The organism is uncultured Polaribacter sp. (assembly GCF_947503855.1).
In the GTDB taxonomy this organism is placed as follows: Bacteria; Bacteroidota; Bacteroidia; order Flavobacteriales; family Flavobacteriaceae; genus Polaribacter.
On sequence record NZ_CANNFF010000007.1, the window covers coordinates 1 to 115,343 of the forward strand.

Genomic DNA, 115,343 nt, shown 5'->3' on the forward strand with positions numbered 1-115,343 from the left:
TCATAGCCGAGTAGTACTAATAACCCATAGACTTATGTACGCTTCCCGAGCTTCGGCTCGGGAGACACTCTTTTTTTCTTGTACTGAACTTGTTTCAGAATCTAATGAAACTTACAATATTATTTTACCATATGTTAACTTATTGCAAGCCTTGCTTGCAGTTGTTAGCTTTTAGTCTTTAGACGTTAGTTTTTTACTAACGACTATCAACCAATAACTAATAACCAAATTCTTAGGGTGGTTATAGCATTGGGGCTCACCTCTTCCCATACCGAACAGAGAAGTTAAGCCCAATAGCGCCGATGGTACTGCATTTTTGTGGGAGAGTAGGTCGCTGCCTTTCTTTAAGTTTCTGACTTATCAGAAATTACAAAACCTCATATCATACGATATGAGGTTTTTTTTAAACTTCTTTTTAGTTTTTGTTATCGTTGCTTTATTATATACATTAGTATAATTATAAATAAATTGGAGACATTACAATGACTATCCATACATAATTTAATAAAAAAACTCATCAATTCTATTGATGAGTTTTTTAAGTTTGGAATAACCTCCAAGATATATTTTGTTTTGTACTACATTGCAACTAAATCTCCTGTAATATCTTTAGAAGGTAATTCAGATTTTCCCATTAAGTATAAATCTACTTGGCGTGCAGCTTCTCTTCCTTCTGAAATTGCCCAAACAATTAACGATTGTCCTCTACGCATATCACCTGCAGTAAAAATATTTGGAATATTGGTTTGGTATTTTCCATATTCTGCTTTGTAATTAGAACGAGCATCTGTTTGAATACCTAATTTATCTGCTAATGTATTTTCTGGACCTGTAAAACCTAAAGCTAAAAGAGCTAAATCACAAGGCCAGGTTTTTTCTGTACCTTCTATTTCAATTAATTGAGGTCTTTGACCTGGTACCATTTTCCATTCTACATTCACAGTTTTTAATGCTGTTAATTTTCCGTTTTTATCTTTAACAAATTCTTTTGTATTGATTAACCAATTTCGTTCTACACCTTCTTGATGAGAAGATGAAGTTTTTAATTGTAGTGGCCAAAAAGGCCATGGAGTTGAAGCAGATCGCTCTCCTGGGGGTTTTGGCATAATTTCGAAATTAACCACAGATTTTGCTCCATGTCTGTTTGATGTTCCAATACAATCCGAACCAGTATCTCCACCACCGATTACAATAACATTTTTATCAGTAGCCATTATCTGGTCTTTTACTTCTTTACCAAATAATACTTTTGTTTGTTGTGTTAAAAAATCCATTGCTTGTACCACACCATCTGCATCTATACCTGGAGTTGGTAAACTACGTCTTTCTGTAGCTCCACCACATAAAACAATACTGTCAAAGGCTTTTAAATCTTTCACTTCATAATTTACTCCAACATTTACATTGGTTTTAAAAATGATGCCTTCTGCTTTTAAAATTGCAATTCTACGATCTATTATTTCCTTTTCCATTTTGAAATTTGGAATTCCATATCGTAATAAACCACCTACTTCATCATCTCTTTCAAAAACAGTGACTGTGTGACCAGCTCTGTTTAATTGCTGTGCTGCAGCTAAACCAGCAGGTCCAGAACCTACAATAGCAATAGTTTTTCCTGTTCTACTTTTCGGAGGTTGTGGTTTTATCCATCCTTCTTTAAAAGCTCTTTCTACAATATTTTTTTCTATATTTTCTATTGAAACTGGATTTTCAATAATACCTAAAACACATGATTTTTCACATGGAGCAGGGCACAAACGACCTGTAAACTCAGGGAAATTATTTGTAGAATGTAGTATCCATGAAGCTTTTTTCCATTCACCTTGATGTACCATGTGATTAAAATCTGGAATTAGATTTCCTAACGGACATCCACTGTGACAGAAAGGTATACCACAATCCATACAACGTGAACCTTGTGTTTTTATCTCTTTTTCTGAAAGAGGAACTGTAAATTCTTTATAGTTTTTTACACGATCTTTTACAGATGTATATTTTTCATCTTGTCTATCAAATTCTTTAAATCCTGTTACTTTTCCCATGACATTATGTTGTTGTTAATTCTTCTACCATTGGTTCTTCTGTTCTTAAACGCTCTAAAGCTCGTTTATATTCAGTAGGCATAACTTTTACAAAGTTTTTTATGCTTTTTTTCCAATTTGAGATTAATTCTGTTCCTTTTTTACTGTCTGTATATAAAACGTGTTTTTCTATGATTGCTTTTAATTCAGCTGCTTCTTCTTCTAAAATTTCTTCGAATTCTATAGTTTCTGTATTACAAAGGCCGTTTACGAATTTATTTTCAGGGTCATATACATAAGCAATTCCACCACTCATACCAGCAGCAAAATTACGTCCTGTTTTTCCTAATACGATTACTTTACCACCCGTCATATATTCACAACAGTGATCTCCAACACCTTCTACAACTGTAGTTGCACCAGAATTACGAACTGCAAAACGTTCTCCAGCAATACCGTTTATATATGCTTGACCATCTACAGCACCAAATAAACAGACATTACCTACAATAATATTGTTTTCTGCTAAAAAGTCTGCTTTTGCAGGTTTTTTAATAATTAGTTTTGCGCCTGATAATCCTTTTCCTAAATAATCATTTGTGTTACCATCTAAGGTAAATGTTAACCCATGTGCACCAAAAGCACCAAAACTTTGACCAGCTGAACCTGTAAAATTAATATTTAAAGTATCTTCTGGTAAGCCTAAATGACCATAAATTTTAGAAATTTCATTACTCACAATTGCACCAACAGTTCTGTTTGTGTTTTTAATTGGGTAATTTAAATTCATTTTTTCTTTACGATACAAGGCTCTATGTGAATCTTTTAAAATAGTAAAGTCTAATACATCTTCTAGATTATGATCTTGTTGTTCTGTATTGTTTACAGTCATTTTTCTATAAGATGAAGGTCTGTGTAAAATACTTGATAAATCTAATCCTTTTGCTTTATAGTGTTTAATAGCTTTATTGGCGTTTATTTTATGAGTTTGACCAACCATTTCAGCAAGTGTTCTAAAACCTAACTGTGCCATTATTTTTCTTAATTCTTCAGCAATATAGTAGAAGAAATTAATAACATGTTCTGGAGTACCCTTAAAGTTTTTGCGCAACTCTTTATCTTGCGTAGCAATACCAACAGGACAGGTATTTAAATGACATTTACGCATCATAATACAACCAGAAGCTACTAAAGGTGCGGTTGCAAAACCAAATTCTTCTGCCCCTAATAGTGCTGCAATTGCAACATCTCTACCTGTTTTTAATTGTCCATCACATTCTACAACAATTCTACTTCTTAAATTATTTAAAACGAGTGTTTGTTGTGCTTCTGCTAAACCAAGCTCCCAAGGTAAACCAGCGTGTTTTAACGATGTAAGAGGTGATGCTCCTGTACCACCATCGTAACCAGAAATTAACACTACATCTGCTTTTGCTTTGGATACACCAGCAGCAATTGTACCTACACCAACTTCTGAAACTAATTTTACATTAATTCTTGCTTCGCGATTTGCATTTTTTAAATCGAAAATTAATTGAGCTAAATCTTCAATTGAATAAATATCGTGGTGTGGAGGAGGAGATATTAGACCTACAAAAGGTGTTGAGTTACGTGCATTTGCAATCCAAGGTAAAACTTTGTAGCCAGGTAATTGACCACCTTCACCAGGTTTTGCACCTTGTGCCATTTTAATTTGAATTTCTTTGGCATTTGTTAAATAATGAGAGGTAACACCAAATCTACCAGAAGCAACTTGCTTTATGGCAGAGTTTCTACTATCTCCATTGATATCTTTTTGAAAACGTTTTCTGTCTTCACCACCTTCACCTGAATTAGATTTTCCTCCAATTCTGTTCATGGCAATGGCTAAATTTTCGTGTGCTTCTCTAGAAATTGATCCATAGGACATAGCACCCGTTTTAAAACGTTTGACAATTTCTGTCCAGGGTTCTACTTCTTCTAAAGGAATAGGGTCTAGGTTATCAAATTGAAACAAACCACGAATTGTCATTAACTCTTCTGCCTGCTCGTTTATTGCTTTTGCATAAATATCATAGCTTGCTTGATCACTTAAACGTACTGCTTGTTGTAATTTAGAAACGGTTGTAGGGTTAAATAAATGGCGCTCGCCATTTCTTCTCCATCTGTAGTCTCCACCAATATTTAAACCTAAGTTTTTATCAATTTGATTGTCTGGATATGCTTGTTTGTATCTGTTAGCTATTTCTTTTTCTATCTCATATAAACCTATACCTTCTATTCTTGATGCTGTATAAGGAAAATATTTTTCTACGAATTGAGAGTTGAAACCAACAATTTCGAAAATTTGAGAACCTCTGTAAGAATGTAATGTTGAGATTCCTATTTTGTTCATCACTTTTAAAAGACCTTTACCAATAGCTTTGTTGAAATTGTCAACCGCTTTTTGCTCGTCCATATCAGTAATAAAGCCTTCTTTTACCTGCATTCTTATGATTTCATTAACCATATAAGGATTGATGGCACTTGCGCCATAACCAAATAAAGTTGCAAAATGATGTGGTTCACGTGGTTCTGCAGATTCAATAATAATGTCGAAATAAGAACGTTTTCTTAATCTATTTAATTGATGATTTACAAAAGAACATGCTAAAAGAGCAGGAATTGGTGCAAATTCTTGATTAACACCTCTGTCTGAAAGAATAATAATATTACTTTTATTTTCAATAGCTTTTTCTACTTGTAGAATTATATTGTCTAAAGCATCTTCTAATCCGTTTAAACCTTGACTTTTTGGATATAAAATTTGGATAGTTTCTGCTTTAAAACCATCAATATCGATACTTCTAATTTTTTCTAAATCTGGATTAGATATTACAGGATTTTGAATTCTTAGCTTTCTACATTGTCTTTCTGTAATGCTAAATATGTTTCTGTCTTTTCCTAAATTTAAGCTAATGTCTGTTACAATTTCTTCGCGAATACCATCTAAAGGTGGGTTTGTAACTTGTGCAAATAATTGTTTAAAGTAGTTAGAGATTAATTGAGGTCTGTCTGATAAAACAGCTAATGGAGTATCAATACCCATAGAACCTAAAGCCTCTTTACCTACTTGTGCCATTGGCGTAATTACTTCTTGAATATCTTCAAAAGTATAATTAAATAAACGCTGGCGTGTTTTAATATCAATAGTTTCTATTGGGCAAGTATCGCCTGTGTAAGGCACATCTTTTAAATGCAAACGTGTTTTGTCTAACCATTTTTGGTAAGGTCTTTCTAAAACAATTTTTGCTTTTATTTCTTCGTCTTCTATGATTCTACCTTCATTCATATCTACCAAGAACATTTTTCCTGGTTCTAATCTACCATGTCTTTTTACGTCTTCTGGGTCAATATCTACAACCCCAATTTCTGATGACATGATTAATTTACCACTTTTGGTAACGGTATATCTAGAAGGTCTTAATCCGTTTCTGTCTAATAAAGCACCTATATAATCACCATCTGTAAAAGGTACAGACGCTGGTCCATCCCAAGGCTCCATAATGCACCCATTATATTCATAAAAAGCTTTACGCTCTTCAGACATGTTTTTGTGTTTTTCCCAAGCTTCAGGAATCATCATCATCATAATTTCTGGTAATGAACGACCTGTGTGTGTTAATAGTTCTACAACCATATCCATGGATGCAGAATCAGATTTACCTGGTAAAATAATTGGGAATAATTTTTCTATTTGCGGACCAAAAACATCACTTTTCATGATTTCTTCTCGAACACGCATTCTACTTACATTTCCACGTAACGTGTTTATTTCTCCATTTTGACACATAAATCTAAATGGTTGTGCAAGTTCCCAGGTTGGCATTGTATTGGTAGAAAAACGTTGGTGCACTAATGCCAAACGTGTAACTAAATCTATTTCTTGAAGGTCTTTATAGTATGGACCAATATCTTCTGGCATAATAATACCTTTATAGATAATGGTTGTTATTGATAAACTAGAAACGTAAAAGTAGTTACTTTCAGAAATTTTAGAATTTCTAATCTCGTGTTCTGCTATTTTACGAGCAGCATATAATTTTGCTTTAAAAGTAGCTTCGTCTATCTCTTCATTTTTACCAATAAAAAGTTGCTCTATATTTGGTTCTGATGCCAATGCAATTGCACCTAATTGAGAGGAATCTACAGGAACTTCTCTCCATCCTAAAATAGAAAGACCTTGGTTTTTTATTTCGTTTTCAAGTGTTTTTTTACAAAAATCATATTGATTTGTTACTTTAGGTAAAAACACCATTGCAACGGCGTATTCTCTTTGTTCTGGGATAGAAAAATCACAGACTCTTTTAAAATATTCGTGAGGTATGTCTATTAGTAAACCAGCACCATCACCAGTTTTTCCATCAGAACTTACACCTCCTCTATGTTCTAGTTTTACTAGAATTTCTAGAGCATCATGTATAATTTGATTTGTTTTGTCTCCATTTAAATTACAGATAAATCCTGCACCGCAATTTTCGTGTTCAAATTCTGGTAAATATAAGCCTTGTTTCTCCATGTCGTATTCAATTATATCTACAAAGCTATGTATTTTGTTGAATATAATTTAGTTTTTGAACTTATTTGATGTAATTTTTATGATGAAAATAAAATAATCGTATAAATAGTTTAATTATAATAATTATAGCGTGTTTTTTTAAGAAAATGATAATAAACATAAAAAACCTGCAAATATTGTTATTTGCAGGTTTAAAATAAAATGAATTTTTATTTATTAATGCTCGTTTAGGCGAAAATCTGGATAAGCATCCATACCGTGTTCATGAACATCTAAACCTTCTAACTCTTCTTTTTCACTAACTCTTATTCCTATTGTCTTTTTTAAAGTAAAAATAATAAGAAATGATGTTATTAGACAAAATACAGCATAGGAAGCAACTCCTATTAATTGACTTAAAAATTGTTCTACACCAGCTAGGTTTCCAAAAATACCAACAGCTAAAGTACCCCAAATTCCACAAATTAAATGGACTGCTATTGCACCAACAGGGTCATCTAATTTTAATTTATCAATAATATTTACAGCAAATACAATTAAAGCACCTGCAATAGTACCAATTAAAATGGCATCCATTGGAGACATTTGATCTGCACCAGCAGTGATACCAACTAATCCACCTAAAATTCCATTTAAAAACATTGTTAAATCTAAATTTTTATACATAATTGTAGATACTAAAGCTGCTACAACACCACCTGCTGCTGCTGCTAAACAAGTGGTTACTAAAGTTAAAGATGTTAAAGTTGGGTCTGCAGATAATACAGAGCCACCATTAAAACCAAACCATCCTAACCAAAGTATTAAAACGCCTGCAGTTGCTAATGGGATGTTGTGACCAGGAATTGCTTGAGGTTTTCCGTTTTTAAATTTACCAATTCTTGATCCTAAAAGACATACCGCTACTATTGCTGCCCAACCACCAACAGAGTGTACTAGAGTAGAACCTGCAAAATCATAAAAAGGAGTATCTAATTGATCTAAAAAACCGCCACCCCATTTCCATGAACCAGCTATTGGATATACTAGGCCAACATAGATTAGTGTAAAAATCATAAAGGGAACAATTTTCATTCTTTCTGCTACAGCACCAGAAACTATTGTTGCTGCAGTGGCTGCAAACATTCCTTGAAACAAGAAATCTGTCCAATATGTGTATCCTTCATTATAAGATAAATCTAAGGCACCATCTTTTAGTGGAGCTGAAATTCCGAAAATAAAATCTCCTAAATAACCAGATGCATTTGCTCCCCAAGTTGGGTACATTAAGTTAAAACCAACTAAGGCATATAATAAAAGCCCTACAGTAATAATAAAAATATTTTTAAATAAAATATTGATTGTATTTTTTTGTCTTGTTAAACCAATTTCTAAAAATGCAAATCCTAAATGCATAAAAAAAACGAGTGCTGTACAGATCATCATCCATACGTTGTTTGTTGTAAGTATTTCCATGTTGCTTTGTTATATTGATTTTTTCTTTAAAGTTTCACCACCTTTTTCTCCTGTTCTAATTCTATAAGCTTCAGTGATATCTGAAACAAATATTTTACCATCGCCAACATCTCCAGTTGCTGCAGATTTTAAAAGGGCATCAATAGTAATTTGCTCAAAATCGTCATTTACTACTATAGATAGGTATCTTCTTTGAATATCGCTAGTACTATAACTTACACCTCTATATACATGAGCTTCTTTTTCGTTACCAAGACCAGTAACATCCCAATAAGAAAAAAAGTTTACATCTACATCGTGAAGTGCTTCTTTTACCGTTTTAAATTTGGATTTTCGAATAATTGCTTCAATTTTTTTCATGATAAAAAATTATTATTTTTATTAAATTCACTGCAAAATAAAAAAAAATATATGTGCCTTAGTTTGAGTGAATTCCATTATTTATTTTTTTTAAGGTATATATTTTTTTTTCTATAAAAATTGAAGATTAATTTTATGGAATAAAAAAAACACACAGTTTAAACTGTGTGTTTTTTAAATATTCAATAAAAATTTAAAATGTTTAATTATTTGTCATCTTCAAATTCTCTTACTCTTTTTCCTGGATAAGCAATTGACCCATGTTCTGAAATATCTAAACCTTCTATTTCTACTTCTTTAGTTACACGTAGTCCCATAGTAGCTTTTAATATAGCTAATATGATGAAAGATAAAGCAACAGCCCAAATTGCGTAAGCTAAAACGCCAATTGCTTGAGCGCCTAATTGAGCAGCACCACCACCATTGAATAATCCAATACCAGTATCACCATCTACACCCCAAAGTCCAATTACTAAAGTACCCCAAGCACCTGCTACACCGTGAACTGAAGCTGCACCAATAGCATCATCAATTTTTAATTTCTTTTCGATAAACTCAATTGAGAAAACTACTAAGATACCACCAATTAAACCAGCTAATACAGCACCACCAGCAGTCATATTACCACAACCCGCAGTTATACTAACCAAACCAGCTAAACAACCGTTTAAAGTTTGTCCTAAATTAGGTTTACCATACCAGATCCAAGTTGTAATTAAAGCACCTAAACCACCTGCAGCAGCAGCTAAGTTTGTAATTAAAACTACAGTAGAGGCACCAGTTGCATCATCGCCACCCCAAGCTAGTTGAGATCCACCATTAAAACCAAACCATCCAAACCATAGGATAAATACCCCTAATGTTGCTAATATTTGGTTGTGACCAGGTATAGGAAATACTTTACCATCTACATATTTTCCAATTCTAGGACCTACCATAAATGCAGCTACTAAAGCAGCCCATCCACCTACAGAGTGTACAATTGAAGAACCTGCAAAATCAATAAACTCTGCGGGCATAATTCCTTCAGTGTCATTTAACCAACCACCATTCCATTCCCATCCTCCAGAGATTGGGTAGATAATAGCGGTCATAATTAAAGAAAATATAATATAAGTTGTATATTTTGTTCTACCTGCTATTGCTCCAGATACAATTGTTGCTGTTGTTGCAGCAAACATTGTTTGGAAGAATAAATCGGCTCCTTCTCCTTGAAATAATCCACTCCAGAAGAACCACCCATTAGATGTGTCTCCGTACATTAAAGAGTATCCAACCAACCAAAAAGTAATTGAACCCACACAAATGTCTAGCAAGTTTTTCATTGCTATGTTAACTGCGTTTTTAGATCTTGTCATGCCAGATTCTACTAATGTAAATCCTGCTTGCATTAAGAATACTAAGATACCTGCAATAAGCATCCAAAGCATTCCCATATCCCCATTTACTTGCTCTAAAACTTTAGCAGCTTCAGTTGCTGGGGCATCTTGAAATAATGTTAATAATAAACTCATAGTATATAATTTTAGTTAATAATCGGTTTTTCTTAGAAAGAGTATACTGCTGCTAGAGCAAAAGAGCTTAATGCTTTATCTCCAACAAAAGCTGCTTCTGAAGTAGAGTCTAATCTTAATTCTGGAATAATTGTTAAAGATCCTATGCTATAGTTTCCTGTTAGAGTAGTTGCAAATACGCTAGAATCAGCTACACCAGTTCCTATTGCTCCAAAATCACCATCTTCTATAAAATATTCTGTTCTTAAACCGATTTTAAAAGAGTCTGATGTTGCGATTTGTGGATATAATGCTGCTCCATAAAAACCTGGGCCATCATCACTACCACTTAAATAAGCAGCGTTGATTCCTAAGAAAAAGCTATTAGATACATCAAAACCACCTGTATAATCTATTTCAAAGAAAGCTGGATCTACTAATACGTTTAAATATTGTCCATAAAAACCTAACTGTGCTCCAAATGCGTAACTTCCATTAGGATTAAACTCTGTAGCGTCAGTAGGATTCATAACCGCTAACATTAACGAAGTATCTTCTCCTAAAGCAATATCTGCTTTAATACCAGTATGGCTAAATGGACCATAAGAGAATAAGTACGATGTACTATAGTTAAAGTTTGCAGTTGGAGAAATAACCTCATACCCTAAAAATGTATTAAAGTTACCCATTGTTAATGTTACTTTTTCGCTTACATTCCAGTATGCATATAATTGGTTTACAATTTGTGAGCTTCCAACTGGAGATCCGAAAACGGCATCTACACCTCTTGGGCCATATACCATATCTGCTACAAAACCAACTTTTTCACCTTCATAGCCAGCAATTACATTAATCATACCTAAAGCAAAACCAGGTTGGTTTGCAAAAGAGCTTCCAGGAGCTGTGTCATAATTACCTCCACTGATGTTACCTCTAAAGTAAGTGTCAATACTACCACTTAACGTAAATTTTTTTTCTTCTTCTTGTGCGTTTACTATTAAACTACTTGCTAATAATAACGTAAAAATTAATTTTTTCATAATTGATGTTCTTTTTGTGTTTGTTAATTATTTGTTAATGAACTCGGGTCAAAAGTATATATAAAATTTTAACTGACAAGGGGTGTGTTTTTAAAAATTAGTTTATTTTTAATGATACCCCTCAAAAAAATAGGGGTTAAAATGAAATAAGTGTATTTTTAAACTAATGAGAGCTAAAAAATATTAGGTTCGTAAAAATAAAGTATATAATTTTAAGATATTCATAAAAATGCACCTTTTGTAAAAAAAAACACAATTATTGTATTTTTACACCCATGAAATATTCGTTTTCTTATATAATTTCTTTACAATTTCTTGGTTTTCGTTTTTCTGGATGGCAAAAACAAACAAATGCCAAAACTTTGCATGATATGGTAGATAAAACCCTGTCTTTTGTATTGGTTAATGCTGATTATAAAACCATTGGTATTGGAAGAACAGATGCTAAAGTGTCTGCAAACACTTATTTTTTACAGCTTTTTGTAAAAGAGAAGGTTGATGAACATCGTTTTATAGATTCTTTAAATTCTAATTTTTCTCCAGATTTTAGAGCTTTATCCATTAAAAAAGTAGCTACAAACTTTAATATTATTAAAGCGTCTAAGGTTAAAGAATATCATTATTACTTTTCTTTCGGAGTAAAAAATCACCCTTTTGCTGCGCCTTTTATTGTTAATATTGATGCTGAATTAGATATTGAAAGAATGCAAAAAGGCGCCAAACTCTTTGAAGGCGAACATTATTTTAATTTATACTGTACAAAACCTTCAGAAAACACAATTTTTAAAAGAACTATTGATAGTTGTGAGTTGGTAGTGAATGATGTTTTAAAAGCCAACTTCTTTCCAGAGCAATCTTATATATTAAAGGTGAAGGGAAAAGGGTTTTTGCGTTATCAAATCAGGTTGATGATGGCTACTTTGATAGAGCTTGGAAAAGGGAATTTAGATTTAGACTTTATTAAAGCTTCTTTAAAAGAAGATAATGATGGTGGATTTTTGAGAAATATAGCACCAGCCTCAGGTCTACAATTATTTGATGTGGAGTTAGAGTTGTAATAGTTAAGCAAATTGCGTAAGGGGTTGAAGAGTTTGTTTGAGTCCTCATGCTTTTTATTGTGAATGCAGTTCTAAAAGCCTAACCTGAAAGGTTGCTCTCTAAAAAAAAATCCACCTAAAAAGATGGATTATTGCATACTATATAATGAGTGTTTTTAAAATAGTTCTTAACTATACTCGAACTGATGTTTTTTATCCTTTAATAACGCCTCTTGAAATTACAATTTTTTGTATTTCTGATGTTCCTTCGTAAATCTGAGTAATTTTTGCATCGCGCATTAAGCGCTCTACATGGTATTCTTTTACAAAACCATTTCCTCCATGAATTTGAACAGCTTCTACAGTTTGTTCCATTGCTACTTTACTTGCGTATAATTTTGCCATGGCAGAAGACATGTCGTAATTTTTACCTTGGTCTTTTTCCCAGGCAGCTTTCATTACTAGCATTCTTGCCGCTTCTATTTCTGTGTACATATCTGCCAGTTTAAAAGCAATGGCTTGGTGATTGCATATTTCTGTGCCAAAAGCTTTGCGTTCTTTAGAGTATTTTAAAGCTAATTCGTAAGCGCCTGCGGCAATACCTAAAGCTTGTGCAGCAATACCAATTCTACCTCCAGAAAGTGTTTTCATAGCAAATTTAAAACCAAAACCATCATCGCCAATTCTATTTTCTTTAGGTACTTTTACGTCATTAAATTGTAGAGTATGTGTGTCTGAGCCACGTATGCCTAATTTATCTTCTTTAGGGCCAATGTGAAAACCTTCCGTACCTTTTTCTACAATAAAAGCATTAATACCTTTATGGCCTTTTTCTCGATCTGTTTGTGCAATTACAAGATACACGTCAGAGCGTCCGCCATTTGTAATCCAGTTTTTTGTTCCGTTAATTAGGTAATAATCTCCTTTGTCTATAGCGGTTGTTGCTTGTGATGTAGCATCTGATCCAGCTTCTGGCTCGCTTAAACAAAAAGCGCCAATTTGTTCTCCAGTAGCAAGTTTGGTAAGGTATTTTTGTTTTTGGTCTTCTGTGCCATAAGTTTGTAGGCCATAACAAACTAAAGAATTGTTTACAGAAACCATCACAGAAGCAGAAGCGTCTATTTTAGAAAGTTCTTCCATGACCAATACATAGGAAATGCTGTCCATGCCACTTCCACCGTACTTTGGATCAACCATAATCCCCATAAAACCAAGATCTCCCATTTTTTTTACTAATTCTTGTGGAAATTCTTGTTTGTGGTCTCTTTCTATAACGCCTGGTAACAATTCTGTTTGTGCAAAGTCTCTTGCAGCATCTCGAATCATTTTATGTTCTTCTGTTAAACTAAAATCCATTTTGTATATATTGTTATATTCGTAATTTAAGAACGTAAAGATATCGATTTCGTAACATATTTTCAATAGACTTTTATTATTTTTACACATATGAATAAAAAACACGTTTTTGCTTTAGGTTTAATGTCTGGTACCTCTTTAGATGGTGTAGATGTAGCCTATGTTAAATTTCATAAAAATAATTACTCAGATTTTGAAATCCTATTTGCAGATACCATATCGTATTCTAAAGAATGGAAACAGTTGTTGCAAAATGCTATTCGATTTTCTAAAAAGGAATTGGAAGATTTAGATATTACTTATGGTAAGTATTTAGGTAAAATTGTAAATAATTTTATTACAAATTACAAAATAGGCCCTATAGATTTTATAGCCTCTCATGGACATACTATATTACATGAACCAGAAAAAGGAATCACTTTACAGATTGGGAGTGGAAAACAAATAGCAACAATTACTAATCAAAAAGTGGTGTGCGATTTTAGAACTCAAGATGTAAAATTAGGTGGGCAAGGAGCGCCTTTGGTGCCAATAGGAGATGAGTTGTTGTTTTCTGAGTATGATTACTGCATTAATTTAGGCGGGTTTGCAAATGTTTCCTTTAGGAAGGGATCGCAAAGAATTGCTTATGATATTTGTCCTGTAAATATAGTTTTAAATTTTTACGTACATAAATTAGGTTTAGAATATGATGATGCAGGTAAAATTGCGGCTTCAGGAAAAATTAACAAACAACTTTTAGAAAGATTAAACGCTTTGTCATTTTATGAAAAAATCCCGCCAAAATCTTTGGGTTTAGAATGGGTTCAAAAAGAGATTTTTCCTTTAATAGATATGTATGAAAAGGATGTGGCAAACATACTGCGAACTTTTGCAGAACATGTTGCTTTGCAAATTGGGAAAATTATAAAAAATAATGAGGCAGTTTTGTTTACAGGTGGAGGTGTTTTTAATACCTTTTTAATGAGTGAAATTGAAAAATACGCCAACATTAAAATAACGTTAAAAAGTAACTTGTTAATCAATTATAAAGAAGCATTAATTTTTGCGTTGTTGGGCCTGTTAAAGATTGATAATCAGGTAAATTGTTTGCAGTCGGTTACAGGAGCTCAAAAAAACCATTCTTCTGGAGTAATTTTTACATCTTAGTTTTTAAATTAAATTATTTGAACAGTCATTTTTTTGCAGTAAGTTTGTGCTAACACAGTTAGGTAATAATAATTAAAAATTTTTAATAAATATGAATCAACTTTAACTATTCAATTTTCAAAAATTAAAATTGCTGAAAATTTAATTCAAAAAAAGTTGAAATTTATTTAAAATTAAAAATGAAAGAATTATTAAAAAAATACGAAAACACGCAACCAGAAATTGTTTTTCATTGGAAAGATAAAGAAACAGAAGCAGAAGGTTGGACAGTAATAAACTCTTTAAGAGGTGGTGCTGCTGGAGGTGGTACAAGAATGAGAAAAGGCTTAGATATGAACGAAGTTTTGTCTTTAGCCAAAACAATGGAGGTAAAATTTACGGTTTCTGGCCCCGCAATAGGTGGTGCAAAATCGGGTATTAATTTCGATCCAAACGACCCTAGAAAAAGAGGTGTTTTAGAGCGTTGGTATAAGGCAGTTACTCCACTTTTAAAACATTATTACGGTACAGGAGGAGATTTAAATGTAGATGCTGATAAAGATGTAATTCCGATTACAGAGAGTTGCGGTGTTTGGCATCCGCAAGAAGGTATTTTTAACGGGCATTTTAAACCTACTGAAGCCGATAAAATAAATAGAATTGGGCAATTGCGTTTAGGCGTTATTAAGGTGATAGAAAATAAATGTTTTTCGCCAGACTTGTCTAGAAAGTACACAATTGCAGATATGTTAACCGGTTATGGAGTTGCAGAAGCTGTAAAACATTATTACAACATTTATGGTGGTAATATTGTAGGTAAAAGAGCAATTGTGCAAGGTTTTGGAAATGTAGGTTCTGCTGCAGCCTATTATTTAACACAATTAGGAGCAAAAATTGTCGGAATTATAGATAGAGATGGTGGTTTGATAAATGATAATGGTTTTACGTTAGAGGAAATGACTGACTTGTTTTTATCTAAGGATGGTAATAAGTTAAGCTCTAAAAACATGATTCCTTTTGATGAAATCAATCAGCAAATTTGGAGTTTACCTGCAGAAATATTTATTCCTGCAGCAGCCTCAAGATTGGTTTCTAAAGAACAAGTACAACAAATGATAGATACAGGTTTAGAAGTCATCTCTCCAGGAGCAAATGTGCCATTTGCAGATAAGGAGATATTTTTTGGCCCTATAATGGAATATACTGACAATCAAATAAGTTTATTGCCAGATTTTATTTCTAACTGTGGTATAGCAAGAGTTTTTGCGTATTTAATGGAGTCTAAAAAAGAATTGCCAATGCAAGACAAGGCAATTTTTGATGATACTTCTAATACCATAAAAAGAGCATTGCAAAAAACATTTAACAAAAGCGCATCAAAAACAAAAATTTGTTCAACAGCATTTGAACTCGCATTAAAACAATTAATATAAATTAAATTAAAAGTATGGAATCAATTATTATTATCGTATTTGTATTGGGGTATTTAGCCATTACATTAGAGCACAATTTAAAGTTAGACAAATTAATTCCGGCTTTAATAATGATGGCAGTTTGTTGGGCTTTAGTTGCATTAGGTATCGATAACTTTACAACTTGGTTCGATTCTGCAAATCATGGTTTAGTAGATGGTTTTGCGTCTATGGTTCATGATGATAAATTACATCTGGTAGAAGAAACCTTATTACATCATTTAGGTAAAACAGCTGAAATTTTAGTATTTCTTTTAGGAGCAATGACCATTGTAGAAATTATCGATTATTTTGATGGTTTTTCTACCATAAAAGGTTTTATAAAAACTAAAAAGAAAACAAAAATTTTATGGATTTTCTCTATTTTGGCTTTTATTTTATCAGCAATTATAGACAATTTAACTGCAACCATAGTGTTAATTTCTATTTTACAGAAAATTGTTAAAAATAGAGAGGAGAGAATTTGGTTTGCGGGTTTAATTATTATTGCAGCAAATGCAGGTGGAGCATGGTCTCCAATTGGAGATGTTACTACAACTATGTTGTGGATTGGAAATAAAGTAAGTTCAGGTATGTTGTTTGTTTATCTATTTATACCTTCATTACTTTGTATGGTAGTACCAAGTTTTATAGCAACATTTTTACCTGCTTTTAAGGGTGAAATAGACTTCGAAGAAGAGGTAGATAAACCCAAAAGTCCACATAGTGGAAGAATGTTGTATTTAGGTTTAGGGGCAATTGTTTTTGTACCAATTTTTAAAACAACTACGCATTTACCACCTTATGTAGGTATGATGTTATCTTTGGCAGTTGTAGCTACCTTTGCAGAAATTTATAGTAGCTCAAAATTCTCTATTTCTAATGTTGAAGGAGAGGAAGCAGATGAACATGCATCTAGTGCTCATCATAGTCCAGTTCATCATTCTTTATCGAAAATTGAAATGCCAAGTATTTTATTTTTCTTAGGGATTTTAATGGCCGTTGCAGCTTTAGAGTCTTTAGGTATATTATTTAATTTTGCAGATAGTCTAAAAGAAGGAATACCTTTAATTGGCTCAGAGTTGTCGGGTACTGGTGTTTCAGATTTAGTGGTAATTTTATTAGGTATTGGTTCTGCAGTAATAGATAATGTACCTCTTGTGGCAGCAAGTTTAGGTATGTTTTCTGAAGGATTAGACAATCCATTATGGCACTTTATCGCATTTTCTGCTGGTACAGGAGGCTCTATGTTAATTATTGGTTCTGCTGCAGGGGTAGTGGCAATGGGAATGGAAAAAATAGACTTTTTCTGGTACTTGAAAAAAATATCTTGGTTAGCCTTAATCGGTTTTTTAATTGGATCAATTTCATTTGTTGTGCTAAGAATGTTTCTTCATTAATAGAGAAAACGTACTAAAATAGTATTTTTTAGATGTAAACAATTTAAAAATAGAAACCTCGTTAGTAGTTTAGAACTTAAAATCATATAAATGTTATCACTTTATCAAGAAAATAAAGAATTGGTAGAAGATGTAGTTTCCGAAGAAAAAACACTTTCTATCTATAAATTAATTATGGATGGTGGTCTTGGTGGGCAAATAATTATAGCCATCCTTTTTGTGCTTTTAGCGGTTGCTATGTATATTTATTTCGAACGCTTTTTAGCTATAAAAGCAGCCTCTAAAGTAGATAAAAACTTTATGGAGCAAATTAGAGATTTCGTTTCTAATGGAAAATTACAATCTGCAGATGCACTTTGTAAAAGTAAAAACACTCCAACTGCACGTCTAATAGGTAAAGGAATATCAAGAATTGGAAAACCTTTAGAAGATATCAATACAGCTATAGAAACTGCAGGAAAGTTAGAGGTTTATCAATTAGAAAAAAATGTAAGTGTTTTAGCAACTATTGCAGGTGCAGCCCCAATGATTGGTTTCTTAGGAACCGTAATTGGAATGATTGTTGCCATACACGAAATAGCAAATGCAGGTGGGCAAATAGATATAAAAATGCTTTCAGATGGTTTGTACACAGCCATGACAACTACAGTTGCAGGTTTAATAGTAGGTATTATTGCTTACATAACTTACAATCATTTAGTGGTTAGAACAGATAAGGTTGTATATCAAATGGAGGCAAAATCTGTAGAGTTTTTAGATCTATTAAACGAACCAGTGTAAAATAAGTTCTTAAAGTTGTAAAGTTTATAAAATGACTTTTTAGCTTTCGTACATTTAACTTTCAAACTATTACTATGAATCTACGCGGAAGAAATAAAGTAGACCCTTCATTCAACATGTCTTCTATGACAGACATCGTTTTTTTGTTGCTCATATTTTTCATGCTAACATCTACCTTAGTTACAGTAAGTGCCATAGATGTTTTACTACCAAAAGCTGGCGGAAAAACAGAAAACAGCAAATCTGTAGCAGTAACCATTACCAATAAATCGCTATTTTATATTGATAAAACCAAAGTAAGTGCATCAAAACTAGAAAGCGAAATCTTAAAAAGTGTAGGTACAGACAAGCAAAAAACCATTGTAATTAGAGGCGATAAAGATGTACCCTACCAAAATGTAATGAAGGTAATAGACATTGCTAATAAAAATAAATTAAAAATGATTTTGGCAGTAAAAGGAAAATAATTTTTTGGGCGTTTTAACGGGCTTTTCACTGTATCTTTTTGCAGAAAAAGCAAAAAGGATGCCGTTTCAATCCCTAACGCTCACGCACTTTTAAAAAACTATTTTGCTTAAAATTCGTCTATAGAAAATCAAAAAATATAATTGAAAATATTAAACACCACATACAAAAGAAAATCTGCTGTAATAACTGCAATTATGCTGTTGTTGTTAATTTTTGGTATTTTAAATTACGGATTGACCTATTTAGATCCACCAGAAGAATACGGTGTAGCTATAAATTTTGGAGATTCTAATATGGGTAGTGGAGAACCTGTTGTAAGCTCAAAAAAAACGGCAGCTAAAGAAGTTCAGAAAAAAGAAGAGGTTTTAGAGGAGGTAAAAGAAATTCCTAAAGAAGCTATAAAAGAAGATCTAATTACAGACGATACATCAAAAGAAGTACCTGTTGTCGAAAAAGTAGCAGAAAAAAAGAAAGACCCTGTAAAAGAAATTGAAGAAAAAGAAGTAAAACCCGTTAAAAAGCTTAAGCCAAAACCATCGAAAGAAACACAAGATGCTTTAAACAAATTATTAAAAGGCAATTCTAACACAGGCAATCCAGCAGGAGAAGGAGAGGATGCAATTGAAGGGGTAAAAGGTAAAAAAGATGGAGACGCAACTTCTTCTAAGTACTATGGAAATACAGGTAGTGGTTCAAATGGTGATTATAATTTAGCAGGTAGAAAAGCATTGTCTAAACCCAAAGAGCAACCCGACTGTCAAGAAGAAGGTACAGTTGTTGTTAGAATTACAGTGAATAAAAATGGAGAAGTCATAAAAGCAGAACCTGGAGTAAAAGGTTCTACAAATACGGCTGCTTGTTTATTAAAACCAGCAAAAGAAGCTGCTTTAAAAACAAAATGGAATTCAGATAGTAATGCACCAGCTTTTCAAGTAGGAACTATTATTTATAAGTTTTCTCTCACAAAATAATGCTTATTTTTGTTGCTTCTGTTATTTCTGCTAAGCCAGAAATTTAATTCCACTATTATGACATACAAAGAAACACTAAATTGGATGTTTTCTCAGTTACCAATGTATCAAAGAGAAGGCAAAACAGCATTTAAAAAAGATGTATCTAATACAATCGCTTTTTCAAAAGAATTAGATTTTCCAGAAAAAAAGTTTAAGTCTATACACGTTGGTGGTACAAACGGGAAAGGCTCTACAAGTCATATGTTGGCTTCAATTTTACAAGAAGCTGGTTACAAAGTAGGTTTGTATACATCACCACATTTAAAAAACTTCACAGAACGTATTCGAATCAATGGTAAAGAAATACCTGAAAAGAAAGTAACTACTTTTATAAATAGGCACAAAGATTTTTTAGAAAAACAAAAGCTATCTTTTTTTGAAATGACAGTGGGTTTAGCGTTTGATTATTTTGCAAATGAACATGTAGATATTGCGGTTATAGAAGTCGGTTTAGGGGGTAGGTTAGACTCTACAAATATTATCAATCCAGAACTTTCTGTAATTACCAATATAGGGTTAGATCATACAGAAATGTTGGGCAATACATTGCCTAAAATTGCTTTTGAAAAAGCAGGAATTATAAAAAAGAACACCACTGTCGTAATTGGAGAGAGGCAGCAAGAAGTTCAAAAAGTATTTGCAACAAAAGCCCAAGAAACATTTTCAGAAATTTTTTATGCATCAGATGTATTTGAAACATATAAAACTGATTTGTTAGGAGATTATCAGCAAAAAAACAGCAAAACTGCAGCTGTTGCAATTGCACATTTACATGGTTTTAAAGTCTCTCAAGATCAAATTAAAAGAGGTTTGTTACATGTAGTAAAAAACACAAATCTAAAAGGTAGATGGCAAGTTCTACAAGAAAAACCAAAGGTTATTTGTGATACAGCTCATAATAAAGAGGGGGTACAAATTGTTTTTAAGCAACTTAAAAAAGAAAAATTTAAAAAACTTCATATCGTGTTAGGTGTGGTTTCAGATAAAAAAATGGAAGCTATTTTTCCTCTATTTCCTAAAGATGCGGTTTATTATTTTTGCAAACCCAATATTTCAAGAGGACTTTCAGAGGAGGTTTTGCAAGAAAAAGCCACACATTTTGGTTTGCAGGGTAAAAAATATTCTTCGGTAGAAAATGCGTATAAGAAAGCCTTATATAATGCAAATCAAGAAGATATCATTTACGTTGGTGGAAGCACCTTTGTTGCAGCAGAAATAATTTAAATAATTTTTCGTTTTTTATTTGGTAGATTAAAAATCCGTGTTATATTTGCATCCGCTTAGGGCGCGTAGCTCAGTTGGTTCAGAGCACTTGGTTTACACCCAAGGGGTCAGGGGTTCGAATCCCTTCGCGCCCACAACAAAAACCTTTACTTTTTTAGTAAAGGTTTTTTTACTTTTACAAGATTTGTTTTATCTCTATATTTTACATTCAGCTAAGCTTGATAAGTTTTATATTGGCTCTACTTCTAATTTAGAAGCAAGATTACAAAAACACTTGTCAAATCATAAAGGATATACGTCGAGAACAAAAGATTGGGAAATAATGTACTCAGAAAAATTTGAAAGTAAGATTGAAGCAGAAAAAAGAGAAAAACAAATTAAAAACTGGAAAAGTAAACAAATGATTATAAAGTTAATAGCTCAAAACAAGGTTTAGAGCATCCCGATTTCACATCGGGAGTGGTCAGGGGTTCCCGAAATAAATTCGGGATGCATCGAATCCCTTTTCCGAAGTTAATTCGGAACAGGCTGCGCCCACTTTATAAAAATCCTTCACTTTTGTGAAGGATTTTTTTGTTTTACTACCCATTTTGTTAGACTTTATTTCCTTAAATTTTGTAACTTCGCCAGTGATCAAAAGGGGCTAAAATTCTAATAATGAATATCGTTTTATCAGAAAAAAAAATACTTGTAACAGGAGGTGCTGGATTTATTGGTTCTAATTTATGTGAAGAATTGTTAGAAAAAAATAATCAAGTAGTCTGTTTAGATAATTTTTCTACAGGTAAAAGAGAAAATATAGCACCGTTTCTTAAGAATCCTAATTTTACTTTACTGGAAGGCGATATTAGAAATTTGAATGATTGTATCAACGCGACTAAAAATGTCGATTTTGTACTTCATCAAGCAGCTTTAGGCTCTGTGCCAAGATCTATAAAAGACCCAATTACATCCAATGATGTAAATGTTAGTGGTTTTTTAAATATGTTGGTAGCTTCTAGAGATAATGGTGTTAAGAGGTTTGTGTATGCTGCAAGTTCATCAACTTATGGAGACTCAGAAACACTGCCAAAAGTAGAAGGTAAAATAGGAAACCCTCTGTCTCCCTATGCCATAACAAAATATGTAAATGAGTTGTATGCATCTGTTTTTTCAAAAACATACGGATTAGAAACTATCGGTTTGCGATATTTTAATGTTTTCGGAAAAAGACAAGACCCTAATGGGGCATATGCAGCAGTAATCCCTAAGTTTATATCGCAATTTATAAATTTAGAATCCCCTGTTATTAATGGTGATGGTTCTTATTCTAGAGATTTTACGTTCATAGAAAATATCGTTCAAATTAATTTATTGAGTTTGGTTGCAGGTAAAAACGCCGTAAATAAAGTTTATAACGCTGCTTTTGGCAATAGAAATGCCTTAAATGATTTGGTAATTTATTTAAAAGATAATTTATCGGTTTTAAATCCTGAAATAGGTAATGTATCTATTATTTATGGAGATACTAGGGTTGGAGATATACCACATTCTCATGCAGATATTTCGAAAGCAAAAAAATATTTAAACTATAAACCAGAATTTTCATTACAAAAAGGCTTAGAAAAATCCATTAAATGGTATTGGGAAAATTTATAATATGAGTGATGTAAAAATAGCGGTTATTGGCCTAGGTTATGTAGGTTTGCCATTAGCAAGATTGTTTGCTACCAAGTATTGTGTGGTTGGGTTTGATGTAAATACGACAAGAGTTTTAGATTTAAATAAGGGTGTAGATAAAACCTTGGAGGTTTCTAAAGAAAACTTAGAGGCGGTTTTAAAAAGTAATAATGATAACCAAAATGGTCTTTATTGTACATCAGATTTAAAAGAAATCGCAGATTGTAACTATTACATTATTACAGTTCCTACACCCGTAGATAAAAACAATAGACCTGTTTTAACACCGTTAATTAAGGCTAGTGAAACTGCAGGAGGAGTTTTAAAAAAGAACGACATTGTCATTTATGAATCTACAGTATATCCAGGAGCAACAGAAGAAGATTGTGTGCCAATTTTAGAGTTAATATCTGGATTGAAATTCAATAAAGATTTTTATGTGGGATATTCACCAGAAAGAATTAATCCAGGTGATAAAAAACATACCGTAGATAAAATCTTAAAAGTAACCTCGGGTTCTAACAAAGAAACGGGGGTAAAAGTGGATGATTTGTATAAATCTGTAATTACTGCTGGTACACATTTAGCACCCACAATAAAAGTAGCAGAAGCCGCTAAAGTGATCGAGAATTCTCAAAGAGATATTAATATTGCTTTTGTTAATGAGTTGGCTAAGATTTTTAACCTAATGGATATTAATACACAAGATGTATTAGAAGCTGCTGGGACAAAATGGAATTTCTTACCCTTTAAACCAGGCTTGGTTGGTGGGCATTGTATTGGTGTAGATCCTTATTATTTAGCACAAAAAGCGCAGGAATATGGTTATCATCCAGAAATAATTTTAGCAGGAAGAAGAGTGAATGATAGTATGGGTAGGTATGTTGCTTCAGAAGTAGCAAAACTAATGATAAAAGAAGGTGTTGAGGTTAAAAATGCTGAGGTTCTAATCTTAGGAATCACTTTTAAAGAAAACTGTCCAGATGTTAGAAATACAAAAGTGGTAGATGTAGTAAATGAATTAATAGATTTTGGTACAAATGTTACCATTTATGATCCTTCAGCAGACCCAAAAGAAGTTGCTAAAGAATATAATTTAGAGGCTCAACAAACCCTCCCGAATAAAAAATTTGATGCCATTGTATTAACCGTTTCACATAGTGAATTTAAAGATTTGAATTTAAATCTCTTAAAGAAAGAAAAGGCTGTGGTGTATGATGTAAAAAACTTTTTCTCATCAGAGAAAGTTGAAAAATATTTATAAGAAATGAAAAATTTTGCACTAATAGGAGCGGCAGGTTATATAGCTCCAAGACATTTAAAAGCGATTAAAGATACCAACAACAATTTAATTGCTGCGTTAGATAAATTCGATTCTGTGGGGATGATGGACAGCTATTTTCCGAACGCAGACTTTTTTGTTGAATTTGAAAGATTTGATAGATACATAGAAAAAATTAAGAGAAATCATATTTCTTTAGATTATGTGAGTATTTGCACGCCAAACTATTTGCACGATTCTCACATAAGAATGGCTTTAAGAAGAGGTGCAGTTGCAATTTGTGAAAAACCAATTGTTTTAAACCCTTGGAATATAGATGCTTTAGCAGATATCGAAAAAGAGTCTCAAGGTAAAATAAACACCATTTTACAACTCAGATTGCATGAATCTATCCTCCAATTAAAGGAAAAAGTAGTTTTGCAAAACAAAAAAGAAAAGTACGATATAGATTTAACCTATATTACCTCAAGAGGTAAATGGTATGATATTTCTTGGAAAGGAGATGAAAGTAAGTCGGGTGGTATTGCAACAAATATAGGCGTTCATTTTTATGATATGCTTTCTTGGATTTTTGGAGATGTTCAAGAAAATCTTGTGCATTTAAGAGAAAAACATAAAGCCTCGGGCTATCTAGAGTTTGAAAACGCAAGAGTTCGATGGTTTTTGTCTATTGATGAAAATGATTTGCCAAACAATGTAAAAGAAAAGCAGCAAAGAACGTTTAGGTCGATTACCGTTGATGGAGAAGAGTTAGAGTTTAGCAAAGGTTTTACAGAACTGCATACAGAAAGTTATAAAAAAATATTAGCAGGGGAAGGTTACGGATTAGAGGAGGTTAAAAAATCTATAGAAATAGTTTACAATATTAGAAATAATAAAATTTTAAAAACAGGGGAAAAACACCCCTTTTTAATCTAAATTAAAAAAAAACTAAATTTGCATATTATGAGTGTAAAGAAAAAAGCCATCATTGTTTCTGGATATTTTAACCCAATTCACAAAGGCCATATAGAATATTTTAACAATGCGAAAGCCTTAGCAGACGAACTATTTGTAATTGTTAATAACGATTTACAAAGAGGTTTAAAAGGCTCTAAAGAGTTTCAAAAAGAAGAAGAGCGCTTGTTTATTGTAAAAAATATAAAAGCAGTAGATAAAGCTATTTTATCAATAGATAAAGATAGAACCGTTTGTAAATCCATAGCGTTAATTGCAAAAAACTATGGAGATCAGTATGCGTTAGGTTTTGCAAATGGAGGAGATCAAAATAACGACTCTATACCAGAAGCACCTATTTGTAAAGAATTAGGTATAGAATTAATAGATGGATTAGGAGACAAAGTTCAATCTTCTTCTTGGTTGCTGAACAAACGATGATCGATTACCGTTTACCGTCCATCGTTTATCGATCATCGACCAACCAAAATCGAACAACGACCATCGACCAACGAAAATCGAACAACGAATAAAGAAAACGAATAAAAAAACAAACATGAAAATTGGAATAACATTTAGCGCTTTTGATTTACTTCATGCAGGACATATCAAAATGTTAGAAGAGGCAAAAAGACAATGTGACTATTTAATTTGTGGTCTGCAAACAGATCCAACTTTAGACAGGCCCGATAAAAACAGACCTGTACAATCTGTAGTGGAAAGATATATACAGTTAAAAGGCTGCAAATATGTAGATGAGATTGTGCCTTATGCAACAGAACAAGATTTGGAAGATGTATTGCGCTCTTTTAAAATAGATGTAAGAGTTATTGGCGATGAATACGCAAGTAAGCAATTTACAGGGAGACATTATTGTGAAGAAAAAGGTATAGAATTATACTTTAATAAAAGAGAACACCGATTTTCGAGTACTGTTTTAAGAAAAGAAGTACAGGAAAAAGAAAATTTAAAAAGAAAAGATAAGTAGGAGAAACGTTTATCGTTTCTCGATGTTCGTTTTTCGATGTTCATTTCTCGTTTCCTGAAATACGAAACACCAACAGGGAAATATAAACAACAATGTAAGCCTTGGCTTAAAAATAGATAAATAATTATGAATATAGCGGTTATTGGTGCTGGCTATGTAGGTTTAGTATCTGGTACCTGTTTTGCAGAAATGGGTAACAAGGTTACTTGTGTTGATGTTGATCAATATAAAATTGAAAAATTAAAACAAGGTATTGTACCTATTTTCGAACCTGGTTTAGAGCAAATGGTTTCGAAAAATATAAAAAATAAGAACCTTTTTTTTACAACAAATTTAGGTGTTGCCATTGCTGATTCACAAATCGTTTTTATTGCTGTAGGTACCCCTATGGGTGATGATGGTTCTGCAGATTTGCAATATGTGTTAGCGGTTGCTAAATCTATTGGAGAAACCATGCAAAAAAGACTCATTATTGTAGATAAGTCTACCGTACCTATTGGTACTGCAGATAAGGTAAAAGCTACTATCCAGGATGAATTAGATAAAAGAAATGTTAGTTTAGAATTTGATGTGGTATCCAATCCAGAATTTTTAAAAGAAGGATCCGCTATCGATGATTTTATGAAACCAGATCGCGTAGTAATTGGGGCAGATTCAGACGATGCTTTTGAGTTTATGAAACAATTGTATTCCCCTTTTTTTAGAACACATGACCGTTTTATAACCATGGATATTCGCTCAGCAGAAATGACAAAATATGCTGCCAACACTATGTTAGCAACAAAAATTTCATTTATGAATGAAATCGCAAATATTTGTGAAAAAGTTGGAGCAGATGTGAATAAAGTACGAATCGGTATTGGTTCTGATAAAAGAATTGGGTATAGTTTTATTTATCCAGGAGCTGGGTATGGAGGATCTTGTTTTCCGAAAGATGTAAAAGCACTGAAAAAAATAGCAGAAGAGCATGGGTATAATGCAAATTTAATTACTTCTGTAGAAAATGTAAATGATGCACAAAAATTAGTAATTGCAAATAAAGTGATTGCAAGGTTTGGAGAGAATTTAAAGGGGAAAACATTTGGTTTGTGGGGTTTAGCCTTTAAGCCAGGTACCGATGATATGCGTGAAGCACCCTCTATTTACGTAGTGAAAGAGTTGGTAAAAAGAGGTGCGAAAATAAAAGCCTACGATCCAAAAGCTATCGAAGAAGCAAAAGAATTTTATTTAAAAGGAATTAAAGAGGTTAGTTACTATAGTTCTAAATATGAGGTATTAAAAGATTCGGAAGCATTGATTTTATTAACAGAATGGAAAGAATTTAGATCTCCAGATTTTGAAGAAATAAAAACCCAATTGAAAATGCCTGTTATTTTTGATGGTAGAAATCAATACAATGCATTTAACCTAGAGACAAAAGGCTTTGAGTATTTTCAAATAGGTAAATAAAAAACAATCATCGATGATCGTTTATCGTCTATCGTTTATCGAATAACGAACAACGACCAACGACCATCGAACAACGACCATCGAACAACGAATATCGTTTATCGTCCATCGTTTATCGATCATCGAACAACGAACAACGAATATCGTTTATCGTTCATCGTTTATCGATCATCGAACAACGACCATCGAACAACGAACAACGAACAACGACCAACGAAAATCGAATAACAATAAAAAAATGGAATGTAAACTTGAAGTATGGAAATTATCACACCAGTTAGCGCTGGATGTATATCAAGTCTCAAAAAGTTTTCCTTCTTCAGAAAAATTTGGGTTAACCAATCAACTAAGAAGAAGTGCTAGTAGCGTGCCAACAAATATTATAGAAGGGCAAGGTAGGCAGTATAAAAAAGAGTTTGTGCAATTTTTGTATATCGCAAAAGGGTCTTTGGAAGAAGCAAATTATCAGTTGTTTTTGGCAAAAGATTTAAATTATATTTCTAATGAAAAATATAAAGAATTATCGGAAATTTGTATAAGAATAAAAATGATGTTGTATAAATTAATCAAATCATTGAAGTAAATAACGAATATCGTTTAACGTTTATCGATCATCGAGCAACGAAAATCGACCATCGAATAACGAACAACGAATAACGAACAACGAATAACGAATAACGAAAATCGACCATCGAACAACGAATAACGACCATCTAACAACAAAACACGAAACACAAACAACGTGAATAAAAATACAAAAATATACATTGCAGGTCATAAAGGTATGGTGGGTTCTGCAGTATGTAGAGCATTAGTATCAAAAGGGTATTCTAATTTAATTGGAAAAACTAGTGTAGAATTGGATCTCAGAAATCAACAAGCAGTTACTGAATTTTATAAAAAAGAACAACCTGAAGTAGTCATCGACGCTGCAGCAAAAGTTGGAGGTATTTTAGCAAATAATGATTATCCCTATCAATTTTTGATGGAGAATATGCAGATTCAAAATAATTTGATAGATGGTGCTTACAAAGCAGGCATTGAGAAATTTATTTTTCTAGGAAGTTCCTGTATTTATCCGAAGTTTGCACCACAACCTTTAAAAGAAGAATACCTACTAACGGATTCTTTAGAACCTACGAATGAATGGTATGCCATTGCAAAAATTACGGGAGTAAAAGCTTGTCAAGCAATTCGTAAACAATACAACAAAGACTTCGTGAGTTTAATGCCAACCAACTTATATGGTTCTTTTGATAATTTTGATTTGCAGTCCTCGCATGTGTTGCCAGCGATGCTGCGTAAATTTCATGAAGCAAAACTCAATAATCATTCAGATGTAACGTTATGGGGTAGTGGTAAACCCATGCGAGAGTTTTTGTATGTAGATGACATGGCAGAAGCGGTAGTGTATGCCTTAGAAAACAATTTACCAGAATATTTGTATAATATAGGTACAGGAGAGGATATTACCATTAAAGAACTGGCAGCAACCATTCAAAGAGTCATTGGGCACCAAGGGAAAATTCTTTGGGATGCCGGTAAACCGGATGGTACGCCAAGAAAATTAATGGATGTTTCTAAAATGGCAGCAATTGGATGGGAGTATTCAACAGCGTTAGAAGATGGTATACAAAAAACCTATGAATGGTTTTTAGAAAATATAGAAAATATTAAAGAAGTGAAGTTATCGTAGACTTTGTTGAACACTTGGACTTTGACGTAGACGAAGACTTTGACGTAAACGATGACTTGGACGTAAACGATGACTTTGACGTAGACGATGACTTTGACGTAGACGATGACTTTGACGTAGACGATGACTTTGACGAAAACAATTACCTAAATAAAGAATTTGAGAGATTTTAGAAAATATGATATTTGGAAAGATAGTATGGAGCTTGTTGATTCCGTTTATACGTTTGTAGAAGTTTTTCCTACTACTGAAAAATATGGACTGCGTTCTCAAATAACACGATCTGCAGTTTCAATTCCTTCTAATATTGCAGAAGGAGCATCTAGAAATTCAGAAAAGGATTTTGCAAGGTTTTTAGAAATAGCATTAGGGTCAGCTTTTGAATTAGAAACACAATTAATCATAGCTGAAAGAAGAAATTACATGTTAAAATCTCATTTAGAGGAAAGTGTTTTAAAGCTAAATAGTTTACAGAAAAGGCTGTATGCATTAAGAAGAAAAATTATAAATTAAAAGACTATGACTATGACTATGACTATGACTTAGACGTAGATTAAGACCGGTAAAGGTCTAAGTCAAAGTCACAGTTAAAATCTAAGTCAAAGTCAAGGTCTAAGTCAAGCTTAAGTTTAACGTCAAGGTTAAACAAAGTTTAGGACAACATTATAAAAAAAACATGAAAGTAGCATTAATTACAGGAATAACAGGGCAAGATGGTTCTTATTTAGCAGAACTATTATTAGAAAAAGGCTATATGGTGCATGGTATTAAAAGAAGATCATCCCTTTTTAATACAGATCGAATTGATCATTTATATCAAGATCCTCATGACCCTAATCAACGGCTAAAATTGCATTATGGTGATTTGACAGATTCTATGAATTTGACAAGAATCATTCAAGAGTGCCAACCCGATGAAATTTATAATTTAGGGGCCATGTCTCATGTAAAAGTGTCTTTTGATATGCCAGAATACGTTGGACAAGTAGATGGTTTAGGGACTTTACGAATATTAGAAGCCGTTCGTATTTTAGGATTAGAAAAGAAAACAAGAATTTATCAAGCTTCTACTTCTGAACTATTTGGAGGAATGCCAGAGAATAAAAATGACAAAGGGTTTTATGATGAAAATTCACCATTATATCCACGTTCTCCTTACGGTGTTGCTAAAATTTATGGGTTCTGGATTACGAAGAATTATCGTGAAGCCTATAACATGTTTGCATGTAACGGAATTTTATTTAATCACGAATCTCCAAGAAGAGGTGAAACGTTTGTAACAAGAAAAATTACTAGAGCCGTAGCAAAAATTGCACTTGGGTTACAAGACAAATTCTATTTAGGGAATTTAGACGCTAAAAGAGACTGGGGACATGCTAAGGATTATGTGCGTATGATGTGGATGATTTTACAGGCAGAAGAACCAGAAGATTGGGTAATCGCTACCGGAGTTACCACTACCGTTCGTGATTTTGTGCGTATGGCTTTTGGTGAAGTTGGGATAGCACTCGAATTTAAAGGAGAAGGTGTTCACGAGACCGCTGTTGTAAAAAGCATCAACCAAGAGAGATATCAACAAGCAACATCCATCGACTATCGTTTATCGACCATCGATGATCGAACAGCGTCTAACGATCTACGAAAAACGGCCAACGAAAAACGAAAAGCGGTCAACGAAAAACAACCCACTATAGGGCAAGAAGTCCTTTCTGTTGATCCTGCTTACTTTCGTCCAACAGAAGTAGATTTATTATTAGGAGATCCTACAAAAGCAAAAGAAAAGTTAGGTTGGGTACCAGAACATGATTTAGCCTCTTTGGTAAAAGACATGATGGAGAGCGATGTGAAGTTGATGCAAAAAGATGTTGACTTGCTAAAAGCGGGGCATGAGATTTTGAAGCAAGTCGAGTAGCATCATAAATACAAATAATTTATAAAAAATTGAAATGAAGCAACACTTAAAAATAAGCAACCTTATATGAGTACGGTAGCTGCTAAACATTGGTTTGTTGTGTATACCAAACCCAGAAATGAGTTAAAAGTCCTCGAAAGACTTTTAGGGATCGGGATTGTTGCGTATACCCCTTTTAAAACCGAGTTGAGAAAGTGGTCTGATAGAAAGAAAAAAGTGAAAGTACCCTTATTGCCCTCTATGGTTTTAGTCTATTTAGAAGAAAAAGAAACTGCTAAGGTATTCGAAATACCTGGGGTGGTACGTTACCTATTTGAAAACGGCCAGCGTGCTATTGTAAGTGCGCAAGAAGTTGAGGCAATGAAAGCCTATCAAGCCGATGTTTATGTTGATAAAGCAAAACAAATAGCGCCAGGAGATACCCTTGAAGTGCCTACCCTTTTACAAACTGGCGAGGTATTACAGATACAAGGTAAAACTTGTATTGCCCGCTTACAAAAGCTAGGGGCAATTGTGCGTTTTAAAATCTCTTAAACCCTTACTTAAAAAGAGATTACTTTTTTTTAAAAAAAATAGTTAATTACAAAAAAACGAGTACTTTTGTTACTCGTTAAAAAAAATATGCTAAATCATCTTATTTCTTCTAAAACTCGTATTCGCTTATTGGTGAGGTTTTTTATTGATGCAAGTAGGCGAGGACATTTAAGAGGTTTGGCAACAGAGTTAGACGAAAACACCAATGCCATTCGTAAAGAGCTAAATAACTTAACGGGAGCGGGTTACCTTATCAAAGAGCGTGCAGGGAATAAGGTGGAATATCGAACCAATATTTCGCATTCTTTTTTTAATACGCTACAACAATTGGTAAACAAGTATGTAGGCGTTGATCAAATTATATTACAGGTTTTGGAAAAAATGGGAGCCGTAATGCGTATTTTTCTAATGGGAAGCTATGCAAAAGGTATTGAATCTGACACGATTTCGATTGTTGTGGAAGGCCCTAATTTGAATGAAGAGTACCTAAATTTCTTGTCAAAAAAGTTGACCAAGGAATTGAATAAAACCGTTCTTATTACCACAACTGTTTTGTTTGAAGAGCAAGGCTTGTTGGTATTTGAACGTTGATAGCCCTTTTTGGGGTGTTTTTGTATGCTTACTGCGTTTCACAGGTGTGTGACTCGTGCGGCGAAGCCGTTGAAAAAATAAAGATGACCATAGAAAAAATGGTGTTTTTACCATAAAATAAATAAGCTGACTACCGGTGGTAGTCAAAAATAAATAAATTATGAAAGTAGGAATCACCTTTTCAACCTTTGATTTGTTGCCTTTATGATATGTTAACATTATTTTTGTTTTATGTTGGTGATTTTAAAGGCAAAAAAGCTTAAATATTTTACATTGTTGCCACAGAAAAGATAACTACAGCTAAAGAGTTTATAACAATGAGTTTTGCAGAAGTTTATTTAGAAATAGGGTTTAAAAGAGAGTGACTAAATGGATAGATTACTGTTTGAATATACAATAATCCGAAGTTGAAAAGAGAAATAGTAAAAGAAATTCTTCCTTCAGGCCCTACTTATTTTGGCTAACTGAAGTTAATCTTTGACCTTGTTCATGATAAGATGAATTTGTAACATTGAATTACTTTGAATAATAAATAGCTAAAAAAAACTAAAAAATTAATCATTTATATGTGTGGAATAACAGGAATATATTCTAATAAAATAATTACTAATTTAGAAAAAAGAATAGTTTCTATGAATGACTCTATCATTCATAGAGGTCCAGATGCTGGTGATTTTTTTATCGATAATAAATTAGCTTTTGGTCATAGAAGATTATCTATTATAGATACTAGTGTACATGCTAATCAACCAATGCATTCTAAATCAAACGTATGGCATATGGTTTTTAACGGGGAAATTTACAATTTTAAAGAAATTAAAGAAGAGTTAAGCTATTCTTTTTTAACTTCCTCAGATTCAGAAGTAATAATAGCGGCTGTTGAAGAAAAAGGTTTTGATTGGTTTATTGATAAAGCAAACGGTATGTTTGCTATAGCTTTGTATAATTCTCTTTCAAAGGAGTTATATTTAGTAAGAGATAGGTTAGGGATAAAGCCTTTATATTATTATCGAGATAAAGATAAAATTGTGTTTTCATCTGAAATAAAAGCAATATTATCAAGTGGTTTAGTTGCTGCAAAATTTAATGAATTAGCTGTAGATGAATATCTTGGGAATAGATATGTAAGAGCTCCATATACTTTTTTTGAGAATATTTATCAATTAGAAGCAGGAGCATATTTAAAAATAGACTATTCTATGGATTTAATTCAACAGAAATATTGGGAAATACCTCAAAATTTTAACACAGATCAATCATTTAATGAAGAAGAATTAAAGCAAGAATTTGAAAAAGAATTGATAAAATCTATTAAATATAGATTAATATCCGATGTGCCTCTAGGGACCTATCTCAGTGGAGGTGTTGACTCTAGCCTTATAACAGCAATAACAGCCAAAAGTAAAAAAGAACCAATTAATACCTATACTATAGGATTTCCTGAGCTTAATGAGTTTGAATACTCAAAAATTATTGCAGAACAATACGGTACAATACATCATGAAATAATGATGACAAAGAAAGATTATGTTGATAATTGGGAAAGGTTAATAGGATTCAAAGATGCGCCTCTTGGTGTTCCTAATGAAATACCTTTAGCAGTTATGTCAAAAAAGTTAAAAGAAAAAATCACTGTTGTTTTATCTGGAGAAGGTGCTGATGAGTTGATGGGTGGATATGGAAGAATATTTAGAGCTCCTTTTGATTATAAAAATGAAGATACTAATTTAACTTTTTATGAATATTTAATCAATGATTATGAGTATGTATCAAGAGAAATGCGGGATAATTTTTTAACTACCTCTATAGAATATAGAAAAGAATTTGATAAGAAAATAGTTAAAGATTTTTATAATAAATCTAATGAAGAGAATGTGTTTAGATTTTTTCATAAATTCCATGTAAAAGGACTTCTACAGAGAGTTGATATGACTACAATGCAAACATCAGTCGAAGCTCGTGTGCCATTTTTAGATCATAAATTAATTGAGTTTGTTTACACTAAAATACCATATAACTTAAAATTAAAATGGAAATCTAAGAAAGAAGAAATAAAAGCTATGAAAATTAAATCATCTGAATATAGTGAGACATCAGATACACCTAAATACCTGTTAAGAGAAGTTGCTTATAACCATATTCCAAAATCTATTGTAGATAGAAAGAAAGTTGGATTTCCAGTACCATTAACAAAATGGTTTAATAATCTTGAAGAAATGGCAAAGGAGCTATTAACCAATGTATTCTGGTTAAAAGAGGGAACTTTAAATAACTTATTAGAGAAAAGTAAGAAAGAGCCTAGAGCAGGTCAAGTGTTATGGATGTTTATTAATATAGAAATTTTTAGAAAACAATACTTCTTTAAAGATTGGGAGTGGTAAAAAATATTTAAGATATGTATAAAAGAGGAGATGAAAAAATAATAATGGGTTATACCTCAGGTGTTTATGATTTATTTCATGTTGGTCATTTAAATTTATTAAAAAACGCAAAAGGTTTGTGTGATAAATTAATCGTGGGTGTTACTAGTGATGAACTTGTTTCTTACAAGAATAAAAAAGCTGTAATACCACATAATGAAAGAATGGAGATTGTAAGAAATATTAGATATGTTGATGCGGTAGTACCGCAAAATGACATGGATAAATTTAAAATGTGGGAAAGATTAAAGTTTGATGTTATGTTTGTTGGAGATGACTGGTTTGAAACTGAAAAATGGAAAGATTTAGATCTAAAATTTAGATCTGTTGGGGTAAAAATCATCTACTTTCCGTATACTAAAGGAGTTTCTTCAACTACTATAAATAAAACATTAAAAGATTTAAGAGGATAATTTACTTTTTAAATTAAAAAAAGAAATCATAACTTTTAGTTACACTGTGAAATAATACCGTCTTAAAATATAAAATGAATTTAGTGAAAGAAATTTTTAAAAGTAATTTATTCAAAAACATTTCCTATCTATTTGTTTTGCAGTTATTCAGTTATGCGTTACCTTTAGTTTTAATACCTTTTTTAACCAACACCTATGGAATATATAATTATGGTAAAATTGTAGTAGCACAAGCTATGATGTTTTACTTTATGACTTTTATCGATTATGGAATACATTTGTATGCTCCTAATATGATAGCTCAAATTTATCAGGATAGAGAAAAACTTTCAGAATTATCTTTTTCAATAATACTTTTAAAAGTAATTTTTTGTGTTTTAGGCTTTTTCCTTTTAATAATTATCTTAAAATTTCCATATTTTAGGGAAGATTACAATCTTTATTTAATATCCTATGTTTATGTTGTCGGGTTTTCTATCAACCCAATTTGGTTTTTTCAAGGAATTGAAAAGATGCAATACATCACTATTTTAGGGGTTTTAGTAAAAGGAATAACTTTTTTACTAACCATTTACTTTGTTAAAACTAGCTCTGAAATTACTTTATATCCATTAATAAATGGTTTTGTTACATTATTTTTTTCAATTATAGCTCTTTTTATAATTTTCAGAAAGTTTATTGATTTTCGTTTAAGAAATATTTTAGGTACTACAAAAAAAATAATTAAAGATTGTGCACCTTTTTTTATTTCTAGATTATCAGTTACCCTATATACAAATTCAAATACATTTATATTAGGAATTACTGTTGGACCAATATTAGCTGGTTATTTTAATATTGCGGAGAGAATCTACACCGTTTTATTACAATTATATCAACCATTTATTCAAAGTTTATATCCCTATATATCTAGAACTAAAAAAATAGATAAATTTAAATTTATTTCTAAATGGTTAATATTATTAAATTTAATAATGATTCTATTTATTTTGTTTTTCGGAAAAAATATAATGCATTATTTTTTTGATTATGAGTTAGTTGATAATAGTTTTAGTGTTTTACAAATTTTATTTATATCACTATTTATAACACTCCCCTCAGTTCTTATTGGTTATCCTCTTTTAGGTGGATTTGGATATTCAAAGTATGCAAATAGAAGTGTTGTATTTGCTGCCTTGTTTCATTTGATTAGCCTTTATTTATTATGGCTGTTTAATCAAATAAGTCCATCTATGGTAGCCACTGTACTTATTTTTACACAGATAATAGATTTATTATATAGAATTTATGGTTTAAAAAAGATTGCTTTATTAAAATTGTTATGGAAGTAATTAAATACATTTTAACTAATTTATATAGTTTGCTTTACAAACTAGTATTTAAAAATAAGACTTTAATAATCTTAGGTAATCCATATGGTAATGTCACAGGGCATATAAAGTGTTGTTATTATTTATTAAAATCAGAAAATTTAAAAGAAGTATTTATTGTCAAAGAACGTGTAACAAATAAAAATGAACTTAGAAAGGTTTCATTTAGAACTTTTATTTTGTTACTCAAAGCAAAGTCTATTATATACACACATAATCCAACAGATATATTTCCCTTCATACCTAAAGGAGTTAAAAAAATAAATATTTGGCATGGCATGCCTATCAAACCTATAGGCTATAATTCTAAAATAGAACAAATTTGGATTAAAAACAAAATAAAAAACAAATTATCGCCATATCTTAAAAACGATTTATTAATAGTTAATTCATTTTATTGGGTCAACTTTTTTAGTGATTCGTGGAGGTTTCCTAAAAATCGAATTTTACCCTTAGGATCATTAGTTTCTGCATATTTAAATAAATACCATGATGAAATAATTAGTGAATTATCTAAAAGATTTTCTAATAAAAGGAATCACATAATTTTTGCACCAACATTTAGGAATGATGGAAGTGATTATGAATATATTAATAAAACACTACAATTTTTTTCTAAATTAACACAATATGATTTTATAGTAAAACTCCATCCTAATACAAATTTCACTTTTAATGAAAATTATGTGAATATTATTTTTCCAAATAATATCGATTTGTTTGATTTGTTTCTAATTAGCGATTTATTAATAACAGATTATTCGTCTATTTTTTATGAATACTTAAATGTCAAACCTAATTGTATTTTATTTCAAACAGATAAAAAAGAATATGAAAAAATAAACGGAAAACTAAATCCTGTAAATGAGAGTCTAAAAATATATTATGCTCAAAATATTATAGAATTAAATGATAATATTTTGTTATTAATGGCTGAATTAGATAAAAAAAAGCAACAGGATTTTGTAAAGTTTGATGTTGATAAATTTATAAAGAATATAGATTTGTGATTAGAAAAATTAGATTATTTGATCTGTTGAATCCCATTATATCATTTAACATTAGTTACTTGATTTTTATAAGTGGAGCACCTCTTGTATTTTTAATTTTAGGTATAAACTTACACTATAAAGAAGACACTTATCTATATATATATAGTTACCCTTTTTTCTGCACGATTGCATTTATTTTTTTTCAGTTTTTTTTAAGAAAAAGAAAAATTAAATTAAATAAAATAAAAAGTTTAAATAATAAAAATTTTAAATATTTTATGAATTTTAGTGCTGGGATTTTGGGCTTTTATTATTTATTTTACCAAGCAGATAGTATTCCATTATTAAGTGATAATGCTGAAACACTCAGGGTAGAATTTTCAAAAGGTAAAGGAACAAAAATACTTTTATTTACAGCATTAATCTACTATGGTAGTATTAATTATTTTATTAATAACGGACTAAACTTAAAGTCATTTATTCTTATTTTATTAGGAACAAGTACCATTTTATTTTTAGGCTTTAGATCACCAGCATTTTATTATTTGTTAGCCTGTTTTTTGGGTTATAGCTCAAATAATAGAAAATACCTTACTAAAGGAGCAATCAACTATAAATTAATTCTAATTTTAGCTATTTTATTACCTATTGCTTCTTTAATTGGTCTTTATAGGGCTGGCTTCTCGCCAAGTTCGTCTTTAGAATTATTTATCAATATGAAACACTTGTTTCTGGTGAATTCAAATAATTTTAATTTGATAGTTGAAGGTTACAGAGAAACAGATTTCCAATACGGGGCATCGTTTATAAATGATTTTTTAGTGGGTATACCAGGATCGAATAATGAATTTTCAGGTGTAAAATTAAAGAAATATCTTGGAATTGATTTTATTGGCCAAACTATGACAGTAACGCTTCCTGGAGAAGGATTCATAAATTTAGGTGGTTTAGGGGTTATATTGCATAGTATTATACTAGGATTTATTATTTCATTTTTAAATGAACTATTTAGAATAAAAAATAATACTAGTAATAGATTTTACCTAGTAATATTAAATATTTTTTGTTTAAGAATTGTCACAGGAGGCATAATGCCAATTTTAATTTTTGTTGTTATTCCAATAATGATTATTAAAGCAATTAACTCTCTAAGTTTTAAACATAATAATTATTCTATTTCAACACCAAATCAACCTAATACTTTAAACTAAAAATTTTTTTGAAAAATGCACAAGAAAAAAATATTAATTGACTGTCATTCTTTTGACTTTGACTATTATCAAGGTGTCACTACATATATTTCTGGATTATATAAAGAGTTAATTGAAGAAAGAAAGGATATATCTTTTTATTTTGCATCTAATAATTTAAACAAAATAAAATCGATTTTTGGAGCTGCTACAAATGTATTCTATCTGAAGCTAAATTATAAATCTTCATTAATTAGATTAACTTTTGAATTACCTTTTCTTGTACTCAAACATAATATTGATTTTATTCATGTGCAGTATAAAAGCCCTTTTTTAAAGTTTTGTAAAGAAATTGTGACCGTACATGATGTTTTATTCATAGACTACCCAGAATATTTTACTTCAAAGTTTAGAATTATTAACAAAATATATTACAGGTTTTCATCAAGAAGAGCGGATATATTATTAACTGTGTCAAATTATTCTAAATCTAGAATTTCCAAACATTTTAAAATACCTGAAAACAAAATTCAAATTACTCCCAATGGAGTAGATGATGTTTTTTTAAAGTTATCTAATAATACTAATTTACTTTCAAATGTTAAATTAAAATATACTATTGATAAGTATATTCTATATGTGAGTAGAATTGAGCCAAGAAAGAACCATGATATGGTAGTTAAAGCTTTTAAAGAATTAAGACTTTATGAGAAGGGTATTAAATTAGTTTTTGTAGGTGCTCAAACTCATAAAAGTGTTAAATTATTAGATGAGTTAAAAAAGGTAAAAGATGGTAGTATAGTGTCACTAGAAAATATAAGTACAAAAGAACTATCTTCTTTATACAGTAATGCTATGTTTTCTGTCTTTCCTTCTTTTGCAGAAGGATTTGGTATCCCACCAATAGAATCAGTAATTATGAGAACTCCTGTTATTTTATCAAACACCACAGCAATGAAAGATTTCTCATTTTTAAGTGATAAAATGATTGATCCATATTCATTAAAAGATTTAAAGGCATTAATGGAAATAGGTGCAAAACGATTATTTAATTTTGAAGAAAAACAGAGAGAAGTTGCCATTGAAAATTATTCATGGAAACAAATAGCGTTAAATTTTAATAAATTAATATAGATATGATAAATTTTAAATTTTTAGAAAATAATAAAGAAAAACTGAGATTACAATATTTGACAGCAAAACCTTTTCCACATTTAGTTTTAAAAGATATTTGTGACAAAGAAAAGTTGATAAAAGCGTATGAATCTATTCCTGTTTTAGATAATAAAAGTAGAGACTATATGTTCGCTAAAAACAAATTTGAAAAATCTAATTATGGCGAAATAAGCCCCTTATTAAAAGAACTTCAAGAAGATTTAAGTTCCAAAAAAATGAACGAATTTTTGTCTTACATTACAGTTCGGAATATTTTTGTTGATCCCAAAAACCATGGAGGTGGATTGCACCAAGGAAGAAAAAGCTCTTTTCTAGATATGCACTTAGATTATAATTATCATCCAATCAATAATAACTGGTGGAGAGAAGTAAACTTACTCTTGTATATGAATAAGGATTGGAAACAAGAATACGGAGGTCATCTTGAACTAAAAGATCTGAGAACAGGCGAAGAGAAAAGTTGTGATGTTGATTTTAATACCCTTATTATTCAACAGTGTCATGATTATACATTACATGGTTATAAACCGACTAAATTCCCAGAAGGCAATTTTAGAACATCAATCGCGACCTATGCCTTTTCTAATCATATTCAACAAATATATGATCAAAGAACTACAGATTGGTTTCCAGATAAAGAAGGAGATAGTATAATTAAAAAATGGTTAGGAAGAAATTTCACAAAACTTGTTTCAGTTAAAAGTAAGGTTTTTGGAAGTGGTACTGCTAAAAATCAATAAGAATATTTATAATTAATGAATAAAATAACCTCAATAATAGGGACTGTAGGTATTCCTGCTAAGTATGGTGGTTTTGAAACCTTAGTTGAGCACTTGACTAAAAAACAGGGAGATAACTACGAAATGATTGTGTATTGTAGTTCTAAGAGTTATAATGTAAGACTTGAAAAATATAACAATGCAAAATTAAACTACATCAATTTAAAGGCGAATGGGTTTCAGAGTATTCCTTACGACATCATTTCTATTTTTAAGTCTTTTAAGAAGTCAGATTCTCTTCTTATTTTGGGGGTTTCAGGATGTTTGGTATTACCTTTTATAAAGTTAATTAGTAACACTAAAATAATTGTAAATATAGACGGGATAGAGTGGAAAAGAGCAAAGTGGGGGAAGTTTGCAAAATGCTTCCTTAAATTTTCAGAAAAAATTGCTGTCAAATATGCTGATGAAATAATTACTGATAATAAGATCATATTAGATTATGTGAAATCGGAGTACGATGCTAGTAGTCATTTAATTGCTTACGGTGGAGATCATGTAACTAATGAATCATTTGATGATCAGTTAATAGAGAAATATCCTTTAGTAAAAAGTGATTATGCTTTTAAGGTTTGTCGAATTGAACCTGAAAATAATATTCATATTATTTTAGAAGCTTTTTCTATTTTACCTGAGAAAAATATAGTGTGTATTGGTAATTGGGCTAATAGTGAATACGGTAAAAATTTAAAAATGGAGTATGCTGAGTATAAAAACATTTTTCTTTTAGACCCGATTTACGATCAAACAGTATTAAATCAGTTCCGAAGTAATTGCAATCTGTATTTACATGGCCACAGTGCGGGAGGCACTAATCCTTCTTTAGTTGAAGCAATGTACTTAGGTTTGCCAATTTTTGCATATGGTGCTGATTATAACAAAGAGACGACTGAAAATAAAGCTATATATTTTAATAATGTAAATGAATTAGTCTCATTATTAAAAAATTTAGATGATGAACAATTAAATAATATAGGCCGAGACATGAACATTATAGCTAAAGAAAGATATACTTGGGATTACATAAGTACTCAGTACAGCAAACTTTTTTAAATTAAACAGATGAAAGGAATAATATTAGCAGGAGGTTCAGGAACAAGATTATACCCAATAACAAAAGGGGTTTCTAAACAATTGTTACCAGTATATGATAAACCAATGATTTACTACCCCTTATCAGTATTGATGTTAGCGGGTATAAAAGAAATTTTAATTATTTCTACACCTGAAGATTTGCCTAATTTTAAAAAATTATTGGGAGATGGTAATGAAATAGGTATTACTTTAACCTATAAAGAACAACCAAGTCCAGACGGCTTAGCTCAAGCTTTTATTATTGGAGAAGAGTTCATTGGAAATGATGATGTTTGTTTGGTGCTTGGTGATAATATCTTTTATGGGTACGGTTTTTCTAAAACTTTACAAAATGCGAGGAAAAATGTAGAAGGAGGTAAATCAACTGTTTTTGGTTATTATGTAAATGACCCAGAGCGCTATGGCGTAGCAGAATTTGATGTTAATGGAGTGGTTAATTCAATAGAAGAAAAACCCGAAGAACCAAAATCTAACTTTGCAGTAGTTGGATTGTATTTTTATACCAACGATGTGGTACAAATTGCGAAGACTATAAAACCCTCGCGTAGAGGTGAGTTAGAAATAACTACAGTTAATCAAGAATATTTAAAACAACAAAAATTAAAAGTAGAATTATTAGGTAGAGGTTTTGCTTGGCTAGATACGGGGACTCACGACTCTCTAATGGAAGCTGGTCAGTTTATAGAAACAATTGAAAAGAGGCAAGGCTTAAAAGTTGCTTGCTTAGAAGAAATAGCCTATAGAATGGGTTATATTAATGAAGAACAGGTAAGGGACTTGGCAAATCCATTGAAAAAGAATGCTTATGGTCAATACCTTATAAATTTAGTAAAAAAGAATTAAATGAAATTTATAAAAACAGAACTTCCAGAGGTCGTAATTATTGAACCCACAGTATTTGGAGATCGTAGAGGGTATTTTTTAGAATCTTTTAATAAAAAAGCTTTTGAGGAAAATATCGGCGCAGTAAAATTTATACAAGATAATGAATCGAAATCATCAAAGGGAGTATTAAGAGGGTTGCATTTTCAAAAACCTCCCTTTACACAATCAAAATTGGTTAGATGTATTGAAGGCGAAGTACTAGACGTAGCCGTTGATATTAGAAGAGGTTCCCCAACTTACGGGAAACATGTTTCAGTCATCTTATCTGGAGACAATAAACGTCAGGTATTTATACCAAGAGGTTTTGCACACGGTTTTGTGGTGTTGAGTGAATCGGCTATTTTTTCTTATAAAGTTGATAATACTTATGCCCCGGAATATGATGGGGGCATTCTTTGGAATGATACCGATTTGCAAATTGATTGGAATTTATCTGAAAAGGAAGTAAAACTATCTGATAAAGACGATAAATTACCCACCTTAGCTTCTTTAGATAATCCATTTATATATTAAATTTATGTGTATGAATGTATTAGTTACTGGAGCCAATGGTCAATTAGGTTCAGAAATTAAAGATTGTCAACATAATTTTAAAGAGCTAAACGTTGTATATGCAGATATACCAGACTTGGATATTTGCAATGAAGATGCTGTGAATACTTTTATTACAATAAACGGTATAGAGGCGATTATCAATTGCGCTGCTTATACGGCTGTAGACAAAGCTGAAGGAGATGCTCAAAATGCAAGAAAAGTAAACGCTAAAGGTGTTTTAAATTTAGTGAAGGCTATGGAAAATGTGAAAGGTAAAATCATTCATATTTCGACTGATTATGTTTTTGATGGAACAAAACCTCTTCCTTATAATGAAGAAGACACAGTTAGTCCAATTGGTTTTTACGGTAAAACAAAAAGAGAAGGTGAACTAGCAGTTATTAATTCATCTTTAGAGGGTATTGTTATTCGCACATCTTGGCTGTATTCAGCCTATGGGAATAATTTTGTAAAGACGATGATACGTCTAGGTTCGGAAAAAGAAAAACTAAATGTAATTTTTGATCAAATAGGGTCTCCCACGTATGCTGGTGATTTAGCAAATACTTGCTTAGTAATTCTATCAAACGAACAAAATCGAATTGATAAAGCTGGTAAAGTTTATCATTTTTCTAATGAAGGTGTTGCATCTTGGTATGATTTTGCAACTGCTGTTATGAAAATCAATAAATTAGATTGTGAGGTTCTTCCTTTAGAAACAAAAGATTACCCAACTTTAGCAAAAAGACCACATTATTCAGTTTTAAACAAAACCAAAATAAAAAAGAATTTTAAGATAACTATTCCTTACTGGAGAGATTCTTTAGAAAAGTGTATTCAAAAACTAAATTCTTAAAAAAAAACTATGAAAAATATATTAATCACGGGAGGTGCAGGATTTATAGGCTCACATGTAGTTCGTTTGTTCTTAAATAAATACTCAAATTATAACATATACAATCTTGATAAATTAACCTATGCAGGAAATTTAGAAAACTTAAGAGATGTTGAACATTATAAAAATTATCATTTTCTTAAAGAAGATATCTGTGATTTTGATAGAATGAAAGTGCTGTTTAAAGAATATAGCATTACAGATGTAATTCACTTAGCAGCAGAATCTCATGTAGACCGATCTATTAAAGATCCGTTCTCGTTTGCACAGACCAACGTTATGGGTACACTTAGTTTATTGCAAGCTGCAAAAGAACATTGGAATGGTAATTTTACCAATCATTTATTTTATCATGTGTCTACAGACGAAGTTTATGGATCTTTGGGAGAGGAAGGTTTTTTTACAGAAGAAACAGCCTACGATCCTCATTCTCCGTACTCTGCTTCTAAAGCGTCTTCAGATCATTTTGTTAGAGCATTTGCGGATACCTATGGATTACCTGTTGTGATTTCTAATTGTTCCAATAATTATGGTTCGTATCAGTTTCCTGAGAAACTAATTCCGTTATTTATAAACAATATTGTAAATAATAAACCACTACCAGTTTATGGAAAAGGAGAAAATGTGAGAGATTGGTTGTTTGTAGATGATCATGCAAGAGCAATTGATGTTATTTTTCACAAGGGTAAATTAGCGGAAACATATAATATTGGAGGCTTTAATGAATGGAAAAATATTGACTTGATTAAAGTGATGATTAAAACCGTAGATCGTTTACTTGGAAGGGAAGAAGGAGCTTCTGACAAACTCATTACCTATGTTACTGATAGGGCAGGTCATGATTTACGGTATGCAATAGACTCTACAAAACTAAAAAAAGAATTGGGTTGGGAACCTTCTTTGCAATTTGAGGAGGGGATAGAGAAAACCGTAAAATGGTATCTAGAAAATCAAGAATGGATGGCTAACGTAACCTCTGGAGACTATCAAGCATATTATCAAAAAATGTACACTAAATAGAAATACATGTATCAAGAAATAAAAAAAGAAATCGAATCTTTTGGATTCAACGTAATATCGTATGATTTTGAAAGACCTTGGGGAGGATTTTTAGTGATTGATGAAAGTCAAGCACAAGATTTTTCTAATAAATTTTTTGAAGGTTTAGACGTAAACACCTTGAAAATTGGTGGGAAACTGAGTCCAAAAATATTGATAGTAAAACCCAATGCTCGCTTGTCTTGGCAATATCATAACAGACGTGCAGAAATTTGGCAAGTATACAAAGGAACTGCTGGGATTATTAGAAGTGATTCTGATGAAGAAAATGATATGAAAGAATATAATGAAGGGGATCAAATCATTTTAAAGCAAGGAGAGCGTCACCGTTTAATTGGCTTAAACGAAACTTCAGTAGTAGCAGAAATTTGGCAACATACCGATGCTAACCATCCTTCAGATGAAGACGATATTATAAGAGTGCAAGACGATTTTGGAAGATAAAAAACAGTACATGAGTAAGAAAAAAGGAATGATTGTGTCAGGATATTTTAATCCAATACATAAAGGACATATTGAATATTTTAACAATGCGAAAGCATTGGCAGATGAATTATTTGTGATTGTAAATAACGATCTCCAAAGAGCATTAAAAGGATCTAAGGAATTTCAACAAGAGCAAGAGCGTGTTTTTATCGTCTCTAATATAAAATCTGTAGATCATTGTGTGTTGTCTATAGACCAAGACAGAACCGTCTGTAAAACCATTGAAAAGATAGCCCTAGACTTTGGTGATACCTATGATTTGAGTTTTGCCAATGGAGGAGACCAAACTAATGATATTTGTCCAGAAAGACCTATCTGTGATCAAATGGGAATTAACTTGGTAGATGGTCTAGGTGATAAAATACAGTCTAGTAGTTGGTTGTTAAAGAAGTAAACTTTTTTGGTTACATTTGGTTTAGAATTTAATTTTAACAAACATGCCATTCGATCCAAAATCCGCAAAGAAAGCAGGAAAAAAATCTAAAAGAGGTCCTGCAAAAAAAGAAGGGCCTTCCATTAAAGAAAAGATGGAAATGCTCTATGAAAAGGTTTTGGATGATTTGCTAATAAACCAAGAAAAACTCACCAAAACAGAACGGGTAAAAGTTTTTGTAACCCTGTCTAATTATATCTTCCCAAAAACAAAGTCTGTACGAGACAAATTTACCCTAGAACAATTAAAAGAGAAAAGAGAAGATCACTTCAATCAAGATCCAGATCCAACCAAATAATTTTTTAAAGTCAAAAGAGAATTAATTGAATTATAAAGAAATCCTTTTTTTTATTGCCAAATGTTTGACTATTTCTTTGGAAGAAAAAAATAGACAAGAAATAGAAAAGCAATTAGAATCAACATCTATAGACTGGGATGCTGTTGTAAAAGTGAGTACAGCCCATTATGTGTTTCCGGCATTGTATTGTAATTTAAAACGCGCAGATTTCTTGCAGTATTTACCTCAAGAGTTGGTGAGCTACATGGAGCATATTACCGATTTAAATAGAGATAGGAATAGACAAATCATTCAACAGGCAAAAGACCTAAATAGCCTATTATTAGCGAATAACATTCGACCTATATTTTTAAAAGGAACCGGAAATCTATTAGCTGGAATCTACGATGATATTGATGAACGAATGGTGGGGGACATCGATTTTATTTTCTCAAAAGAAGACTATCCAAAAGCGATTGCTTTTTTAAAAGAGTTCGGGTATTCTGAAGTAAATAAGTATAAATATTATTTTCCTGATGCTCAGAAACATTATAGAAGACTTCAAAAAAAGAATAGCATTGCAGCTATCGAAATTCACTCAGCGCTTTTAGATATAAAAAAATATACTAAGGAATTTAATTACAGCTTTATAGAGAAAGACAGTCAGATTAAAAAAGGAGTTACTGTCTTGAGTTATGCCAACAAATTAAACTTATCTATTATAGCCAATCAAATAAATGACTATGGTTTTTATTACAAAACAATGGCCTTACGTAATGCCTATGATGTTTTTTTATTGTCTAAAAAAACAAATGCAAAAGAGGCGGTTAATACTTTAGACAAGCTAAGCCAACCTTTACATTGTTTTTTAGCTGCTTGCTATGAGGTTTTTAATTCCGTAGATAGTTTAGAATACAACATAACAAAAAAAACTGCTTCCTATTTGAGTGTTTTTAACAGTCAGTTTACCAACAGGAAAACAACTAAAAGACGACACAAACGCATTAAGGTTTATCTATTTTTAAAAACTAGAGTAAACATTCTTTATAAGTCCATAATGTACAAAGAGTATCGTGTTTGGTTATTTAAAAGAGTAACCGATAAAAATTGGTACAAAGAAAAACTCGTTCAGTTAGGTTTAAAATAATATCATTACCAAATAACTCCCGCCTGTTGCATAAATAAATTTGCCAGTGCATCTTTATTTTGATGCGTACCTATATAAGTCAGAAAAGTACTCTCTTTAGAATGCCCAGTGATATTCATTAGCAGCGGCGTTTCAATCTTCCCATAATAATTAGACGCAAAAGAACGTCGCATAATATGTGAGGTCACAAATTCATACTTCGGCGCATCTACAATTTCTTTTCTTCTTGTCTTCGGGTTGTTCTTAAACCCAGACACCAATCCATCAATTCTCGCCATTTTACAAAGTGCCTTTATCTGTTTATTAAATACTACTTGAGATACTTTTCTTGGAAACTCATTCTCTAATAGTTCAATCACTAAAGGATCTGCAACACCAACAGTCACTGCTTTCTTTGTTTTTTGTTGTAAGATATCTATATACAATCCTGCCGGTGCTTTTCTAAGATTATCCGGGCTCAACTTTAATAGATCTGAGACTCGCTGCCCGATACACAAACCAATCAATAACCAATTATAACTATCTGTATATACTTCAGGGATATTCTGTAATCCCTTTAATGCTTTTATTTCAGATGGATTTAAAATATGAAGAATTCGATCGGAACTCTTCTGCTTAAAAGACTCAATATAATTGGAATAGGGGTGCACTTCTAATCCGCTTTTCTCAGCATCTCTTAAAATAATCTTCAATAATTTTAAGAGCTGACCGCAGTAATTATCACTATACTGCTGTTCAATTTTTAGAAAACGAGTAAAAGATTCAGCGGTATATTTATCAATAGAATTCAAGTACAGTTTCTCTGATTTCTCAAATTCATAGGCTTTTACAATCCGAAACAAAGATTTATACGTCCGAATGGTATTATGTGCCAAACCCACCGTTCCATATCCTTGAACTCTTTTTGTGGCAGAATTAGAAATAAAATGATCTAAATAGTCTAAAAATAAGACAGATTTTTCTACTTTTATGAGTGTCTTATGTGTCTTTTGTGGTTTTTTATAGAAATTAACGTGCATATAACGTATGTTATTTTAATTATTTAACATAAATATAACTTGTGTTTATTTATAATTAAACAAAATATGAGCTAAATTATAACAAGTTATCTTACTTCAATATACGTTATTTATTTAAAATACAAAAGTTAAATATCAGATTATAAAGGAGTTATAGTGATTTATTTTTGAAAAGACTACGGACTGTAGTCAATTTACTTTAAACAAACAAATGATTTTGCAGTGTTTTATATTATTTCGGATAGATGTTTCATTACGAAACGGCCATGAGATTTTAAAAATTACAGGTTTTCTTATAGGTTTTGAACACCTATCCACCCTCATTCCCCAATCACCTCAAACGTTCCATAAATACATCTGCAAAAGCTTTTTCATATTTATTACTTTTAAACTTCTTCCATGGGTTATCTTCAGGATTCATTGAGAAATATAAGTACCGATTAGAATCATTTAATAAACTTTATGGTAAATTTTATAGGGTATTAAAATTTCTGTTTGCCGATTACTATTACATGCAAATTAGGAACCACTTGAAAGATATTCTACCTCTCGATTATCTCTTACAATAAGATGAACTAAAAACTGCAATGAGAACAATTTTCTAAATTTTTTGACAATTTTATTAAGGACTGTTGTTATAATTTTTAAGACGTTTTGTTCACTATATGAATATTATTCTAGTACTTATATTCATTAAAAAGCATAACCATAAGTGAATATAATCTAAAATAGAACTCCCATATGTTGGTTGATGGTTTTTGGTTTTTGGATCTTATTTATTTAAGTTAAGAAAATAAATTTATATGTATTATATTTGCAAAAAAAAAAATATTAATGCTGATTGAAAATTTTAAACCAGAATACTATTTATTTTTATTAAGTATTTTTGTTTTTACAATAAGCTTTTTTGTGTTATCTAAAATACGAGTTATTAGCTTAAAATTTGATTTAATTGACACCCCGAATTACAGAAGTTCTCATCAAAAAAGTGTGCCTACTTTTGGAGGTATCGCCTTTTATATTTCTATATTGTTTACTTTGTTTTTAACTCAAAAATGGGAAACAGGTTCTATAATTATTGCTCTTGCTACCTCTCTTTCTATTATTTTTTTTACAGGGCTTAAAGACGATTCTAAAAACATTTCTCCAAGAATGAAGTTGTTAGGTCAGCTTATTTCTGTTGGCATTTTGATGTTTTATACAGAATTTAGAATAACCACACTACATGGGTTTTTAGGGATCGAAGAAATACACCCTCTTATTTCTGTGTTGCTAAGTGTTTTTTTACTCATTGGTCTTATAAATGCTTACAATTTAATTGACGGGATAGATGGTATGGCCTCTGTTATAGGAATTGTTATTACAACTACCTTTGGGTTGTTATTTTATAGTTTAGAATTGTATTTTTATTTAGGAATTTGTGTGTGCCTATTGGCTATGATACTTTCATTTTTACGCTATAATTTTTCTTCTAGAAAAAAAATATTTATGGGAGATACAGGCTCTCTTTTAGTTGGATTGGTTTTAGGTATGTTGACCATGAGATTATTATCTCTTGATATTGAACCTGTTTCTGAGATTATAATTTCTAGGAAAGAGCTGCCTTTGTTTTTATTAAGTGTCTTATTAATACCCGCATTGGATATTGTTAGAGTAATATTTATTAGGTTTATCAATAATAAAGGTATTTTTTCAGCAGATAGAAAACATATTCATCATGTTTTAGTAGATGTAGGGCTTACGCACAAAAAAGCTTCCATTACAATGGGTATTGTAAATATACTTATTGTTATCATGATGTTTAACGCCATTCGCTATTTTGGGTTATTAGCTTCGTCGTTCCTTTTACTTTTATTGATTCTATTGATTTTATATTCCTTTTCTTTCATTAGTAAAAAAGTTTCAAGCCTGCCAAATAAAAATGATGAAAAACCTATTTAGAATCTATAGCAGCGCATCTTTTAGTATGGAAACGAAAAACTTCTTATCAAATTCAATTTAAAAAAACTTAAATGATTAAATTTGTAAAAAAAAATATTATTATTTTGAATAAAAAATTCCTAGTAACAATTTATTTTGTTTTTATTTCTGCCATTGTTTTTACGCAAGGTCTCGGTGATATTAAAAACCTAGACATTAGTTCTTTGTCTGATGAACAAATAGCTACCTATTGGGGGCGTATTCAAAAAGAGGGTTATTCTATGAGTCAACTAGAAACTTTAGCGAAAGCGCAAGGCGTTTCTGCCAGTAAAGTAGCCGAATTTAAACGAAGAGTGTATGGCTTAAATACGGTAGATAAACAAGCAAAAAACCTTACAGATTCTACTCCAATTACTAGTGATGTCTCTGAGGCATACGGCGTTCAAGCTGATAAAGTGATTGGTAAAAAGAAAAATACGAATGCCCCTTTTGGGTATGATTTTTTTAATAATTCAAAAATTTCGTTTACGCCTAGTGTTAACATTGCTGTACCCGATAATTATCAAATAGGGCCTGGTGACGAATTGATGATAGATTTATGGGGTGCCTCAGAAATCACCTATACTGCTCGTGTAGACCGACGTGGAAACATAAAAATTAATGGGGTTGGTTTTATTTATGTAAACGGTTTTTCTTTAGAAGCCGCAAGAAAAAAAATAAGCACAAAATTAAAAAAGAAGCACGCAGGTATTGGTGCTCCTAAAGATAGTTACAGCCATATCTCTACAAATATTACCGTATCTAAAATTAGAACGGTGCAGGTAAATATTATAGGAGAGGTAAAAGCCCCAGGAACCTATGCCTTAAATTCATTGTCTACGGTTTTAAATGCCTTGTATGTGGCAGGAGGTCCAAATAAAATGGGGACCTTTAGAGAGGTAAAGTTAGTTCGTAAAAATGAAACCATTGCTACCTTAGATATTTACGACTATTTATTGGATGGCACACAAAAGGGGAATTTTAAATTACAAGACCAAGATGTTTTGTTGGTAGGCCCTTATCAAAATTTAGTTACTGTAGAAGGTGCTGTAAAAAGAACAGGTATTTACGAGTTAAAAGAGGGGCAAACCTTATCTGATTTGATCGCCTATTTTGGGGGCTTTACTTCTAAAGCTTATACTGATTTATTAATTTTAGAACGCTTAGACGGTACACAAAAAGTGGTAAAGGAAGTAAAATTGTCTGAAGCCTCACAATTTGAAATCAAAGCAGGAGATAAAATATTAGTGCAAGAAGTTTTAGATCGTTACAAAAATAAAGTGACCGTTTTAGGAGAAGTGTATCGACCTGGAAACTATGAGCTACTTCCCAACATGACCTTACGAGGTCTTTTGTTAAAGGCTGATGGGATAACGCCAGAAGCTTTTTTAACTAGAGGGATTATAACTCGAAATTATGATAACACTTACCAAGAAAATATACCCTTTTCTGTGGCAGCCATTTTAGCTGAGAAAACAGACATCGATTTACAAAATAATGATGTAGTTCAGATATTTAACAAAGATAATTTGAGAGAACCAAGAACTATTCTTGTTCAAGGAGCGGTTAATAAACCCGATACGCTTGCTTTTGTTTCTAAAATGCAAATAGAAGATGTAATTGCCTTGTCTGGTGGGCTTAAGGAGGGGGCTGATCCCAATAACATCACTATTTCTAGGCGCTTAAAAGATGGAAGTTTTAAAACTTTGAGTAAATTGTTTACCCTATCTTCTGAAACTAATTTAGCATTAAACAATGGAACTCCGTTTTACATAGAGCCTTTTGACCAAATAAACGTACGTTCTTTGAAGGGCTATGCAGCGCAACAATATGTAAAGGTTACTGGACAGGTAAATTATAGTGGTGCTTATGTGTTAGAAAATAAAAATGAACGTATTTCTGATTTGGTAAAGAGAGCAGGAGGGCTTACCGAATTTGCCTATTTGAAAGGCGCAACCTTGTTTAGAAAAATTGAAGACAATCCTATAAAAAAATTAATTTATAATGTAGAAAGTGAAGATGTCGGGGTTGATAAATTAAAGGAATTTTCAAAAAGTAATGTTACTTCTATTGGTATTGATTTAGAAAAAATTATGCAAAATCCAGGGGCCGATAGTGATTTGATCTTGTTAGAGGGTGATGAGTTAGTGATCCCAGAAATTAAAGAGACCGTTCAGGTGTCAGGAGAAGTACTGGTTCCATCTTTAGTAAAATATAGAAAAGAATATCGTTTAAAAGATTATGTAAATAGTTCTGGAGGGTTTACAGATGCGGCAAAAAAATCAAAGATATTTGTACGCTACAGTAACGGTCAAATTAAAACCGTATCTCGATTTTTATTTTTTACATTTTACCCTAAACTAGCGCCAGGTGCAGATGTTTTTATCCCCACAAAAGTAGCTAAGGAAAAAATGTCTACCCAAGAAGTATTAGGAATTACTTCGTCGATTGCTACTTTAGCCTTAATTATTAGATCTTTAACTCAATAACTAAAGATGTTTTATAAAACTTTAATGCACTATTTATGAATCAAAACACGAATCCTGCTCTAGAAGAAGACACTATCGATATCATTGCCCTGTTAAAAAAGTTTTGGAAAGGACGTCGTTTTGTTATTAAAACCCTTGTTATTTTTACAATTATAGGTTTTTTTATTGCTATTTTTTCTAAAAATACCTACACGGCTTCTTCTACGATAGTTCCCGTAACTGAAGGAAAATCTGTGAGTAGTAATTTAGGAAGCTTGGCCTCTTTGGCAGGAATTAATTTATCTGGTACTGGAAGTTCAGCTGCTGAAATTTCTCCAACATTGTACCCTAAAATAGTGAATAGTATTCCTTTTCAGTTAGAGTTACTAAAAACTCCCTTGACTATTGAAGGACAAGATAGTTTAGTTAGTTACCAAGAATATTTTGAGACCATTTATAATCCAGGAGTGCTAGCGACTTTAAAAAAATATACAATTGGTTTGCCAGGTCTACTCATTTCATTCGCCAAAGGTAGTGATGATGAGGCAGGAATAGGCACTTCTAAATCTAACAATCAAATTATTAGCATTTCTGCAGCAGAAAGTGACTTGATAAAACTGTTAGAAAGTCAGATTAATCTTGAGGTAAATGCTAAAGAAGGGTTTATTTCTATTGCAGTAACGCTGCCAGAACCAGAGGCTAGTGCACAATTGGCTTTGAGGTCTCAACAGTTATTACAACAATATGCTTTGCAGTTTAAGACACAAAAATCGAAAGAGCAACTAAATTATATAGAAGAACGCTACTTAGAAAAGCAACAAGAGTTTAACGATATCAAATTAAAGCTAGCTTTATTTCAAGACCAAAATAACGCTATAAATACGGCTGTGGCAAAAACTAAATTATTGCAATTACAATCTGATTATGATTTAGCTTTTACGGTGTATACTGAATTGGCAAAACAATTGGAAACACAGCGTTTACAGGTAAAAAAAGATACACCTATTTTTACCATATTAAAACCCGTAACAATACCTAAAGAGAAAACGGGTCCTAAAAGAGCACTTATATTGATTATTTATATGTTTTTAGGAATTATTCTTAGCTTAGGCTATCTTCTTTTTAAAGATTGGTGGATAGACTTTAAAAAACAATGGACGGCTAAGGAAGCATAAATTCTAAGACCTTAATTATAATTGTTTTCTTTTACAAACCATATATTTTAATTTTACACATTTATTTTATAGCGAAAACGATTGAAGTTTTTTAGCCTGTTGTTTTGTGAAAGAAGTTATTATATCTTTGATTTAAATTTTTTAGATATGATTTTAATTGCAGATGGTGGCTCTACAAAAGCAGATTGGATTGCTATAAATAATGAGAAAAATGAAGTGTTTAGAGTACGAACTCTAGGGCTAAATCCGGCTGTTGTGCCAGAAGAAGAGTTACATAACAGAATTATTAATATGTTTCAACTTATTCATATTAAAGAGGATGTTACAGAAATTCATTTTTATGGAGCTGGATGTGGTACTCCAAAGCCCACAGCTATTTTAAAAAATATATTAGAAAACATTTTTGTAAATGCAAGCGTGGTGGTTTCTGAAGATATGTTGGCCGCTGTATATGCAGCTACCGGTAAAGACCCTGCAATGGTTTGTATTTTAGGTACAGGCTCTAATAGTTGTTACTTTGATGGGCAACACATGAATATGTTAGTGCCTTCTTTAGGATATATTTTAATGGATGAAGCTAGTGGGAATTATTTTGGAAAAAAATTACTTATAGATTATTACTATAAAAGTATGCCCGCAGCTATTTCTAAAAAGTTTGAAAACGAATTTAATTTAGAAGCAGATCATATAAAAAAGAACATTTATAAAGAAGCAAACCCTAATATGTATTTAGCAACCTTTGCTAAATTTATGTTCGATTTTAAAGACGATGACTATATCAAGAGTCTCATTAAAAAGGGATTTCAAGAGTTTTTTAAATACCGAGTTTTACCCTATGATATCAACAGCCAAACATCTATCTATTTTATAGGCTCGATAGCCCATTATTTTAGCGATATTTTAGAAAGTGTTGCCAATACACATGGCTTACAAATTACCGAGGTAATACAAAGGCCTATAGATCGTTTGTTAGCATATCATAAAAATAACATTAATCTATAAATTCTAAAACTCTTTCTAATTTCATACCTCTAGAACCTTTAATTAATATAATTTGGTTTATTAGAGGTTTTTTTTGCAGATAATTTTGCAACTCTTCAAAACTTTTAAATTGATGATTTTTAGTAGTACTCTTATCAAAGTTTTCTCCCACATAAAAAGTATTTTCAAAAAGTTTACTGTCTGCTAAGTTTACTATTGCTTGATGTTCTTTTTTACTTTCTACTCCCAATTCGAACATATCTCCTAAAATAACCGTTTTAGGCGATTCTTTTAAATTAGAAAAATGATCTAAAGCTACCTGCATGCTAGATGGGTTTGCATTGTATGCATCTAAAATTATTTTATTGTTTTTTTTCTCAATAATTTGAGATCTATTGTTTCTTGGAATATAGGCTTCTAAAGCTTCTTGTATCTGTTTGTTGTTTACCTTAAAGTAATTTCCAATGGTAATGGCTGCAGCAATATTTGTATAGTTGTATTTTCCTATTAAATTAGAATTGATAAATTGGGTACTGAGTTTTACAGTTACCAATGGGCTTGCTTTTACTAGGCTTACATCATTTAAAAAATAAATGGTTTTACAATGTTTTGTTTTTTCAACTTGAATGGAATCCTCAGGATTTACAAAAGCTGTTTTTTTATGTTCAATTAAAAAATCATACAACTCGCTTTTACCTTTAATAACCCCTTTAACGCCGCCAAAACCCTCTAAATGAGCTTTTCCAAAATTAGTGATATACCCATAATCGGGTTCGCAGATTGTTGCCAAAAAAGCGATTTCTTTTTGATGATTTGCCCCCATTTCTACAATACCAATTTCTGTTTTGGGAGTCATAGATAATAAGGTTAAAGGTACACCAATAGCGTTGTTTAAGTTGCCTTTTGTTGCAGTTGTGTTATACTTTTTTGAAAGTACACAATTGATTAGTTCTTTAGTAGTTGTTTTACCATTACTACCTGTTAAACCAATAATTGGTATCGCTAATTGGCTTCTATGGTAGTTGGCTAACTGTTGCAACGTTTTTAAAACATCCTCTACTAAAATAGTTCTATGACTAGAGTTGTATTTTTTTTCATCTATAATGGCATAACGCGCTCCTTTTTTTAAAGCTTCTTCTGCAAATTTATTTCCATTAAAGTTTGCTCCTTTTAAGGCAAAGAAAATGGTGTTTTTTCTAATAGCTCTAGTATCTGTATCCACCAGAAAATCTTTCGTATATAAGTTGTAAATTTCTTTAATATTCATAAAATAAAGATAAAAAAAACCTCAATGAAAAAAAACATTGAGGTTTTAAAAATTTTATTAAATAGACTATCTTATGGTATGTCTAGCTGTTCTTTTATTATTGGTCATTGGGCCTAATTTATCTGTAACACATCTAAAGCCAATAAAATTAGTTGCCATATACTCTGGCAAATATCTTCTTTGTGCAGGGTCTAACCAAAACTCTCTATCTGCCCAAGATCCTCCTTTGTAAACTCTTGTTTCATCACTAATTAAAGTTCTACGTTTCTTAGCGTCAATTTCTAAAGAGTCTCCTTTAAATTTAGGTTTTTTGGGTGCATTATACATATTGGGCCTAGATGCAAATCGATCAGCATCATCTTGGTAAAAACGTGTAGAGTTTAAATCTCCATCTCCAATATTTCCATTTTCAGCTTTAGAGAAGTTTGTTCTAAATGCGGCATCACTTTTTGTAATTGGTATGTATTTTATAGCGCCAGGTAATTGTTTCGGAATAACGCTTCCATTAGGTAACGTATCGTATTCAACCTGTGCACCCTTACCCACAATAACAACTTTACCTTCTTGATTAATCATTTTTTTGGTAAACAAGTTTCCTCTAAAATAGTTAAAATCGTTTGCTTTGTCATCTATAATAGGCCTGTAAATATCTGCAACCCATTCTGAAACATTACCAGACATATCATACAAACCAAAAGCATTTGGTGGGTACGATTTAATTATATTAGGAATATCAGCACCATCAGAACTCCAGCCAGGTAACCCGCTATATTGTCCTCTACCTTGTTTAAAGTTTGCCAATTGATCTCCTCTAGAACCTTTTGATGTTGCTCTGGTGTATTTTCCATTCCAGGCATATTTTTTTCTACCTCTAATATTATTATACTCTCTGTTTTCTAATATTGCTTTTGCTGCAAATTCCCATTCGGCTTCGGTAGGCAATCTAAATCTCTGTTGTAAAATACCGTCTGCTTGGGTAATTTTTCTTCCTTGAAAAGAGCCAGAGCCTTTTTTTCTTGAAGACATTCTAGATTTAACACCTCTTTGGTAAATTGTAGTATCTCCTTCAAAAAGATTTGAATCATCTGCTAAAAACACATCTGTATCAAAATGATTTCTAATAGAATCCATTTCAAAAATGTTTTTGATGTGCCCTTTGTCTATTAATTTTTTAAGATTTACTGCATTTGTTCTCCATTTGCAATATTCGTTTGCTTGTAACCAAGTTACGCCTACTACAGGATAATCTGCATATGCTGGATGGCGAAAATAATTTTCTGTTAAAATGTCTGTATTTCCTAAACTTTTTCTCCAAACCAAAGTATCTGGTAAAACAGCATTATAAATATGTTTGTATTGTTCTTCAGAAGGAGGAAAAACATCTTTTATATACTGTACATACAAAAAATATTCAGAGTTGGTAACTTCTGCCTCATCCATAAAGAAAGAACGTACATGAATTTTTTTAGGTGTCGTGTTCCAATCAAACATAACATCATCCTGAACTTGCCCCATTGTAAAAGACCCACCTTCTATGGCAACCATTCCTAAAGGAGGTTCTTGCCCTTCAAAAGAACTATTTCTAATATACCCCCCGTTTTTAGGATCATTAAAAGACAAGCCTGTTAACCTAGATTTACCACTTTTAGCTCTATTACAGTTTGCTAAAAGTACTGTTGTTAAAACAATTAAAGATATTTTTACTATTTTTTTCATTTTCTAATAGAAAATTATTTTGCGTTTTATTTATGTGATGCAATTTACAATAAATATCATTGAGTACAAGAAAAATATAAATTTTAATGCATCATGTTTTCAATTACTTTTTATCAAACGTATGCTTTATCAATTTAGTATAATTTATCTTTGCAACGATTAAAATATCTCTTATAAATTTGCGTTATTTGATTAGTTATTCATGAAAACCTATTTACAGCTACTTTTTATTGTAATTTTTGTGCAAATTACCACTGCACAAACTGCTAATTCTGTACTTTCTACTGGAGATTGGTATAAATTTTCTGTAGATACTACAGGTGTTTTTAAAATTGATAAAAATTTATTAGAAAATATTGGTATTTCTACCAATAACTTAGATCCTAGACATCTAAAAATTTTTGGGAATGGTGGTAATCTCTTACCCGTTTTAAATAGCGATTTTAGAAACGAAGACCTGCAGGAAAATGCAATTTATATTGAAGGAGAACAAGATGGTGTTTTTAATAATAGCGATTTTATTCTTTTTTATGCAAAAGGACCACATGATTGGGTGGTAAACCCCTCTTTAAAAACCGCAAGACATAGACAAAATATTTATTCTGATAAAGCCTACTATTTTATAACGGTTGGCAATAGTGAGGGTAAAAGAATAACAACCAAACCAGCAATTACCAATCCAGGACAAGAAAGCCTTACTACTTTTACTGATTTTATTTTTTATGAAAAAGAAGAATTGAATCTTTTAGGAGCAGGGACCCAATGGTTTTTTAATGATAATTTTAATATTGAAAATACGCAAACCTTTACCATTCCTTTTAAAAATGCCGTTGCCAACAATCCGGTTTTTGTAAGAACAAGGGGGGTTAGTAATTCTGTGGTGTCTTCTGAATTGGCGGTAAAAGTGAATAATACAGCTATTTATACGATAAATTTCCCAGCAGTTTCAGGTGGTTTAACGAAAGCGTTAACAGCCGAAAGAAGTGCTTCTTTTGTAAATACTTCTGAATCCATACAAATAGAAATGTCTTACAATAACAATGGGAATCCGTCTGCAAATGCCTATTTGGACTTTATAGAAATTGTGGGCGAAAAAAAATTAGCAGCCAACAATAATCAATTTTCATTTAGAAGTTTTCAGCAGTTTCAGGCTTCTACTTCAGTAGCTTTTCAAATAGCTAACGCCAATCAAATTTACCAAGTTTGGGATGTTTCCAACCACTTATCTCCACAAATAATTACCAATGAAGATACAGGCAACAATTTTATGTTTACAGATATTGGTGGTATTTTAAAGGAATATATTGTGTTAAATGAAACTGATTTTTATACCCCAGAAACCATAAAAAATGCTAAAGTTGCCAATCAGAATTTACATAGTTTAAAAGACATCAATTATTTAATAATAACAAATAATGAATTATCTTCTCAAGCACAACGATTGGCAGATTACCATCAAACTAATTCGGGTTTAACAACAAAAGTGGTTCATTTAAAAGAAATTTATAACGAATTTGCATCGGGATCGAGAGACATTACTGGGATTAGAGATTTTTTAAAACATTTATATACCACAAATACATCCGAAGATACAAAACTACAATATGTATGCTTTTTTGGAGATGCTTCTTACGATTATAAAGACCGAATTTCATCCAACAATAATATTGTACCCGTAAAATTATCTGAAAATAGTTTTAATTTAGCAAGTTCTTATGTAACAGACGATTTCTTTGTGATGTTAGATGCTCATGAAGGTACGATGTTAACCTCTCATACTTTAGATGTTGCCTCGAGTAGAATTCCTGTTTCAGATGTTGCGCAAGCCAAAGATGTTGTAGATAAAATTTTAAGTTATTACCATAAAAATTCCATCGGAGATTGGCGAAACACGATTACTTTACTAGCAGATGATATTGATGATACTGGGGAAGAAGTAATTCAACAAGGTGTAGAATCTATCGCAGATGAAATTACCCAAAACAAACCAATTTTTAATTTAAATAAAATTTATGTTGATGCATTTGTACAGCAAAATTCTTCTGGAGGAGAACGTTATCCAGAGGTAAATGAAGCCATTACAAATGCCATAGAAAAAGGAAGTTTGGTTTTCGATTATTTTGGCCATGGAGGAGAAGATGGTTTTGCCTCTGAAAGAATTTTAGAAAAACCACAAATTCAAGAATTTAACAATGCCAACACATTACCCCTTTTAATTACCGTTACTTGCGATTTTTCTAGATTTGATAATCCTAGTAGAATTACTGCAGGCGAGTTAACATTGTGGAATAAAAATGGTGGTGCGGCAAGTATGATTACCACGACAAGAGAAGTTTATATTTCTGTGGGTCAGCGTTTTAATGAAATTTTAATACGACTGCTTTTAGAGTTTAATAACGAAGATTACACAATTTCTGAAGCCTTGTTACAAGCGAAAAACCAATTTACAAACTCTCAGAAATTTTTTATTTATTCTTTTGGAGACCCAGCAATGAAACTAGCTGTACCAGAACCCAACGTGCAAATCACAAAAATGAATGGGGTAGCTATTACCCAATCTTTAGATACTTTAAAAGCACTTTCTAAAGTAAGTTTTGAAGGTGTGGTTTTAGACAATACAAATACGATTCTAAATGATTTTAATGGCACTTTATCGACCACAATTTTTGATAAACCTTTAGACAAAACCACTTTAGATAACGATAATTTTGGTGTTAAAATGAAGTTTGATACGCAAGATAGCAAACTATTTAGAGGGAAATCTACTATAGAAAACGGTGTATTTAAATTCGATTTTATTGTACCCAAAGATATCAAAATTGCTTATGGTAAAGGAAAGTTAAGTTTTTATGCAGAAAATGGAAATATAGAAAAAGCGGGTTCTAATTTTGATGTTGTAATGGGGGGTATCGATGAAAATGCACCAGATGATACTGTGGGGCCAGAAATTCAGCTTTTTATGAACGACGAATCTTTTATAGATGGTGGCAATACCAATAGTTCCCCTAATTTAATAGCAGTACTGTCTGATACTAGTGGAATTAATACTTCTATCACCGCTGTAGATCATGATATTATTGCGGTTTTAGATGGAGATACCTCGAATCCCATCATGTTAAACGACTTTTATGAAACCGAATTAAACGATTTTACCAAAGGAAAAGTAACCTATAGATTAAGAGATTTAGAAGTGGGACCACACACCTTAAAAATAAAAGCTTGGGACACTTACAATAATTCATCAGAAACCACGTTACATTTTGTGGTTGTAAGCGATGCCATTCTAAATTTAGAAAATGTTTTAAATTATCCCAATCCATTTGTAAATTATACAGAGTTTTGGTTTAACCATAACAAACCAAACGAGCCCCTAGAAGTACAAGTACAAATATTTACAGTTTCAGGTAAATTAATTAAAACAATTAATAGAAACGTGCAAACTACTGGTAATTTGTCTAGAAATATTACTTGGAATGGTTTAGATGATTTTGGTAATAAAATAGGAAAAGGTGTCTATGTTTACAAGTTAAAAGTAAAATCTACAATGAGCAATTTAGTTGCCGAAAAGTATGAAAAATTAGTAATACTTCAATAAAAAGTAGATATTTGCGAGAGCTATATATTAATATAAATTTTAAAAATGAAGAATTTAAAAATGTTTTTATTGGTTGTTTGTTTGGCAACATCAAAAATCGTAGCACAAACAAATACACCTGTTACTGGTGGTATAACTACAGCAACGCCTTTTTTGTTAATTGTACCAGATGCTAGAGCAGGTGGTATGGGAGATATGGGAGTAGCTACAACTGCAGATGCATGGTCATTGTTTCATAACCCTGCAAAAATAGCGTTTAGTAATAGACAAATAAAAACAGGTATTACCTATTCGCCTTGGTTACGTAATTTAACAGACGATATTTTTATTGGAAGTGGATCTTACATAAACAGGTTTAGCGAAAATGCTGCTTGGGGTGCAGATTTTAAATATTTTTCTTTAGGTCAAATAGATTTAACCGACAATCAAGGAAATTCAACTGGTTCTATTAATCCAAACGAATTTGTTGCTACAGGTTCTTACTCATTAAAATTAAGCGAAACCTATGCAATGGGTGTTTCTTTAAAATACATTCGATCAAACTTAGCATTTAACGGAACCGCAGGTAATGCATTACAACCTATCAATTCTTTTGCGGTAGATATTTCTGGATATTATCAATCTTTAGAAGAAAATTATGGAAATTTTAATGGTCGTTATAGATTCGGTTTTAATATTGCGAATATAGGGCCAAAAGTATCTTATGTTCCTGGAGAAGAAGATTTTATTCCAACAAACTTAAAATTAGGTGGTGGTTTCGATTTTATTTTAGACGATTACAATACCATTTCTACTACAGTAGAATTTACAAAACTTCTAGTACCAACTCCAGATCCAAACAATCCAACTGCAAATGATGAATCAGGTTTTATTGAAGGTATTTTTTCTTCTTTTGGTGATGCCCCAGGAGGTTTTAGTGAAGAGTTAAAAGAAATTACCTATGCTTTAGGAGCCGAGTATTTATACAATAATGCATTTGCTTTAAGAGCAGGATATTTTCATGAAAGTGAAGATAAAGGAAACCGACAATATTTTACTTTAGGCGGCGGTTTTAAAACCAATGCTTTAAATATAGATTTATCCTACTTGGTCAATTCTTCAGATGTAAATAATCCACTAGAAAATTCTTTGCGTTTTTCTCTATCTTTTGATTTAGGAGAACTTTATGAAGACTTTTAAAAACTAGTAAATTTTTACTAAGTTTATCCTATTATTTAAAGCAGTCATTTTAAGACTGCTTTTTTTACCAAAAATATGAAGGAAATTAAAATTACAGCCTCTGCAACGCTGTATAAAAACATTACAGAATTATCTGGTGAAGATACATTGTTAATGCAAAAAGCCATAGAAGCCAGACACAATGCGTATGCACCTTACTCTAAATTTAACGTTGGTGCAGCTTTGTTGTTAGAAAACAATCAAATTGTTTTAGGGAATAATCAAGAAAATGCGGCATACCCATCTGGTATGTGTGCAGAAAGAGTTGCAATATGGAATGCAGGTACAATGTTTCCTGGTGTGAAAATTAAAAAACTATCTATTTCAGCAAGTTCTACCATTTCTAAAGTAAATAAACCTGTGGGGCCTTGTGGGGCTTGTAGACAAACATTGTCAGAATTTGAAATTAACCAAAAACAACCTTTCGAAGTATTATTTATGGGGGAAGTTGGTGAGGTTGTAAAAACAAAATCTTTATTAGATTTATTGCCTTTTTCCTTTGATGGCTCTTATTTATAAAAAGAATTTTATTAATGAAATTACCGATTTCTCCAAGAAAAAAATAAGGTAAATTTATATTAGAAATTACTTTTTGATGCTAAAATGATTCCTTTTTTTTAGCAGATTGTTACCAATAATACATTAGATCATCACTTAGAAATGATACTCAATTTTTCGAACGATATTTTTTTTTGACACCACAACCTATAAAAACAATACCGTGCAAAAACACCTAGATAAAAATGCTTTGTGCAATTTTAAAATAACATTTTACTCGTTGGACATCGTATTTATTTTAAATAATAAGTGCGAGTTTTAATTAAGACAGAAAATAAAGAAAGAATGAAAAAGAACCATCTCTATAGCCACTGTATGCCATTAAAAATGAGCTTGCATCTAAATTAAACTTCATTTTTAATACCTTTATTTTTTATTTTTTTTCTTATTGAACTTTCCATTACTATGCGTGCATAGTAATTTTTTAAGTTACTTTTTTATATTTTTGATTTTATAAATTTTATTTTTTTATGATTTCTTCAAAAATTACCGGAACAGGAAGTTTTATACCCACTATTAAAAAAGAAAATAATGCTTTTTTAGATAGTCATTTTTTAAATGAAGATGGTAGTGCTTTTTCGTCAGAAAACTCTTCTATCATCGAAAAATTTAAAGATATTACAGGTATTGTAGAAAGACGCTATGCAAAACCTGAATTTAAAACTTCTGATTTGGCATTTTTTGCCGCCGAAAAAGCCATTAAAAATGCACATATAAATCCAGAAGAAATAGATTATATTATTGTAGCACATAATTTTGGAGATGTGCAACATGGAGCTATACAGGGAGATACGTTACCAAGTATTGCAACAAGAGTAAAATATAGACTGGGTATTTCAAATCCCAATTGTGTGGGGTACGATTTACTTTTTGGTTGCCCAGGTTGGATAGAAGGCGTAATACAAGCACAAGCTTTTATTAAAGCTGGTATTGCTACAAAATGTTTAATTATTGGCGCAGAAACTTTGTCTAGAGTTGTAGATAAACACGATAGAGATTCTATGATTTATAGTGATGGTGCAGGTGCTTGTATTGTAGAAAAAACAACAGATGATTCAACAGGAATTATAAGTCATGCAAGTCAAACTTTTGCAAAAGACGAAGCTTATTTTTTACATTTTGGGAAGTCGTTCAATACAAATGAAGATAAAAATATACGTTATATAAAAATGTATGGTAGAAAAATTTATGAATTTGCCATTACAAATGTACCAGCTGCAATGCAATCTGTTTTAGACAAAAGTGGCATAGATATTAAAGATGTAAAAAAAATATTTATACATCAGGCAAACGAAAAAATGGACGAAGCCATTATTAAAAGGTTCTACAGACGTTATAAAATGAAAGCCCCAGAGGGTGTGATGCCAATGAGTATTCATAAACTAGGAAATAGTTCTGTAGCCACTGTGCCTACTTTATTAGATTTGGTTTTAAATGGTAAAATAGAAAATCAAGAAATACAAAAAGGCGATGTTGCTATATTGGCTTCTGTAGGAGCAGGTATGAATATTAATGCTATTGTGTACCGTTTTTAAAAAATAGCATTCATTTTTTGTAAACTATTAGTCTATAGAATATCTTTAAAAAAATAGCATCTAATAACGTAAATCTAATATCAAAATATTATTTTTGCGCATGCAACAACATAACGTACTTATTTTAGATTTCGGTTCGCAATACACACAGTTAATTGCGAGAAGAGTAAGAGAGTTAAACATTTATTGTGAAATTCATCCCTACAATCATCAACCAGAAAATGTATCAGAATTTAAAGCAGTTATACTTTCAGGTAGTCCAAATTCAGTAAGAGGAGACCTTGTTTTACATCCAGATTTATCTCAAATTAGAGCTAAAAAACCAGTTTTAGCAGTTTGTTATGGTGCCCAATATTTAGCCCATTTTTCGGGTGGTAAAGTAGCCCCATCTAACACGAGAGAATATGGTAGAGCTAATTTGTCATATATTAAAGAAAATGAGCTTTTCTTTGAAAATATTTCTCCAGGAAGTCAGGTTTGGATGAGTCATTCAGATACTATAAAAGAATTGCCAACAAAGGGTGTTTTGTTAGCAAGTACCGCAGATGTTGCGAATGCTGCTTATAAAATTGAAGGAGAAGAAACGTACGGAATTCAATTTCATCCAGAAGTATATCACTCTTCAGATGGCAAGCAATTATTAGAAAATTTCTTAGTAAAAATAGCAGGTGTTGCCCAAACTTGGACAGCAGATTCATTTGTAGAAAGTACCGTGGCTGCAATTAAAGAAAAAGTAGGAAATGATAAAGTTGTTTTAGGGCTTTCTGGAGGTGTAGATTCTACTGTTGCCGCAGTTTTACTAAACAAAGCTATCGGCAAAAACCTGTATTGCATTTTTGTAAATAACGGTTTATTGCGTAAAAATGAGTTCGAAAGTGTATTAGCACAATATGAAGGAATGGGCTTAAATGTAAAAGGTGTAGATGCCTCTGAGCGATTTTTAAAAGCTTTGGCAGGTGTTTCTGATCCAGAAAAGAAAAGAAAAGCCATTGGTAACGCTTTTATAGAAGTTTTTGATGATGAAGCACATCAAATCACAGACGTAACTTGGTTAGCACAAGGTACTATTTATCCAGATGTTATAGAATCTGTTTCTGTAAATGGTGGACCTTCTGCAACTATTAAAAGTCATCATAATGTAGGTGGTTTGCCAGATTTTATGAAATTAAAAATCGTAGAACCTTTAAAAATGATTTTTAAAGATGAAGTAAGAAGAGTTGGTGCTTCTATGGGAATAGATGCTGAGTTGTTAGGACGTCATCCTTTTCCAGGACCAGGTTTGGCAATTCGTATTTTAAGTGATATTACAGCCGAAAAAGTTCGTATTTTACAAGAAGTAGATGCTATTTTTATCAACGGATTAAAAGAAGATGGTTTGTATGATAAAGTTTGGCAAGCAGGTGCGATGTTATTACCCGTAAATTCAGTAGGTGTTATGGGTGATGAAAGAACATACGAAAAAGTGGTAGCTTTAAGAGCTGTAGAAAGTACAGATGGTATGACTGCAGATTGGGTAAATTTGCCGTATGAATTTTTACAAAAAACATCCAATAAAATAATAAATCAAGTAAAAGGCGTTAATAGAGTAGTGTACGACATTAGTTCTAAACCACCTGCAACGATAGAATGGGAATAAAATATATGAAACATCTTACATTTTTTGTTTTTCTGTGTATCCTAACATTTACTGTTTCTTGCGGACAGCAAAAAAAATACATAGAGTATAAGGTTAAAGAAGGAGAAACCATGCGTGTTATAGCCAATAAATTGGATATGAAAACGAAAGATTTACTTCGCTTAAACCCAGATGTTAGTAGAAAACCAGGTGCTAATACTATAATTATTATTCCTAATAAAGAAATAAAGACGGCACAAAACAATACAAAAAATATAGAATTAAACACTAAAAAAAACATAAAGCAGCCAAAAGATACTATTAAAAATACAGTGGTTACTAGCAAAGAAAAAGAAAAACAACTTTTAATAGCAACTTTAGAAAAAGAATATAAAATTCACGAAGTAAAAAAAGGAGATACTTTTTTTAGCTTAACTAGATTCTATAATGTAACCCAAGAAGATTTACTTACTTTAAATCCAATTTTATCAGAAGGCTTAAAACTAGGGCAGATTATAAAAATAATGCCTTTAGAAGAGGTTTTTGATGAAGAAGATTTAATTTACGAAGATCATATAGCAAAAGATGTTGTTATAAAAGCAGCAATATTATTGCCTTTTAGAGCAGAAGAATTAGATACTTTAAGTGCTCAAGAAATTTTTGGTAAAAGTAAATTGGCTACCATAGTAACCGATTTGTATTTAGGGGCAGCATTAGCTATAGACTCCCTAAGAAAACAGGGGGTACAGATAGATTTAAAAGTTTACGATACAGGTAGAAACAGTACAAAAATTAAAGCTATAATTGCTACAGAAGATTTAAATGAAAATGATGTTCTTATAGGCCCTTTATATTCGGAAGAAGTTGTTTATATAGCAGAAAAAGTAGAAACACCAGTAGTTTTTCCTGTTTATTCTAAAAAACAAAATAATTTTAATTCTAAATTAATTGTCAAAACAGCGCCCAATAAAAGATTATTTAGAGAAACACTTTTAAATTATTTAGATGAATCTGTTACAGATGGTAATATTATTATTGTGGGAGATGGAAAAGCTGAATCTGATTTTAATGCAAAACAAATTACAAATGCCTTATCTAAAAAAGATTCTATAGATACCATTATTAAAATTATACCAGAAAATGGGTATATTAAAAAAGAAAAATTCACAGAGGTTTTAAAGCCGAATATGAAAAACATTGTGGTGCTAACCACAGACGATAATGTAATTGTAGCAAGTGCTATTAACAGTCTAATTAGTTTGCCAGATGAAGTTACCGCTTCTGTTTTTACGTTTGATAAAATTAGCGCATTCAATAAAATTGACAACTCAAAATTAGCGCAACTAAACTTTACTTATGTTAGTAATGAGTATACTAGAGATGACTCTTTTAGAAGTAGTATGTTTCACAAGGCTTATTTAAAGAAAAACCATGTATTACCGTCTTATTATGCAACCAGAGGTTTTGATGTAACTTATGATGTTTTAATGCGTTTAGCCTCAGGTAATAGTTTAAAATCTACTTTTGATGAAGGTTATTCCTATAGAGTAGAAAATAAGTTTGATTATACAGATAAACTTTTTAAAACCCCAGAAAACAAAGGTTTGTATATTGTAAAATACAATGAGGATTTAACCTTGACAAGAATTAAGTAAGTTTCAAGTGTTTAAAATATAAAAAAATCCGTTGAAATTTTCAACGGATTTTTTTTATAAAGAAAAATGAATGAAACCTAGATTTTTTTCATCTGTTGTTTCATCATTTGCATTTGCTCTTTTAACATACCATGTTTGTCTAATTTTTTAGCCTCTGCCATTAAATTAGTAGCTTCACGTTTACGTCTTTTGGTCATTGCAATACCAGCCAATTGTAATTTTGCCATTGCTAAATCATGATCCATAGACAAACCTAATTTTACAGCTTTACGTAAAAACTTTTCTGACTGTGTAATGTTAGTTTGGCTTAGCATAATACCATGTAAATAGTTGAAGTAACCTTGTTGCTTTGTTATTAAAGCAGCCTCAGGGTTTTTAATATAACCTAACCATTTTTTTGTGCCTTCAAAGTTTTGCTTACGTAATTGTAAAAAGGCCAGTAAAATAAATTCGTTTTTAAAGTAAAATAATACAAAAATTCCTGCCAATAACAAAATAGAAATACCATTCATGATATTAGCTTGGCTAAATTGGTAAATAGCCCAAGCAGTTATTAAACCTGCAATTATTAATTTTATATTTTTATGAAACATATTGGTTTTTATTTTTAGTATTTTAATATTGTGCAAAAATACATTTTCTTCTCAATAATCATAGCTACATCACTCTAAATTTAAAATGAAATAGAAAGCTTTTAATACTACTTTTTATAATACTTTTTGTATTTTATGTAAGAAAAACTACCTAAAATAGCAACAAAACCTATTGAATAAAATACGGAAGTTGGTGTAATTACTTTGTCTCCACTAGCATAAGAATGCAATCCAGATAAATAGAAATTAACACCAAAATAGGTCATCATAATAGAAGCATAAGCAATTATAGACCATAAATTAAAAGTAAATCTGCCTCGTAAACCAGGAATCAAACGCATGTGTAATACAAAAGCGTACACCATAATAGAAATTAGTGCCCAAGTTTCTTTTGGATCCCAACCCCAATAACGACCCCAACTTTCATTGGCCCACATACCACCTAAAAAGTTACCAATGGTAAGCATTATTAAACCTACAGTAATTGCCATTTCGTTAATTACAGTAATTTCTTTCATGTTTAAATCCATTCTCTTTTTATTATTTTCAGTTGTAAAAAGTATTAAAAAGAGCGATACAATTCCTAAAATCATTCCTAAAGAAAGTGGGCCATAACTTGCAACAATAATAGACGTGTGCACTAAAAGCCACCAAGAATTTAAAACAGGTTGTAAGTTGGCAATTGCTGGATCTAACCAATTTTGATGCGCAAAACCTAAAGTAATTGCTACTAAAAATGCAGTTGCAGTAATGGTTAGAGCAGATTTTCGTCCCATAAATAGGCCAAACAACATGGTTGCCCAAGCTACAAAAATAATAGATTCGTAAGCATTACTCCATGGTGCATAACCACTTATGTACCATCTTGCAATTAAACTTAAAGTATGTATAATAAAGAGGATAACAACACCCACAGTTAAAACTTTTACGGTGTTATTTACCCATTTTTTAGAAACAAAAATTTGCCAAATCACAAAAATTAGTAAAAGCAAACTTGCAAAACCATAGTAAGATGCTAATTTTTGAAAGGGTTGTATTTTATTATAAGAAATTTCTAGTTCTATTTTTTTATCTGTTGGATAAATAGCTGCACCATATTTTTTCTGATAATTTTTAATACCATCTAAAACTTGGTCTGCTTTTTCGTAGTTGTTTGTTTTTTTCGCGCTTTGTAATAACTGAACGTACAGTGGTAACAATTTTGGTACATACACAGAATCGTTACCAATTAAACCTTTGGTTGACGATAATTCTAAATGAGAAATCCATTTATTATTTTCATGATTTGGAATCGGATATATTCTTAAAATACCACCACCAATGGCAGTGTTTAACAAACCAACTCTTTTGTCTATGTTTATTAAATCTTTCTCAAATTTATTTCTAACTTTTTTCTTTTGAGCTTCTGCAACTCTTTCTGCAATTTTGTAGGTGCCTTTATCAGAAATAAAATCCATTAAACTGGCACGTTTTGTAGTATCTGCAACACCAATTAGCTCTCTAATTTGTGTGTTTCCTTTTTCTAAATAAATCACAGGAACTTCAAACCAAAGTCTAGAATTTTCTACAATAGAAAGTAAAACTTGACTAGGTTCCATGCCTTTAAAGTTTTCTGTTTTACTCACCTTTCTTACCAATTCAGAGGCAAAAGTGTGTGCAGGTTTCATTCTACCATTTGCATCTTGTATTACTAACTTACTAAAGCTTTCTGCATGGGTTTTGTCTACAATGTTGGCTTTTAAAATAGAATCTATTTGTTGATTGGTAATCCTTTTAGGTCTATGGTTTTCTGTATGCTGTGTATAAGCAAATGTTGATAAAAACAAAGCTGCAATTACAGATAGTTTTTGTTTCTTTTTTCTGATTTTTGTTAAGCTTTTCTTTAAATCATCAAAACGAGTATTTTTCGCAAAAAGAATACATATTAAACCTGTGTAAAGTAGCGAGTATCCTAAATAGGTAACAAAAGTTCCTAAAAAATCATGATTTACAGATAAATGCGTTTCTTCTCTTTCTCCAGATAAATCATAACTTGCCTGAAAGAATTTGTAACCTCTATGATCTAAAATATGATTCATGTAAATTCGATAATCAAAAGTTTCTTCTGGGTCTATAACTGTTATTTCACTTGCATAAGCAGCTGCACTTTCAGAACCTGGATATTTCTCTAGCTGAAAATCATTCAATTTAATCGAAAAAGGCGTTTCTAATATTTTAGCACCATATAAAAGTCTAAAATTTAAACCTCCCAAGGCAAAGTTTTTAGCGCCTTCTGTATTAAATTTTCCTCCAGTTAACTCCACTCTTTTTGTTTGTTTATTGGCAGTAACATCTAAAACAATCATATCTTTTGCCGTATCACTTTTAGGGCCACGAATGGTTTTCATAATTCCCTTTTCGGCTGGTTTCGGAATTACAAATTGTAATTTACCGATATTGTGTAAGGTTAAGTATTGAAACTCTTGTATTGAATCTTTAGCTACTGTTCCTCGTTTTTGGTCTGCCATTCTAAACCAATCTCCATCAGTTTTAGAAATCATAGTTAAGGCACCATTTTTATTAGAAAAGTTTAAAGACGCATTGTCATTTTCTGCCTCAAAACCAACCAAAACTCCATGAATATTCTGAATTGTTCCTTTTTTAATCCAATGTTCATGACGTGAACCTTCAGAAGATTCTACAAAAAATAAATGCTCTACACCATTTTCATCTTCAATAAACTTTTTTTCTGCCCAAGGGATGTAATCAACTAAATCTACTTTATAATTTGTTCCTTTAAAATCATCTTGATAAGACCAAGTATTGCTACCCCAAGCAGATAATAAAATGGGCTGATTGCTGGTTTTTTGAATTTCGTTATTATCTACAACCACATTTACATAGGTAGTTTCCGATAAAAATTTGTTGGTAGTTTCACCTTCTTCAATCAGCATAATACCTTCGTAACCCACATAACGTGTAATACCTGCACCAACTAATATTAATAAAAAGGCACTATGAAAAAGTAATACTGCCCATTTTTCTTTTTTATACAATCTGTATCTAAAAATGTTACCAAAAAAATTGATGATAAAAAGCGCCATAATTGCTTCAAACCACCATGCATTATAAATTAATGCTTTAGAAGTTTGTGTGCCGTAATCGTTTTCTATAAAAGTAGCAACTCCCATTGCTGTTGCGAAAACGATAAATAAAACGGCCATTAAACGTGTAGAATATAGGAAATTGAATAAGTTTTTCATCCTTTTTGAAATGCTTTTTTAACGAGTTACAAATTTAAGCATAAAAGCACAAAAAAGCATCTAGATTGATGTATATTTAAGTGTTAAAAACTCATAAAATTTAAAAAATAATATATGTCTAAAACAAAAAAAAATAAAAATTTTTTGATGTTCATAAGTCCAAAATTTAAGATTTCAGAGAGGGAGTTTTCTAATATAGATATTGTTCAAGATATTTTTGAAACTTACAAAAACCAAATAAAAGAGATTATTTAATGTTAGAAGAAATAAAGGTTTTAGTAAAAGATAGAGAGCAATTAGATACTTTTTTATGTAAAATTATTCGATCCAAATTGTTTTTGTATTTACAAACTCTCTAATTCCGTAATATGAAAGCTCTCTTCCATAACCACTATTTTTGATTCCTCCAAAAGGTAATCTTGGATCAGAAACTACTAATTTGTTTACAAAACTATTTCCAGCTTCTAATTGTAGAGCAATTTTTTCTCCCTTTTTTAAATCTTTGGTAAAAACTCCAGCACCCAAACCAAAATTAGAATTATTGGCTAGCTCTATGGCATGTTTTTCGTCTTTGGCTTTTATAACAGCAGCTACTGGTCCAAAAAGTTCTTCGTCAAAAGCTGTCATACCTGGTTTTACATTTGTTAAAATAGTTGCTGGATAATAAGCTCCTTTTCTTTCTGGGATTTTTCCTCCTAAAACCAATTTAGCTCCTTGTTCAATCGTTTTTTTAACTTGTTGGTGGATTTCGTCTCTTAAATCTAAACGCGCCATTGGCCCGTAAAATACATCTTCATTAGTGGGGTCTCCCATTTTCTTTTCACCCATTTTTTTAGTGAAAAGTGTTAAGAAATCATCATAAATTTCTGCCAACACAATAAACCTTTTTGCAGCGATACAGGTTTGTCCATTATTTTGGAGTCTACCAAAAGTAGCAATATCTGTAGCATTTTCTATATCGATGTCTTCTAAAAATAGATAAGCGTCACTACCTCCTAATTCTAAAACCGTTTTCTTTAAATTCTCTCCTGCTATTTTAGCAATAGAACGTCCTGCAGATTCACTGCCAGTTAAAGAAACTGCAATAATGTTTTTATTTTCAATAACATTTTTTATATCTTTTGATTCTAAATTTAGATTGCTGAAAACCCCCTTTGGACACCCTGCTTTTTCAAAAGCATTTTCTAAAGCAAAAGCACAACCTTGTACACTAGATGCGTGTTTTAAAACTACTGTGTTACCAGTCATAATTGCGGGTATAGCAAATCTAATTACTTGATAAAAAGGGAAATTCCAAGGCATTACTGCTAAGGTAACACCTAAGGGTTGAAATGTAACATAACTTTTTTTAGCTTCTGTTTGTATAGTTTCATCTGCTAATAAATCTTGAATATTATCTGCATAATATCTACATATCTTTGCACATTTTTCTATTTCGCCTCTAGATTGTTTTATGATTTTACCCATTTCTTTAGTGGCTAATTGGGCATATTCTTCTTTTTTATCATCAAAAATATCTGCTAAATTTCGCATCAATTTAGAACGTACTTCAAAGCTTGTGCTTTTCCATTTTAGGTATGCTTTTTGGGCAACTTCAATTTTTTCTTTAGCTATTTCTTCAGAAATTCTATCATAAGAATCAATTTTTTCTTCAGTGGCAGGATTTATAGAGTGTATTGTTTTCATAATTTATTTTAAAGTTAAGAAACCATCTAAATTATTCCACAACACTATCAATTAAAATAGTAAGCAGCTCTATAGCAGCCTCTGCAATTTTTGTTCCTGGGCCAAAAATACCAACTGCACCAGCATCGAATAAATATTGGTAATCTTGCGCAGGTATTACACCACCAACAATTACCATAATGTCTTCACGTTCGTGTTTTTTTAGTTCTGCAATAACTTGCGGTACTAAGGTTTTATGGCCAGCAGCTAAAGATGAGATTCCTAAAATATGCACATCATTTTCTACAGCTTGTTTTGTAGCTTCTTGTGGTGTTTGAAAAAGTGGTCCAATATCTACATCAAAACCTAAATCTGCATAACCAGTGGCAACTACTTTTGCACCTCTGTCATGTCCATCTTGCCCTAATTTTGCAATCATTATTCTTGGGCGTCTACCTTCTAATTCTGCAAATTTATCTGCTAAATCTTTTGCTTTTTGAAAGAGCTTGTCTTCTTTTATTTCTTTACTATACACACCAGATATTGTTTTATGAACTGCTTTATGCCTGCCAAATACGGTTTCTAAAGCATCAGAAATTTCTCCTAAAGTTGCGCTGTTTCTAGCAGCATTTACAGCCAATTCTAATAAATTTTCGTTACCAGATTTTGCAGCATTTGTTAAAGCCTCTAAAGATTTTGCAACATTTTTAGCATTTCTTGTCGCTTTTAAGTTTTCTAATCTTTTTATTTGAGATTTTCTTACAGACTCATTATCAACCTCTAAAATATGTAAGGGGTCTTCTTTTTCTAGTTGATATTTATTGACACCTACAATTACATCTTGTCCACTATCTATTTTTGCCTGTTTTTTTGCAGCTGCTTCCTCAATTCTCATTTTCGGTATTCCCTTTTCGATTGCTTTGGTCATGCCCCCCAATTCTTTTACTTCGTCCATCAATTGCCAGGCTTTGTTGGCAATATCTTCTGTAAGTTGCTCTACATAATAGCTACCAGCCCATGGATCTACTGTTTTGGTAATATAGGTTTCTTCTTGTAAATAAATTTGTGTGTTTCTGGCAATTCTTGCAGAAAAATCGGTAGGCAATGCAATGGCTTCATCTAAGGCATTTGTATGCAAACTTTGGGTACCACCAAAAGCAGCAGCCATTGCTTCTATAGTTGTTCTGGCAACGTTGTTAAACGGATCTTGTGCTGTTAAAGACCACCCACTTGTTTGGCAATGGGTTCTTAAAGCTAAAGATTTTGGGTTTTTAGGATTGAATTGTTTTACAATTTTAGCCCACAACATTCTTGCCGCTCTTAATTTAGCAATTTCCGTAAAATGATCCATGCCAATGGCCCAAAAGAAAGATAATCTTGGAGCAAAAGAATCGATATCCATACCTGCTTCTAACCCTTTTTTGATGTATTCCAATCCGTCTGCTAAGGTATAAGCCAATTCAATTTCTGCTGTGGCACCTGCTTCTTGCATGTGGTAGCCAGAAATAGAAATCGAATTGAATTTTGGCATATTTTTGCTTGTATATTCAAAAATATCGGCAATAATTTTCATGGAAGGAGCAGGAGGATAGATATAGGTATTACGCACCATAAACTCCTTTAAAATATCGTTTTGTATGGTTCCAGATAATAAATTTGGTGGCACACCTTGTTCTTCAGCAGCTACAATATAAAAAGCCAAAATGGGTAATACAGCTCCATTCATGGTCATAGAGACAGACATTTTATCCAAAGGAATTTGGTCGAATAAAATTTTCATATCCTCTACAGAATCTATAGCAACACCTGCTTTACCAACATCTCCTTGTACCCGTATGTGGTCAGAATCGTACCCTCTATGGGTAGCTAAATCGAAAGCAACAGATAAACCTTTTTGACCAGCTTTTAAATTTCTTCTATAAAAAGCATTGCTTTCTTCTGCAGTAGAAAAACCTGCATATTGCCTAATTGTCCAAGGTCTTCTAACATACATAGTGCTGTATGGCCCTCTTAAATTTGGGGCAATTCCGGCTACAAAATCTTCGTGTTTTTTTCTTGTCGCTTTTCGTTTTTGGCTAGTTGCCAACTTTATGTTAGAAATATCTTTTCTACTCATGGTCTAATCTTTCTTTTTCTAAATTCTCAGAAAGACGTTTTCTGATGATGGGGGCAATTAATGTTTTTATATTTCTTTGCTTTACAAAAGGATACAATTCTAAATCTTGTTTCATTTTATCAGCTTTATTTATTTGTAGATTAGAGCCTAATAAAATGGTTTCTTTATTGTTGAATTTTTCTTCTTCTTTTAGAGCATTTTCAGTAATTTTTTTCTGAATAATTCCCGCTTTTAATTGCTTTAAAAAGCCGCCCGATTTTTCTATTTGTTTAAAAATATCTAGGGCTTTTTCTGCTAATTGATTTGTAATAGACTCAATATAATAAGTGCCATCTGCAAAATTTTGAGCTTCTTGTAAATTACTTTCTTGTTGCAGAATTAATAATTGATTTCTAGAAATCCTGGCCCCAAACTCATTTGATTTATGATAAATTTCATCATAAGCAACGTTCGCAACAGTATTAGAGCCACCCAAAATTGCACTCATACATTCAGAAGTGGTACGTAGCATATTTACATTGTAGTCATATAAAGTTTTGTTTCGTAAACTTGGTTGGGTAAAAATATGTGCTTCTTTGTTTTCTACGCCATATTCCTTTAAAAGTGATTCCCATAAAATTCGGAATGCCCTAATTTTTGCAATTTCAAAAAAGTAATTACTGCTTACAGCAAAATTGAAACTTATTTTATCTGCTACATTTGCACCAAACTGATTTAAATATTCATTGGCATGTGCTAATGTATATGCTAATTGTTGAGAAATGTTTGCACCTGCATTTTGATATAATTCTCCTGAAACGGAAATACAATTATTGGAAGCTGAAATTACTTTTTCTAGTTGATTGTAGTCTTCTTTTAAGTTAAAAAACCAATTACCAGTAGCTGCTAAATTACCTATAATATCTGTTTGAATATATGTATTTGTAGCATGGCAAAATTTAGCAAGTTTAGTTTTAAAATTGGAATCTAAAAAGCTAAGTTGAAAATAAATAGGTGTATCTCCAGGAAAATTTTTGAGTAGATTCTTTGGATCAAAAGGTTTTGAAGCCTTAAACTGAATGGCATTTGCACCTCTTTTTAATGCGTCTACTGCCAAAGAATTTGCAATTTTTACATCGTCTATAAAAATAGTTTGACAAATTTTAAATCCTTTTTTTGGTAAATTTATCTTAGTATTTGTACCATCTTGTTTTGTATAAAAAGGTCTTATGTTAAAACCTTCATTGGTCTGCCAAAGTAAAGTTTTATTATAATCAGCACCTTTTAAATCTACTTGAATTTTTTGTTTCCAAGCTTCTGGTGATGTTCCTTCAAATTCGTTAAACAGAAATTTTGTCATTACTTTTTAATGGTATCAAATTCTATGATGTATATCTCTTCGTTTTCTTTTTTCATGAGATATTTTTCTCTTGCAAAACGCTCTAACTGTAAAGAATCTTTTAGTTTTTTTATGGTTGCTTTATCTGTTGCAATTTTCTTTTTATAAAAAGAAATTGTTTTTTCTAAATCATCTATTTCTGCATCAAATTTTCTATGAACTAAATAAGAGTTTTCATCAAAAAACAACATCCATATTAAAAACGGAATAAAAATTATTACAAAAACATTTGTAAGAATTTTATAGGATTTTTTATTTTTTAGATCTTTAAAAGTCATGTTTACAAACGCTCGTTTATTACGGTTCTTACAATATCTATAGCCACATTATTAAACCTATCATTGGGTATAATTAAATCTGCAAAATTTTTGGTAGGCTCTATAAATTGCTGATGCATAGGTTTTAAAGTAGTTTGGTAACGATTTAAAACTTCGTCTATATCTCTGCCTCTTTCTGTAATATCTCTTTTTAATCTTCTTATCAAACGTTCATCTGTTTCTGCATGTACAAATATTTTAATATCAAACAAATCTCTTAAATCGCTGTTATTAAAAATTAAAATACCTTCTACAATAACCACTTTTCGTGGATGCGTTTTAACAGTGTCTTTGGTTCTATTGTGTTGTACAAAAGAATACACCGGTTGCTTGATTGTTTTACCAGATTTTAATGCTTTTAAGTGTTTTATAATTAACTCGAAATCGATAGCTCTTGGATGATCAAAATTTATTTTAGTTCTTTCTTCAAAAGATAAATTGTCTGTTGCCTTGTAGTATGAGTCTTGTGAAATTACACAAACTTCATCTGTTGGTAATTGTTTAATAATCTGATTTACAACAGTTGTTTTTCCACTTCCTGTACCACCTGCAATTCCAATAATTAGCATATAAAATTATAATTTTGATAAAAATTAACTTGTTAAAGTAAAGATATTACAAAAATATAAAAATAAGGTTTATTCAGGTTCTTTTTTCAGAGTCAACTTTATGTGTAATTCAATTGTTAAAAGTATTAAAAAAGTAAGGTCTTCTTATAAAACTTTATACACTTTTTTAGTTATGGGGTTGTTAATATTAATTTTTTTACTAAGTTTTATAATCTTTAGTAATTTCTGTAACCTTATGTATGTTGTTTATAAATCCATCTCGTTTTTTCTTTATTGTTTGTATTGCTGTACTTAATTAGGTTAATTCAGATAGGGATTTTTGCATTTAGCGCATCCTTTTAATTGTTGTTTTTTGATTAATTTCTAACACAATGTTTGATTTCTTGTCTATAAAACAGAGTTTGTATTTTTAGAAATCATAAATGTCACTTTAGTGCTCTAAGAACCACTTTCTAATCAATAAACATTTTAATTTATGAAGCTAATTGTTATTAAGAGACGATCATTTAAAAGATGATAAGGTTATCAATAAAGTAGGTGTTTTTATTGAAAGAAAAAGTCGGGATGAGAGGATTCGAACCTCCGATCTCTGGTCCCCCAGACCAGCACTTTAACCGGACTAAGCTACATCCCGAATACTTTGCTAAAATACAAAAAAAGTCTCAAAAAATATTGTTTGAGACTTTTAAATAGAAGAGCCGATGGAGGGACTCGAACCCACGACCTGCTGATTACAAATCAGCTGCTCTAGCCAGCTGAGCTACATCGGCTTTTAAAATTTACAAGCGCAAATAAAATATAAAATATAAAAACTGGCAAACTATTTTTAAGTTATTTTCATAAAAAAAAGCTTCAATTTTTATTGAAGCTTTTATCAAGAAAAAAATAATAATTTACATAGCATAGAAAAAAATTGAATTCACAATTTTTCTATCCTACACTATAAAAACGATAGTTTTATCTATTTGTTGTTTTCTGCTGCTTTTAAATGGCATATCAAAGCTTATTTTACTTAAAAAACGATTGTTTAAAATATTAATTCAAGGCTTCTTTGTACGTTTTTAAACAACGTTCTCTAGCTTCTTTATGGTCTACCATTTCTTTTGTGTAGGTGAGTTCTTGAAATTCTGGAACCCATTTTTTTATGTATTCTAAATCTTTATCAAATTTTTTTATTTGTGTAGTTGGGTTAAAAATTCGGAAATAAGGAGCTGCATCTACACCAGAACCAGCAACCCATTGCCAATTACCTACATTACTTGCCATTTCGTAATCGTGTAATTTTTCTGCAAAATAAGCTTCACCCCATCTCCAATCTATTAATAAGTGTTTGCATAAAAAACTACCTACTAACATTCTAATTCTGTTATGCATAAAACCTGTTTGGTTTAGTTGACGCATGCCCGCATCTACCAAAGGATAGCCTGTTTGCCCATTACACCATTTTTTAAATTCTTCTTCATTGTTTCTCCATTCAATTCGGTCGTATTTAGACTTGAAAGATTTTTTTGAAGTTTCTGGAAAATGCCATAAGATTTGCATAAAAAATTCTCGCCAAATTAATTCTTGCCAAAATATTTCGTTTTTTTCTGCAATTGCTTTGGTAATCATTTTTCTAATACTTGCTGTACCAAAGCGTAAGTGAGGTCCTAGTTTAGAAGTTGTATCTTTTGCAGGAAAGTTACGTGTATCTTCATACTGTTGTATTAAGGTTGGTGTTACTGTATAAGGTTCTATTTCTTGGTTAGCTTTTTGGAAACCTATGTCAGACAATGTTAAGTTGGGTAATTGAGTATGTTTAATTAAATTTTTTAAATAGGAATTTGTATAATAAATATCTAAATTATAGGTTTTAAATTTCTCTTTCCAAACTTTCATGTAAGGTGTATACACTACATATGGCTTGCCATCTTTTTTTACAACTTCGTTTTTCTCGAAAATAACCTGGTCTTTAAAAGTTGTAAAAGCAACGTTATTTTCTTCTAAAAGTTCTTTAATCTCATAATCTCTTTTAATAGCATAAGGTTCATAATCTCTATTGGTGAAAACCGTTTGAATTTCATACTTTTTTAAAAGGTTTTTATAAATTTCTTTTGGTTTTCCATAATACATTGCTAAACTACTTTGGTTTTCTTCTAGCAAAGTATTTCTCATTTTTTGCAATGTGTCAAAAATAAAAGTGACTCTAGCATCATTTTTTGGTAATTTAGAGAGTATTTCTTCATCAAAAATAAAAATAGGAAGTACAGGGTAATCGCCTTTTAAAGCATTGTAAAAACCTACATTATCATCTAACCTTAAATCTCTTCTAAACCAAAATATATTTACCTTTTTACTCATCTTACTTGTATTCTCCAAAGAGTTCTATTAATTTTTCACTTCTAAATTTAAATATTTTTTCTAATTGAGGTTTTACTAAAATAGGATGAAATAATCTACCTATAAAACCTAAGGGGACTTTGTAATATATTAAATCTTCCATTTCTACACCACCGTCAATTTCTTTAATAAAATGGGTGTGATGCCATAAAGCATAGGGCCCATATAATTGCTCGTCTGTAAAATATTTTAAAGGTTCTACCTGTGTGATTTTAGAAACCCATTTGGTTTTAATACCAAGTAGCGGTGTTACTTCATAACTAATTAATTGGCCAGCATAGGTTGGTTTATTTGCTCCATCAATAATTTTAAACCCCATTTCTTTAGGTGTCATTTTCTCTAGATTTTTCGGGCTTTTTAAAAAATTCCAAGCTTCTTGTAAAGAAATAGGAACGTTTTGTTTTTTATGAAGTTTGTACATATTTGTATTAATTATAGACTAAAATGTATAGATTTAAAGAGGTTGCAATACACAACCAAATCATGTAAGGGAGTAATAAATATTTATATTTTTCTACTTTATGAGATACTTTAAAATAGTAATAAAATAGGAGAGAGGTTAATAAAGTTATGTTTATCAATCCTAATAAAATTAAGTGCTGATTAAAAACAATAAAATTCCAACTAACATTTAAAATAAATTGCAATAAAAAAATAAGCTTATTTTTTTGTGTGTTTGCTTTTAAAAAAAGTTTGCCTAAGTAAATTGAGAAACAAATCATAATGATAGACCAAGCCAAACCGAAAACAAATCCTGGAGGTGTCCAAGGTGCTTTTTTTAAATTGATGTACCAAACTGAAAGAGGACCATTTGCCATTAACCAACTACCAATAGCCAAACCACCAAAGGTTATTACTAAAAAAAGCAAGGTTAATTTGAGTTGTTTCATTTTAGGATTTGCCGTGTATAGCTTCTATTTTCTTTAAAATATCGTCTGCTTCTTTATATTTTGTATCGCTATCACTTCTGTTAATAGATTGTAGCTTGTAGGCTTCTTCCATTAGCTTCTTATATTTTTCTTGAAGTTTTTCTTCTTCTGTCTTCTTTTTAAATATACCAAACATTGTAATTATTTTAAGTGTTTTGTAATTTTAGCACTGGTTGGTTTGGTAATAGAAAAATAATAATCTACCAATTTACCTTCTGGAGATACTAAGTATTTTTGAAAATTCCATTTAACAGTAGAACTTTTTGTGCCATTTAAATTTTTATCTGTTAACCATTTATAAAGTGCATGCTGATTGTTACCTTTTACATCTATTTTTTCTGTCATTAAAAAAGTAACGCCAAAATTTACTTTACAAAAAGCTTCTATATCTTCTGCAGTGCCAGGTTCTTGACTACCAAATTGATTGCAAGGAGAACCAATAATTATAAGGTTGTCTTTATGGGTTTTATACAATTCTTCTAAGCTTTTGTATTGTGATGTAAAGCCACATTTAGAGGCCACATTTACAAAAAGAATAAATTTATTGTTATACTCAGATAGGTCAATAGCTGTATTTTGTAAGCTATTGATTTTAATGTCGTAGATGTTTGTCATTTTTTTATATTTTGAAGTTCACAATTCCGCAGTCTAATTCAAAAATTTGGCCTGAAATTGAGTTTGCTTTTTCTGATATAAGAAATGTTGCTAAATCTGCAACTTCTTGTGGTTTTAAAAACTTTTTAAGCGGATGACGATCTGTGATATTTTCTATCATACGTTCGTTTCTTAAAAGTTTAGCGGCCAAATCTGTATTTGTAACTGTGGGTGCAATTGCATTTACACGAATTGTTGGTGCTAATTCTGCACCTAAAGATTTGGTAATACCTTCTACACCCGATTTTGCTGCTGCAACACTTGCGTGAAAAGGCATTCCTAATTTGGTTGCTACTGTACTAAATAAAAGGATAGATGGATTTTTACCGTTTTTTATTTTTGGTAAGTAATGTTGTATTGCTTTTACTGCGCCAACAACATTAATTTCAAAATCGTCTCTAAAATCGTCTAATTTTAGTCTAGAAATTGGTTTTAAGTTGATGCTGCCAGGGCAATAAATTAAAGTATCTATGGCGTCTAAATCTGGTAAATCATCTGAAAGGATATCGCAATTATAGTGCGTTAAGTTAGCGTGAGATTGCAAAGGAGCAGTTCTACTAATGTTAAAAATTTTGTTTTTTTCTATTAAAGAATTTACAATTGCTTGCCCTATTCCTTTACTACCTCCAACTACTACTATATTGCCCATATTATTTTTATCGTCTTCCTTTTAAGCGTTTTTCAATTTTTTGCTTTACAGCTGTTAAACGCTTCATTTGATCCATAATTTCTGGATCTTTATTTTGTTTATATACTTCATTTAACTCTAAAATAAGTGCTTTTACTTCTCTAGAGGCTAAAATTCTATCACTTGTGGTCTTAAAAGAGAATTTTCTATTCTCAAACTCAACTGCTCTTTCTAATAAATTCATTCTAATACTTTAATCTATTTTTAAATAATTTTGGTAATATAATTATAAAACTTAGATAAGCAATAAAAATGTTGATTATTTACGCAGTTAGCGGTTTTCCTTTTAAGCGTTTTTCTATTCTTTGTTTAATTACGGTTAGTCTTTTCATGATATCCATAATTTTATCATCTTTATTTTTCTTATAAACCTCATTTAGGCTTAATATTAAAGATTTTGCTTCTCTAGCCGCCATAATTCTATCGCTGGTTGTAGGAAACCTCATTTTTCTTGTTTCAAATTCTAATGCTTTGTTTATTAAATCCATAACTTAGTAATTTAAAGTGTTTTGTAATTCTGCTATTTTTTCTGGAGTATTAAATTGTCCTCCAAAAAAAGAAGTAACGGTAGATGAAGTATCATCTTTAATACCTCTAGAAGAAACACATAAGTGTTTTGCATCTATAATTACGGCTACATCTTCTGTGTTTAATACTGCTTTTAGTTCTTCTGCAATTTGGTTGGTTAACCTTTCTTGCACTTGAGGTCTTTTAGCATAATATTGTACAATTCTATTTAATTTAGATAAACCAATAACTTTACCAGAAGAGATATATGCAACATGGGCTTTTCCTATAATTGGTACAAAATGATGTTCGCAGTTAGAATAAAATGTAATATTTTTTTCTACCAACATCTGGTTGTATTGATATTTGTTATCAAATAAGGCAACTTTTGGTTTGTTAGCTGGGTTTAAGCCAGAAAAAATTTCTTCTATATACATTTTTGCAACTCTTTGGGGAGTTCCTTTTAAAGAATCGTCTGTTAAATCTAAGCCCATAACATCCATTATTTCTGAAAATAGTGAAGCAATTTTTTCTTTCTTTTGTGTGTCAGAAAGTTTAAAAGCATCTGGTTTCATAGGTGTTTCTAATCCTGTAAAAAGATGGTCATCGCCCACTTCTTCAATAGAGAACCCATTTAAATTTTCTGAAACCTCTTTTTCCTTTAATACTACGTCTGTTGTCATTTTTTGTCTTTTTATTGTGCTGTCTTTAAAAACTCCCATTTAAATCAAAGCACGGTTTTTATCTTTTAGCTATAGAGTTGTTTGATATTGATTTTTGTCTTGAACATTTAAACCTTCCTTTTGCAAAGGTTCTTAATTTTTGATGCTTGGTTTTTCTACCTTGAACTCTTTTTCGCCACATTTTAAAGCTTTTTGGTTTCATTTCTCTACGCATTAAGTTGATTACTTCTTGCTCTTTGAGACCAAACTGAAATTCTATCGCCTCGAAAGTTGTTCTATCTTCCCAAGCCATTTCTATAATTCTATCAATTGATATACCACTAAGTATTTTACTGCTAATGGAATTCATATTGTTTATCGTATTCTATTTTTATGTTGATTAATTTGTCTATAAATTTTTTATTTTCTTTTAGTAATTTATTGTTTTGAAATCTTACAAAGTTACCTTGTGCATGTACACTAAAACCATCAGTTTTATAAGTGTGCAGTTGATAGTAGGGAATGGCCCAACTAAAGTTTTTTAGACCTTTTGTAATGTGTACTAAAATTCCTTTTTCTCTTAATTCTATGTTGCCATAATTAATATCTGCAATGGTGTTTATTACTTTTATAAAACCAGGGCTTACACTAGCAATCATCATTCTTTTAGAACCTGTACCACCCATTTTTATAGATTTAACAAAAGAGTAACCGTCTCCAACCATATCATTTATGGTTGCTGTAGCATCTTTGTTTTTGTGTGTGGTATTAAATATCATCACTCAAAGATACATAAAATTAAATTGTGTTTAATCATTAGCTTGATAGATTAAACAAAAATTAACAATAAATTATAACTTAAAAGAGAATATGGAGGGTTAATTATTTAGTAATTTATTTCTATTTGAAAGTGTGTGTTTTTTTAAAATTCTGTTGCTTTCTTTTAAAACTTCAAAATCGTTTTTCATTTTCCAAAGTACGTCACTGGCTTTTTTTCTTGCAATTTTAACATCAACAATAGGTTTTGGATAGTCTTTACCTAAAGTTAAGTTATTAAACTGTTGATCTAAAGGAGTCATTAGATAGGGTTCATGAATAAAAGCGATTGGTAATTCTGCCAATTCTGGCACCCATTTTTTTATAAAAATAGCATCTTCATCGTGTTGTAAGCTGTTTTTTACAGGATTGTAAATTCGTAAAACATTAATACCAGTTTCACCTGCATTCATTTGCAATTGAGGAAAATGAATGCCAGGTTCGAAATCTAAAAAAAGTTGAGATAGGTGTTGAGATGCATCTTGCCAAGGTTGCCATAAAATATGGGTAAAAAAAGAGACTAACATCGCACGCATTCTAAAATTTAAATATCCTGTTTCTGTTAAACATCTCATGCAGGCATCTACCAAAGGATAACCCGTTTTTCCTTCTCTCCATGCAGTTTGATATTCTATAGAAATACTTTTTTTTAGTTTTTGATAGCCTTTGTTAATACTAGCATTTTCCATGGTATGTTCCATTTCAAACTTTTGAATAAAATGCGCTTGCCAACGTAACCTAGAGACAAAAGCGCCCAAATCTTTTTTGTTTAATGCTGTTTTTTCTTGGTGTGCTTTTCTAAAGATTTGTCGAATAGAAACATTACCCCAAGCAATGTAGGGTGAGAGTCTGCTACAGCTCTCTCTAGCCAATGCTGGTTTAGAAATATGTTTCATGTATTTTTGATGCCTGTCGTAAAAAAAAGAATCTGCATACCTCCAAGCCATTTTTGTACCACCTCTTTGAAAATATGGGTGTTTTTTGGTTGATAAATCAACAACATTAAAATATTTTTCTAGTTGATTTACTTCATCAATTTGAATACAAGAAGATGCTTTTAAGTTGTTTTTGATCAGAGGTTTGCACATATAATCTTCCCATAAATCAAACCAATCTTCTCTGTTTAACAATCCTCTTAAAACCCCATTGTTATTGTTTTCTACCCAGTTGATAGAGTTGTTTCTGCAATATCTTGCAAATTCTTTATCTCTATTATAGGTAATTAGCAATCCTGTCTCTTGATGCGAAAAAACAGTACTAACATTATAATTGCTAATAAGTTGATTAAAAGCGGATACCACTTCTGTTTGTACACTTAATACTTTGGTGTTATATGGTTTTAAATCTTCATTTAAATTAACAATAGATTGTTTAATAAAATCCCAATGACGTGCATCATAATGTGGGTCTTCTATTAACGAGTTTTCGAATACATATAAAAACAATATACGTTTGTTGGCTGCTAATGCATTTTCTATAGCCTCATTATCTTCTAAACGCAAATCGCGTTTAAACCAAACAACATATATTTCTTCTTTGTTAGTATGCATCTAAATTTGCTATAATATGGTTTGCTTTTTCTTTAATTTTTACACGTTCTTCTGTAGGCATTTTGTTTAATAAACTATACATCATTTTCATGCGAAAGTTAGAAGATAATTGTCCTTGTTTTTCGTCTAAAAAATTCCAATACAAGGTGTTAAATGGGCATGCATCATCTTCAAACTTTTTCGTTTTTTTATAAGAACAACTATCACAATAATTGCTCATTTTACCAATATAGCTTCCACTAGAAACATAGGGCTTTGTAGCAATTTTTCCACCATCAGCAAACTGACTCATACCTCTTGTATTTGGTAATTGCACCCATTCTATAGCATCTACATAAATACCCAAATACCAAGCATCAATTTCATCTGGATTTATTTGTGTTAACAATGCAAAATTACCAGTAACCATTAAACGTTGTATGTGGTGTGCATATCCATTATCTAGAGAGTTGTTAATGGCATTTTTTAAACAATTCATTTGGGTGTTACCTGTCCAAAAGAATTTGGGTAATTTATTTTTGTTTTCTAAAAAATTCTCTTTTTTGTAATCAGGCATCAGCATCCAATACATGCCTCTCATATACTCTCGCCAACCTAAAATTTGCCTAATAAAACCCTCTACTTGAGAAATATCTATTTCGTCTGTTCTTTGTCTGTAGGTTTCTAATACTTTGTTGATGATTTCTTTTGGTGAAATCATTTTTGTGTTCATGGCAAAAGATATTCTGCTATGAAAAAGATATATTTTATCTGTGTGCATGGCATCTTGATAATCACCAAAATGTATTAATAAGTGCTCACAGAAATACGCTAATTGTTTTAAAGATTGTTTTCTTGAAATTGGGTATTCAAAGTATTTTGGATGGATGTTACCAATGGTCTGTATATCTGTTTGTTTTATTTCTGATACAATTTCTGACACATCATTATCGAAACTTATTTCTGGTGGAATTAATGTATCTCCTTTCCATTTTTTTCTATTGCTAGCATCGTAATTCCATTTTCCACCTTCTGGTTGATTATCAACCATTAAAATTTGATGCTTTTTGCGCATATTTCTATAGAAATTCTCCATTAGAAATTGCTTTTTGCCCTTAAAAAAGTTAGCTAATTCTTTTCTTTCTGTATAAAAATGTTCGGTTGTATAAACTTCTGATTCAATTTGTGTTTTTTTACAAAACTCTTTTAATTGTTGGTCTAATCTATATTCATCTGGGGCTAAATACTCAAACTTTTCAATGTTATTTTCTTTGATTAGAAAGTTTAAATTTTCGACTAAACTCTGCTTATTATTTTTATGATTGATATTAAAATAAACAATGTGGTGTTCTGCCTTTTCTAATTCCTGAGCAAAATTTCTCATTGCAGCAAAAAAACCAGCTACTTTTTGTATATGATGTTTGGTGTAGTCTGTTTCTTGACGCATTTCGAACATGCAATACATGGTTTGGTCATCGGTATTTTGAAACCAAGAATGCTTGCTGTTTAACTGATCTCCAAGAAGTAAGCGTAACTTTTTCATCTTAAAACAAAGTTTTTTCTAACCACAGTTTTCTAAATTTATATTTACTATCATAACGTTCTGCTTGTAATTTTGTATTGAATTTTCGGTCTCTAGGATCGTTACCAACACCTGCTACATACATCCAATTTCCGTAATTGCTATGTACATCATAATCAATTAAAACCGACTCAAAATAAGCAGCGCCAATTCTCCAATCTAATAACAGTTCTTTGGCAAAATAAGAAGCTACATTTTGTCTTCCTCTATTGCTCATCCAGCCAGTTTGTTTTAATTCGATCATGTTGGCATTTACAAAATCGTCTTTTGTTTCGCCATTTATCCACTTATTAATGTCTTTTTGATAAGTATACCACTGGTAGTTTTTGTCTAAAATTCCACCAATTTTAAAAATTTTATTGTTGTATTTTAAAGAAATATATTTAAAATAGTCTCTCCAAATCAATTCGAAAATTACCCAATAAGTAGACTGGTTTGCACCAAACTCTGCCTCAAATTTTTTAATTTTCCAATAGATAGTTTTTGCAGAAATACTTCCATTGGCCAACCAAGCAGAAAACTTTGTACTGTAATCTGTGCCTACTAAACCGTTTCTAGTTTTTTTATAAAAAGCTACTTTTTTAGTTTCAAAAAAATAATTGTCTAATCTTTTTAAAGCTTCGTTTTCTCCACCCAAAAAAGGAAATGCCGTTTTTGTTGGGATGTTAAAATCTATAAAACCCAAAGTTTTTAAAGTGGGAATTTCTGTTTCTATAGCCAGTAAATTATCACTAGAAAGTGCAGAAATACGCACTTCTTCTAAAACAGCAACTGTTTTTTCTAGCTTTTTTCTAAAGGCAGTAAAAACATTTGGGGTGTTAGAAAAATCTTTAGAAACTGTATTTGGGTGATATAAAAATTGATCGTAATCTTCTATAATAGCAATATCTGAAGGTATTGTTTTTTTTATTTTCTCATTGGTTGTTACTTCTTCTTGAGTCCATTCTTTTTGAGTATAAATAGCACTTACACTATGTTCTTTACAAAGTTCTTCTAATTTATTTTCAGGACTGTCAAAGTAGGTAAGAAGTGTAATATTTAAATCTTTTAGATTATTTTTTAAATCTATAATGGTTTCTATTAAAAACTTGGCTCTAAATTTTGCTGTTTTTTGAAAACCAAATTTATCAACTTTAAATAATTTTGGATCAAAAAAATAAACAGCAATAGTGTTTGAGTTGTTTTCTATAGATTTTTTTAAAGAAATATTATCGTTTACACGTAAGTTATTACGAAACCATATTAAGCCTGTATTTTTTTGTTGCCTCTGCATTTTTTACTACAATATTTTACTTCTTCCCAATTCTTTTCCCATTTTTTTCTCCAAGTAAATGGTCTGTTGCAAACCACACAAATTTTTTCTGGGAGATGTTGCTTTTTCACAATTATTTATTAATGTTATTAATCATACCATTAAACACAAACCAGTGAAAAGGCATTACAGCATACCAATATAACCTGCCTCCAAGTCCATGAGGTCTAAAGGTGGCTGTTTGATAAATAAAATTGTCTTCTATTTTAAATTCTAACCAAGCTTCACCAGGTAAAACCATTTCTGCATATAATAATAATTTACCTTTCTCTTTATCTGCATAAATAACGCGCCAAAAATCTAAAGCATCACCTGCATTTAATTCTGTTGGGTGTCTTCTACCGCGTCTTAAACCTGTGCCACCAAAAAATTGATCTAAAAAACCACGTATTTTCCATAAAAAAGTACCATAATACCAGCCAGTTTCGCCACCAATTGCCCAAATTTTACCAAGAGATTTTTGTTTGTCTTTAACCTTTCTTTTTTTAAAATCTTTAAAACACCCAAACTCTGGTACATTTATAAATTTATGGACAAAATTCTTTAGCTTTCCGCTGCTTATATATGAGTCTTTCCAGCTAGAAATAATACTGTTTTGTTCTATTTTTTTAAAAGCTAATTTTACAGCTTCTTTATAACTCATTGGGTTAATATCCATTATTTTGTTAATGTCACTTTTTTCACCAATTACTTCTACACCCATAGAGTTTACTAAAGAAGATGCCAGCTTATAAGAAGTAGAGGTAACAAAATATAACCAGTAAGAAGATAGTTTTGGCGTCATTACCGGTACTGTTAAAATTGATCTTTTAAGTTTTCTTACTGCTGCAAATTGCAAAAGCATTTCTTTATAGGTTAAAATTTCTGGACCAAAAATATCATGAGAAGTATTGTACAATTCTTCTTTAGCCAAAGCCTTGTGTAAAAAAGAAAGTACATCTCTAATAGCTAAAGGTTGTGTTTTGGTGTTTAGCCATTTTGGGGCGATCATTGCAGGTAGTTTTTCTACCAAATCTCTAATAATTTCGAAAGAGGAACTACCAGAACCCACTATGATACCTGCTTTAAAAGTGGTTAAAGCGTATTTTTTTGAAGCCAATGTGTTTTCTACATTTTTTCTAGAAAGTAAATGTTTAGATAGTTTTGTATCGTTTGTAATTCCGCTTAAATAAATGACTTGTTTTAAACTAGAACTTTCTGCAAAACGTTTAAAATTGAAAGCACATTTTTCTTCTAAAACATGAAATTCTTTTGCAGAATTAGACATAGAATGTATTAAATAATAAGCTACTTCTATATTTTTAGGAATGGCTTCTAAAGAATGATTATGTAAAAAATCGGCCTCTATAAGCTCTATGTTTTCTTGATTCTTATAGTAGTTTTGTGCACGTTTTTTATCTCTAACAGGACAAATAATGGTATGACCATCATTTAACAATAATGGAATTAACCTTTTGCCAATATAGCCAGTTGCGCCCGTTACAAGTATCTTCATACACTTTATTTACTCTTTTTAGGTCTTTGATAAGTTAACTGCTTTTTAAATTTAGGGATTGCGTAGGTGTCTAAACCATTAATAGTAGCTACTTTACCTGTTGCTAGGTTTATCAAACCATCATCATGCAATAAGTTATCTTGAACGTACAATTCTTCTATTTGAGAAACTACCAACATCACATCATTAGAGGGTACATAAATTTCTTCTATAAATTTCATGCTCATTTGTACAGGGGCATTTTTTACAAAAGGCGCTTTAAAATCTCCTCTATATTCTTCTTCTAAGTTGGTCATATTAAACTCAGAAACATTTTCTGGATATTTAGCAGAAGTATGATGTGCATCATCTATAATATCTTCATAGATATGATTGATGGTAAAATGCCCAGTTTCTTTTATGTTTTTATGCGTGTTTCTTGGTACTGTTGTAGGTCTTAAAATAAAACCCAATGTAGGTGGATTTGAACCTAAATGCACAACAGAACTAAATACAGCCACATTGGTAATACCTTCTTCGGAAATAGAACCTAATAAGTTGGCAGATTTAAAACCAGAACAACTATTTATTAAGTTTATTCTATAGATTTTATCTAAATTATCGATGTCTTTTCTATTGAAATACGCCATTATAAAGATTTAAAATTGTTGATTTTCACATCTTTTGCTTTTAAATCGTGCATTAAATTATACAAACCAAAAAACGTTCTGTTGATGTAAATAAAATGTTTAGAACCTCTATTTCCATTCATGTTTTTAAGTTCTGTACTTTTTGCATATTTGGTTCCTAATTCAGAAATTCTTCCAAAGAAATCTTCATCAGAAAAATCGAAAACCTCTTTATTAAAAGGTTGTGTAAAAAGACTTAACAATTCGTGAAAGATATTTCTAAAAAAAGCCAATTCTTCTGGAGAATCGTCTTTTCTTAATATTTCTAACTCAAATAGTTTCTTCTCAAAAAATACAGGGTCTTGTAAACTTTCTTCATTAGCCAATTCAAAATAAGGTACATAAAATTCGTCTGGTATGGTTTTCATACATCCAAAATCGATTACGATTAGCTCGTTTTTGGGTGATATTAAAAAGTTTCCAGGATGTGGATCTGCATGTACTTTTTTTAGTTTATGAATTTGAAACATGTAAAAATCCCAGAGCGCTTGCCCTAATTTGTTTCTAGTTTCTTGGTTTTCTGAAGTAAATTCAGATAAATGAACACCATCCATCCAATCCATAGTAATAATTCTATCTGAAGATATTTCTGGATAATAGTTTGGGAATTTTAAATTAGGAATGTGTTTACAAGCTTCTACAATTGCCTGACTTTGTTCTACTTCTAGTACGTAATTTGTTTCTTCTGAGAGCTTATTTTCTACTTCTTTAAAATATTTATCAGAATCTTTTCCTCTAATATTAAACATTTTAATAGCAATAGGTTTTACCAATGATAAATCTGATGCAATACTATCTGAAACTCCTGGATATTGAATTTTTACAGCCAACCTTTTGCCATCTTTTTCAGCTTTATGCACTTGTCCAATGCTGGCTGCATTTACAGAAACAGAATTGAATTTATCAAAAATTTCGTTTGGGTTTTTACCAAAGTATTTTTTAAAGGTTTTGGTAACCAAAGCAGGTGACAATGGTGGTACAGAAAATTGAGACAAAGAAAATTTTTCTACATACGCTTGTGGTAAAATATTCTTTTCCATACTTAGCATTTGTGCCACTTTTAAAGCACTTCCTTTCAGTTGTTTTAAACTGTCATAAATATCTCCAGCATTGTTTTGGTTTAATCTATTTTTTGCTTCTTCTTCTGTTTTGGTAATCTTATCACCATAATATTTCAAATAATTTACACCTATTTTAGCCCCAGTTGTTACTAATTTAGATGCTCTTTGAATTTTAGAAGTGGGTATGGAATCTATTGTTTTCATTTATGCTGAATTTATTTCAGTATCTTTTAATTAAATTGTTTTAGTAAATTTTATAATTAATTAAAATTTACTTTCTCTTTTAAAATGAATTTTCCAAAATCGATAATACTTTTTAATGGTTTAATATCCATTAAATCAAAACGAGCATTGATAGATTTTTCTATAAAAATATCCGTTTTCTCAAAAGAAGTAGAAGTATCATCTAACCAAAACTTTAAGGTAATTAGTAAATGCATCCAAGAAGATTCTTGGGTGGCTTTATCTTGAATTTTTTCTAACTTTTCTTGTTTAAGATCTATTTTTTCGATGCCAATATTGCTTACAAAAGTGTTATAATCTGATCTTAAATGCTTTAAAGATTTTAAGCTTTTCAAGTCGGTGTTTTTTAGAGCATACATTACATAACTTCTGTTGGCAGTAAGCATTTCGAAAAATGTAAAGTAGAAACTTAATAGTTTATTTCTAGCATCGTAATTTGGGTAGTCTTCGCTTTTAGCTAACACTTTTATGGTATTGTTAAAAAATTCGCTAAAAATAGATTGTTCTATAGCTTCAAAAGAACCATAGTGTTTGTAAAAATCTGCTTCTTCAAAATTGTTTTCTTTAGCAAAACTAAATACAGATTTTGGTTCGTGATTGTTTTCTAGTACAAACTCCATGTACCAGGAAATTAAGTTTTCTTTGGTGATGCTTTTCTTACGCGCCATAATAATTTAAAATTTATGTAAAGATACAAATGTTTAATAATATTAGTATTTTATTAAACAATAATCTTTTGTTAAATAAAAACATAAAAAAACCGATAACATATAATATGTTATCGGTTTTTAAGAAATTAGGGGCAAATTTTATTAGAAGCCTGTTCCTGGTGCTTCTGGAGAAGATGCTTGTGCTTTCTGTGGGTTTAAAATCATATAGGTACCCAAAGCTGTTAATGCTGCATATTTACCGTAATTACCAATTTTTTTCATCGCGTCTTTACGAGTGATGTTTTCTTGCTGTGTATGTTTTTTATTTTCCATGTTTGTCAAGTTTGTTACCAGCATTATCTAATCTAAATACTTTATTACCTTCTATTGCGTAGTTTGGTGGGTTGTTTTGCTGTATCGCATTTACATTTCTGTATTGAGCGTAACCAACAGCGTCTAAAACATTAATTTTTTTAGTAGCTTGAGAAATGCTGCTTTGTACAAAAGTATTGATAACTGCTTTACCTTGTTTCCCTTTTTTAGTGGTAATTAAAATAACTCCATTTGCGCCACGAGAACCGTAAATAGCAGTTGCAGAAGCATCTTTTAAAACTACCATGCTCTCAATGTCTCTAGGATTGATACCTGTAAGTCCATTTTGAGTAGATTGTGTTTCATTTGCATCGCTTGTAGCGTCTAATACATCTTCTCCTGCAGAATTAATAATTACTCCATCTACTACATATAAAGGTTCGTTATTACCTCTTAAACTATTAGCACCCCTAATTCTAACACTTACGGGTGCTCCAGGAGTACCAATGTTAGAGTTTACTTGTAAACCAGAAGATCTACCTTGTAATAATGAACCTACACTATTGTATTGAGAGGCAACATTTTCTTTCTCTTTAATTTCTGTAAGAGAACCTGTTAAATCTTTTTTAGTTGAAGAACCATAACCAATTATTACAATTTCTTCTAATTGTTCAGAATCTTGTTCTAATTGAATGGTAAGTGTTGTTTGTTTGTTAACAACTACCTCTTTTGTTTTGTAACCTAAATAGCTTACTACTAAAATTGCAGGTGTTTTATCAATTTTAATTGAAAAATTACCATCAAAATCTGTAACTTCTCCTCTAGTAGAGCCTTTTACAATTATAGATGCACCTGGTAAAGGGTATTTTGTATCATCTATTACCTTTCCTTTTATTGTTGTTTGTGCCAAAAAGGATATTGGAACAAGTAACAATAATGTATAAAAAATTTTTTTCATAATTTGAGATTGATTTATATGTGCTAAATTAACCTAAACCATTGAAAAAGGTATTTTAAAAAACATCATAAAAGGTATAATAATTGTCAGAATTACTAATTTTACTAGGTATTTGTGTAGAATGCTAAAAATATACCTATAAATTTTCTGAATATTAGAAAAGCTATTTTTTTAAGCTATCTAAAAAACCTGTTGGTGTTTTTCCGTAGAATTTCTTAAAAGAAGTACTAAAATATTTAGGATTAGAAAAACCAGAACTATAGGCAACTTCTTTAATACTCATTTGCCCTTTAATTAATAAGTTTTTTGCGTGCTTTAATTTTGTGTGAATTACAAAATCTTGGGGCGATAAATCTACCAAGTTTTTTAGTTTCATATATAAAGATGTTCTACTCATACCGAAGCTTTTAGATAAGTCGTGCACAGAAAAAGAGTTGTTCTCTATATTTTCTATAATTTTACTTTCTAAATCTTCTAAAAACTCTTTGTCTTTTTGGTTTCTATAAACGGTTGCATTTTCTGCATCACTATCGGTTACGTATTTTTCTCTAATTTTTCTTTGAAACTTAAGCGTGTTTACAATTTTTGCCAATAACAGCTTTGTATCTACAGGTTTTTCTATATATTCAGCAACTCCAGCTTCTATACTTTCTAATTTTTGTGTAGAGTTTTGCAATACAGTAAGCATAAAAACAGGTATGTGGTTTAGGTTGATGTTTTGCTTTAAGTTTTTAGCCATTTCCATACCATCCATTTCAGGCATAATTAAGTCTGTTAATATAATGTCTGGAAAATTTTGCAAAGCCATTTCTATACCTTCTTTACCATTGCTTGCCTCTAAAATTAAAAAATGATTTCCTAAAGACTCAACCAATAAAGACCTTAACTCGTCATTATCTTCTACAATTAAAATTTTTGCATCAGAAAACATATCTAACTGTAATTGTTCTTCTACAGTTTGTTCATTTTTTAATTTTTCAGTTTCAACAACTTCTGTCTTTTTATATAAATCAACTAAGTTTTTTAGCATTATTGTAAAAGTTGTTCCTTTATTCTCTACACTATCAAACGTAATTGTTCCACCTGTTTTTTCTATTAATTTTTTGGTCATTATTAGTCCTAAACCAGTTCCTGGGCTTTGACTGTTAATGGCGTTTCTGGCTCTATAGTAGCGTTTTAAAATAAATTTTTGTTGATCTTTAGGAATTCCAAAACCTTCATCAGAAATTTGAAGTTTTAATTCACCATTAGCAATTTTTTGTAGTTTTACCTTAATAGTTCCACCCTCAAAAGAATATTTAATTGCATTAGAAAGTATATTTAGAAAAATCTTATCGAAAACATCTTTGTAGTAATAAAATATAGTTTCTGGCCAATTATTTTCTATTTTAATCTCTAGATTTCTTTCTTTGGTAAGAGGTTCAAAGTTTTTAATCCTAGCTTTTAAATAGTTTTCTACTTTTATTTTTGATACATTTTGATAAATGCTGTCCTGAGAGGTAACCTTATGAAAGTTTAGCATTTGTTCAAACAAAGAATTTAATCTTTTTACGGTAGATTTTATGTGTTTGTTAGATTCTTTAGAATCGTTAGTATTGGTAATATTTTCTAAAGAAGTCATTAAAATTGTAAGAGGTGTTTTTAATTCATGGGTAATGTTATTAAAGAACTCTATTTGATCATCTGCATTTTTTTTATTGATAAGAATAGTGGTAAAATGAATAAGTGCCCAAATAAATATTATTAATAATAAAAAATAGATAAAAAATGCGGTATTAGTTAACCACCAAGGAGATGCCACTATAATATCTATTTCTCTTATTTTACTTTCGTTATTGTATTTGTTTATAGCTTTTACTTTAAATTTATATTTACCACTAGGTAAATTGGTGTAAGTAGCAAAATTATTTGTATTTTCTTTAGACCATGCATCATTAAACCCTTCTAATTTCCAAACATATTTCATTTTAGAAGCAACACTGTGTTGTATACCTGCAAATTTTATTTCTATAGAGTTTTCGTTACTTTTTAAGTTGATTTTTTCTGTTTGATTGATGTGTTTTGATAATGGTTTTTCTGATGGAGAAACACTTTTATTAAATAATTTTAAGTCTTCGAAAACTAAATATGGCTTAAAGTTCTGATTTACAATTTCTTTAGGATTAAAAATAGTTACGCCATTTACTCCACCAAAAGCTAACAAACTATCATTTAGTTTTGTGTAACTACCATAATTATACTCTGTACTAGCTAAACCATCTTTTTTATCGTAAATATTTATAATGGTGTCTTTCTTATTAATCTTAACATGAACTAAACCTTTTGTTGTACTAGCCCAAATTGCATCTTCACTATCTAATAAAACACCTTGTACAATGTCTGATGGAAAACCAGAACTTAGATCTAATTTTTTTATTTTTTTTGTGTCTAAATTGTAAAAAAGTAAGCCAGCTCCATTTGTACCAACAATTAGTTGATTTTTTTTTGTTTGTTGTACTGCATGCACAGTAGAAAAGGCTAAAGTTCTTTTACTGGGTTCTAAATCTTCTAATATTTTAAAATTATTATTTTCAGGATTTATTTCATAGATACCATATCTACCAGATGCTAAAATTTTACCAGTAGTTGTTTCTATAATTGATTTTAAGTAGAGTATAGGATATTTAGTGATTTTGTTATCAGCAGTAATCATTAATAAATCTTTATCTAAACCACCTACCCAAATATTGTTATTTGTGTCTTTTTTAATAGCATAAATTTTAGTTATTAAATCTTTCTCTTTAGATACATCATTAAAACTTGTAATTTTAAAAAGATTTGATATCAATTTTAAAAAGACCATAGTTGTAAGTTCCTACCCACATATAATTATTATCAGCTTCTAAGGCTAAAACAATTACAGGGGTATTATTTTTTGTTTTAAAGTTTTCTAGATGTTTCCAAGAATTCTTTTTTCTGTTCCAAATACTTAAACCCTTTTTAGTACCAAACCATACATTGCCATTTTTATCATTGGCTATACTTCTAGTAAAATTGCTAGAAATACTATTTTTATTATTAAGTTTATGCTGTACTTTAAGAAAAGGAAGCCTATTTATATTGTAATAATTTATACCTCCACCATAGGTTGCTGCCCACAAAATACCTTCTTTACTTATTTCTAAATCATAAATACCATTACTAGAAATAGAGGTTGGGTTGTTAGAGTCTTCTTTAAAATGAGTTATAATTTCCAGTTTGTTATTTAACTGATAAATACCATTACCATCTGTAGCAATGTACAAGTTTTTTTTATCTTGTAAAATATCTCTAATAGTATGGTTAAAGTTTTTTAAAGTCCTTTTGTAATTAAAAGTGGTGGTATCAATCTCTAATAATTCGCCAGCTTGTGTACCTAAATAGATTGCATTAAAAGCAGTATTTATATAGTAAATTTTAGCTGTAGATGCTGGTAAATTTATTTTTGAAGTTTTTTTATTATCAATATTATAGATATAAAGACCTTTTTTAGTACCACACAATACATAATTTTTATATATAAAAATTACATCTATAGCATCATTAATGGTTGTTTTTTCTAAATTTTTATTAGTTGGGTTGTATTTCCAAAGACCATTAAAACCTCCAATCCATATATTGCTATTACTATCTTCGCTAATAGAATTTACTAGAGAAGGATTTATATTGTCTGCAGTTTGTATTAATTCAAACTTATCTAAATTTTTATTATACTTACAAACACCTTTTTCTAGACCAGCCCAAATATTATTATTACTGTCTATAAAGATTTCTGAAGCTCTATTGCTTAACGATTCAGGTAAACCATTGTAAGTATTATAAACCCTATAATATTTAGAGTTATGTTTTAAAATACCTTCTTCAGAGCCAATCCATAAATTACCTAAATTATCTTCTTTTATTGCATATGTAATACTTTGTGTAGACACATTTTCACCCTCAAGCTGTGAAAACTCAATAGGATTTTGCCCATAAGAATTAATGTTTAAAAAGTAAATAAAAAAAGAAAAAAAGTAAGTTTTTAAATTCAATCTGTATCTTTGTTACGGTTACGGTAAAAATAGTAAAAATTAAAAACTAATTTAAAATAGTAACACTTAATATTTAAAAACATGATTTTTCATAAAAATATTTACACTTTTTTTTTAATTTTAAGCATCTCTTTTTTTATTGCATGCAATACGCAAAAGAAAAAACAAACAATAAAAAGTAATAATACAACGAATGTTGAGGCAGATACAAAAGCACCAAAAGGGATGGTTTGGGTAAAAGCTAAATCATTTTTAATGGGTGCTAAAGAAGGTGATAAATACGCGATGATGCGCGAAAAACCAGCACATGAAGTATATGTAGATGGTTTTTATATTGATAAACATGAGGTTAGCAACAAGCAATTTGCAGCGTTTGTAAAAGCAACAAATTATATTACTGTAGCAGAAAAGCCAATAAATTGGGATGAAATTAAAAAAGATTTACCAGCAGGAACTCCAAAACCAGCAGACTCTATTTTACAACCAGGAAGTTTAATTTTTAATAAAAATGCGGGTAAGATAGTTTCAATGAATAACTATCAACAATGGTGGACATGGAAAATTGGTGCTAATTGGAAACAGCCAGAAGGTCCAGGAAGTTCTATTGATGGTAAAGATAATTACCCAGTTGTGCATGTAGCTTATAAGGATGCTTTGGCATATTGTAAATGGGCGAATAGAAGATTACCAACTGAAGCAGAGTGGGAATCTGCAGCACAGGGCAATCGTAGAAATTTAACTTTTGTATGGGGTAATAATCCAGCAGATTTAAATGCCAATGCCAATACTTGGCAAGGGCAATTTCCAACAAAAAATATTTCTGAAGATGGTTTTGAATATATTTCTCCCATCAAATCTTATCCGGCAAATACTATTGGTATTTATGATATGGCAGGTAACGTTTGGGAAATAACATCAGATTTGTTTAATGTAAATTATTACAAAAGTTTAAATCCTAATAAAGTTTTAAATAACCCAACTGGTGCAGAAACATCGTATTCTCCATCAAATCCATATCAATTAGAGCATGTTATGAAAGGTGGTTCTTTTTTGTGCCACGAATCTTATTGTGCAAGTTTTAGAATTTCTGCAAGAATGGGTATGGAACCAAGTTCTAGTTCAGATCATATTGGTTTTAGAACTGTTGCAACCAAAGAGATGTTATCTGATTAGTATTGTTAAACTTTAAAGAAAATAAAAAATTCTTAATATTAAAATGATAAGGCTTTTTAGTCGGGTTGCAGGATGATAACTAGACCGCCAGTATGCAGTAAAATCAATACTTTAGGAAAAGTTCTAAAACAGTGTCAACCGAATTGTGGACCTAATGTTTAAATTGAAATAGTATGTTTTGTTTGAAGGTCTAAAACAAATTTACTATTTTAACTTCATTAAAAACAGATAAATAGCGTCAAATATTATGATTAATCTATTAAGTATTTGTTAATAGTTTCTTCCTCAATACCGCTGTAACTAGCAAAATCTTTTACTATTATAAATTGAGTTTTTTTTATGCAAAGCCTTGGTCCACCAAAGGTAAACTTCTAACGCGTTTTCCAGTTGCGTTAAAAATGGCATTGCAAATGGCTGGTGCAATTACAGGTACACCAGGTTCACCAACTCCAGTGGGTGGTTCTTCCATTTTATCCATAATATGTATTTCTATGTTTGGGGCATCTTTTATGCGTGTCATTTGATAATCGAAAAAGTTGTGTTGCTCCACAGCACCATTTTCTGTAGAAATTTTTCCATACATCGCAAGCGACATTCCAAATAGGGTAGCACCTTCTAATTGGTTTTTGATATTGTCTTTATTCAATGCCAAACCACAATCTATGGTAGTCCAAACATTTTCTACTTTAACGTTCTTGTTTTTTACAGAAACTTCTACAATAGTAGCCACATAACTATAAAAACTGTAATGTATGGCAACACCTAAACCATGGTTTTGAGGCAGTTTTTTACCCCAATTAGCCATTTTTGCAGTTTGGTTTAAAACAGCTTTTAGTCGTTTTGAGTTGTAAGGATAATTCGATTTTCCTTTGATGATTCTGTCTTTGCCAATCAACTCTAAATGAAATTGAACAGCATCTTTTTTTGCAGCAAATGCTAATTCGTCTACAAAAGAATTAATACCAAAACCACTATGAATATGCACCACAGAACGCAACCAGCCAATCCTTAAATTTGCTTCTGCTTTTACATTTTCTAATCTAAAATTTTGTAATTCATACGGATTTTTGGTAAAACCTTGCCCAAGTTCAAAGCCAGAAGCATAATCTGACAAAGGTTTAAAAGAGGAAACAATGGAAGGAAAACCCACTCTTTGCAACCAACCAGTTACTTTACTATTTTTATCTAAACCACCTTTTAAATATTGTGTACTTGTGGCGTGATAAAAACTATGTTGTATGTCATCTTCACGTGTCCAAACTACTTGTACAGGCGCTTTTATTTCTTTCGATATTGCTACAGCTTCTACCACAAAATCCGATTTAGATTTTCTACCAAAGCCACCACCTAAAAAAGTAACATTTACGGTAATATTTTCAACTGGAATTTGAAAAAAATGAGCCAATTCGCTTCTTGCAGTTTGTGGATCTTGCACAGGCGCCCAAACTTCAATTTTATCTTTTTGATACCAAGCAGTTGCATTGGGTACTTCCATTGGTGCATGTGCTAAAAAAGGAACATGATAAGTAGCTTCTATAGTTTGTTGAGCTTTTTTAAAAGCCGAATTTACATTTCCATGACTTCCAGGTACCAATTTACCTACTTGATGAACACGATCTGTGAGTGTTTTTTTAAACTCTTCTGAATTAAAAGTTTCATTTTCACCTTTATTCCATTTTATATCTAAAGCCAATTTACCTTGAAAAGCAGCCCAAGTATTATTTGCAATTACAGCAACACCACCCAACATACCAAAGAATTTTCCAGTAGGCGGTTTTAATCGATCTATTTGAATAATATTTTCTACACCCGCCACTTTTTCAGCATTATTTTTTTGGAAGCTTTTTACAGTTCCAAAAGTAACCGGGCATCTAGCCACAGCAGCAAATTTCATATTCGGAATACGAACATCAATTCCGTAAGTTGCTGTACCATGTGTAAAGTCTTTTAAATCGACACTTTTCAAGGTTTTACCAATATATTTAAAATCGCCTACTTTTTTAAGTTGAACGGTTTTCTCATCAGGAATTTCTAATTGAGAGGCATTTTCTACCAAATCTCCATAGAAAATTTTTTCATTGGTTTGGGTATTAATAATATGATGATTTTCTGCTTTACAAACACTTTCTGCAACATTCCATTTTTGAGCAGCAGCTGTAATGAGCATCAATTTTGCAGTAGCACCCATTTTACGCATGGGTTCTAATTTGGTACGCACACTTCTAGAGCCATCTGTATTTTGATTGCCATATTTTTCGTGTCCAATAGCTTGTTTTACAGAAATATAATCCCAATCTGCTTCTAGTTCATCTGCAATAGCAGAGGCTAAAGAAGTTCTGATGCCTTGGCCCATTTCTGAGCGTGAAGCAATTAAAGTTATATTGCCGTTTTTTTCTATTTGAATAAATAAATTCGGTTCAAAATAATCTTTGCTGATGGTGGGTTTAAACTTTTTTTCTACAGTAGTTGTGTTGCAGCCTAAAATAATTCCGCCAGAAGCCAAACCAAATAATTTTACAAAATCGCGTCTGTTTATTTGCTGAATTTTACTCATAAGGTTTTATTTTTAAGTGCCACAGCTTTATGAATTGCTTTTCTAATTCTAGAGTAAGTGCCACATCTACAGATATTAGCACTCATTACTGCATCAATATCCTCGTCAGTTGGTTTTTCTATCTTATCTAATAAAGAGGTAGCTGCAATTAACTGACCAGATTGACAATAACCACATTGTGGTACATTTCCAGCATTCCATGCTTGTCTTAAAAATTCTAAATTTTCAGAAGTCCCTTCAATGGTAAATATTTGTTTTCCAGCAACTTCTGATACTAAAGTGCTACAAGATTTAACAAGTTTGCCATTTAATAATATAGAACAAGCACCACATTGTGAAACACCACAACCAAATTTGGTGCCAGTTAAGCCTACAATATCTCTAATTACCCAAAGTAAAGGGGTGTCTTTTTGTACTTCTACAGTGTACGTTTTTTTGTTGATAATTAAGTCTGTTTTCACCTTTAGAATTTTAAAACCACAAGTTACAAATAAAATAATTTTGATGAAGTGTTTTTACTTTTTTTAAAGCTTGAACAGAAATTACCAGGTTGAGCGCAATCGAAATCTATTGAAAGTTTTGTAATCTAGCCTTCTAATTAGGTCTAATGTTTTTAAAGAGTAAATTAAAACTTAGGCTTTCAAGTCGATAAAGGTTTAATTTTTTAAAACAAAATACAAACAGGAGTCGGTGCAGTAATTTCATCAACGAAGGTTAATTTGCCCGTTTTTACATTTCTTTTAAAAGACACAATATTGTCTGTGTCTTGGTTGGCAACCAGTAAAAATTGATTGTCTGGAGTAAGTGCAAAATTACGAGGATGTTTTCCGAAAACAGAATGATGTCCTACTGTTTTTAATCTTCCGTCTTCTGGATTTACTTCATAAATAACAATAGATTCATGCCCCCGATTGGAAGCATATAAAAATTTACCATCGTTAGAAATATGAATATCTGCAGCTTTGCTAAATGCTATAAAATCTACTGGTAACATAGTAATGGAAAAGTCTACATAATAATGATTGTTTTTTTCTTTAACCAAAGAAATCGTGTTGTTTAACTCGTTTAAAACATAGATCCATTGATTGTTAGGGTGAAATGTTAAATGTCTTGGGCCAGCACCCTCTGCCATTTTTAGTTTTTGTTGCTTTGTTAATACGAGCTCATTTTTATCTGAATCAATTTTAGAAAACCAAAGTTCGTTGCTTCCTAAATCAACAGAAATTACTTCATTTTTTGTGGGATGAAACCAAGCAGAATGTGCATGTGGTTTTTCTTGTCTGCTTGTTGTACCTTTTCCAGTATGTTGTTGTACATATAATAAAGGAGAAAGTTTTCCTGATTTTTCTGCTTTTAAAAGTCCTACATTTCCACCAGTATAATTGGCAGTTACAATATAATTATCATTGTTAATAGCTACAAAACATGGGCCAGCACCACCTGTTTCTGCTTTGTTTATTAGTTGTAAGCTATCTTTTTCTATTTTGTAAGCTCTTATAATACCTTTACCTTTATCATCTGTTTCTCCAACAGTAAACAATGTTTTTTTGTCTTTAGATTTTGTTAAAAAAGTAGGGTTGGTAACTTGAGCTATCAAGCCAATTTTAGATAACTTTCCATCATTAGAAATTTGATATTTGTAAATACCTTTGCTATCTTTTTTTGTATAAGTACCTACATAGAAAGTCATAAAATTATTAGTTTGTGTATTTTTTTTGGGTGATGACTTTGTTTTACATCCAACAAAAATAATCGCTAAAAAAAGAATAGAAAATTTGTACATTTTAGTAAATTTTAAAAACGGGTAGCATTAAGTGGGCAGTTTCATAATGTGGTGAATTTTTGTACACAAAATCTAACTGCATTCTTGGGTTGTTGGCAAAAACTTTGTCTTTTATTAGTTTTTCTTCAAAAGCAGCTTTAATTTTTGGGTTTTTAGCTAAAATATTTTCTGCAATATCTTCAAAAACATAGGCAGAATAGCCTTCTTTTTTTTGTAAAACTGTATCGAAAAAATTCCAGTTGAAAAAAGAATCAGTTGCTTCTGCTTCTAAAGTTTCTAGCAAGTAGCGCACACCATTTTGATTGGTTGGTATATAAACATCGCCCTTTCTAAACTGAATTGTTTTTGTAGATTTTTTTGTAGTTGTATTGTAGTGCAAATAATGCCCTTCATAAGCTACATTTCTTGTTTTGTAATCATTAATATGGCTAACTTCTACAGTAATAATGGTGTCTTTTTTTAAATGTGTAAATTCTATTTTATTAGCTTCTAATCGATCGATAACTTTGTGCCAACCTTGAGGTAAAATATATGCTTTTGGAATGGTTACTTCTTGATCAACTAAAAAATTATTGTAGTATTTAGTTTCCTTTTCAAAAGGTTGATTTACATCGTAAAATAAACGTTTTCCAGAAGTTACTTTGCTATCAATATAAGATGCTTCATACCCTTTAAAATTTAAAGTTGTTGGGTTTATGCTATCAATTTTGTAAGTAATAGGATAGGTTTTTTTACTTAAAATTTCACCTAAAGCCTTAGAGCGTAGTTCTTTAATTTTGTTAGAGTTTTTTTCTGTAACATCAAAAGCAGAAAACATGAATTCATAGGTTTGTTTAACACGAGTTTTGTAAGGTTTTAGCATGTGTGTTTCTATCATTAAACCCAGTGTATGAAACAGAGTTGTATAACCTGTAGAGTATCTTGGAGAATCGAAAAATTGAGAAAAACCAGTTTCTGGTGTATTGCCCCAAACATTTACATAAGGTGTAATAATAATATTCTTTTTTTGTAGAGAATTTTCTAATTGTGGCTTCATTTCGTTTTCTAAAAATGAACCTAAATTACCACCTAATTTGTTGTGTTGGGTAAATAAATGGGTAATTGCATATTGGTAATCTGCACCATTACTTACATGATTGTCTATAAAAACATCTGGATTTACAGTATGAAAAATTTCAGCAAAAGTAGTTGCGTTTTTTGTGTCTTGTTTTATAAAATCTCTATTTAAATCAAAATTTCTAGCATTGCCTCTAAAGCCATATTCTTTTGGGCCATTTTGGTTAGCTCTTGTGTGCGAATTTCGGTTTAAAGAGCCCCCAACATTGTACACAGGAATTACAGCAATTAAACAATTTTTGTATTTCTTTTTCAAAGAATCATTCTGTACAATATCTCTTAAAAGCATCATAGATGCATCTATACCATCTGATTCTCCTGGGTGAATTCCGTTATTAATTAGAATTTTATTTTTTTTAGAATTTGTAATCTCTTCAACATTGTAAATACCTTCTTTGTTGTAAACTACCAAATGCAAAGGTTTACCTGCATCTGTTTGCCCGAAAGAAAATAAAGAAATCTGAGAATATGCTTCTGCCAATTGTTCGTAATAAGAAATTACATCTTTGTATTCTGGTGTTTTTGTACCAGCAGATTTTTCAAAAGTGGTAGTAAAATCTACTTTATTGTTTGTGGAATCATTACAGGAAATGATAAAAGCTAAAAAAACAATAAGAACAATATTTTTCATGATTTTTTTATTTTATACGAACGGTTTTTGGTACTAATTTGGTATAATCTCCATGATTTCTAATGACATCTCTAACAATAGATGAAGAAATATAAGATGTTTTTGCAGCCGTTAATAAAAATACAGTTTCTATAGATGATAAATCTCGGTTGGTATGTGCTATGGCTTTTTCAAATTCAAAATCAGCAGGATTTCTTAAACCTCTTAAAATAAAATCAACATCATTTTTCTGACAAAAATCTACGGTTAAACCTTTGTAAGTAACTACTTTAATTTTAGGATTATTTTCAAAAGAAGCTTCAATAAATCGTTTGCGCTCCTCTAAAGAAAACATGTATTTTTTATCTGCATTTATACCAATAGCAATAATTAATTCGTCAAAAAGCGTAACACCTCTTTCTATAATATCAAAATGGCCTAAAGTGATGGGGTCAAAAGATCCTGGAAAAATTGCTCTTTTCATTGTTTTTATATTTTGATGTTTTTGTGTTTTGATGTTTTTTAGAATCACGAAACATGATAAGTTTAGATATCTAATTTATCTGTAAAATTAGATGTTTTTTGTTGCAATTTTTGAATTCTCTTTTCAAAAACTGTTTTATTCATTAATTGATATTAATTTTTCTGTCTCTTTTATCATGACTCAAAATATTTTGTTTCATTTCCATCAAGGATATCTCCTGTTTCTTATTTCAAAAAAGATCCTGTTTCTAATTTTTTAAAGCTTCTTCAATCGAATTTTCAAATAATTCTGATAAAGAAATACCTGCAACTTTTGCTTGTTGTGGTAAAATACTTTCTTCTGTTAAACCTGGTACAGTATTCATTTCTATAAAGTAAGGTTCATCATTTACAAAAATATATTCCGATCTAGAAAAACCAGTCATATTTAAAACTTTATACACTTTTTTGGCTATTTTTTCTACCTTTTTTTGTTGTGTTTTGGTAATTCTAGCTGGTGTAATTTCTTTTGATTTTCCTTCGTATTTAGCCTCGTAATCAAAGAAATCATTTTCTGAAACAATTTCTGTAATAGGCAATACTTTGGTTTCTCCTTTATATTGTATCACTCCCACAGAAACTTCTGTACCGTTTAAAAAAGATTCAATTAAAATCTCATTATCTTCTTTGTAAGCAACTTCTATTGCAGGTACAATGTCCTCTTTTTTGTGTGCTTTCGAGATTCCGTAACTAGAGCCGGCATTATTTGGTTTTATAAAACAAGGTAAGCCAACTTTGTTAATAATTTTATCAAGTTGAATTTCATCTCCCTTATTTAAATAAATAGACATTGCTGTTTTTATACCATATGCTTTTACTGCACTTAACGTATCTCTTTTATTAAAAGTTAGTGCCATTTGATAAAATGGGGCAGAAGTATGTTTTAAATTGATGAGCTTAAAATACGCTAATAATAGCCCATTTTCTCCAGGTGCACCATGAATTGCATTAAAAACACAATTAAAAATTATTTTTTTCTGGTTAATGATAAAAGAAAAATCGTTTTTATCGATAGGGTATTCATTTTCAGAATCGTCTAAAGCAACCCATTTTTCTTGTAAAATTAAAACACGAAAAATATTGTATTTCAACTTATTTAGATGGTTGTAAACCACATTTCCACTTTTTAGAGAAATCTGTTTTTCGGATGAATAACCACCCATTACAATGGCAATGTTTTGTTTCATTTATATAAAAATAATAAAACAAATTTATCAAAATATAAATAGAAACAGCAACGTTTAGTTTTTATATATTTGTGTGATAAAAAAAATGATTATGAGTTTGGTTCAATTTTTAAAAAGTAAAACTTTTTTTGTTCAAATAGCAATAGCTATTATTGTTTTATTATTGTTTGTTTTTGGCCTAAAATTTTGGTTGGGAGTTACTACAAATCACGATCAAAAAATACAGGTTCCAGACTTACAAAAACTTTCTTTAGAAGAAGTAAATAGAAAGTTAAAAGAATTAAATTTAGATAGTAGAGTGATTGATAGCGCAAGTTATAACCCAGATTACCCAAAAAAAACTGTGATAGAGCAAACCCCAGAAGCGGGAGATTTTGTAAAAGAAAAGCGTAAAATTTATTTGACTTTAAATCCGTCTAAATATAAAGATATTACCATACCAGATTTAAATGGTCGTACAAAAAGACAGGCTAGTTCTCAGCTAAGGGCAATGGGTTTAAAAGTAGATACAAACTATACCTATGTAAATGATATTGGTAAAGATGTAGTTCGTGGTTTAAGATACAATGATAAAATTTTACATGAAGGCGACAAATTACCTCTAAACTCTGTGGTAGATTTGGTTTTAGGTGATGGAAAAGGGAATTAGTTGAGAGTGAGAAGTTGAAAGGAGTATTAATTTTTTAAGAAAGATAGCATTTTGCAGGAAGAAAAAAATCAAGATTTAGAAAACGACGATTTATATGAGCATTACAAATTTGTTGCAGGTGAAGGACAAGAGCCTTTACGTGTAGATAAATTTTTAATGAACTTTGTAGAAAATGCAACCAGAAATAAAGTGCAACAAGCTGCAAAAGCGGGTAATGTTTTAGTTAATGATGTTGCTGTAAAATCCAATTATAAAGTAAAACCTAAAGATATAGTTAGAGTTGTTTTGGCCTATCCACCAGCAGAAAATTTATTGGTTGCAGAAAATATTCATTTAGACATTTTTTACGAAGATGATGCAGTAATAGTAGTAAACAAACCAGCAGGAATGGTAGTGCATCCAGGACACGGAAATTATTCAGGAACTTTGGTAAATGGCTTAATTTATCACATAGAGAACTTACCAACAAACTCTAATGAACGTCCAGGTTTGGTGCATAGAATAGACAAAGATACAAGTGGTTTATTAGTAGTAGCCAAAACCGAATTTGCTATGGCACATTTATCAAAACAATTTTTTGATAGAACTACAGAGCGTTTGTATTACGCTTTGGTTTGGGGTAATATAGAAGAAGATGAAGGAACTATTGAAGGCAATATTGGTAGAAGCTTAAAAAATAGGTTACAAATGGCAGTTTTTCCTGATGGTGATTTTGGGAAACACGCAGTTACACATTTTAAGGTTTTAGAACGCTTAACCTATGTAACTTTAGTACAATGTAAATTAGAAACTGGTAGAACACATCAAATAAGAGCCCATTTTAAACATATTGGTCATACACTTTTTAATGATGAACGTTATGGAGGAAATGATATTTTAAAAGGAACCACATTTACCAAATACAAACAGTTTGTTCAAAATTGCTTTAAAGTATTGCCAAGACAAGCTTTACACGCAAAAACATTAGGATTTACGCATCCAACAACAGGAGAGTTTTTACAATTCAACTCAGAAGTGCCAGAAGACATCCAAAACTGTCTAGAAAAATGGCGAACGTACTCAGAGCATTCTAAAGAAGAAATAGAATAAAGGAATCTAAAGTGCAACTAGAAAAAGAATTAAACATAAATAATTATCAAATTAAAAAAACCTGTTTTAGTAGGTTTCACAATAATATATGAATTTAAAACTAGAAAAACCTATTGTATTTTTCGATTTAGAAACAACAGGTGTTAACATAGCAACAGACAGAATTGTAGAAATTGCAATTCTAAAAGTTTTTCCAAACGGAAATAAAGAAAGTAAAACGTGGTTGGTAAATCCAGAAATTGAAATACCACAAGGCGCCACAGATGTTCATGGTATTACAAACGAAAAAGTAGTTACAGAACCTACATTTAAAGAATTGGCCCCAGCGATTAATAAAATGATTGAAGGTTGCGATTTAGCCGGTTTTAATTCAAACAGATTTGATATTCCTTTGTTGGCGGAAGAATTAATGCGTTCAGGTATAGATTTTGACATGAAAAACAGAAAAGCCATAGATGTGCAGGTTATTTTTCATAAAAAAGAACAAAGAACTTTAAGTGCTGGTTATCAATTTTATTGTGGTAAAGAATTAGAAGGAGCGCATGGTGCAGAAGCAGATACCAATGCTACATACGAGATTTTGTTAGCCCAATTAGATAAGTACGATGATATAGAGAATTCAGTGGACGCCTTAAGTGAATACTCTACCCATGGAGAAAGAGCAGATTTTGCAGGTTTTATTTTGATGAATGAAGACAAACAAGAAATTTTTTCTTTTGGAAAATACAAAGGCAGAACCGTAGAAGAGGTTTTAAAAGAAAATCCTGGTTATAATAATTGGATTCAGAATGCAGATTTTCCTTTATATACTAAAAAGGTTTTAAGAGAAATCAAAGAACGTATGTCTGCTCCAAAAAATACAATGACAGACGAAGAAAAATTACAAGCATTGCAACAAAAATTTAATTTAAAATAATGCAATTGTTATTCTTACTTAGTTAGGCATCTATAATTAAAAAACATGTTTACAGATTATAAAAATTTACCAAATAACTCTAGAGTTTGGATTTACCAAGCAGACAGAGAATTTACAGTGAAAGAAATAGCAATAATTTCTGAGCAAGCAGAGGCGTTTATAAATAGTTGGACACGTCATGGAGATGACTTAAAAGGCTCTTTTACTATTAAATACAATCAATTTTTAATATTGGCTGTAGATGAGAGTTTTAACAATGTTTCTGGCTGTTCTATAGATAGTTCTGTTCGTTTTGTGCAACAATTAGAAAATGAGCTAAATATAGATTTAATGGATAAAATGAATGTTACTTTTAAAGATAATAATCATATTAACTTGGTAAAATTAGCAGACTTTCAAAAATATGCTAAAGATGAAAAGGTAACTGCAGAAACCATTGTTTTTAATAATATGGTAAATACCAAAGAAGACTTAGAAAACAATTGGGAAATACCCGCAAAAAATAGTTGGCACAAGCGTTTTTTGGTATAACAATTGATTTAAAAAAAACATACACTGCCAAACAAGTTGCGTTAAGGATTGAAATGGCATCCTTTTTTTTAATTGTTAAATAAGCGTTGTTACGAATGAGGAACGAATGAAGTAATTTCTTTCTCTAAAATGAGATTGCTTTGTAAACTAGCAATGACGTTTTGGGAATCAAAAAAAAAAGATATAATGGAAAGCCTGTTAAAACGCCCAATAAAACATTTGTAAAAATTAAAATGAAAAAAAATATACTTCTTTTTATACTTATTGTATTTGCTTACAACTTAAACGCACAAAGATTAGATCCTTTAAGAACTAAAGATTTTGATGCGCAAAATGTTTGGGTAGATAGTATTATGAGTACGATGTCTATTGATGAAAAAATTGGCCAACTTTTTATGGTGCAAGCTTATTCTAATTTAGATAAAAAGCACGAAGAGTTTATTACAGAAATGATTGCAAAATATCATGTGGGTAGTTTGATTTTTATGCAAGGAACACCACAAAAACAAGCCCAATTAAATAATAAATATCAAGATACAGCAAAAGTACCTTTGCTAATTGGTTTTGATGGTGAGTGGGGTTTAGATATGCGTTTAGATAGCACATATCGTTTTCCTTGGAACATGACTTTAGGTGCTATTAAAAATGATGCTTTAATTGAACAATTTGGAAAGCATTTAGGGCAACATGCAAAAAGATTAGGCATTCACGTAAATTTTGCGCCTGTTATAGATATTAATGTAAATCCAGAAAACCCAATAATTGGTAACAGATCTTTTGGAGAAAGCAAAAAAAACGTCACTCAAAAAGCTATTGCTTTTATAAAAGGTATGCAAAGTGAAGGTGTTTTAGCAAACGGAAAACATTTTCCTGGACATGGAGATACTGCTGCAGATTCGCATCACACATTACCAGTTTTAAATTTTGATTTGGCGCGTTTAGATTCCATAGAATTATACCCTTACAAAAAAACGTTTGATGTTGGTTTGGCAAGTGTAATGACAGCCCATTTAAACATACCTAGTTTAGAAAGCGATGCTAATTTACCCACCTCTTTATCTAAAAGTGTTGTAACAAATTTATTGCAACAGCAACTTGGTTTTCAAGGTCTAATTATTACAGATGGTTTAAATATGAAAGGCGCTACCAACTATGCAACTTCTGCAGAAATAGATTTGGCAGCCATACAAGCAGGTAACGACTTATTGTTAATTCCGCAAGATGTACCAGCATCTGTTTCTTTAATTAAAACAGCTTTAAAAATGCATACGTTAACAGAAGAACATTTAGATTTTTCTGTAAGAAAAATTTTAAAAGCAAAATATTGGGCAGGTTTACACAATTACAAGCCCATTGTGTTAGATCATTTACAAGAAGATTTAAATAGGGTAGAAGATGAGTTGTTGCATAGAGAATTGGTGAAAAACTCATTAACCGTTGTAAAAAATAACGACTTAAGCCTTCCTGTAAGAACCTTAGAAAATAAGAAAATTGCTTATGTAAAATTGGGTGATGCAGAAAACAATGCTTTTGTAAACATGCTTAAAAATTACACAAAAGTAGAGGTTGTTTCTGATAAAAATTTAAACGGAATTATAAAGAAGCTAAAACCTTATAATTACGTAATTATTGGTTTTCATAAATCTAATTTACATCCTTGGAAAAGTTATAAGTTTTCTAATAAAGATCTGGTTTGGTTGCAAGAAATTGCAAGAAAAAAAAAGGTGGTTTTAGATGTTTTTACAAGCCCATATAGTTTGTTGCAAATAAAAAGTTTTAAGAATATAGAGGGGGTTGTTGTATCTTACCAAAATAGTAAATTGGCACAAGAGCTTTCTGCTCAAATGTTATTTGGTGCTTTTGAAGCAAATGGAAAATTACCAGTTTCTATTGGAGATAATTTTAAAGAAGGTTTTGGAATTACAACATCTAATTTAAGTAGGTTTGAATATACAATACCAGAAGCAGTAGGTATGTCATCTAAAAAATTAGTACTCATAGACAAAATTGCTGATACCATTATGGATGAAAAAATGGCACCAGGTTTTCAGGTTTTTGTAGCAAGAAATGGAAAAGTTGTGTTAGAAAAAAGCTATGGCTATCATACACATGATAAAAAAATAAAAGTAAAAAATACAGATGTTTATGACTTGGCTTCACTAACAAAAATTTTAGCTTCTTTGCCCTTAATAATGAAAGCAGAAGAAGAAAAAAAAATATCATTATCTGCAAGTTTAAGAGATATTTTACCAAGTTTTTCTAACTCAAATAAAGACACAGTTACTGTAAAAGAAATTCTATCGCACTTTGGGCGTTTAAAAGCCTGGATTCCTTTTTATTTGGAGACACAAGACAGTATTTCTCATAAAAATTTATCTGTATTTTATAGAAAAAAGAAATCGAATATCTATAATATAAAAGTTGCAGAAAATCTGTTTTTAAACAAACACTACAAAGACAGCATTTATAAACACATAAAAAAGGTAGATCAAAGAGATAGCGAAGGCTATAAATATAGTGATTTAGGTTACTACTTATTTAAAGAAGCCTTAGAAGCAAAATACCAAAAACCGTTAGATAAGTTAGTAGATGACGAGTTTTACAAATCTTTAGGAGCAGATAGAACCACCTATTTACCACTTAAAAAATTTACTAAAAACCAAATTGTACCTACAGAGATAGATACCTATTTCAGAAAACAACTTTTACAAGGTTATGTACATGATATGGGAGCAGCTATGTTAGGTGGTGTAGGCGGTCATGCGGGTTTATTTGCCAATGCAAACGATGTTGGTAAAATTATGCAAATGTATTTGCAAAAAGGTTTTTATGGAGGCAAACGCTATTTAAAATCAGAAACTATAGATAAATTTAACCGTAGATATTATTCTGATAAAAAAGTTAGAAGAGGTTTAGGTTTTGATAAACCGCAGCTAAATCCAGATGTAAAAGCTACTTGTGGTTGTGTTTCCGAAGAAAGTTTTGGTCATTCTGGATTTACAGGAACTTACACTTGGGCAGACCCCAAAAGTGGTTTGGTATATGTGTTTTTATCTAACAGAGTATATCCAAATATGGAAAATATAGGTTTGCTTAAAAGCAACATGCGCACAAAGATTCAAGAAGTTATTCAAGATGCCATTGTTGACTAGTCTTCCTTTTTTACAGTCATTTTTTTGTTGAATTTAATTTAGCATAAAAAAGAGCTCCAATAAAGAGTTTGTATTGATCTTGATGAAAACGTTCATTCTGGATTAACAGGTTTGCTAATTAACTAATTTTAAGAATTACTTTTTGTATTTGTAGGCACTAGTTTAGTATATGCTAAAATAATTGATAAAGAAAGAATTGTATAACAAAAAGCAATTTTTGCACCATAAAAATAAGAAATCAAACCAGTTTGTAAACCTAAAAAAATAGGAACACAAACTGCACTTACAGCAAAACGAAAAGTATCTATAAATTCAACTTCATCTATTTTTTTAGAAACTTGTTTCCAAATTAAAAAAGGAATCAAATTATTTAATATTAAAATAAAATATAAAAGTTGAAACTTATTTTTGTTAACTTCTTTTGCTGTTGGGAGTTCTTTGTTTTCTAATAGTTTGTTAATCTTATCAACCTCTGTAAAATCTACTTGCCCCTTGTTTAGTAGTTCTAATTTATATGCATAATCTTCATCATTAGCAATATGTACAGTCAATTTTTTTAGTTGTGCACTTACTGAATTTTTAATTTTTATAATAGCAGTTGTTAATTCGTCTTTTTCTAAAAATGAATTTGCAAGTATGGGTTCGCCATAATTTATAGCTACTTTACTTGGGTAATTTGTTGTATTTTGGTAAGTAATCCCTACAGGAATTATGGTAATTTTTAAATCAGGGTATTTTTCTAAAGCACCAAAAACAATTCTGGTAAAACCTTTGCTTAATGGTCTAATTGTTCTTCTACTATTATGGCTGCCTTCTGGAAAAATTAAAAGGGTTTCTTCTCGTTTAAAAATCTCGAAACAATCGTTAAAAATAGCTTTATTTTTTTCTAATTCTTTTATACCATCTCTAATTCTGTATATTGGCATTAGATTTAAAGTACTTAAAAACTTTTTAATCAATGGTTTTTTAAAGACGGCAGCTCTAACTAAGAAGTGATTGGTTCTAGGGTTGTTTGTAGTTATAAATAAAGGGTCTATCAAACCATTTGGGTGGTTTGCCATAAACAATATAGCTCCTTTTGTAGGGATATTTTTTAGACCATTTACCTTTATTTTTTTGGAGTAAAAAAATAAATTTGTTTTTAAAAAACATTTCCATAAGAAATACCAAATAGCTTTCACAATGTATTTTTAATTTTATGTAATTTTGTCTTTTACTATGGTGTTTTTCTCTTTTTTTCTTCCCCAAAAAGTAGCCAATGCCATTCCAGAAAACACATCCCAAATTCCCCAAAAAGCAGCTAATAAAGCCATGCCACCTAAACCATCAAAAAAGCCAAATATTAAAAGTAAACCCAAACCACCATTTTGTATGCCAGTTTCCATAGCTATAGTTTTGGTATCTTTTTTATTTAAGCCAAAGCTTTTTGCAGTATAAAAACCTAAAATAAAAGCAAAAATATTGTGAAGTACCACTAAGTAAACTACATGATGTATATGATTAACAAATACATCTAAATTTTGAGAAAATGCAATAAAAATTAATGCAATAAAAACTAACATAGAAAGTGGTTTAAGCACTTTTTCTATTTTGTTTGCCATTATACTGTGGTAATGATTAATCAGCATTCCAAAAAATAAGGGAATCCCTAAAATTAAAGAAACCAGTTTTAATAGATCTACCCAATTTAATTCTACAGTCTGCAAAATAGCATTTGTAGGCTCGTACAAACTGCCCCAAAATTGTAAATTAAAAGGAGTCATAAAAATGCAAATTAAGGTTGCAAAAGCTGTTAAGCTTACAGATAAAGCAGCATTACCACCAGACATTTTGCTGAAAAAATTAGACACATTTCCTCCAGGGCAAGCAGCAATCATCATCATGCCCAAAGCAAAACTTGGATGAGGTTTTATAATTAAAATTGCTATAAAAGTAAATGCAGGTAATAAAACAAATTGCGATAAA

At 30.9% G+C, this 115,343-nt stretch carries 101 protein-coding genes, 3 tRNA genes and 1 rRNA gene (1 of these 105 running past the window's edge); 55 read left to right on the plus strand and 50 right to left on the minus strand.

Annotation, left to right across the window (positions count from 1 at the left end; translation table 11 throughout):
• The first annotated feature begins 233 nt into the window (after nt 1-233).
• Nucleotides 234-343 (plus strand): 5S ribosomal RNA (gene rrf / locus Q0662_RS07110).
• 235 nt (nt 344-578) lie between these two features.
• Here the strand turns inward: rrf and Q0662_RS07115 are convergent.
• From Q0662_RS07115 to Q0662_RS07140, 6 genes are all read right to left on the minus strand, one after another.
• On the minus strand, nt 579-2,042 hold the full coding sequence (locus Q0662_RS07115) for a glutamate synthase subunit beta (protein ID WP_298948283.1): 1,464 nt from the start codon (nt 2,040-2,042) through the stop codon (nt 579-581).
• A 4-nt stretch (nt 2,043-2,046) separates the two neighbouring features.
• Complete coding sequence (gene gltB, locus Q0662_RS07120) at nt 2,047-6,558, minus strand: glutamate synthase large subunit (RefSeq protein ID WP_298948284.1); 4,512 nt, start codon at nt 6,556-6,558, stop codon at nt 2,047-2,049.
• A gap of 216 nt (nt 6,559-6,774) precedes the next feature.
• Complete coding sequence (locus Q0662_RS07125) at nt 6,775-8,013, minus strand: ammonium transporter (protein ID WP_298948285.1); 1,239 nt, start codon at nt 8,011-8,013, stop codon at nt 6,775-6,777.
• Between the two features lie 9 nt (nt 8,014-8,022).
• Nucleotides 8,023-8,373 carry a P-II family nitrogen regulator gene (locus tag Q0662_RS07130; RefSeq protein ID WP_298948286.1) on the minus strand — a complete coding sequence of 117 codons (351 nt, stop codon included), beginning with the start codon at nt 8,371-8,373 and terminating at the stop codon, nt 8,023-8,025.
• Between the two features lie 206 nt (nt 8,374-8,579).
• On the minus strand, nt 8,580-9,887 hold the full coding sequence (locus Q0662_RS07135) for an ammonium transporter (protein ID WP_298948287.1): 1,308 nt from the start codon (nt 9,885-9,887) through the stop codon (nt 8,580-8,582).
• Between the two features lie 32 nt (nt 9,888-9,919).
• Nucleotides 9,920-10,906 carry an outer membrane beta-barrel protein gene (locus Q0662_RS07140; protein ID WP_298948288.1) on the minus strand — a complete coding sequence of 329 codons (987 nt, stop codon included), beginning with the start codon at nt 10,904-10,906 and terminating at the stop codon, nt 9,920-9,922.
• A gap of 275 nt (nt 10,907-11,181) precedes the next feature.
• On the opposite strand from Q0662_RS07140, the gene Q0662_RS07145 reads away from it, so the two are divergent.
• Nucleotides 11,182-11,964 carry a tRNA pseudouridine(38-40) synthase TruA gene (locus tag Q0662_RS07145; protein ID WP_298948289.1) on the plus strand — a complete coding sequence of 261 codons (783 nt, stop codon included), beginning with the start codon at nt 11,182-11,184 and terminating at the stop codon, nt 11,962-11,964.
• Between the two features lie 192 nt (nt 11,965-12,156).
• Here the strand turns inward: Q0662_RS07145 and Q0662_RS07150 are convergent, their stop codons facing one another.
• Complete coding sequence (locus Q0662_RS07150; protein ID WP_298948290.1) at nt 12,157-13,299, minus strand: acyl-CoA dehydrogenase; 1,143 nt, start codon at nt 13,297-13,299, stop codon at nt 12,157-12,159.
• A 90-nt stretch (nt 13,300-13,389) separates the two neighbouring features.
• Between Q0662_RS07150 and Q0662_RS07155 the strand changes: the two genes are divergently transcribed.
• The 37 genes from Q0662_RS07155 (at nt 13,390) to Q0662_RS07335 (ending at nt 46,961) form a co-directional block, all read left to right on the plus strand.
• Complete coding sequence (locus tag Q0662_RS07155) at nt 13,390-14,448, plus strand: anhydro-N-acetylmuramic acid kinase (protein WP_298948291.1); 1,059 nt, start codon at nt 13,390-13,392, stop codon at nt 14,446-14,448.
• 179 nt (nt 14,449-14,627) lie between these two features.
• A complete protein-coding gene (locus tag Q0662_RS07160) occupies nt 14,628-15,860 on the plus strand; it encodes a Glu/Leu/Phe/Val dehydrogenase dimerization domain-containing protein (RefSeq protein ID WP_298948292.1) in 1,233 nt (410 codons plus the stop codon).
• Nucleotides 15,861-15,874: 14 nt separating this feature from the next.
• Nucleotides 15,875-17,278: a sodium:proton antiporter NhaD gene (nhaD, locus tag Q0662_RS07165; protein WP_298948293.1), complete on the plus strand. Its 1,404-nt coding sequence runs from the start codon at nt 15,875-15,877 to the stop codon at nt 17,276-17,278.
• A gap of 90 nt (nt 17,279-17,368) precedes the next feature.
• Nucleotides 17,369-18,058: a MotA/TolQ/ExbB proton channel family protein gene (locus Q0662_RS07170; RefSeq protein WP_298948294.1), complete on the plus strand. Its 690-nt coding sequence runs from the start codon at nt 17,369-17,371 to the stop codon at nt 18,056-18,058.
• 74 nt (nt 18,059-18,132) lie between these two features.
• Nucleotides 18,133-18,525: a biopolymer transporter ExbD gene (locus Q0662_RS07175; RefSeq protein WP_298948295.1), complete on the plus strand. Its 393-nt coding sequence runs from the start codon at nt 18,133-18,135 to the stop codon at nt 18,523-18,525.
• A gap of 141 nt (nt 18,526-18,666) precedes the next feature.
• Nucleotides 18,667-19,497, plus strand: a complete 831-nt coding sequence (locus tag Q0662_RS07180; protein ID WP_298948296.1) for an energy transducer TonB — start codon at nt 18,667-18,669, stop codon at nt 19,495-19,497.
• Between the two features lie 57 nt (nt 19,498-19,554).
• The gene (locus Q0662_RS07185) at nt 19,555-20,763 is read left to right on the plus strand and encodes a folylpolyglutamate synthase/dihydrofolate synthase family protein (protein WP_298948297.1); all 1,209 of its coding nucleotides are present in this window, start codon (nt 19,555-19,557) and stop codon (nt 20,761-20,763) included.
• Nucleotides 20,764-20,822: 59 nt separating this feature from the next.
• Nucleotides 20,823-20,897, plus strand: a tRNA-Val gene (locus tag Q0662_RS07190).
• Nucleotides 20,898-20,947: 50 nt separating this feature from the next.
• Nucleotides 20,948-21,199: a GIY-YIG nuclease family protein gene (locus Q0662_RS07195; protein WP_298948298.1), complete on the plus strand. Its 252-nt coding sequence runs from the start codon at nt 20,948-20,950 to the stop codon at nt 21,197-21,199.
• Nucleotides 21,200-21,420: 221 nt separating this feature from the next.
• Complete coding sequence (locus Q0662_RS07200; protein ID WP_298948299.1) at nt 21,421-22,401, plus strand: SDR family oxidoreductase; 981 nt, start codon at nt 21,421-21,423, stop codon at nt 22,399-22,401.
• 1 nt (nt 22,402) lies between these two features.
• Nucleotides 22,403-23,686 (plus strand): nucleotide sugar dehydrogenase, encoded by a 1,284-nt coding sequence (locus Q0662_RS07205; RefSeq protein ID WP_298948300.1) that lies wholly within the window; start codon nt 22,403-22,405, stop codon nt 23,684-23,686.
• A gap of 3 nt (nt 23,687-23,689) precedes the next feature.
• Nucleotides 23,690-24,622 carry a Gfo/Idh/MocA family protein gene (locus tag Q0662_RS07210; RefSeq protein WP_298948301.1) on the plus strand — a complete coding sequence of 311 codons (933 nt, stop codon included), beginning with the start codon at nt 23,690-23,692 and terminating at the stop codon, nt 24,620-24,622.
• Between the two features lie 27 nt (nt 24,623-24,649).
• A complete protein-coding gene (locus Q0662_RS07215; RefSeq protein ID WP_298948302.1) occupies nt 24,650-25,081 on the plus strand; it encodes an adenylyltransferase/cytidyltransferase family protein in 432 nt (143 codons plus the stop codon).
• A 115-nt stretch (nt 25,082-25,196) separates the two neighbouring features.
• Nucleotides 25,197-25,628, plus strand: coding sequence for an adenylyltransferase/cytidyltransferase family protein (locus Q0662_RS07220; protein WP_298948303.1), 432 nt, complete (start codon nt 25,197-25,199; stop codon nt 25,626-25,628).
• Nucleotides 25,629-25,754: 126 nt separating this feature from the next.
• On the plus strand, nt 25,755-27,077 hold the full coding sequence (locus Q0662_RS07225) for a UDP-glucose/GDP-mannose dehydrogenase family protein (RefSeq protein WP_298948304.1): 1,323 nt from the start codon (nt 25,755-25,757) through the stop codon (nt 27,075-27,077).
• A 238-nt stretch (nt 27,078-27,315) separates the two neighbouring features.
• The gene (locus tag Q0662_RS07230) at nt 27,316-27,660 is read left to right on the plus strand and encodes a four helix bundle protein (RefSeq protein ID WP_298948306.1); all 345 of its coding nucleotides are present in this window, start codon (nt 27,316-27,318) and stop codon (nt 27,658-27,660) included.
• Nucleotides 27,661-27,819: 159 nt separating this feature from the next.
• Nucleotides 27,820-28,773: a GDP-L-fucose synthase gene (locus Q0662_RS07235; protein ID WP_298948307.1), complete on the plus strand. Its 954-nt coding sequence runs from the start codon at nt 27,820-27,822 to the stop codon at nt 28,771-28,773.
• 159 nt (nt 28,774-28,932) lie between these two features.
• Nucleotides 28,933-29,286 (plus strand): four helix bundle protein, encoded by a 354-nt coding sequence (locus Q0662_RS07240; RefSeq protein WP_298948308.1) that lies wholly within the window; start codon nt 28,933-28,935, stop codon nt 29,284-29,286.
• Between the two features lie 163 nt (nt 29,287-29,449).
• Nucleotides 29,450-30,685: a GDP-mannose 4,6-dehydratase gene (gmd, locus tag Q0662_RS07245; protein WP_298948309.1), complete on the plus strand. Its 1,236-nt coding sequence runs from the start codon at nt 29,450-29,452 to the stop codon at nt 30,683-30,685.
• A 66-nt stretch (nt 30,686-30,751) separates the two neighbouring features.
• Nucleotides 30,752-31,219 (plus strand): transcription termination/antitermination NusG family protein, encoded by a 468-nt coding sequence (locus Q0662_RS07250; protein WP_298948310.1) that lies wholly within the window; start codon nt 30,752-30,754, stop codon nt 31,217-31,219.
• An 87-nt stretch (nt 31,220-31,306) separates the two neighbouring features.
• Complete coding sequence (locus Q0662_RS07255) at nt 31,307-31,810, plus strand: ArsR family transcriptional regulator (protein WP_298948311.1); 504 nt, start codon at nt 31,307-31,309, stop codon at nt 31,808-31,810.
• 566 nt (nt 31,811-32,376) lie between these two features.
• Nucleotides 32,377-34,191, plus strand: a complete 1,815-nt coding sequence (gene asnB, locus Q0662_RS07260; RefSeq protein WP_298948312.1) for an asparagine synthase (glutamine-hydrolyzing) — start codon at nt 32,377-32,379, stop codon at nt 34,189-34,191.
• A 14-nt stretch (nt 34,192-34,205) separates the two neighbouring features.
• A complete protein-coding gene (locus tag Q0662_RS07265) occupies nt 34,206-34,643 on the plus strand; it encodes an adenylyltransferase/cytidyltransferase family protein (protein ID WP_298948313.1) in 438 nt (145 codons plus the stop codon).
• Between the two features lie 74 nt (nt 34,644-34,717).
• Nucleotides 34,718-35,974 (plus strand): oligosaccharide flippase family protein, encoded by a 1,257-nt coding sequence (locus Q0662_RS07270; RefSeq protein WP_298948314.1) that lies wholly within the window; start codon nt 34,718-34,720, stop codon nt 35,972-35,974.
• Nucleotides 35,965-37,023, plus strand: coding sequence for a CDP-glycerol glycerophosphotransferase family protein (locus tag Q0662_RS07275; protein WP_298948315.1), 1,059 nt, complete (start codon nt 35,965-35,967; stop codon nt 37,021-37,023). The genes Q0662_RS07270 and Q0662_RS07275 overlap by 10 nt, the downstream gene beginning before the upstream one ends.
• Nucleotides 37,020-38,216 carry an O-antigen polymerase gene (locus tag Q0662_RS07280; RefSeq protein ID WP_298948316.1) on the plus strand — a complete coding sequence of 399 codons (1,197 nt, stop codon included), beginning with the start codon at nt 37,020-37,022 and terminating at the stop codon, nt 38,214-38,216. Before Q0662_RS07275 ends, Q0662_RS07280 begins: the two co-directional genes overlap by 4 nt.
• 15 nt (nt 38,217-38,231) lie before the next feature.
• Nucleotides 38,232-39,329 carry a glycosyltransferase family 1 protein gene (locus Q0662_RS07285; RefSeq protein WP_298948317.1) on the plus strand — a complete coding sequence of 366 codons (1,098 nt, stop codon included), beginning with the start codon at nt 38,232-38,234 and terminating at the stop codon, nt 39,327-39,329.
• Nucleotides 39,330-39,331: 2 nt separating this feature from the next.
• Entirely contained in the window at nt 39,332-40,111 is a 780-nt protein-coding gene (locus Q0662_RS07290) for a 2OG-Fe(II) oxygenase (protein WP_298948318.1), read from the plus strand.
• 15 nt (nt 40,112-40,126) lie between these two features.
• Complete coding sequence (locus Q0662_RS07295) at nt 40,127-41,203, plus strand: DUF1972 domain-containing protein (protein ID WP_298948319.1); 1,077 nt, start codon at nt 40,127-40,129, stop codon at nt 41,201-41,203.
• Nucleotides 41,204-41,212: 9 nt separating this feature from the next.
• On the plus strand, nt 41,213-42,088 hold the full coding sequence (gene rfbA, locus Q0662_RS07300) for a glucose-1-phosphate thymidylyltransferase RfbA (RefSeq protein ID WP_298948320.1): 876 nt from the start codon (nt 41,213-41,215) through the stop codon (nt 42,086-42,088).
• The gene (gene rfbC, locus Q0662_RS07305; RefSeq protein ID WP_298948321.1) at nt 42,089-42,643 is read left to right on the plus strand and encodes a dTDP-4-dehydrorhamnose 3,5-epimerase; all 555 of its coding nucleotides are present in this window, start codon (nt 42,089-42,091) and stop codon (nt 42,641-42,643) included.
• Between the two features lie 10 nt (nt 42,644-42,653).
• Complete coding sequence (rfbD, locus tag Q0662_RS07310) at nt 42,654-43,520, plus strand: dTDP-4-dehydrorhamnose reductase (protein ID WP_298948322.1); 867 nt, start codon at nt 42,654-42,656, stop codon at nt 43,518-43,520.
• Between the two features lie 9 nt (nt 43,521-43,529).
• Nucleotides 43,530-44,579: a dTDP-glucose 4,6-dehydratase gene (rfbB, locus tag Q0662_RS07315; RefSeq protein ID WP_298948324.1), complete on the plus strand. Its 1,050-nt coding sequence runs from the start codon at nt 43,530-43,532 to the stop codon at nt 44,577-44,579.
• A 6-nt stretch (nt 44,580-44,585) separates the two neighbouring features.
• On the plus strand, nt 44,586-45,062 hold the full coding sequence (locus tag Q0662_RS07320; protein WP_298948325.1) for a phosphoheptose isomerase: 477 nt from the start codon (nt 44,586-44,588) through the stop codon (nt 45,060-45,062).
• Between the two features lie 10 nt (nt 45,063-45,072).
• Nucleotides 45,073-45,498, plus strand: a complete 426-nt coding sequence (locus Q0662_RS07325; protein ID WP_298948326.1) for an adenylyltransferase/cytidyltransferase family protein — start codon at nt 45,073-45,075, stop codon at nt 45,496-45,498.
• A gap of 43 nt (nt 45,499-45,541) precedes the next feature.
• On the plus strand, nt 45,542-45,835 hold the full coding sequence (locus Q0662_RS07330; RefSeq protein WP_298948327.1) for a hypothetical protein: 294 nt from the start codon (nt 45,542-45,544) through the stop codon (nt 45,833-45,835).
• Between the two features lie 76 nt (nt 45,836-45,911).
• Complete coding sequence (locus Q0662_RS07335) at nt 45,912-46,961, plus strand: nucleotidyltransferase family protein (protein WP_298948328.1); 1,050 nt, start codon at nt 45,912-45,914, stop codon at nt 46,959-46,961.
• Between the two features lie 5 nt (nt 46,962-46,966).
• On the opposite strand, the gene Q0662_RS07340 is transcribed toward Q0662_RS07335, so the two are convergent.
• Nucleotides 46,967-47,980 (minus strand): phage integrase SAM-like domain-containing protein, encoded by a 1,014-nt coding sequence (locus Q0662_RS07340; RefSeq protein WP_298948329.1) that lies wholly within the window; start codon nt 47,978-47,980, stop codon nt 46,967-46,969.
• An 834-nt stretch (nt 47,981-48,814) separates the two neighbouring features.
• Between Q0662_RS07340 and Q0662_RS07345 the strand changes: the two genes are divergently transcribed.
• From Q0662_RS07345 to Q0662_RS07360, 4 genes are all read left to right on the plus strand, one after another.
• Entirely contained in the window at nt 48,815-49,921 is a 1,107-nt protein-coding gene (locus Q0662_RS07345; protein ID WP_298948330.1) for a glycosyltransferase family 4 protein, read from the plus strand.
• A 104-nt stretch (nt 49,922-50,025) separates the two neighbouring features.
• Nucleotides 50,026-52,428, plus strand: coding sequence for an SLBB domain-containing protein (locus Q0662_RS07350; RefSeq protein ID WP_298948331.1), 2,403 nt, complete (start codon nt 50,026-50,028; stop codon nt 52,426-52,428).
• 35 nt (nt 52,429-52,463) lie between these two features.
• Nucleotides 52,464-53,582 (plus strand): Wzz/FepE/Etk N-terminal domain-containing protein, encoded by a 1,119-nt coding sequence (locus Q0662_RS07355; protein ID WP_298948332.1) that lies wholly within the window; start codon nt 52,464-52,466, stop codon nt 53,580-53,582.
• Nucleotides 53,583-53,729: 147 nt separating this feature from the next.
• Nucleotides 53,730-54,584 carry an N-acetylglucosamine kinase gene (locus Q0662_RS07360; protein ID WP_298948333.1) on the plus strand — a complete coding sequence of 285 codons (855 nt, stop codon included), beginning with the start codon at nt 53,730-53,732 and terminating at the stop codon, nt 54,582-54,584.
• Here Q0662_RS07360 and murF read toward each other — a convergent pair.
• Nucleotides 54,574-55,830 (minus strand): UDP-N-acetylmuramoyl-tripeptide--D-alanyl-D-alanine ligase, encoded by a 1,257-nt coding sequence (murF, locus tag Q0662_RS07365; protein ID WP_298948335.1) that lies wholly within the window; start codon nt 55,828-55,830, stop codon nt 54,574-54,576. The genes Q0662_RS07360 and murF overlap by 11 nt on opposite strands.
• A 66-nt stretch (nt 55,831-55,896) precedes the next feature.
• Complete coding sequence (gene gldJ / locus Q0662_RS07370) at nt 55,897-57,546, minus strand: gliding motility lipoprotein GldJ (RefSeq protein WP_298948336.1); 1,650 nt, start codon at nt 57,544-57,546, stop codon at nt 55,897-55,899.
• Between the two features lie 202 nt (nt 57,547-57,748).
• Here gldJ and porU point away from each other — a divergent pair, with 202 nt between their 5' ends.
• From porU to Q0662_RS07400, 6 genes are all read left to right on the plus strand, one after another.
• The gene (gene porU / locus Q0662_RS07375; protein ID WP_298948337.1) at nt 57,749-61,141 is read left to right on the plus strand and encodes a type IX secretion system sortase PorU; all 3,393 of its coding nucleotides are present in this window, start codon (nt 57,749-57,751) and stop codon (nt 61,139-61,141) included.
• A 45-nt stretch (nt 61,142-61,186) separates the two neighbouring features.
• The gene (porV, locus tag Q0662_RS07380) at nt 61,187-62,320 is read left to right on the plus strand and encodes a type IX secretion system outer membrane channel protein PorV (protein ID WP_298948338.1); all 1,134 of its coding nucleotides are present in this window, start codon (nt 61,187-61,189) and stop codon (nt 62,318-62,320) included.
• A 75-nt stretch (nt 62,321-62,395) separates the two neighbouring features.
• Nucleotides 62,396-62,878 carry a cytidine deaminase gene (gene cdd, locus Q0662_RS07385; protein WP_298948339.1) on the plus strand — a complete coding sequence of 161 codons (483 nt, stop codon included), beginning with the start codon at nt 62,396-62,398 and terminating at the stop codon, nt 62,876-62,878.
• A gap of 509 nt (nt 62,879-63,387) precedes the next feature.
• Entirely contained in the window at nt 63,388-64,452 is a 1,065-nt protein-coding gene (locus tag Q0662_RS07390; RefSeq protein WP_298948340.1) for a 3-oxoacyl-ACP synthase III family protein, read from the plus strand.
• Nucleotides 64,453-64,552: 100 nt separating this feature from the next.
• Nucleotides 64,553-66,088, plus strand: coding sequence for a glutamine-hydrolyzing GMP synthase (gene guaA / locus Q0662_RS07395; protein ID WP_298948341.1), 1,536 nt, complete (start codon nt 64,553-64,555; stop codon nt 66,086-66,088).
• A 5-nt stretch (nt 66,089-66,093) separates the two neighbouring features.
• Nucleotides 66,094-67,722: a LysM peptidoglycan-binding domain-containing protein gene (locus tag Q0662_RS07400; protein WP_298948342.1), complete on the plus strand. Its 1,629-nt coding sequence runs from the start codon at nt 66,094-66,096 to the stop codon at nt 67,720-67,722.
• A gap of 77 nt (nt 67,723-67,799) precedes the next feature.
• Here the strand turns inward: Q0662_RS07400 and Q0662_RS07405 are convergent, their stop codons facing one another.
• The 32 genes from Q0662_RS07405 to Q0662_RS07560 all read right to left on the minus strand — a co-directional run bounded on the left by Q0662_RS07405 (nt 67,800) and on the right by Q0662_RS07560 (nt 97,994).
• Nucleotides 67,800-68,315, minus strand: coding sequence for a DUF2892 domain-containing protein (locus Q0662_RS07405; protein WP_298948343.1), 516 nt, complete (start codon nt 68,313-68,315; stop codon nt 67,800-67,802).
• A gap of 107 nt (nt 68,316-68,422) precedes the next feature.
• Nucleotides 68,423-71,557 carry a cytochrome c biogenesis protein CcsA gene (gene ccsA, locus Q0662_RS07410; RefSeq protein ID WP_298948344.1) on the minus strand — a complete coding sequence of 1,045 codons (3,135 nt, stop codon included), beginning with the start codon at nt 71,555-71,557 and terminating at the stop codon, nt 68,423-68,425.
• A gap of 318 nt (nt 71,558-71,875) precedes the next feature.
• Nucleotides 71,876-73,243 carry an NAD-dependent succinate-semialdehyde dehydrogenase gene (locus Q0662_RS07415; protein WP_298948345.1) on the minus strand — a complete coding sequence of 456 codons (1,368 nt, stop codon included), beginning with the start codon at nt 73,241-73,243 and terminating at the stop codon, nt 71,876-71,878.
• Nucleotides 73,244-73,274: 31 nt separating this feature from the next.
• A complete protein-coding gene (gene scpA / locus Q0662_RS07420; RefSeq protein WP_298948346.1) occupies nt 73,275-75,338 on the minus strand; it encodes a methylmalonyl-CoA mutase in 2,064 nt (687 codons plus the stop codon).
• A complete protein-coding gene (locus Q0662_RS07425) occupies nt 75,331-76,677 on the minus strand; it encodes a methylmalonyl-CoA mutase subunit beta (RefSeq protein WP_298948347.1) in 1,347 nt (448 codons plus the stop codon). Before Q0662_RS07425 ends, scpA begins: the two co-directional genes overlap by 8 nt.
• Entirely contained in the window at nt 76,677-76,994 is a 318-nt protein-coding gene (locus Q0662_RS07430; protein ID WP_298948348.1) for a septum formation initiator family protein, read from the minus strand. The genes Q0662_RS07425 and Q0662_RS07430 overlap by 1 nt, the downstream gene beginning before the upstream one ends.
• A 2-nt stretch (nt 76,995-76,996) precedes the next feature.
• Nucleotides 76,997-77,602, minus strand: a complete 606-nt coding sequence (gene udk, locus Q0662_RS07435; protein WP_298948349.1) for a uridine kinase — start codon at nt 77,600-77,602, stop codon at nt 76,997-76,999.
• Nucleotides 77,603-78,161: 559 nt separating this feature from the next.
• Nucleotides 78,162-78,236, minus strand: a tRNA-Pro gene (locus Q0662_RS07440).
• A 62-nt stretch (nt 78,237-78,298) separates the two neighbouring features.
• Nucleotides 78,299-78,372 (minus strand) — tRNA-Thr (locus Q0662_RS07445).
• 265 nt (nt 78,373-78,637) lie between these two features.
• Nucleotides 78,638-79,942, minus strand: coding sequence for a deoxyribodipyrimidine photo-lyase (locus Q0662_RS07450; protein ID WP_298948350.1), 1,305 nt, complete (start codon nt 79,940-79,942; stop codon nt 78,638-78,640).
• Between the two features lies 1 nt (nt 79,943).
• Nucleotides 79,944-80,402 carry an SRPBCC family protein gene (locus Q0662_RS07455; RefSeq protein ID WP_298948351.1) on the minus strand — a complete coding sequence of 153 codons (459 nt, stop codon included), beginning with the start codon at nt 80,400-80,402 and terminating at the stop codon, nt 79,944-79,946.
• A 7-nt stretch (nt 80,403-80,409) separates the two neighbouring features.
• Entirely contained in the window at nt 80,410-80,871 is a 462-nt protein-coding gene (locus tag Q0662_RS07460) for a TspO/MBR family protein (RefSeq protein ID WP_298948352.1), read from the minus strand.
• 1 nt (nt 80,872) lies between these two features.
• Nucleotides 80,873-81,046: a Lacal_2735 family protein gene (locus Q0662_RS07465; protein ID WP_298948353.1), complete on the minus strand. Its 174-nt coding sequence runs from the start codon at nt 81,044-81,046 to the stop codon at nt 80,873-80,875.
• Nucleotides 81,047-81,051: 5 nt separating this feature from the next.
• The gene (locus Q0662_RS07470; protein WP_298948354.1) at nt 81,052-81,525 is read right to left on the minus strand and encodes a glutathione peroxidase; all 474 of its coding nucleotides are present in this window, start codon (nt 81,523-81,525) and stop codon (nt 81,052-81,054) included.
• A gap of 4 nt (nt 81,526-81,529) precedes the next feature.
• A complete protein-coding gene (locus Q0662_RS07475; RefSeq protein WP_298948355.1) occupies nt 81,530-82,213 on the minus strand; it encodes an SDR family NAD(P)-dependent oxidoreductase in 684 nt (227 codons plus the stop codon).
• 7 nt (nt 82,214-82,220) lie between these two features.
• The gene (locus Q0662_RS07480; protein WP_298948356.1) at nt 82,221-82,436 is read right to left on the minus strand and encodes a hypothetical protein; all 216 of its coding nucleotides are present in this window, start codon (nt 82,434-82,436) and stop codon (nt 82,221-82,223) included.
• A gap of 79 nt (nt 82,437-82,515) precedes the next feature.
• The gene (locus Q0662_RS07485) at nt 82,516-82,740 is read right to left on the minus strand and encodes a hypothetical protein (protein WP_298948357.1); all 225 of its coding nucleotides are present in this window, start codon (nt 82,738-82,740) and stop codon (nt 82,516-82,518) included.
• A 3-nt stretch (nt 82,741-82,743) separates the two neighbouring features.
• Nucleotides 82,744-83,442: a GTP cyclohydrolase I FolE gene (gene folE / locus Q0662_RS07490; RefSeq protein WP_298948358.1), complete on the minus strand. Its 699-nt coding sequence runs from the start codon at nt 83,440-83,442 to the stop codon at nt 82,744-82,746.
• A 58-nt stretch (nt 83,443-83,500) separates the two neighbouring features.
• The gene (locus tag Q0662_RS07495) at nt 83,501-83,791 is read right to left on the minus strand and encodes a TIGR03643 family protein (protein WP_298948359.1); all 291 of its coding nucleotides are present in this window, start codon (nt 83,789-83,791) and stop codon (nt 83,501-83,503) included.
• Nucleotides 83,778-84,200 carry a hypothetical protein gene (locus Q0662_RS07500; RefSeq protein WP_298948360.1) on the minus strand — a complete coding sequence of 141 codons (423 nt, stop codon included), beginning with the start codon at nt 84,198-84,200 and terminating at the stop codon, nt 83,778-83,780. Before Q0662_RS07500 ends, Q0662_RS07495 begins: the two co-directional genes overlap by 14 nt.
• 99 nt (nt 84,201-84,299) lie before the next feature.
• A complete protein-coding gene (locus Q0662_RS07505; protein ID WP_298948361.1) occupies nt 84,300-85,787 on the minus strand; it encodes a cryptochrome/deoxyribodipyrimidine photo-lyase family protein in 1,488 nt (495 codons plus the stop codon).
• Nucleotides 85,777-87,309: a cryptochrome/photolyase family protein gene (locus Q0662_RS07510; RefSeq protein ID WP_298948362.1), complete on the minus strand. Its 1,533-nt coding sequence runs from the start codon at nt 87,307-87,309 to the stop codon at nt 85,777-85,779. Before Q0662_RS07510 ends, Q0662_RS07505 begins: the two co-directional genes overlap by 11 nt.
• A gap of 1 nt (nt 87,310) precedes the next feature.
• A complete protein-coding gene (locus Q0662_RS07515; protein WP_298948363.1) occupies nt 87,311-88,621 on the minus strand; it encodes a DASH family cryptochrome in 1,311 nt (436 codons plus the stop codon).
• Nucleotides 88,591-88,731 (minus strand): DUF2256 domain-containing protein, encoded by a 141-nt coding sequence (locus tag Q0662_RS07520; protein ID WP_298948364.1) that lies wholly within the window; start codon nt 88,729-88,731, stop codon nt 88,591-88,593. The genes Q0662_RS07515 and Q0662_RS07520 overlap by 31 nt, the downstream gene beginning before the upstream one ends.
• 2 nt (nt 88,732-88,733) lie before the next feature.
• Nucleotides 88,734-90,155: an SDR family oxidoreductase gene (locus Q0662_RS07525; RefSeq protein WP_298948365.1), complete on the minus strand. Its 1,422-nt coding sequence runs from the start codon at nt 90,153-90,155 to the stop codon at nt 88,734-88,736.
• 5 nt (nt 90,156-90,160) lie between these two features.
• A complete protein-coding gene (locus Q0662_RS07530) occupies nt 90,161-90,784 on the minus strand; it encodes a flavin reductase (protein ID WP_298948366.1) in 624 nt (207 codons plus the stop codon).
• Nucleotides 90,784-92,088 carry an AarF/ABC1/UbiB kinase family protein gene (locus Q0662_RS07535; protein WP_298948367.1) on the minus strand — a complete coding sequence of 435 codons (1,305 nt, stop codon included), beginning with the start codon at nt 92,086-92,088 and terminating at the stop codon, nt 90,784-90,786. The genes Q0662_RS07530 and Q0662_RS07535 overlap by 1 nt, the downstream gene beginning before the upstream one ends.
• A 56-nt stretch (nt 92,089-92,144) precedes the next feature.
• On the minus strand, nt 92,145-92,795 hold the full coding sequence (locus Q0662_RS07540) for a TetR family transcriptional regulator C-terminal domain-containing protein (protein ID WP_298948368.1): 651 nt from the start codon (nt 92,793-92,795) through the stop codon (nt 92,145-92,147).
• 144 nt (nt 92,796-92,939) lie between these two features.
• Entirely contained in the window at nt 92,940-93,110 is a 171-nt protein-coding gene (locus Q0662_RS07545; RefSeq protein WP_298948369.1) for a hypothetical protein, read from the minus strand.
• Nucleotides 93,100-94,047 (minus strand): carboxypeptidase-like regulatory domain-containing protein, encoded by a 948-nt coding sequence (locus Q0662_RS07550; protein WP_298948370.1) that lies wholly within the window; start codon nt 94,045-94,047, stop codon nt 93,100-93,102. Before Q0662_RS07550 ends, Q0662_RS07545 begins: the two co-directional genes overlap by 11 nt.
• A 163-nt stretch (nt 94,048-94,210) precedes the next feature.
• Nucleotides 94,211-96,874 carry an ATP-binding protein gene (locus tag Q0662_RS07555; protein ID WP_298948371.1) on the minus strand — a complete coding sequence of 888 codons (2,664 nt, stop codon included), beginning with the start codon at nt 96,872-96,874 and terminating at the stop codon, nt 94,211-94,213.
• Complete coding sequence (locus Q0662_RS07560; protein WP_298948372.1) at nt 96,855-97,994, minus strand: two-component regulator propeller domain-containing protein; 1,140 nt, start codon at nt 97,992-97,994, stop codon at nt 96,855-96,857. The genes Q0662_RS07555 and Q0662_RS07560 overlap by 20 nt, the downstream gene beginning before the upstream one ends.
• 183 nt (nt 97,995-98,177) lie before the next feature.
• Between Q0662_RS07560 and Q0662_RS07565 the strand changes: the two genes are divergently transcribed.
• The gene (locus tag Q0662_RS07565; protein WP_298948373.1) at nt 98,178-99,269 is read left to right on the plus strand and encodes a formylglycine-generating enzyme family protein; all 1,092 of its coding nucleotides are present in this window, start codon (nt 98,178-98,180) and stop codon (nt 99,267-99,269) included.
• A gap of 337 nt (nt 99,270-99,606) precedes the next feature.
• Here Q0662_RS07565 and Q0662_RS07570 read toward each other — a convergent pair whose 3' ends face one another.
• The 6 genes from Q0662_RS07570 to Q0662_RS07595 form a co-directional block, all read right to left on the minus strand.
• The gene (locus tag Q0662_RS07570) at nt 99,607-101,823 is read right to left on the minus strand and encodes a molybdopterin cofactor-binding domain-containing protein (protein WP_298948374.1); all 2,217 of its coding nucleotides are present in this window, start codon (nt 101,821-101,823) and stop codon (nt 99,607-99,609) included.
• Nucleotides 101,820-102,284, minus strand: coding sequence for a (2Fe-2S)-binding protein (locus tag Q0662_RS07575; RefSeq protein ID WP_298948375.1), 465 nt, complete (start codon nt 102,282-102,284; stop codon nt 101,820-101,822). The genes Q0662_RS07570 and Q0662_RS07575 overlap by 4 nt, the downstream gene beginning before the upstream one ends.
• A gap of 203 nt (nt 102,285-102,487) precedes the next feature.
• Entirely contained in the window at nt 102,488-103,606 is a 1,119-nt protein-coding gene (locus Q0662_RS07580) for a lactonase family protein (RefSeq protein WP_298948376.1), read from the minus strand.
• 1 nt (nt 103,607) lies between these two features.
• Nucleotides 103,608-105,353, minus strand: a complete 1,746-nt coding sequence (locus Q0662_RS07585; RefSeq protein WP_298948378.1) for a M14 family metallopeptidase — start codon at nt 105,351-105,353, stop codon at nt 103,608-103,610.
• A gap of 7 nt (nt 105,354-105,360) precedes the next feature.
• Nucleotides 105,361-105,816, minus strand: a complete 456-nt coding sequence (gene coaD, locus Q0662_RS07590; protein WP_298948379.1) for a pantetheine-phosphate adenylyltransferase — start codon at nt 105,814-105,816, stop codon at nt 105,361-105,363.
• A 247-nt stretch (nt 105,817-106,063) separates the two neighbouring features.
• Nucleotides 106,064-107,041: a D-alanine--D-alanine ligase gene (locus tag Q0662_RS07595; RefSeq protein ID WP_298948380.1), complete on the minus strand. Its 978-nt coding sequence runs from the start codon at nt 107,039-107,041 to the stop codon at nt 106,064-106,066.
• 91 nt (nt 107,042-107,132) lie between these two features.
• On the opposite strand from Q0662_RS07595, the gene Q0662_RS07600 reads away from it, so the two are divergent.
• The 5 genes from Q0662_RS07600 (at nt 107,133) to Q0662_RS07620 (ending at nt 113,378) form a co-directional block, all read left to right on the plus strand.
• A complete protein-coding gene (locus tag Q0662_RS07600) occupies nt 107,133-107,690 on the plus strand; it encodes a PASTA domain-containing protein (RefSeq protein ID WP_298948381.1) in 558 nt (185 codons plus the stop codon).
• A 51-nt stretch (nt 107,691-107,741) separates the two neighbouring features.
• On the plus strand, nt 107,742-108,779 hold the full coding sequence (locus Q0662_RS07605) for an RluA family pseudouridine synthase (protein WP_298948382.1): 1,038 nt from the start codon (nt 107,742-107,744) through the stop codon (nt 108,777-108,779).
• Nucleotides 108,780-108,867: 88 nt separating this feature from the next.
• Nucleotides 108,868-109,695, plus strand: coding sequence for a 3'-5' exonuclease (locus tag Q0662_RS07610; RefSeq protein ID WP_298948383.1), 828 nt, complete (start codon nt 108,868-108,870; stop codon nt 109,693-109,695).
• Between the two features lie 45 nt (nt 109,696-109,740).
• The gene (locus tag Q0662_RS07615; protein ID WP_298948384.1) at nt 109,741-110,226 is read left to right on the plus strand and encodes an ABC transporter ATPase; all 486 of its coding nucleotides are present in this window, start codon (nt 109,741-109,743) and stop codon (nt 110,224-110,226) included.
• A gap of 233 nt (nt 110,227-110,459) precedes the next feature.
• Complete coding sequence (locus Q0662_RS07620; RefSeq protein WP_298948385.1) at nt 110,460-113,378, plus strand: glycoside hydrolase family 3 N-terminal domain-containing protein; 2,919 nt, start codon at nt 110,460-110,462, stop codon at nt 113,376-113,378.
• 128 nt (nt 113,379-113,506) lie between these two features.
• Here the strand turns inward: Q0662_RS07620 and Q0662_RS07625 are convergent, their stop codons facing one another.
• Nucleotides 113,507-114,559, minus strand: coding sequence for a lysophospholipid acyltransferase family protein (locus tag Q0662_RS07625; protein ID WP_298948387.1), 1,053 nt, complete (start codon nt 114,557-114,559; stop codon nt 113,507-113,509).
• Between the two features lie 15 nt (nt 114,560-114,574).
• Nucleotides 114,575-115,343: the 3' portion of a bile acid:sodium symporter family protein gene (locus tag Q0662_RS07630; protein ID WP_298948388.1), read on the minus strand. It continues 167 nt past the right edge of the window; only the last 769 of its 936 coding nucleotides appear in the window; the start codon falls outside the window, past its right edge; it ends in the stop codon at nt 114,575-114,577.

What these genes read in the sequence shown, in the direction of transcription:
- Q0662_RS07175 (WP_298948295.1), top strand. Translation starts at nt 18,133, where the DNA reads ATGAATCTACGCGGAAGAAATAAAGTAGACCCTTCATTCAACATGTCT.
- Q0662_RS07130 (WP_298948286.1), bottom strand. Translation starts at nt 8,373, where the DNA reads ATGAAAAAAATTGAAGCAATTATTCGAAAATCCAAATTTAAAACGGTA.
- Q0662_RS07540 (WP_298948368.1), bottom strand. Translation starts at nt 92,795, where the DNA reads ATGGCGCGTAAGAAAAGCATCACCAAAGAAAACTTAATTTCCTGGTAC.
- gltB (WP_298948284.1), bottom strand. Translation starts at nt 6,558, where the DNA reads ATGGAGAAACAAGGCTTATATTTACCAGAATTTGAACACGAAAATTGC.
- Q0662_RS07220 (WP_298948303.1), top strand. Translation starts at nt 25,197, where the DNA reads ATGAAAATTGGAATAACATTTAGCGCTTTTGATTTACTTCATGCAGGA.
- guaA (WP_298948341.1), top strand. Translation starts at nt 64,553, where the DNA reads ATGCAACAACATAACGTACTTATTTTAGATTTCGGTTCGCAATACACA.
- folE (WP_298948358.1), bottom strand. Translation starts at nt 83,442, where the DNA reads ATGACAACAGACGTAGTATTAAAGGAAAAAGAGGTTTCAGAAAATTTA.
- porV (WP_298948338.1), top strand. Translation starts at nt 61,187, where the DNA reads ATGAAGAATTTAAAAATGTTTTTATTGGTTGTTTGTTTGGCAACATCA.
- Q0662_RS07140 (WP_298948288.1), bottom strand. Translation starts at nt 10,906, where the DNA reads ATGAAAAAATTAATTTTTACGTTATTATTAGCAAGTAGTTTAATAGTA.
- Q0662_RS07600 (WP_298948381.1), top strand. Translation starts at nt 107,133, where the DNA reads ATGAGTTTGGTTCAATTTTTAAAAAGTAAAACTTTTTTTGTTCAAATA.
- Q0662_RS07475 (WP_298948355.1), bottom strand. Translation starts at nt 82,213, where the DNA reads ATGGGCAATATAGTAGTAGTTGGAGGTAGTAAAGGAATAGGGCAAGCA.
- asnB (WP_298948312.1), top strand. Translation starts at nt 32,377, where the DNA reads ATGTGTGGAATAACAGGAATATATTCTAATAAAATAATTACTAATTTA.
- Q0662_RS07400 (WP_298948342.1), top strand. Translation starts at nt 66,094, where the DNA reads ATGAAACATCTTACATTTTTTGTTTTTCTGTGTATCCTAACATTTACT.
- cdd (WP_298948339.1), top strand. Translation starts at nt 62,396, where the DNA reads ATGAAGGAAATTAAAATTACAGCCTCTGCAACGCTGTATAAAAACATT.
- Q0662_RS07535 (WP_298948367.1), bottom strand. Translation starts at nt 92,088, where the DNA reads ATGAAAACAATAGATTCCATACCCACTTCTAAAATTCAAAGAGCATCT.
- udk (WP_298948349.1), bottom strand. Translation starts at nt 77,602, where the DNA reads ATGCTAATTATTGGAATTGCAGGTGGTACAGGAAGTGGAAAAACAACT.
- Q0662_RS07550 (WP_298948370.1), bottom strand. Translation starts at nt 94,047, where the DNA reads ATGAAAAAAATTTTTTATACATTATTGTTACTTGTTCCAATATCCTTT.
- Q0662_RS07450 (WP_298948350.1), bottom strand. Translation starts at nt 79,942, where the DNA reads ATGAGTAAAAAGGTAAATATATTTTGGTTTAGAAGAGATTTAAGGTTA.
- Q0662_RS07585 (WP_298948378.1), bottom strand. Translation starts at nt 105,353, where the DNA reads ATGAAAAATATTGTTCTTATTGTTTTTTTAGCTTTTATCATTTCCTGT.
- Q0662_RS07495 (WP_298948359.1), bottom strand. Translation starts at nt 83,791, where the DNA reads ATGAATTCCATTAGCAGTAAAATACTTAGTGGTATATCAATTGATAGA.
- Q0662_RS07250 (WP_298948310.1), top strand. Translation starts at nt 30,752, where the DNA reads ATGAGTACGGTAGCTGCTAAACATTGGTTTGTTGTGTATACCAAACCC.
- gmd (WP_298948309.1), top strand. Translation starts at nt 29,450, where the DNA reads ATGAAAGTAGCATTAATTACAGGAATAACAGGGCAAGATGGTTCTTAT.
- Q0662_RS07465 (WP_298948353.1), bottom strand. Translation starts at nt 81,046, where the DNA reads ATGTTTGGTATATTTAAAAAGAAGACAGAAGAAGAAAAACTTCAAGAA.
- Q0662_RS07290 (WP_298948318.1), top strand. Translation starts at nt 39,332, where the DNA reads ATGATAAATTTTAAATTTTTAGAAAATAATAAAGAAAAACTGAGATTA.
- Q0662_RS07295 (WP_298948319.1), top strand. Translation starts at nt 40,127, where the DNA reads ATGAATAAAATAACCTCAATAATAGGGACTGTAGGTATTCCTGCTAAG.
- rfbD (WP_298948322.1), top strand. Translation starts at nt 42,654, where the DNA reads ATGAATGTATTAGTTACTGGAGCCAATGGTCAATTAGGTTCAGAAATT.
- Q0662_RS07470 (WP_298948354.1), bottom strand. Translation starts at nt 81,525, where the DNA reads ATGACAAACATCTACGACATTAAAATCAATAGCTTACAAAATACAGCT.
- Q0662_RS07425 (WP_298948347.1), bottom strand. Translation starts at nt 76,677, where the DNA reads ATGACAAAATTTCTGTTTAACGAATTTGAAGGAACATCACCAGAAGCT.
- Q0662_RS07225 (WP_298948304.1), top strand. Translation starts at nt 25,755, where the DNA reads ATGAATATAGCGGTTATTGGTGCTGGCTATGTAGGTTTAGTATCTGGT.
- Q0662_RS07595 (WP_298948380.1), bottom strand. Translation starts at nt 107,041, where the DNA reads ATGAAACAAAACATTGCCATTGTAATGGGTGGTTATTCATCCGAAAAA.
- Q0662_RS07390 (WP_298948340.1), top strand. Translation starts at nt 63,388, where the DNA reads ATGATTTCTTCAAAAATTACCGGAACAGGAAGTTTTATACCCACTATT.
- Q0662_RS07615 (WP_298948384.1), top strand. Translation starts at nt 109,741, where the DNA reads ATGTTTACAGATTATAAAAATTTACCAAATAACTCTAGAGTTTGGATT.
- Q0662_RS07510 (WP_298948362.1), bottom strand. Translation starts at nt 87,309, where the DNA reads ATGAAAAAGTTACGCTTACTTCTTGGAGATCAGTTAAACAGCAAGCAT.
- Q0662_RS07480 (WP_298948356.1), bottom strand. Translation starts at nt 82,436, where the DNA reads ATGAATTTATTAGAAAGAGCAGTTGAGTTTGAGAATAGAAAATTCTCT.
- ccsA (WP_298948344.1), bottom strand. Translation starts at nt 71,557, where the DNA reads ATGAAAAACTTATTCAATTTCCTATATTCTACACGTTTAATGGCCGTT.
- Q0662_RS07210 (WP_298948301.1), top strand. Translation starts at nt 23,690, where the DNA reads ATGAAAAATTTTGCACTAATAGGAGCGGCAGGTTATATAGCTCCAAGA.
- coaD (WP_298948379.1), bottom strand. Translation starts at nt 105,816, where the DNA reads ATGAAAAGAGCAATTTTTCCAGGATCTTTTGACCCCATCACTTTAGGC.
- Q0662_RS07325 (WP_298948326.1), top strand. Translation starts at nt 45,073, where the DNA reads ATGAGTAAGAAAAAAGGAATGATTGTGTCAGGATATTTTAATCCAATA.
- rfbC (WP_298948321.1), top strand. Translation starts at nt 42,089, where the DNA reads ATGAAATTTATAAAAACAGAACTTCCAGAGGTCGTAATTATTGAACCC.
- Q0662_RS07570 (WP_298948374.1), bottom strand. Translation starts at nt 101,823, where the DNA reads ATGAGTAAAATTCAGCAAATAAACAGACGCGATTTTGTAAAATTATTT.
- Q0662_RS07360 (WP_298948333.1), top strand. Translation starts at nt 53,730, where the DNA reads ATGATTTTAATTGCAGATGGTGGCTCTACAAAAGCAGATTGGATTGCT.
- Q0662_RS07320 (WP_298948325.1), top strand. Translation starts at nt 44,586, where the DNA reads ATGTATCAAGAAATAAAAAAAGAAATCGAATCTTTTGGATTCAACGTA.
- Q0662_RS07515 (WP_298948363.1), bottom strand. Translation starts at nt 88,621, where the DNA reads ATGCAGAGGCAACAAAAAAATACAGGCTTAATATGGTTTCGTAATAAC.
- Q0662_RS07525 (WP_298948365.1), bottom strand. Translation starts at nt 90,155, where the DNA reads ATGAAGATACTTGTAACGGGCGCAACTGGCTATATTGGCAAAAGGTTA.
- Q0662_RS07405 (WP_298948343.1), bottom strand. Translation starts at nt 68,315, where the DNA reads ATGTTTCATAAAAATATAAAATTAATAATTGCAGGTTTAATAACTGCT.
- rfbA (WP_298948320.1), top strand. Translation starts at nt 41,213, where the DNA reads ATGAAAGGAATAATATTAGCAGGAGGTTCAGGAACAAGATTATACCCA.
- Q0662_RS07330 (WP_298948327.1), top strand. Translation starts at nt 45,542, where the DNA reads ATGCCATTCGATCCAAAATCCGCAAAGAAAGCAGGAAAAAAATCTAAA.
- Q0662_RS07565 (WP_298948373.1), top strand. Translation starts at nt 98,178, where the DNA reads ATGATTTTTCATAAAAATATTTACACTTTTTTTTTAATTTTAAGCATC.
- Q0662_RS07275 (WP_298948315.1), top strand. Translation starts at nt 35,965, where the DNA reads ATGGAAGTAATTAAATACATTTTAACTAATTTATATAGTTTGCTTTAC.
- Q0662_RS07170 (WP_298948294.1), top strand. Translation starts at nt 17,369, where the DNA reads ATGTTATCACTTTATCAAGAAAATAAAGAATTGGTAGAAGATGTAGTT.
- Q0662_RS07255 (WP_298948311.1), top strand. Translation starts at nt 31,307, where the DNA reads ATGCTAAATCATCTTATTTCTTCTAAAACTCGTATTCGCTTATTGGTG.
- nhaD (WP_298948293.1), top strand. Translation starts at nt 15,875, where the DNA reads ATGGAATCAATTATTATTATCGTATTTGTATTGGGGTATTTAGCCATT.
- Q0662_RS07505 (WP_298948361.1), bottom strand. Translation starts at nt 85,787, where the DNA reads ATGCATACTAACAAAGAAGAAATATATGTTGTTTGGTTTAAACGCGAT.
- Q0662_RS07485 (WP_298948357.1), bottom strand. Translation starts at nt 82,740, where the DNA reads ATGGATTTAATAAACAAAGCATTAGAATTTGAAACAAGAAAAATGAGG.
- Q0662_RS07155 (WP_298948291.1), top strand. Translation starts at nt 13,390, where the DNA reads ATGAATAAAAAACACGTTTTTGCTTTAGGTTTAATGTCTGGTACCTCT.
- Q0662_RS07265 (WP_298948313.1), top strand. Translation starts at nt 34,206, where the DNA reads ATGTATAAAAGAGGAGATGAAAAAATAATAATGGGTTATACCTCAGGT.
- Q0662_RS07135 (WP_298948287.1), bottom strand. Translation starts at nt 9,887, where the DNA reads ATGAGTTTATTATTAACATTATTTCAAGATGCCCCAGCAACTGAAGCT.
- Q0662_RS07500 (WP_298948360.1), bottom strand. Translation starts at nt 84,200, where the DNA reads ATGATATTTAATACCACACACAAAAACAAAGATGCTACAGCAACCATA.
- Q0662_RS07205 (WP_298948300.1), top strand. Translation starts at nt 22,403, where the DNA reads ATGAGTGATGTAAAAATAGCGGTTATTGGCCTAGGTTATGTAGGTTTG.
- Q0662_RS07185 (WP_298948297.1), top strand. Translation starts at nt 19,555, where the DNA reads ATGACATACAAAGAAACACTAAATTGGATGTTTTCTCAGTTACCAATG.
- Q0662_RS07415 (WP_298948345.1), bottom strand. Translation starts at nt 73,243, where the DNA reads ATGAAAACAATACACTCTATAAATCCTGCCACTGAAGAAAAAATTGAT.
- Q0662_RS07340 (WP_298948329.1), bottom strand. Translation starts at nt 47,980, where the DNA reads ATGCACGTTAATTTCTATAAAAAACCACAAAAGACACATAAGACACTC.
- Q0662_RS07455 (WP_298948351.1), bottom strand. Translation starts at nt 80,402, where the DNA reads ATGTACAAACTTCATAAAAAACAAAACGTTCCTATTTCTTTACAAGAA.
- Q0662_RS07125 (WP_298948285.1), bottom strand. Translation starts at nt 8,013, where the DNA reads ATGGAAATACTTACAACAAACAACGTATGGATGATGATCTGTACAGCA.
- Q0662_RS07115 (WP_298948283.1), bottom strand. Translation starts at nt 2,042, where the DNA reads ATGGGAAAAGTAACAGGATTTAAAGAATTTGATAGACAAGATGAAAAA.
- murF (WP_298948335.1), bottom strand. Translation starts at nt 55,830, where the DNA reads ATGAATATTAAAGAAATTTACAACTTATATACGAAAGATTTTCTGGTG.
- Q0662_RS07620 (WP_298948385.1), top strand. Translation starts at nt 110,460, where the DNA reads ATGAAAAAAAATATACTTCTTTTTATACTTATTGTATTTGCTTACAAC.
- Q0662_RS07145 (WP_298948289.1), top strand. Translation starts at nt 11,182, where the DNA reads ATGAAATATTCGTTTTCTTATATAATTTCTTTACAATTTCTTGGTTTT.
- Q0662_RS07580 (WP_298948376.1), bottom strand. Translation starts at nt 103,606, where the DNA reads ATGTACAAATTTTCTATTCTTTTTTTAGCGATTATTTTTGTTGGATGT.
- Q0662_RS07460 (WP_298948352.1), bottom strand. Translation starts at nt 80,871, where the DNA reads ATGAAACAACTCAAATTAACCTTGCTTTTTTTAGTAATAACCTTTGGT.
- Q0662_RS07530 (WP_298948366.1), bottom strand. Translation starts at nt 90,784, where the DNA reads ATGGCGTATTTCAATAGAAAAGACATCGATAATTTAGATAAAATCTAT.
- Q0662_RS07270 (WP_298948314.1), top strand. Translation starts at nt 34,718, where the DNA reads ATGAATTTAGTGAAAGAAATTTTTAAAAGTAATTTATTCAAAAACATT.
- Q0662_RS07285 (WP_298948317.1), top strand. Translation starts at nt 38,232, where the DNA reads ATGCACAAGAAAAAAATATTAATTGACTGTCATTCTTTTGACTTTGAC.
- Q0662_RS07610 (WP_298948383.1), top strand. Translation starts at nt 108,868, where the DNA reads ATGAATTTAAAACTAGAAAAACCTATTGTATTTTTCGATTTAGAAACA.
- Q0662_RS07430 (WP_298948348.1), bottom strand. Translation starts at nt 76,994, where the DNA reads ATGACTTTTAAAGATCTAAAAAATAAAAAATCCTATAAAATTCTTACA.
- rfbB (WP_298948324.1), top strand. Translation starts at nt 43,530, where the DNA reads ATGAAAAATATATTAATCACGGGAGGTGCAGGATTTATAGGCTCACAT.
- gldJ (WP_298948336.1), bottom strand. Translation starts at nt 57,546, where the DNA reads ATGAAAAAAATAGTAAAAATATCTTTAATTGTTTTAACAACAGTACTT.
- Q0662_RS07230 (WP_298948306.1), top strand. Translation starts at nt 27,316, where the DNA reads ATGGAATGTAAACTTGAAGTATGGAAATTATCACACCAGTTAGCGCTG.
- Q0662_RS07200 (WP_298948299.1), top strand. Translation starts at nt 21,421, where the DNA reads ATGAATATCGTTTTATCAGAAAAAAAAATACTTGTAACAGGAGGTGCT.
- Q0662_RS07160 (WP_298948292.1), top strand. Translation starts at nt 14,628, where the DNA reads ATGAAAGAATTATTAAAAAAATACGAAAACACGCAACCAGAAATTGTT.
- porU (WP_298948337.1), top strand. Translation starts at nt 57,749, where the DNA reads ATGAAAACCTATTTACAGCTACTTTTTATTGTAATTTTTGTGCAAATT.
- Q0662_RS07355 (WP_298948332.1), top strand. Translation starts at nt 52,464, where the DNA reads ATGAATCAAAACACGAATCCTGCTCTAGAAGAAGACACTATCGATATC.
- Q0662_RS07215 (WP_298948302.1), top strand. Translation starts at nt 24,650, where the DNA reads ATGAGTGTAAAGAAAAAAGCCATCATTGTTTCTGGATATTTTAACCCA.
- Q0662_RS07545 (WP_298948369.1), bottom strand. Translation starts at nt 93,110, where the DNA reads ATGGAAAATAAAAAACATACACAGCAAGAAAACATCACTCGTAAAGAC.
- Q0662_RS07345 (WP_298948330.1), top strand. Translation starts at nt 48,815, where the DNA reads ATGCTGATTGAAAATTTTAAACCAGAATACTATTTATTTTTATTAAGT.
- scpA (WP_298948346.1), bottom strand. Translation starts at nt 75,338, where the DNA reads ATGAGTAGAAAAGATATTTCTAACATAAAGTTGGCAACTAGCCAAAAA.
- Q0662_RS07150 (WP_298948290.1), bottom strand. Translation starts at nt 13,299, where the DNA reads ATGGATTTTAGTTTAACAGAAGAACATAAAATGATTCGAGATGCTGCA.